General features: G+C 62.2%; 94 protein-coding genes, 1 tRNA gene and 2 pseudogenes (2 of these 97 running past the window's edge). 45 read left to right on the forward strand and 52 right to left on the reverse strand.

All coding sequences use genetic code 11. The annotated features are described in order from the left end of the window. Nucleotides 1–316, forward strand: the 3' portion of a protein-coding gene (locus KIP88_RS03340; protein ID WP_214486413.1) for an anti-sigma factor. The gene continues 455 nt to the left of window position 1, outside the view; 316 of the gene's 771 nt are visible here — the last part of the coding sequence; its start codon lies off the left edge, out of view; its stop codon occupies nt 314–316. Between the two features lie 445 nt (nt 317–761). Here KIP88_RS03340 and KIP88_RS03345 read toward each other — a convergent pair whose 3' ends face one another. Both KIP88_RS03345 and KIP88_RS03350 read right to left on the reverse strand, forming a co-directional pair. After that, a complete protein-coding gene (locus tag KIP88_RS03345; RefSeq protein ID WP_214486414.1) occupies nt 762–1,751 on the reverse strand; it encodes a DnaJ C-terminal domain-containing protein in 990 nt (329 codons plus the stop codon). Nucleotides 1,752–1,860: 109 nt separating this feature from the next. Then, nucleotides 1,861–2,268, reverse strand: a complete 408-nt coding sequence (locus KIP88_RS03350; RefSeq protein ID WP_214486415.1) for an RT0821/Lpp0805 family surface protein — start codon at nt 2,266–2,268, stop codon at nt 1,861–1,863. A 122-nt stretch (nt 2,269–2,390) separates the two neighbouring features. Between KIP88_RS03350 and pdxH the strand changes: the two genes are divergently transcribed. Beyond that, nucleotides 2,391–3,032 (forward strand): pyridoxamine 5'-phosphate oxidase, encoded by a 642-nt coding sequence (pdxH, locus tag KIP88_RS03355; RefSeq protein WP_214486416.1) that lies wholly within the window; start codon nt 2,391–2,393, stop codon nt 3,030–3,032. 40 nt (nt 3,033–3,072) lie between these two features. After that, nucleotides 3,073–3,825 (forward strand): SDR family NAD(P)-dependent oxidoreductase, encoded by a 753-nt coding sequence (locus KIP88_RS03360; RefSeq protein ID WP_214486417.1) that lies wholly within the window; start codon nt 3,073–3,075, stop codon nt 3,823–3,825. A gap of 117 nt (nt 3,826–3,942) precedes the next feature. Here KIP88_RS03360 and KIP88_RS03365 read toward each other — a convergent pair whose 3' ends face one another. Together KIP88_RS03365 and KIP88_RS03370 are read right to left on the reverse strand one after the other, a co-directional pair. After that, the gene (locus tag KIP88_RS03365; protein ID WP_214486418.1) at nt 3,943–4,161 is read right to left on the reverse strand and encodes a hypothetical protein; all 219 of its coding nucleotides are present in this window, start codon (nt 4,159–4,161) and stop codon (nt 3,943–3,945) included. 129 nt (nt 4,162–4,290) lie between these two features. Further along, nucleotides 4,291–5,268 (reverse strand): magnesium transporter CorA family protein, encoded by a 978-nt coding sequence (locus KIP88_RS03370; protein WP_214486419.1) that lies wholly within the window; start codon nt 5,266–5,268, stop codon nt 4,291–4,293. A gap of 431 nt (nt 5,269–5,699) precedes the next feature. Here KIP88_RS03370 and KIP88_RS03375 point away from each other — a divergent pair, with 431 nt between their 5' ends. Further along, nucleotides 5,700–6,389: a L,D-transpeptidase gene (locus tag KIP88_RS03375; protein WP_214486420.1), complete on the forward strand. Its 690-nt coding sequence runs from the start codon at nt 5,700–5,702 to the stop codon at nt 6,387–6,389. Nucleotides 6,390–6,417: 28 nt separating this feature from the next. Here KIP88_RS03375 and KIP88_RS03380 read toward each other — a convergent pair whose 3' ends face one another. Then, nucleotides 6,418–7,569 carry an extensin family protein gene (locus tag KIP88_RS03380; RefSeq protein WP_214486421.1) on the reverse strand — a complete coding sequence of 384 codons (1,152 nt, stop codon included), beginning with the start codon at nt 7,567–7,569 and terminating at the stop codon, nt 6,418–6,420. An 85-nt stretch (nt 7,570–7,654) separates the two neighbouring features. Between KIP88_RS03380 and KIP88_RS03385 the strand changes: the two genes are divergently transcribed. Beyond that, a complete protein-coding gene (locus KIP88_RS03385; protein WP_214486422.1) occupies nt 7,655–9,283 on the forward strand; it encodes a fatty-acid--CoA ligase in 1,629 nt (542 codons plus the stop codon). Nucleotides 9,284–9,778: 495 nt separating this feature from the next. Then, a complete protein-coding gene (locus KIP88_RS03390; protein WP_249790466.1) occupies nt 9,779–10,675 on the forward strand; it encodes a LysR family transcriptional regulator in 897 nt (298 codons plus the stop codon). A gap of 137 nt (nt 10,676–10,812) precedes the next feature. Here KIP88_RS03390 and KIP88_RS03395 read toward each other — a convergent pair whose 3' ends face one another. Then, nucleotides 10,813–12,084 carry a hypothetical protein gene (locus tag KIP88_RS03395; RefSeq protein ID WP_249790467.1) on the reverse strand — a complete coding sequence of 424 codons (1,272 nt, stop codon included), beginning with the start codon at nt 12,082–12,084 and terminating at the stop codon, nt 10,813–10,815. Nucleotides 12,085–12,598: 514 nt separating this feature from the next. Here KIP88_RS03395 and KIP88_RS03400 point away from each other — a divergent pair. Next, the gene (locus KIP88_RS03400; RefSeq protein WP_214486423.1) at nt 12,599–13,447 is read left to right on the forward strand and encodes a DUF1499 domain-containing protein; all 849 of its coding nucleotides are present in this window, start codon (nt 12,599–12,601) and stop codon (nt 13,445–13,447) included. A 54-nt stretch (nt 13,448–13,501) separates the two neighbouring features. Here the strand turns inward: KIP88_RS03400 and KIP88_RS03405 are convergent, their stop codons facing one another. The 4 genes from KIP88_RS03405 to KIP88_RS03420 all read right to left on the reverse strand — a co-directional run bounded on the left by KIP88_RS03405 (nt 13,502) and on the right by KIP88_RS03420 (nt 18,950). Further along, nucleotides 13,502–14,419: an MBL fold metallo-hydrolase gene (locus KIP88_RS03405; protein WP_214486424.1), complete on the reverse strand. Its 918-nt coding sequence runs from the start codon at nt 14,417–14,419 to the stop codon at nt 13,502–13,504. Nucleotides 14,420–14,615: 196 nt separating this feature from the next. Beyond that, entirely contained in the window at nt 14,616–15,830 is a 1,215-nt protein-coding gene (locus KIP88_RS03410) for an acyl-CoA dehydrogenase (protein WP_214486425.1), read from the reverse strand. A gap of 101 nt (nt 15,831–15,931) precedes the next feature. Beyond that, on the reverse strand, nt 15,932–17,008 hold the full coding sequence (gene ribB / locus KIP88_RS03415; RefSeq protein ID WP_214486426.1) for a 3,4-dihydroxy-2-butanone-4-phosphate synthase: 1,077 nt from the start codon (nt 17,006–17,008) through the stop codon (nt 15,932–15,934). A 214-nt stretch (nt 17,009–17,222) separates the two neighbouring features. Further along, a complete protein-coding gene (locus KIP88_RS03420) occupies nt 17,223–18,950 on the reverse strand; it encodes a cation:proton antiporter (protein WP_214486427.1) in 1,728 nt (575 codons plus the stop codon). Between the two features lie 115 nt (nt 18,951–19,065). On the opposite strand from KIP88_RS03420, the pseudogene KIP88_RS03425 reads away from it, so the two are divergent. Continuing rightward, nucleotides 19,066–19,215: pseudogene (locus KIP88_RS03425) on the forward strand (DUF3124 domain-containing protein); the annotation flags it as partial. Between the two features lie 64 nt (nt 19,216–19,279). Further along, the gene (locus KIP88_RS03430) at nt 19,280–20,524 is read left to right on the forward strand and encodes a PLP-dependent aminotransferase family protein (RefSeq protein WP_214486428.1); all 1,245 of its coding nucleotides are present in this window, start codon (nt 19,280–19,282) and stop codon (nt 20,522–20,524) included. A gap of 20 nt (nt 20,525–20,544) precedes the next feature. On the opposite strand, the gene KIP88_RS03435 is transcribed toward KIP88_RS03430, so the two are convergent. Together KIP88_RS03435 and KIP88_RS03440 are read right to left on the reverse strand one after the other, a co-directional pair. Next, complete coding sequence (locus KIP88_RS03435; RefSeq protein ID WP_374226418.1) at nt 20,545–20,742, reverse strand: helix-turn-helix domain-containing protein; 198 nt, start codon at nt 20,740–20,742, stop codon at nt 20,545–20,547. 209 nt (nt 20,743–20,951) lie between these two features. Then, a complete protein-coding gene (locus tag KIP88_RS03440) occupies nt 20,952–21,938 on the reverse strand; it encodes a tripartite tricarboxylate transporter substrate binding protein (RefSeq protein ID WP_214486430.1) in 987 nt (328 codons plus the stop codon). A gap of 65 nt (nt 21,939–22,003) precedes the next feature. On the opposite strand from KIP88_RS03440, the gene KIP88_RS03445 reads away from it, so the two are divergent. Together KIP88_RS03445 and KIP88_RS03450 are read left to right on the forward strand one after the other, a co-directional pair. Continuing rightward, nucleotides 22,004–23,650, forward strand: a complete 1,647-nt coding sequence (locus tag KIP88_RS03445; RefSeq protein ID WP_249790468.1) for an FAD-dependent oxidoreductase — start codon at nt 22,004–22,006, stop codon at nt 23,648–23,650. A gap of 7 nt (nt 23,651–23,657) precedes the next feature. Beyond that, nucleotides 23,658–24,536, forward strand: a complete 879-nt coding sequence (locus KIP88_RS03450; RefSeq protein WP_214486432.1) for a DMT family transporter — start codon at nt 23,658–23,660, stop codon at nt 24,534–24,536. Here KIP88_RS03450 and KIP88_RS03455 read toward each other — a convergent pair whose 3' ends face one another. Next, nucleotides 24,537–25,817, reverse strand: coding sequence for an amidohydrolase family protein (locus KIP88_RS03455; protein WP_214486433.1), 1,281 nt, complete (start codon nt 25,815–25,817; stop codon nt 24,537–24,539). Nucleotides 25,818–26,191: 374 nt separating this feature from the next. On the opposite strand from KIP88_RS03455, the gene KIP88_RS03460 reads away from it, so the two are divergent. Then, nucleotides 26,192–26,425: a hypothetical protein gene (locus KIP88_RS03460; RefSeq protein WP_214486434.1), complete on the forward strand. Its 234-nt coding sequence runs from the start codon at nt 26,192–26,194 to the stop codon at nt 26,423–26,425. Nucleotides 26,426–26,525: 100 nt separating this feature from the next. Here KIP88_RS03460 and KIP88_RS03465 read toward each other — a convergent pair whose 3' ends face one another. From KIP88_RS03465 to KIP88_RS03500, 8 genes are all read right to left on the reverse strand, one after another. Beyond that, a complete protein-coding gene (locus KIP88_RS03465) occupies nt 26,526–27,698 on the reverse strand; it encodes an acetyl-CoA C-acyltransferase (protein ID WP_214486435.1) in 1,173 nt (390 codons plus the stop codon). 99 nt (nt 27,699–27,797) lie between these two features. Continuing rightward, a complete protein-coding gene (locus KIP88_RS03470) occupies nt 27,798–28,619 on the reverse strand; it encodes an aldo/keto reductase (protein WP_214486436.1) in 822 nt (273 codons plus the stop codon). A 289-nt stretch (nt 28,620–28,908) separates the two neighbouring features. Then, entirely contained in the window at nt 28,909–29,892 is a 984-nt protein-coding gene (locus KIP88_RS03475; RefSeq protein WP_214486437.1) for a tripartite tricarboxylate transporter substrate-binding protein, read from the reverse strand. Nucleotides 29,893–29,924: 32 nt separating this feature from the next. After that, the gene (locus KIP88_RS48120) at nt 29,925–30,944 is read right to left on the reverse strand and encodes a Gfo/Idh/MocA family protein (protein ID WP_214486438.1); all 1,020 of its coding nucleotides are present in this window, start codon (nt 30,942–30,944) and stop codon (nt 29,925–29,927) included. A gap of 62 nt (nt 30,945–31,006) precedes the next feature. Beyond that, the gene (locus KIP88_RS03485) at nt 31,007–31,447 is read right to left on the reverse strand and encodes a heme-binding protein (protein ID WP_214486439.1); all 441 of its coding nucleotides are present in this window, start codon (nt 31,445–31,447) and stop codon (nt 31,007–31,009) included. A 180-nt stretch (nt 31,448–31,627) separates the two neighbouring features. Then, entirely contained in the window at nt 31,628–33,214 is a 1,587-nt protein-coding gene (locus tag KIP88_RS03490; protein ID WP_214486440.1) for an alkaline phosphatase, read from the reverse strand. Nucleotides 33,215–33,402: 188 nt separating this feature from the next. Next, complete coding sequence (locus KIP88_RS03495) at nt 33,403–33,801, reverse strand: hypothetical protein (protein ID WP_214486441.1); 399 nt, start codon at nt 33,799–33,801, stop codon at nt 33,403–33,405. A gap of 147 nt (nt 33,802–33,948) precedes the next feature. Further along, nucleotides 33,949–37,422 carry an indolepyruvate ferredoxin oxidoreductase family protein gene (locus KIP88_RS03500; protein WP_214486442.1) on the reverse strand — a complete coding sequence of 1,158 codons (3,474 nt, stop codon included), beginning with the start codon at nt 37,420–37,422 and terminating at the stop codon, nt 33,949–33,951. A 189-nt stretch (nt 37,423–37,611) separates the two neighbouring features. Here KIP88_RS03500 and KIP88_RS03505 point away from each other — a divergent pair, with 189 nt between their 5' ends. The 5 genes from KIP88_RS03505 (at nt 37,612) to KIP88_RS03525 (ending at nt 41,676) form a co-directional block, all read left to right on the forward strand. Beyond that, complete coding sequence (locus tag KIP88_RS03505; RefSeq protein ID WP_214486443.1) at nt 37,612–38,553, forward strand: hypothetical protein; 942 nt, start codon at nt 37,612–37,614, stop codon at nt 38,551–38,553. A gap of 40 nt (nt 38,554–38,593) precedes the next feature. Then, nucleotides 38,594–39,148 (forward strand): carboxymuconolactone decarboxylase family protein, encoded by a 555-nt coding sequence (locus tag KIP88_RS03510; RefSeq protein WP_214486444.1) that lies wholly within the window; start codon nt 38,594–38,596, stop codon nt 39,146–39,148. 1 nt (nt 39,149) lies between these two features. Continuing rightward, nucleotides 39,150–39,950, forward strand: coding sequence for an SDR family NAD(P)-dependent oxidoreductase (locus KIP88_RS03515; protein ID WP_214486445.1), 801 nt, complete (start codon nt 39,150–39,152; stop codon nt 39,948–39,950). A 394-nt stretch (nt 39,951–40,344) separates the two neighbouring features. Next, nucleotides 40,345–40,569 carry a hypothetical protein gene (locus KIP88_RS03520; protein WP_214486446.1) on the forward strand — a complete coding sequence of 75 codons (225 nt, stop codon included), beginning with the start codon at nt 40,345–40,347 and terminating at the stop codon, nt 40,567–40,569. 228 nt (nt 40,570–40,797) lie between these two features. After that, entirely contained in the window at nt 40,798–41,676 is an 879-nt protein-coding gene (locus KIP88_RS03525) for a DMT family transporter (protein ID WP_214486447.1), read from the forward strand. A gap of 166 nt (nt 41,677–41,842) precedes the next feature. On the opposite strand, the gene KIP88_RS03530 is transcribed toward KIP88_RS03525, so the two are convergent. Genes KIP88_RS03530 through KIP88_RS03540 form a run of 3 tightly spaced genes read right to left on the reverse strand, consistent with a single transcriptional unit; the run spans nt 41,843 to nt 44,770 of the window. Further along, a complete protein-coding gene (locus KIP88_RS03530) occupies nt 41,843–42,226 on the reverse strand; it encodes a cupin domain-containing protein (RefSeq protein ID WP_214486448.1) in 384 nt (127 codons plus the stop codon). Between the two features lie 18 nt (nt 42,227–42,244). Further along, the gene (locus tag KIP88_RS03535; RefSeq protein ID WP_214486449.1) at nt 42,245–42,949 is read right to left on the reverse strand and encodes an SDR family oxidoreductase; all 705 of its coding nucleotides are present in this window, start codon (nt 42,947–42,949) and stop codon (nt 42,245–42,247) included. Nucleotides 42,950–42,970: 21 nt separating this feature from the next. Further along, entirely contained in the window at nt 42,971–44,770 is a 1,800-nt protein-coding gene (locus tag KIP88_RS03540) for a thiamine pyrophosphate-binding protein (RefSeq protein ID WP_214486450.1), read from the reverse strand. A 209-nt stretch (nt 44,771–44,979) separates the two neighbouring features. Between KIP88_RS03540 and KIP88_RS03545 the strand changes: the two genes are divergently transcribed. The 7 genes from KIP88_RS03545 to KIP88_RS03575 all read left to right on the forward strand — a co-directional run bounded on the left by KIP88_RS03545 (nt 44,980) and on the right by KIP88_RS03575 (nt 52,699). Next, nucleotides 44,980–45,888, forward strand: a complete 909-nt coding sequence (locus KIP88_RS03545; protein WP_214486451.1) for an IclR family transcriptional regulator — start codon at nt 44,980–44,982, stop codon at nt 45,886–45,888. Between the two features lie 175 nt (nt 45,889–46,063). After that, on the forward strand, nt 46,064–47,308 hold the full coding sequence (locus KIP88_RS03550) for an ABC transporter substrate-binding protein (RefSeq protein ID WP_214486452.1): 1,245 nt from the start codon (nt 46,064–46,066) through the stop codon (nt 47,306–47,308). 100 nt (nt 47,309–47,408) lie between these two features. Continuing rightward, nucleotides 47,409–48,284, forward strand: a complete 876-nt coding sequence (locus KIP88_RS03555; RefSeq protein WP_214486453.1) for a branched-chain amino acid ABC transporter permease — start codon at nt 47,409–47,411, stop codon at nt 48,282–48,284. Next, nucleotides 48,281–50,818 (forward strand): branched-chain amino acid ABC transporter ATP-binding protein/permease, encoded by a 2,538-nt coding sequence (locus KIP88_RS03560; protein ID WP_214486454.1) that lies wholly within the window; start codon nt 48,281–48,283, stop codon nt 50,816–50,818. Before KIP88_RS03555 ends, KIP88_RS03560 begins: the two co-directional genes overlap by 4 nt. A 137-nt stretch (nt 50,819–50,955) precedes the next feature. Beyond that, nucleotides 50,956–51,570: a sugar ABC transporter substrate-binding protein gene (locus KIP88_RS03565; RefSeq protein WP_214486455.1), complete on the forward strand. Its 615-nt coding sequence runs from the start codon at nt 50,956–50,958 to the stop codon at nt 51,568–51,570. Continuing rightward, nucleotides 51,546–52,022, forward strand: coding sequence for a cyclic nucleotide-binding domain-containing protein (locus KIP88_RS03570; RefSeq protein ID WP_214486456.1), 477 nt, complete (start codon nt 51,546–51,548; stop codon nt 52,020–52,022). Before KIP88_RS03565 ends, KIP88_RS03570 begins: the two co-directional genes overlap by 25 nt. A gap of 413 nt (nt 52,023–52,435) precedes the next feature. Further along, the gene (locus KIP88_RS03575; RefSeq protein WP_214486457.1) at nt 52,436–52,699 is read left to right on the forward strand and encodes a PepSY domain-containing protein; all 264 of its coding nucleotides are present in this window, start codon (nt 52,436–52,438) and stop codon (nt 52,697–52,699) included. A gap of 164 nt (nt 52,700–52,863) precedes the next feature. Here the strand turns inward: KIP88_RS03575 and hemC are convergent, their stop codons facing one another. Beyond that, nucleotides 52,864–53,838: a hydroxymethylbilane synthase gene (hemC, locus tag KIP88_RS03580; RefSeq protein WP_214486638.1), complete on the reverse strand. Its 975-nt coding sequence runs from the start codon at nt 53,836–53,838 to the stop codon at nt 52,864–52,866. A gap of 234 nt (nt 53,839–54,072) precedes the next feature. On the opposite strand from hemC, the gene KIP88_RS03585 reads away from it, so the two are divergent. The 10 genes from KIP88_RS03585 to KIP88_RS03630 all read left to right on the forward strand — a co-directional run bounded on the left by KIP88_RS03585 (nt 54,073) and on the right by KIP88_RS03630 (nt 67,089). After that, on the forward strand, nt 54,073–55,320 hold the full coding sequence (locus KIP88_RS03585) for a multidrug effflux MFS transporter (protein WP_214486458.1): 1,248 nt from the start codon (nt 54,073–54,075) through the stop codon (nt 55,318–55,320). Nucleotides 55,321–55,559: 239 nt separating this feature from the next. Next, a complete protein-coding gene (locus KIP88_RS03590; RefSeq protein WP_214486459.1) occupies nt 55,560–56,978 on the forward strand; it encodes a M20 family metallopeptidase in 1,419 nt (472 codons plus the stop codon). Between the two features lie 272 nt (nt 56,979–57,250). Continuing rightward, the gene (locus KIP88_RS03595; RefSeq protein WP_214486460.1) at nt 57,251–59,047 is read left to right on the forward strand and encodes a peptide ABC transporter substrate-binding protein; all 1,797 of its coding nucleotides are present in this window, start codon (nt 57,251–57,253) and stop codon (nt 59,045–59,047) included. Between the two features lie 21 nt (nt 59,048–59,068). Further along, nucleotides 59,069–60,028, forward strand: coding sequence for an ABC transporter permease (locus KIP88_RS03600; protein ID WP_214486461.1), 960 nt, complete (start codon nt 59,069–59,071; stop codon nt 60,026–60,028). Further along, the gene (locus KIP88_RS03605) at nt 59,994–60,914 is read left to right on the forward strand and encodes an ABC transporter permease (RefSeq protein WP_214486462.1); all 921 of its coding nucleotides are present in this window, start codon (nt 59,994–59,996) and stop codon (nt 60,912–60,914) included. The genes KIP88_RS03600 and KIP88_RS03605 overlap by 35 nt, the downstream gene beginning before the upstream one ends. Continuing rightward, nucleotides 60,914–61,906 carry an ABC transporter ATP-binding protein gene (locus KIP88_RS03610; protein ID WP_214486463.1) on the forward strand — a complete coding sequence of 331 codons (993 nt, stop codon included), beginning with the start codon at nt 60,914–60,916 and terminating at the stop codon, nt 61,904–61,906. The genes KIP88_RS03605 and KIP88_RS03610 overlap by 1 nt, the downstream gene beginning before the upstream one ends. Further along, nucleotides 61,903–62,871: an ABC transporter ATP-binding protein gene (locus KIP88_RS03615; RefSeq protein ID WP_214486464.1), complete on the forward strand. Its 969-nt coding sequence runs from the start codon at nt 61,903–61,905 to the stop codon at nt 62,869–62,871. Before KIP88_RS03610 ends, KIP88_RS03615 begins: the two co-directional genes overlap by 4 nt. 180 nt (nt 62,872–63,051) lie before the next feature. Further along, nucleotides 63,052–63,540 carry an adenylate/guanylate cyclase domain-containing protein gene (locus KIP88_RS03620; protein ID WP_214486465.1) on the forward strand — a complete coding sequence of 163 codons (489 nt, stop codon included), beginning with the start codon at nt 63,052–63,054 and terminating at the stop codon, nt 63,538–63,540. Between the two features lie 147 nt (nt 63,541–63,687). Further along, nucleotides 63,688–65,010, forward strand: coding sequence for a hypothetical protein (locus KIP88_RS03625; RefSeq protein ID WP_214486466.1), 1,323 nt, complete (start codon nt 63,688–63,690; stop codon nt 65,008–65,010). 1,761 nt (nt 65,011–66,771) lie between these two features. Further along, on the forward strand, nt 66,772–67,089 hold the full coding sequence (locus KIP88_RS03630; RefSeq protein ID WP_214486467.1) for a DUF4071 domain-containing protein: 318 nt from the start codon (nt 66,772–66,774) through the stop codon (nt 67,087–67,089). A gap of 65 nt (nt 67,090–67,154) precedes the next feature. Here the strand turns inward: KIP88_RS03630 and KIP88_RS03635 are convergent, their stop codons facing one another. Together KIP88_RS03635 and KIP88_RS03640 are read right to left on the reverse strand one after the other, a co-directional pair. Continuing rightward, complete coding sequence (locus KIP88_RS03635; RefSeq protein WP_214486468.1) at nt 67,155–67,937, reverse strand: 2-keto-4-pentenoate hydratase; 783 nt, start codon at nt 67,935–67,937, stop codon at nt 67,155–67,157. Nucleotides 67,938–67,940: 3 nt separating this feature from the next. Next, a complete protein-coding gene (locus tag KIP88_RS03640) occupies nt 67,941–69,692 on the reverse strand; it encodes an acyl-CoA dehydrogenase family protein (RefSeq protein ID WP_214486469.1) in 1,752 nt (583 codons plus the stop codon). 223 nt (nt 69,693–69,915) lie between these two features. On the opposite strand from KIP88_RS03640, the gene KIP88_RS03645 reads away from it, so the two are divergent. Next, a complete protein-coding gene (locus tag KIP88_RS03645; protein ID WP_214486470.1) occupies nt 69,916–70,854 on the forward strand; it encodes a LysR substrate-binding domain-containing protein in 939 nt (312 codons plus the stop codon). Between the two features lie 51 nt (nt 70,855–70,905). On the opposite strand, the gene KIP88_RS03650 is transcribed toward KIP88_RS03645, so the two are convergent. The 12 genes from KIP88_RS03650 to KIP88_RS03705 all read right to left on the reverse strand — a co-directional run bounded on the left by KIP88_RS03650 (nt 70,906) and on the right by KIP88_RS03705 (nt 84,166). Next, nucleotides 70,906–72,216: an HlyD family type I secretion periplasmic adaptor subunit gene (locus KIP88_RS03650; RefSeq protein WP_214486471.1), complete on the reverse strand. Its 1,311-nt coding sequence runs from the start codon at nt 72,214–72,216 to the stop codon at nt 70,906–70,908. Beyond that, nucleotides 72,203–74,053 carry a type I secretion system permease/ATPase gene (locus KIP88_RS03655; RefSeq protein WP_214486472.1) on the reverse strand — a complete coding sequence of 617 codons (1,851 nt, stop codon included), beginning with the start codon at nt 74,051–74,053 and terminating at the stop codon, nt 72,203–72,205. The genes KIP88_RS03650 and KIP88_RS03655 overlap by 14 nt, the downstream gene beginning before the upstream one ends. Before the next feature lie 9 nt (nt 74,054–74,062). Then, complete coding sequence (locus KIP88_RS03660) at nt 74,063–74,818, reverse strand: hypothetical protein (protein WP_214486473.1); 756 nt, start codon at nt 74,816–74,818, stop codon at nt 74,063–74,065. Between the two features lie 106 nt (nt 74,819–74,924). Next, nucleotides 74,925–75,644 (reverse strand): hypothetical protein, encoded by a 720-nt coding sequence (locus KIP88_RS03665; RefSeq protein WP_214486474.1) that lies wholly within the window; start codon nt 75,642–75,644, stop codon nt 74,925–74,927. A 77-nt stretch (nt 75,645–75,721) separates the two neighbouring features. Further along, nucleotides 75,722–78,373 carry a TonB-dependent receptor gene (locus KIP88_RS03670; protein WP_214486475.1) on the reverse strand — a complete coding sequence of 884 codons (2,652 nt, stop codon included), beginning with the start codon at nt 78,371–78,373 and terminating at the stop codon, nt 75,722–75,724. 201 nt (nt 78,374–78,574) lie between these two features. Then, entirely contained in the window at nt 78,575–79,606 is a 1,032-nt protein-coding gene (locus tag KIP88_RS03675; RefSeq protein WP_214486476.1) for a FecR family protein, read from the reverse strand. Between the two features lie 107 nt (nt 79,607–79,713). Then, nucleotides 79,714–80,226 carry a sigma-70 family RNA polymerase sigma factor gene (locus KIP88_RS03680; RefSeq protein WP_214486477.1) on the reverse strand — a complete coding sequence of 171 codons (513 nt, stop codon included), beginning with the start codon at nt 80,224–80,226 and terminating at the stop codon, nt 79,714–79,716. 217 nt (nt 80,227–80,443) lie between these two features. After that, nucleotides 80,444–81,046, reverse strand: a complete 603-nt coding sequence (locus KIP88_RS03685; protein WP_214486478.1) for a hypothetical protein — start codon at nt 81,044–81,046, stop codon at nt 80,444–80,446. Beyond that, nucleotides 81,043–81,915, reverse strand: coding sequence for a TonB family protein (locus KIP88_RS03690; protein ID WP_214486479.1), 873 nt, complete (start codon nt 81,913–81,915; stop codon nt 81,043–81,045). The genes KIP88_RS03685 and KIP88_RS03690 overlap by 4 nt, the downstream gene beginning before the upstream one ends. Beyond that, the gene (exbD, locus tag KIP88_RS03695; protein WP_214486480.1) at nt 81,912–82,409 is read right to left on the reverse strand and encodes a TonB system transport protein ExbD; all 498 of its coding nucleotides are present in this window, start codon (nt 82,407–82,409) and stop codon (nt 81,912–81,914) included. Before exbD ends, KIP88_RS03690 begins: the two co-directional genes overlap by 4 nt. 6 nt (nt 82,410–82,415) lie before the next feature. Beyond that, a complete protein-coding gene (gene exbB, locus KIP88_RS03700) occupies nt 82,416–83,489 on the reverse strand; it encodes a tonB-system energizer ExbB (RefSeq protein WP_249790469.1) in 1,074 nt (357 codons plus the stop codon). A 371-nt stretch (nt 83,490–83,860) separates the two neighbouring features. Beyond that, on the reverse strand, nt 83,861–84,166 hold the full coding sequence (locus KIP88_RS03705) for a hypothetical protein (RefSeq protein WP_214486481.1): 306 nt from the start codon (nt 84,164–84,166) through the stop codon (nt 83,861–83,863). Between the two features lie 438 nt (nt 84,167–84,604). On the opposite strand from KIP88_RS03705, the gene KIP88_RS03710 reads away from it, so the two are divergent. After that, complete coding sequence (locus KIP88_RS03710) at nt 84,605–85,363, forward strand: DUF3750 domain-containing protein (RefSeq protein ID WP_214486482.1); 759 nt, start codon at nt 84,605–84,607, stop codon at nt 85,361–85,363. A 146-nt stretch (nt 85,364–85,509) separates the two neighbouring features. Here the strand turns inward: KIP88_RS03710 and KIP88_RS03715 are convergent, their stop codons facing one another. Then, the gene (locus KIP88_RS03715) at nt 85,510–87,216 is read right to left on the reverse strand and encodes an adenylate/guanylate cyclase domain-containing protein (protein WP_214486483.1); all 1,707 of its coding nucleotides are present in this window, start codon (nt 87,214–87,216) and stop codon (nt 85,510–85,512) included. A gap of 558 nt (nt 87,217–87,774) precedes the next feature. On the opposite strand from KIP88_RS03715, the gene KIP88_RS03720 reads away from it, so the two are divergent. From KIP88_RS03720 to KIP88_RS03730, 3 genes are all read left to right on the forward strand, one after another. Further along, entirely contained in the window at nt 87,775–88,866 is a 1,092-nt protein-coding gene (locus KIP88_RS03720) for a mandelate racemase/muconate lactonizing enzyme family protein (RefSeq protein WP_214486484.1), read from the forward strand. Nucleotides 88,867–89,166: 300 nt separating this feature from the next. Continuing rightward, nucleotides 89,167–89,334, forward strand: coding sequence for a hypothetical protein (locus KIP88_RS03725; RefSeq protein ID WP_214486485.1), 168 nt, complete (start codon nt 89,167–89,169; stop codon nt 89,332–89,334). Between the two features lie 532 nt (nt 89,335–89,866). Beyond that, nucleotides 89,867–91,807, forward strand: a complete 1,941-nt coding sequence (locus KIP88_RS03730; RefSeq protein WP_214486486.1) for a spermidine synthase — start codon at nt 89,867–89,869, stop codon at nt 91,805–91,807. An 81-nt stretch (nt 91,808–91,888) separates the two neighbouring features. On the opposite strand, the gene KIP88_RS03735 is transcribed toward KIP88_RS03730, so the two are convergent. The 3 genes from KIP88_RS03735 to KIP88_RS03745 all read right to left on the reverse strand — a co-directional run bounded on the left by KIP88_RS03735 (nt 91,889) and on the right by KIP88_RS03745 (nt 95,936). Beyond that, nucleotides 91,889–92,569: an ankyrin repeat domain-containing protein gene (locus tag KIP88_RS03735; RefSeq protein WP_214486487.1), complete on the reverse strand. Its 681-nt coding sequence runs from the start codon at nt 92,567–92,569 to the stop codon at nt 91,889–91,891. Between the two features lie 1,613 nt (nt 92,570–94,182). Beyond that, complete coding sequence (locus KIP88_RS03740; RefSeq protein ID WP_308163207.1) at nt 94,183–95,421, reverse strand: adenylate/guanylate cyclase domain-containing protein; 1,239 nt, start codon at nt 95,419–95,421, stop codon at nt 94,183–94,185. Between the two features lie 170 nt (nt 95,422–95,591). Next, nucleotides 95,592–95,936: a hypothetical protein gene (locus KIP88_RS03745; RefSeq protein ID WP_214486488.1), complete on the reverse strand. Its 345-nt coding sequence runs from the start codon at nt 95,934–95,936 to the stop codon at nt 95,592–95,594. Nucleotides 95,937–96,517: 581 nt separating this feature from the next. Between KIP88_RS03745 and KIP88_RS03750 the strand changes: the two genes are divergently transcribed. Both KIP88_RS03750 and KIP88_RS03755 read left to right on the forward strand, forming a co-directional pair. Beyond that, nucleotides 96,518–97,867 carry an NAD(P)/FAD-dependent oxidoreductase gene (locus KIP88_RS03750; protein ID WP_249790517.1) on the forward strand — a complete coding sequence of 450 codons (1,350 nt, stop codon included), beginning with the start codon at nt 96,518–96,520 and terminating at the stop codon, nt 97,865–97,867. A 497-nt stretch (nt 97,868–98,364) separates the two neighbouring features. Beyond that, complete coding sequence (locus KIP88_RS03755; RefSeq protein ID WP_214486490.1) at nt 98,365–99,894, forward strand: patatin-like phospholipase family protein; 1,530 nt, start codon at nt 98,365–98,367, stop codon at nt 99,892–99,894. A gap of 6 nt (nt 99,895–99,900) precedes the next feature. On the opposite strand, the gene KIP88_RS03760 is transcribed toward KIP88_RS03755, so the two are convergent. After that, complete coding sequence (locus KIP88_RS03760; protein WP_214486491.1) at nt 99,901–103,251, reverse strand: adenylate/guanylate cyclase domain-containing protein; 3,351 nt, start codon at nt 103,249–103,251, stop codon at nt 99,901–99,903. A gap of 406 nt (nt 103,252–103,657) precedes the next feature. Further along, nucleotides 103,658–105,145: a group II intron reverse transcriptase/maturase gene (gene ltrA / locus KIP88_RS03765; protein WP_308163209.1), complete on the reverse strand. Its 1,488-nt coding sequence runs from the start codon at nt 105,143–105,145 to the stop codon at nt 103,658–103,660. A gap of 627 nt (nt 105,146–105,772) precedes the next feature. Here ltrA and KIP88_RS03770 point away from each other — a divergent pair. Together KIP88_RS03770 and KIP88_RS03775 are read left to right on the forward strand one after the other, a co-directional pair. After that, nucleotides 105,773–106,180, forward strand: a complete 408-nt coding sequence (locus tag KIP88_RS03770; RefSeq protein WP_214486492.1) for a hypothetical protein — start codon at nt 105,773–105,775, stop codon at nt 106,178–106,180. A 112-nt stretch (nt 106,181–106,292) separates the two neighbouring features. Beyond that, complete coding sequence (locus tag KIP88_RS03775; protein ID WP_214486493.1) at nt 106,293–107,309, forward strand: methyltransferase; 1,017 nt, start codon at nt 106,293–106,295, stop codon at nt 107,307–107,309. Nucleotides 107,310–107,416: 107 nt separating this feature from the next. Here KIP88_RS03775 and KIP88_RS03780 read toward each other — a convergent pair whose 3' ends face one another. From KIP88_RS03780 to KIP88_RS03800, 7 genes and pseudogenes are all read right to left on the reverse strand, one after another. Next, the gene (locus KIP88_RS03780; protein ID WP_214486494.1) at nt 107,417–108,601 is read right to left on the reverse strand and encodes a Xaa-Pro peptidase family protein; all 1,185 of its coding nucleotides are present in this window, start codon (nt 108,599–108,601) and stop codon (nt 107,417–107,419) included. Next, complete coding sequence (locus KIP88_RS47805; protein ID WP_283848477.1) at nt 108,598–108,723, reverse strand: hypothetical protein; 126 nt, start codon at nt 108,721–108,723, stop codon at nt 108,598–108,600. Before KIP88_RS47805 ends, KIP88_RS03780 begins: the two co-directional genes overlap by 4 nt. Before the next feature lie 408 nt (nt 108,724–109,131). Next, a complete protein-coding gene (locus tag KIP88_RS03785; protein ID WP_214486495.1) occupies nt 109,132–109,992 on the reverse strand; it encodes an SDR family oxidoreductase in 861 nt (286 codons plus the stop codon). Between the two features lie 790 nt (nt 109,993–110,782). Then, nucleotides 110,783–112,300, reverse strand: coding sequence for a tetratricopeptide repeat protein (locus KIP88_RS03790; RefSeq protein WP_214486496.1), 1,518 nt, complete (start codon nt 112,298–112,300; stop codon nt 110,783–110,785). A gap of 2 nt (nt 112,301–112,302) precedes the next feature. Next, on the reverse strand, nt 112,303–112,560 hold the full coding sequence (locus KIP88_RS03795; protein ID WP_214486497.1) for a hypothetical protein: 258 nt from the start codon (nt 112,558–112,560) through the stop codon (nt 112,303–112,305). 478 nt (nt 112,561–113,038) lie between these two features. Next, nucleotides 113,039–113,300 (reverse strand): annotated as a pseudogene (locus KIP88_RS46290) (hypothetical protein); the annotation flags it as partial. Between the two features lie 456 nt (nt 113,301–113,756). Next, a tRNA-Pro gene (locus KIP88_RS03800) sits at nt 113,757–113,833 on the reverse strand. Nucleotides 113,834–113,902: 69 nt separating this feature from the next. Here KIP88_RS03800 and KIP88_RS03805 point away from each other — a divergent pair. Together KIP88_RS03805 and KIP88_RS03810 are read left to right on the forward strand one after the other, a co-directional pair. Continuing rightward, complete coding sequence (locus KIP88_RS03805; RefSeq protein ID WP_214486498.1) at nt 113,903–114,895, forward strand: L-threonylcarbamoyladenylate synthase; 993 nt, start codon at nt 113,903–113,905, stop codon at nt 114,893–114,895. Between the two features lie 34 nt (nt 114,896–114,929). Continuing rightward, a protein-coding gene (locus tag KIP88_RS03810) for an FAD-binding oxidoreductase (protein WP_214486499.1) crosses the window boundary here: on the forward strand, nt 114,930–115,343 show its 5' end (the start). The gene runs 1,014 nt beyond the window's last position; only the first 414 of its 1,428 coding nucleotides appear in the window; it begins with the start codon at nt 114,930–114,932; its stop codon lies beyond the right edge, outside the window.

Here is a 115,343-nt window from a genome sequence, read left to right on the forward strand (position 1 = left end):
CTGCGGCTGGGTCGTCCGCGCGCCCGAACTGGCGGGCGCCGGATTAAAACTGGTCGGCGGGCGGCTGTTGCCGGGTTCCGGTGGTCCGGCATCCTTCATGATGTATGAGAGCGCCTCGGGCGAACGTTTCACGATCTACACCGCAAAATCGAGCGCCGAGGCGACCCAGATGCGATTCGCAGCGGAAGGCAAGGAAAGCACGCTGTTCTGGGCCGATGACGGCGTCGTCTATGCGGTGGTGTCTACCGGCGCCGATCGGGGGCGGCTGACGCAGGTTGCCCAGGCGGTCTACGATCAGATGGAGAAGAAGAGCTAACCGTAGCCCGGGTGAAGCCAACGGGTCGCGCGAACGCGCGCCCGATGACAGGCTCCGCGAAACCCGGGATCTGTGCGACCGGGTGGAATGTTCCCGGATTGCGCTTCGCTTCATCCGGGCTACCGGCGAGAAAAAGCGGCAGATTGGCAACACCGCGCCGCTTGTCCCAATTCTGACATCGAAAATCTGGAATGAAACCACCAGCGCGTCTCATTAATGCACCGGGTGATCACGCGAAAATGAGTAGCGCTCGATCCGCCGATCGGCGCAAGCGGCCTCGATCGGGGTTTGGTACCGCGCTGGTCCCCCTTTCGAGGCCGCCCCTTTTTCCGGAAAACCCTTTGTTCTCCGGGAAATAGGCCGATTTTTTGGGAAAAATTCCTGCCAGGCCCCGTACTGCTCGACGCGTGTTTTCGTGCCGCGAATCGCGGCCGAATCGCTCGACTCAGCCGAAATCGCTGCGCGGATTATAAGGGTGGCCGTCGCGCCACTTTTCCATCAATGCCTCAAGCTCGGCATCGTTCCCGTCAGGCAGAATTATTCGGGTAGTGACGAACAGGTCTCCGGTTCCCCCCGCTTTGGGCAGACCCTTGCCCTTGAGGCGGAAAATGCGGCCGCTGGAGGTATTTTTCGGAATTGACAGTTCGACCGCGCTGCCGAGGGTCGGCACCCGGACCTTGCCGCCCAGCACCGCCTCATAGAGCGTAATCGGCAGATCCAGCCGCAAATCGCTGCCATCGACCTTGAAAAAAGGATGTGGCGCGATGCTGACCGTAATCAGGAGGTCACCCGGCGGGTGGCCCGGCGCGGTTTCGCCCTGCCCCTTCAGCCGGATCTGCTGGCCGGCGGTGACGCCCGCCGGAATCCTGACGTTGAGCTCCTTGCCGGTCGGCAGACGGACACGCTTTTCCCCGCCCTTGACCGACTCTTCCAGCGACACCGTCATCGCGACATTCAGATCGAGATCGAGGCCGATCCCGCCGGTGTCGAATTCAAAGGTCCTGCCACCGCCCGGACGTCCGCCCCGACCCGCGCCGCCGCGGGCCGCACCGCCGAACATACTGTTGAGGATATCCTCAAAGCCCGCCCCGCCAGCGCCGCCGGGACCGCCACCGGTGCGAAAGCTGTAGGACTCGAAGCCGCCGGGCCCACCGGCGCGGCCGCGCGGGTCGCCGCCGCCAAAGCCGCTACCAGAAAAACCCTGGAAGCGGGGCTTGCCCTCGGCGTCGATCTCGCCGCGATCGAACTGCTTACGCTTGTCCTCGTCGCCAATGATCTCGTTGGCGGAATTGATCTCGGAAAAGCGCGCAGCCGCCTTCGGATCATCCTTGTTGCTATCCGGGTGATGCTTCTTGGCGAGCTTGCGATAGGCGCTCTTGATCGCCGCAGCGCTGGCGCCCCGCGGCACCCCCAAGACCTCATAGGGGTCGCGCATCCGTCAGGTCTCCTTCACGGGAATTCGGTTTTTGAAGCTTAGAGCAATTCGTCCGCTTTGGCTTTATCTGGGGAGCCAGTTGCATTTTTGCAACGGCTGGAAGGCTGGTTTATCCCCTCGTCCAGGGCTTGATCGTATGGATTTCCCATCGACCTTGGCCGGCCTTGCAGGCAGCGCCCTGCAGCCAGCTTTCCGCGCGGCCGTTGACGTAGCTCGCCAGGAAATCCCGGCAGGTGCGCCCGTCGTCCGCGGAATAGGCCTGGGACAGCGGCGTCACCGAGCCGCGCGCGCCGGTTTCCGGATTTGCCCAAGGCTGGCTGGAATCCTTGTCGCCCTTGGTCAGCACGTCGGAGGCGGCGGTGCGTGCAAAGGCGAGATCGCTCTCGGTCGGCACCGGCGGGTTGCCCGGTTGCTTGGCCAGCGAACCCGTGACGTCAGTGGCGTCCATCTTGGCGTAGGCGTCCGGGCGCGACAGGCTGCAGCCGCCCGAGCTGAGACCGATCAAAATCAAGGTCATCGCGGCTCCCGTCGGCCCGATCGCCGATAGGCCAACGCGTCCCCATGCCCTATATAGGGCGAGCCCGTATCGGGGCTGCAACGCGCTCTGGGACGCGAAGGTGCGCAACTGGGACTCCTGACATGACGGACACGACCTCCATCAAACACCCGGCACCGTTAATATCGGGTGATTTTACCGCGGCCGAGGAACCGTTTGCGCTGTTCGCCGAGTGGTTTGCGGAAGCCGTGAAGTCCGAGCCGAACGATCCGAACGCGATGGCGCTGGCCACCGTTGACTCGGACGGGCTGCCGGATGTCCGGATGGTGCTGATGAAGGGCTATGATGCGGATGGTTTCGTGTTCTACAGCCACATCGCCAGCCAGAAGGGCCGCGAACTCGCCGCAAATCCTAAGGCGGCTTTACTATTTCACTGGAAGTCGCTGCGCCGTCAGGTCCGCATCCGCGGCAACGTGTCGCCCGTGACCTCGGAGGAAGCCGACGCCTATTTCGCCACGCGGCCGAAGCAGGCGCAGATCGGCGCCTGGGCCAGCAAGCAGTCGCAGCCGCTGGAAAGCCGGTTTGCCTTCGAGCAGGCGATCGCGCTAGTCGCCGCCAAATACATGATCGGCGAAGTGCCGCGCCCTCAAGGGTGGAGCGGCTGGCGCATTCACCCTTCGCGTTTCGAATTCTGGCACGACCGCCCGTTCCGCCTGCACGACCGCATCGAATTCCACCGCGATGCGCCGGCACAAGCCTGGAGCAAGGTGCGGCTCTATCCCTGATGCCACGAACCTAGACGCTGTTCAAAGCTGAAAGACCCACATGCCCCCTTCATCCAACGCGCCGCGGCGCACGCTGCTCTTGACCGGTGCCAGCCGCGGCATCGGCCACGCCACCGCGATCCGGTTCTCCTCCGCCGGCTGGCGCGTCATCACCTGCTCGCGGCACGCCTTTCCGGAAGTCTGCCCGTGGGGCGCCGGCCCGGAGGACCACATCGAGGTCGACCTCGCCGACCACGCCGATACCACGCGCGCGATCTCCGAGATCCGCAAGCGGCTGGAGAACGACGAGTTGCATGCGCTGGTCAACAACGCCGCGATCTCGCCGAAGGCGCCGGATGGCAGCCGGCTCAGCACCATGGACACCGACATCGAAACCTGGAGCCATGTTTTTCGCGTCAACTTCTTCGCCCCGATCATGATGGCGCGCGGCCTGATCGAGGAATTGAAGCACGCAAAGGGCGCGGTGGTGAACGTTACCTCGATCGCGGGCTCGCGCGTGCATCCTTTCGCGGGCGTCGCGTATGCGACCTCGAAGGCGGCGCTTGCTTCACTCACCCGGGAAATGGCCTCCGACTTTGGCCGCGTCGGCGTCCGCGTCAACTCGATCGCGCCAGGCGAGATCGACACCTCGATCCTGTCGCCGGGCACCGAGAAGATCGTCGAGCAGCAGATTCCGATGCACCGGCTCGGCACACCGGACGAGGTCGCCAAGATCATCTATGTGCTGTGCACGGAAACCAGTTCCTACGTGAACGGCGCCGAGATCCACATCAACGGCGGCCAGCACGTTTAGGAATTGACGGTCTCGTAGGGTGTGCAAAGCGAAGCGTGCCCACCGTTCTTTCAGCGGATCAAAGTGGTGGGCACGGCGCAAGCGCGCCTTTGCCTACCCTACGCGACCTCGTGCCGTTCACTCCGCGTAAAACTTACGCGTCGCGGTCCGCAACGCCGCAGCTTCGAGATTGAACGTGCTCGAACACTCGTCCTCGTTCTCGCCGTCCGCCAGCACAGCACCGCAATGCCGGCAAAGCCGCGTCGAGAACGCCTGCGCCTTGCCAACGACGCGGCCCTGCTGATAGCGCGCAAGATCGATGACGTTGCGTGGCGACATTATGAGTTTCTCAACCATGGGATCCTCGCGGCCTGAGAGACACGTTATCGCAGACAAGTTTCGACCATTCGTTCAGCGCACCGCTCAAATTTTAGCGGTGGAGTTGAGCCGATCTTCGCAGGTGTGGAGCCGCAGGGAACCGCTGCTCTACAGCCACTTCTTCCACCTGAACAGGAAGTACGGCAGCACGGCTGCCATGAGCATCAAGAACAGCGCCATCGGATAGCCGTGCGCCCATTCGAGTTCCGGCATCGCCTTGAAGTTCATGCCGTAGATCGAGGCGATCAGCGTCGGCGGCATCAGGACAACGGCCATCACCGAGAACAGCTTGATGATGTTGTTCTGCTCGAGATTGACGACGCCGAGCATGGCGTCGAGCGTGAAGGTGATCTTGTTGGAGAGATAGGACGAATGGTCGGTCAGCGAGACGACGTCGCGCTGCATGGTCTTGAGCTGCTCGCGCATGTCCTTGGACCATTTGGCACCTTCCACCACCGCCGACAGGAAGGTGACGACGCGGCCGATCGAGACCAGGCTCTCCCGGATCTTCGAGACCAAATCCCCCTTTCGCCCAATCGCGATCAGGATCTGGGAATATCGCTTGGCCTGGCCATGGCGCGCGCTTTCGGGCTCGAAGATGTCGTGGGAGACCTGATCGACCTCGGCGCCGGCGCGCTCCAGAATGTCGGCGCAGCGGTCGATCACCGCGTCCAGCAGTTCCATCAGCACCATTTCGCCCGATATCGCGGGCATGCATGAGCGCGCCAGCTTGTGCTCGACGAGGGCAAACGGCTTCGGCTCGTCGTAGCGCACCGTCACAAGGCGGTGGCCTGCGAGGATGAAGGTAACGGCCGTGGTCTTCGGCATGTCGGTGTCGGATTGGCACATCAGCGTCGCCGTCATGTAGCGGCCGCCGTTCTCGATATAGAGCCGGCTGGAAATCTCGATTTCCTGCATGTCCTCCCGGGTCGGTATCGCGATGCCGGCCAGCCGCTCGACCGCGCGGTCCTCCTCCAGCGTCGGGTTCAACAGGTCGATCCAGACCGCATTGTCCGGCAGCGCCGCCGGATCCGCGGCGGGGAGCTTCTTCAGGGTGGATTCGGAGGGAACAAACACCGAAAACATGGGCAACTCCAGAACGGGGCGGCAGTCTCTTGTCTTGCTCTTGTCTTGACGCGTTTTCTCGACGCGAATCGGTACCCATTTCGCTTGAAAACGCTATGGCTACCCAGCGGCACTAACCCGATTCTGGCAAGCGCTTCATGACGGGCGCATTAACCGCCGATCCATATTTGTGGCAGCGAGGTGGCATCTATGGCGGAGGGGTGGCGTCGACGCGGCCCGGATTTGTCCCCGGCACCACCCCTGCACAGAAACCAAGCGGAACTCACAAAATTTGCGGCACAAAAGCCACAGCCAGCCTTCCGCAGCGCCGAACGGGCACGCAAATGCTGGCATAAATGCCAGTTTTTGCGGATACTGGGATTAATGGAATCGTCGCGTTTTTGGCACAAGATTGTTGCTGCGAACGCCAGATCTTCGATTGGAAGTGTGCCATGTCGTCGCTGAAAGTAATCCTGGGGTTGTTCGCCGTCGGCCTTGCGTTGTCCGGCTGTATGCCGGCAACCACCTATCAGGCCGCCCCTGAAGCCACCCTCAAGCCGAACGACAAGGCGCAGCTCGCCAAGGCGCGCTACGCCGCGGTTAAGCCGGCAGAGCCGTTCCGCCGTGCCATCGTCGACTATCACCGCAAGGAACAGCCCGGCACCATCGTCGTCGATTCCGATAATCATTACCTCTATCTGGTCCAGGATAGCGGCAAGGCGATCCGCTATGGCGTCACCGTCGGCGAGGAAGCCCTCGCGTTCTCCGGCATCGCCAAAGTCGGCAACATGGCGGAATGGCCGAAATGGACGCCCACGGCCGACATCCACAAGCGCATCGAAGGGCTGCCTGCCTCCGTGCCCGGCGGCGTCGACAATCCGCTCGGCGCCCGCGCGCTCTACCTTTACCAGGGTAACAAGGACACCCTGTTCCGCATCCACGGCACCAACCAGCCGGAATATATCGGCGCCTCGATCTCCTCGGGCTGCATCCGCATGACCAACGAGGACGTCATCGACCTCTACAGCCGGGTGAAGCAGGGCACGGTGGTTGTCGTGCTCGAACCCAAGCAGGGCGACTCGCCGTACAATTCCAAGATGGCGCTGCAGGGCGGCGGCAGCAGCGGCCCGATGCCGCAGTAGCCGACGCCGGTTACACCGCAGTCGAAGATCAAGAGCGCCGGTTTTGCCGGCGCTTTTTCTTTGCAGGCTTCTCCTCGCGCGGCGGCGCGGCCTCATCCGATTTCTCGGCATCCGATTTTTCGGCGCCCGGCTCGGCAACAGACTTCGCATCGGACTTCGCATCGGACTTGGCTTCAGACTTGGCACCAGACTTGGCATCGTCCGGTTTGGCGGCGACCTCGCGCGGCGGCGCTTCGTCGGGCCGCTCGGCCGGCAATAGCGGCGCTTTTTGCGGCAGCGAGTCCCACACATCCCACTGGCAGATCCGGTAATTGTTTCGCCGTTCCATCAGGTCGAGATGGATATGGTCCTCGTGGTACCAGTCCGAGCCCGGGCCGAGCACGGTCGAGAACCGCGTGCAGGCGGAATGCAGCACACTTTCGCGCAATCCCCGCGGCACGGTGCGGTCGGTCAGCGAGATCGTGCTGCCGTCGGTGAACTTGAAGGCGCGAACGTCGAGCGCGTTGGCGCGGCCATGTTCGGAAAGCTGGGCGCCGACGATGCGGTTGCGGCCGCGGCACTCGAACGAGTCGAAATTGTCGAGATTGGAGACGGCGGTGCCGAGGCGCTCCGCCAGCGGCGCGATATCACTGCGGATCCAGTTGGCCAGAGCTGCCGCCATCTTACAGCGCAGGATCGCCGCCGGCTTCACCGAAACCTGCCGCTTGTCCGGCAGCACGATCGCCTCCAGCCGCACCAGATCCTCGCCCCCGCAGCCGCCGGCGCCCTTGATGTCGGGGATGCTGGGCGCAATGGCGACTTCGTCCGTCAGCGCCAGCCGGCAGGCCGATGGCTGTGGCGCGGGCTGCGGCGCGGGCGCGGCCTGTTGCTTGGCCTTGTCGTTCTCAGGCGACGCCTGCCCTTTCCGGGCGGGCTCCTCAGGCTCGGCAGATGTCGCCTCGGCGGGACGCGGCTTCGGCAGCGGCACAACCACGTGGCGCGCCTTTCCTCGCGCGCGGGGCTGCAAATGCTTGAACAGGTCGTCCCACGGGGCCGCGCGCGAGGTTTTCGCCGCCCAGGCCGGCTCGACTGGCATGCCAATCAAGAGCACCGCCATGGCAGCGGTAACCATTGCCGCTCCAATGCGGCCAAAGACGCCATTAGCCCATTTTCGGCTTGCTTTCTGCGCGGTAAAGTTCATCTCAATTCCATGAACTTAACCCCGATCCGTCAGCAATGTTCGCGGATCGTGCGGCAACGAATAAACCATCGGGAGGAAAGTGCGTATGCTCGGATTGATGCAAGACTGGCCTTTGCTGTGCCATCGGATTATCGAACACGCGGCGAAATATCACGGCACGCAAGAAGTCGTCACGCGGTCTGTCGAAGGTCCCATTCATCGCACCAATTACGCCGAAATTCATGCACGCGCGCTGAAAGTATCGCAACGGCTGGACCGCGACGGCATCAAGCTCGGTGACCGCGTCGCCACAATCGCCTGGAATACCTGGCGCCATCTCGAAGCCTGGTACGGCATCATGGGAATCGGCGCGATCTGCCACACCGTCAATCCGCGGCTGTTCCCCGACCAGATCGCCTGGATCATCAACCACGCGCAGGACCGCGTGGTGATGGTCGACATCACCTTCGTGCCGATCGTGGAAAAGATCGCCGCCAGCCTGCCCAGCGTCGAACGCTACATCGTGCTGACCGACAAGGCCCACATGCCGCAGACCACGCTGAAGAACGCGGTCGCCTATGAGGACTGGATCGCGGAAGCCGACGGCAAGTTCAAATGGAAGGACTTTGACGAAAATACCGCAGCCGCGATGTGCTACACCTCGGGCACGACGGGCGATCCGAAAGGCGTGTTGTATTCGCACCGCTCCAACGTGCTGCACGGGTTGATGGCCAACAATGTCGACGCTCTCGGCACCAGCGCCGCCGAGACAATGCTGCCGGTGGTGCCGTTGTTCCATGCCAACAGCTGGGGCATCGCATTCTCCGCGCCTTCGATGGGCACCAAGCTCGTGATGCCGGGCGCCAAGCTCGACGGTGCTTCGGTCTATGAACTCCTCGACACCGAGAAGGTCACGCACACCGCCGGCGTGCCGACCGTGTGGCTGATGCTGCTCAATCACATGGCGGCCGGCAATCTGAAGCTGCCCCACCTGAAGAGCGTGGTGTGCGGCGGCTCGGCGATGCCGCGCTCGATGATCAAGTCCTTCGTCGACATGGGCATTCGCGTGCGCCACGCCTGGGGCATGACCGAGATGAGCCCGATCGGCACCGTCGCCGCGCTGAAGCCGCCGTTCGCCGAACTCACCGGCGAGGAGCGGCTCGACATCCTGCAGACCCAGGGCTATCCGCCGTTCGGCGTCGAGATGAAGATCACCGACGATGCCGGCAAGGAGCTGCCGTGGGACGGCAAGACTTTTGGCCGGCTCAAGGTGGCCGGCCCCGCGGTCGCCAAGGCCTATTTCAAGGTCGACAACAATATCCTCGACGACGAAGGCTTCTTCGACACCGGCGACGTCGCGACCATCGACGAGCACGGCTATATGCGGATTACCGACCGCTCCAAGGACGTCATCAAGTCCGGCGGCGAATGGATTTCGTCGATCGACCTGGAGAACCTCGCGGTCGGCCATCCCGCGGTCGCGGAAGCGGCCGTGATCGGCATCTATCATCCCAAATGGGACGAACGTCCGCTGCTGATCGTCCAGCTCAAGGCCGGCCAGCAGGCGACGCGCGAGGAGATCCTGAAATTCATGGATGGCAAGATCGCGAAATGGTGGATGCCCGATGACGTCGCTTTCGTCGACGGCATTCCCCACACCGCGACCGGCAAGATCCTGAAGACCGCGCTGCGCGACCAGTTCAAGAGCTACCGCTTTCCGAACGCGGCGGCGTGATCCGGATCTGTCCCTTCCCTGCCGGGAGGGACAGCCAATCAAAAGAACCGGCGTGAATCACGCTTGAAGTGATTGCACGCCGGTGTTGGCTGGCTGAACGTTTGGTATTTTCGGCAGCTTCACCGAGAAAATCCCTCGGCGCTTTCCGTCCATCTTCTCGATATCAACCGCAGGGTTTTGCGGCAGCGGCCTGTTGGTGAGCGCGGCGGACGGTGATGGCCGCCCAGGCCCCCCGTATCAGTCGAACCGCTGACAGCATCGAAGACGTTATGGCTGCGGCCCGCTGACGGTGCGCGATCGCTGCGTAAACTCCGATATCGATGCTGCCATTGGGATGGCGCAGGACAGCATCACCGCCACCAGGCCGCCTGCGACCGCCGCTCCAGTTATTTTCCGCTGACATCGTCATGGCCTCCATGAATGGTGCAGCATCTTTATTCCTTTCTCTAAGCTTGATAATCCTCTATGGTTTCATTTCATTCGTGAAACAGGTTCATGAATAGCGCTTCCGCCGAGATGAATGCCTTTGTGCGCGTGATCGAACGCGGCAGCTTCGCCGCGGCGGCAGGCGACCTCGGGCTGACGCCGTCAGCACTCTCCAAGCTCGTGACCCGCATTGAGAACCGGCTGGGCGTCCGTCTGCGGACGCGCACCACGCGCCGCCTGGTCTTGACCGCCGAAGGGGAGCTTTTCGTCGCCCGGAGCCGGGAAATACTGGCGTCGATCGAGGCCGCGGAAGCCGAGATCACGGCGGCAAGCCGGGCTCCGCGCGGCCATTTGAGGATCAGTGTCGCAACGACCTATGCCAAACAGATACTCGGTCCCGCACTTCCGCTCTTCCTCGCCCGCTATCCTGACATCACCGTCGAGCTTCTCGTTTCGGACCGGCAGATCGATCTTGTCGCCGAGCAGGTAGATGTGGCCATCCGCTCCGGATGGCTTGGCGACTCGACCCTCGTGGCACGCAAGATCACCGACGCCAGACGCTTGATCTGCGCCAGCCCGCTCTATCTGAAAAAACACGGTTCACCGCGCGTACCCCCCGATCTGTTGCAGCACAATTGCCTGACGCCGACCGGCTTTGCGCAATTCAGTCAATGGCCGTTCCACACCGATGAAGGCATCAACCGGCTCGCCATCTCAGGCAGCTTTGCAAGCGACAATGCCGACCTGCTGCTCGACGCTGCGGTAGCGGGGCTGGGCATCGTGAGATTGGCAGACTTCGTGGTGGCGCGCGCGATACAGGAGGGTACGCTCGTTTCGCTGCTGGAGGACACCCATCTGAGCGAGCCGTTTCCGATCCATGTCGTGACGGTGCCCGGCCGTCACCGCGCGCCACGCGTCAAGGCCTTCACCGAGTTCATCATCTCGCAGTTGGACGATGCGCGGTGACAACGCGTAGCGCCGCCGTTTGCGCCAATTTTCGCGGATAGGTCCGCACACAGCGGCGGAGGCTGGCCTCCGCCTGGCTCACATGATCGGGAAGCTCCGGTGCAATTGACGGGCGCGTGCGACGCGCCGCGTCGAAATCAGCGCGATAGCGCCAGCGCTTCCAGCTTTCGCTGCGCGTCGGGTTCGCCCCATTCCTTTGCCCGCTGATACCACGTGCGGGCCTGCGCGATATCCGCCAGCCCGTCAGCGCCGATCTGCCTGAGCAGCGCCGGATCATAGGTCGTGCCGACGAGCAACGCTGACCGCGCATCGCGCGCTTCGGCGCCGCGCATCAGCAACAGCCGCGCCGACTGGACGTCGCCGCCGGCGAGCAGATCCTGTCCGCGCTTGATCAGGGCAGCGACTTCCCTCGGATCGAGGCTGCGCACGACCTCCGCCTGCGGCGGGGTCGGGATTGCCGACGGCACGGCCGTGGCCACGGCGACCGGCGGTGCGACGGCGACCGGCGGCGGCACGACGACTGGCGGCGGCACCACGGCCACCGGCGGCGCCACGGACATTGGCGGCGGCGCTACGGCGATCCTTGGCGGCTGCGCCACCGTGGCAAGGCTTGGCGCTGCTGCCTGCCAGGTCAGCCGCGTGGAGCTACCGGTGAGAGCCACGCCGCCACCGTCACGCAATTCCGCCGTGACCAGCATCTGGCCGGTGAATCCTTCCGGCGGAATGACCGAAACGCCGGAAATCTCCGTTGCCGGCACGCGCCACTCGCTGGAACCGCTGCGCTTGCCGGACGTCAGCCGCGCGCCGGCAGCCAGTCCGTTGATGGATACGAACGCGCCGGGCGGCGGAGCGCCGACGTGAATTCCGAGCGGCAGAGGATCGTTGGCGAAGCCGCTGCCGTCCTGCACAGCCAGGGTCGCCGTACGCTTCGTTGGCGGCGCCGGCTGTGGCGCCGGGGTAACCGACGATTTTACCGACTGCCAGGCGGCCGCAAGGGACGCACTGTCCTGGCCGGCGGGGCGTTGCGAAGACGGAATGGCCATGACGAGAAGCGTCGCGATGCTCGCCGCAATCGCCACCGCGATCGAGAAGCGGATGACCTGCTGGAGCAGCGCACGCCGACCCGACAGGTCACGGAGCACGGAGGGCGCTTCGACGGGCGCCACGTCTCTCGCCTCCTGCATCGCCTGCGCAACGGCTTTGGTGAACATTTCGGAATCCTGGCGGCGTGGAGGCTTGCCAAATGGCTGCACGGACGGTCCTTCCGTCGGCGTTCGCGGACGCCATCCATCGTTCGGCATGAGCGTCGGGCTCGGCTGCTCGCTGGCCGGCCGCTCCCTCATCTCGCGAGGCGCATAGTATTCCGGATCGTTCGGACCGACATTTCGTTCGTGCTTTGCATCACTCATACTGAACACTCGCCCTGATGGGGCTTTCCGCCACCCCGCGGACGTATGCCGTTGCGCCTATGATCTCTGAAACTCCGGAAGGGCGCAACCGCAAGCTTACGGCTTCGCCCAGTAACATGAACCGGAAGTTGAGATCATCCTGCAGCGCTTACGGCTGACGCCCGCCGTTCCCCCTTGGGTTGGCGTCCGCCGTGTCCCGTGCAGGACAGTCCCGTCTTGCGGCAAATACGACAACCCAGCGGCGAGAGGTAGACGAAAGTTGGACCAACTTCAATATACAACTAATAATCAATTTACAGGGATAGTTAACCGGCAGGGTTGCTGGCATCAGCCCACTGCCCGATTAGTAGCGTTTTCGAGCGAAGTGGACACCCGGTTCGCGTCAAGAAAACGCGTCAAACAAGAAGTATGCCGCACAAACCTTGAAATTCGCGCTCCGCCGTGGTCTCAAGCTGCGAGTTTGCAGCCCGGCCCGCCCGCCGGTCAGACAGACTCCAACCCGGCAGATTTACCGATGGCCCGAAGGTTTTCCGCTCCCTACCAGTCGGAGCCCGTGTCCAGCCTCGCCACCTGGTCGCGCAACCTCGCCATCTTTGCCGTGATCGCGGTGGTGGTCTCGATCCTCATCGTCCGCTTCGGCTTCCTGGAGATGAAGCCGGCGCTGGCGACCTTTTTCGGCGCGCTGGCGCTTGCGGTTCTTTCCATCCTGGTCGGCCTCGCCGCCTTTGCCGCGATCTGGCAGAACGGGTCGCGCGGCATGGGCCGGATCCTGCTGGCGTTCCTGATCAACACCATCCTGCTTGCCTACCCGGCCTACCTCGCTTTGCAATACCGCAAGCTGCCGCCGATCCATGACATCACCACCGATCCGATCGATCCGCCGCGCTTCGAGGCGCTGGCGCGGCTGCGCAGCGGCGAAGGCGCCAACTCCGCGGTTTATGCCGGGCTCTATTCGGCCGAACAGCAGCGGATCGCTTATCCCGATATCGAGACGGTGGAGCTCGAAGTCCCCCCGCAGCGCGCCTATGAGGTGACGCTGGCGCTGATCACCAAGCGCAAATGGCTCGTGATCGACGAACGGCCGCCGCAGCCGCCGCGCCGCATCGGCCGCATCGAGGCGGTGGCGCGGACGCCGATCATGGGATTCCGCGAAGACATCTCGATCCGCATCACGCCCGACGGCGAGGATTCGCGCGTCGATATCCGTTCCTCCTCACGCTATTTCGAAAGCGACCTCGGCAGCAATGCCGCACGCGTCTCCAAGCTGATCGAGGAGATCAATTCGGCCGTTGACAACGCCAAACCGGCGCAGAAGAAGCCGCAAGCGCCGGCGAAGGCGCCGGCGAAGACAGTGAAGAAGTGAGAGGGCGAATAGCGAGTGGTATCCAAGCCGCCCTTCCCTATTCGCCATTCGCGCCTACGCCATCCGGTACGTACCCCCGATCACCGGATCGCCGTCGGTCGCCACGATCCCGCGTGTGACCAGGTCTTCAAGATGGGCCAGCACGGAGTAGCCGGCGGCGTTGGTCAGCCGCGGGTCTATGCCGATATAGATCGCGCGCACCATGGTCGGGATGTCGGCCTCGCCCTTGGCGAGGCGATGCAGGATCGAGGCCTCGCGGGCCTGGCGGTGCCGGGTCAGGAAGCGGACGTAACGCGGCCCTTCCGGAATTTCCGGCCCGTGCCCTGAGAAATACAGATCCTCCTCGCGGGCTTCCAGCCGCGCCAGCGAGGCCATGTAGTCGATCATCGATCCGTCCGGGGGCGCTACGATCGAGGTCGACCAGCCCATCACGTGATCGCCGACGAAATTGATCTTTCGCTCCGGCCACGCGAACGCCAGATGATTGGCGGTGTGGCCCGGCGTTGCCACCGCCTCCAGCGCCCAGCCCTGCCCTTCGATGATGTCGCCGTTCTTGACCTCGATGTCGGGCCTGAAATCGCGGTCGGCGCCGGATTCCGGATTGTGCTTCTCGCTCTCGAAGCGCGGCCGCGAGGCACGATGCGGCCCCTCGGCATAGACGGGCGCGCCGGTGGCGGCCTTGATCCGCGCGGTATTCGGCGAGTGGTCGCGATGGGTATGGGTGACGAGAATATGCGTCACCGTCTCGCCGCGCACGGCCTCGAGCAGCGCCTTGGCATGCGCCTCGTTATCAGGGCCGGGATCGATGATCGCGACGTTGCCCTTGCCCACGATGTAGCTGACCGTGCCGGTGAAGGTGAACGGGCTCGGATTGTTGCAGAGAACCCGCCGCACGCCGGGGCGGGCTTCATCGACCACACCCGGCTTGAGCGGGAAGTCGCGGTTGAACGGGATGTCGTCGTTTTCGGCCATGGGGCAGTTCCTAAGTGGCGTCGCGACACATGCTCAGTCGTCATACCCCGCGAAGGCGGGGTATCCAGTAAACACCGACGTTCGAGATGAAACGAGAGGCCGCGGCGTACTGGATCGCCCGCCCCAGTGCGCAATCGCGCACAAGGCGGGCGATGACAGCGGAAAATGAGGCCACAGCCGTGCTTTCTAACAACCTTTACGAAAACGCCTGAATACCCGTGATCGCCCGGCCCAGGATCAGGGCGTGGACGTCGTGGGTGCCTTCATAGGTGTTCACGGTTTCCAAATTCGCGGTGTGGCGCATCACGTGATACTCGATCTGGATGCCGTTGCCGCCGTGCATGTCGCGGGACACGCGGGCGATGTCGAGCGCCTTGCCGCAATTGTTGCGCTTGACGATCGAGATCATTTCCGGGGCCATCTTGCCCTCGTCCATCAGGCGGCCGACGCGCAATGAGGCCTGCAGGCCGAGCGCGATCTCGGTCTCCATGTCGGCGAGCTTTTTCTGCACCAGTTGGGTTGCCGCCAGCGGCCGGTTGAACTGCTTGCGGTCGAGCGTGTATTGGCGAGCGCGGTGCATGCAGTCTTCGGCGGCGCCCATGGCGCCCCAGGAAATGCCATAGCGGGCGCGGTTGAGGCAGCCGAACGGGCCCTTCAGGCCGGATACGTTGGGAAGCAGCGCGTCCTCCGGCACCACAACGCCGTCCATCACGATCTCGCCGGTAATGGAGGCGCGCAAGGAAAGCTTGCCGCCGATCTTCGGCGCTGACAGGCCTTTCATGCCCTTTTCAAGAATGAAACCGCGGATCTGGTTGTCATGCGCGGCGGATTTCGCCCAGACGACGAAGACGTCGGCGATCGGCGCGTTGGAAATCCACATCTTGCTGCCGGTCAGCCGGTATCCGTCCGACACTTTCTCGGCGCGGGTCTTCATGCCGTTGGGATCGGAGCCGGCATCCGGCTCGGTCAGGCCGAAGCAGCCGACCCACTCGCCGGTGGCAAGCTTCGGCAGGTATTTCTTGCGCTGGTTCTCGTCGCCATAGGCGTAGATCGGATACATCACCAGCGACGACTGCACCGAATTCATCGAGCGGTAGCCGGAATCGACGCGCTCGATCTCGCGCGCCACCAGGCCATAGGCGACGTAGCTCGCGTTGGCGCAGCCATATTCCTCCGGCAGCGTGATACCGATCAGGCCGAGTTCTCCCATCTCATTGAAGATCTCGCGGTCGGTCTTCTCTTCAAGATAGGCCTTGACGATGCGCGGCAACAGCTTGTCCTGCGCATAGGCGCGCGCAGTGTCGCGGATCATGCGCTCGTCTTCGGTGAGCTGGTCGTCGAGCAGGAACGGATCGTCCCACTGGAAAGAAGCCGCCGCCGGCTTGTCCTTGGCTTGAGGGCGCACGCTCATGAAAATCCCTTTCGCATCACTGTCCTCATGGAAATTGTTGACAAATTAATGCGCTATCGGCCGAAGCGCAAATGGATTGGTGCTTGACGAGATGACGAAGGCTAATCTTCAAGCCGCTCGCTGGAAACGATCTCGATGCCGAAACCGGATAGTCCCTTGTAGTCGTGCACGGACGACGTGAGATTGACGATCGAGGTAATGCCGAGATCGCGCAGGATCTGGGCCCCGACGCCGACTTCACGCCATTGCCGGTTGCGATCGGCCTCCGCCGATTTCTGTTCGCCGACCGGCTCGACGGGAACTCCGGCCGCGCCGTCGCGCAAGTACACCAGCACGCCGCGACCAGCTTTCTCGAAATGGTTCAGCACGATCTGCATGCGCGCCTGGCCGGTGAAGAGATCCTTGACGATGTTCGGCTTGTGCAGCCGCGTCAGCACGTTCTTGCCGTCGCCGATGCCGTTATAGACGAAGGCGGCATGCGCAATCTCGTCGAACGGCGAGCGATAGGCATAGCCCTGCAGCGGTCCGATCGGGCTGTCGGTGGTGAAGGTCGCGACCCGCTCGATCAGCTTCTCGCGCGCCTGGCGGTAGGCGATCATGTCAGCGATCGTGACGTGCTTGAGCTTGTGGGTGGCGGCGAAGCGCGCGACCTGCTCGCCCTTCATCACGGTGCCGTCGTCGTTCATCAACTCAGAGATGACACCGACCGGCGGCAGACCGGAGAGCTTGCAGAGATCGACGGCCGCCTCGGTATGGCCGGAGCGCAGGAGCACGCCGCCGTCGCGGGCGATCAGCGGGAAGATGTGGCCGGGCCGGGCAAAATCATTGGCGCCGGCATTGGGATTGGCGAGCGCGCGGCAGCAGGAGGCCCGTTCGTCCGCCGAAATGCCGGTGCCGCCATCGGGCTTGTAGTCGATCGAGACGGTGAAGGCGGTGGTGTGGTTGGACTCGTTATGCGCCACCATCGGATCGAGCCGCAGCCGGCGGGCGTCGTCGGTGGTAATCGGCGCGCAGACGATGCCGGAAGTGTGGCGGATGATGAACGCCATCTTCTCCGCGGTGCAGAGCGAGGCGGCGACGATCAGGTCGCCCTCGCCCTCCCGATCATCATCGTCGGTGACGACGACGAGTTCGCCCTTGGCAAAGGCTTGCAGAACTTCCTGGATGGTATCGGCCATTTTCTCAAAATCTCGCTATCTTCAGCCAGTGCATTAGCCGGACTCAATGTCCCGCGCCAGCGTCAATACGCAGGGCAACGTCGCCCACAGGCATACCAGGATGCCAGCCCGTAGCCCGGATGGAGCGAAGCGCAATCCGGGGAAGTCCCCGCTCGCGAGAGTCCCGGATTGCGCTTCGCTTCATCCGGGCTACGCACGCTACGCAGGCCCATTTTTACGGCAGCACCTCGCGGCGCTCGCTGAGCAGCGTGTCGGTCTCGGTGCGCTTGTCTTCCAGGAGCCCGGCCTGGGCGGCCTCGATCACCTTGTAGAGCTCATGGGCGTCGCTGAGCCTGGTCACCGTCACGTAGTCGGCCCCCGCCTCGTAGAGATCGTTGACGTTGGCGAGGATCTCCGCGGTCGCGACGATCTTGGCGGTCGGGTTGAGCGAGCGGACATGCCGGACCAGCTTTTCGTTATCGGCGCCCTTCAACAGCGAATCCGGGATGCTGAGGATGATCAGTTCGGCCTTGCCGACGCCTGCATGCACCAGCGTATCGACGCTGCTGATGTCGCCATAGACCACGTGCATGCCGCGGTCGGTCAAGGTCCGAAACACCAGCGGATTGAAATCGATCACGGTGATCTGTTCGAGAACGGCCGGACTGCGCCGCTCGATCTCGCTCAACAAGGCGCTGGCGGCGCGGAAGAAGCCGAGAATGACGATCCGGCGCGCCTCCCCATGCCCGCCCCCGTGCTCCGAATCGGCGTCATGCTTGTGATCGAGATCGCGGAGGCCGATCCGTTTCAAGGGACCGATCAGCGCCCGCGTGACCTGGTCGCTCCTCGCCATAATGAACGTGCTCACGACCGCCAGCACCACGAAGGCGAATGACGCGGCGCTCGACGTCTCGGTGCTGATATGGTGTGCCGTAATGCCGGTCTGGATCACGACCAACGAGAATTCGGAGATCTGCGCCAGGTTGATCGCCGGCAGCAGGCTCGCGCGCAGGCCCTGCTTCATCAGATAGAGCGGCACGAACGTCGTTACCATGCGACTGACGACCGTGAAGCCGGCAATCATCAGCGCCAGCCCGATCACCGACGTTCCGGGGATCGGGATCGTCATGCCGAGCGAAACGAAGAACAGTGTGATGAAGAAGTCGCGCAGCGTGGTCACCTTGGCGGTGACGTCGAGCGCATAGGGGAATGTCGACAGCGACACGCCGGCCACCAGCGAGCCCATCTCGCGCGACAGATGCAGTTGCTCCGCGATCTCCCCGATCAGGAAGCACCAGGCCAGCGCGCCGAGCAGGACCAGTTCCGGACGACGCGCGATGTGGTGAAACAGCCAAGGCAGCACGTAGCGGCTGAGCACCAGCGCGGTCGCCACCAGCACGCCGACCCGGCCGATCGAGATCAGGATCACGCTGATTTGCAGGTTATCGAGGCTCGGCTGCACCGCCAGGAACAGGATCGCGAAGATGTCCTGCAGCACCAGCACGCCGAGCGTGATCCGCCCCGGCAGCGTGTCGAGTTCACGCTTCTCGTACAGCACCTTGACGATGATGACCGTGCTCGACAGCGCGCAGGCGATGCAGAGATACAGCGCGTCGAAATGGCCGTTGCCCATCGACAGCCCGATCCCGACAAAGAACAATATCCCGAGCAGGACGCCGCCGATCAGTTGCCCACCCGCCGCAAACAGGATGACCTTGCCGGCGCGCACGATCTTCTTCAGGTCGATTTCCAGCCCGATCATGAACAGCATGAAGATCAGGCCGAGTTCGGAGATGACATTGATCGAGTCCTGAGACTTGACCCAGCCCATGCCGAATGGACCAATGACGAACCCGGCGATAAGGTAGGCCAGGATCAGCGGCTGCCGCGTAAAGTGGGCCAGCAGGCCGAGCCCCCAGGCGAACAGGATGCATAAGGTGATATCGCGAATAAGTTCGTGCATAGGTCCGATCTTGCCCCTACCCCAACCTAGAGATACCGGCGCGGGGGTCAAACAAGCAATGTGTCACAGCCATGGAATGGGTGCTTTTCTCGCGATTCTGGCCACGCTGTCGAGCGGCGGAACGGGAGCCAATTTCGTGGTCGACTGGGCGGCCATCGGCGAAATCGCCGAGCCTGCGGTCGAGGCGCTGATGGTCGGCGGCGTCGGCGCCGGGCATTATGCCTTCATCAGCCAGGGGCGGCCGATCAGGGTTATCAAGAACTAGCCTGCAAGAACTATCCAGAAGGCCACCGCCTTCTCAACGAAAAACAAAACGGGAGTGAATATCCATGTCCACCGCAACCCCCTTCGACTTTGCGCCATTGCTGCCCGCCGGATTGCCGGCGCCGGCAGCGCGGTGGACGGGTCTCGCCAAATACAGTTTCGTCGGCGGCAACAACGATCCCGACCAGGTGCCGGTCGACGGCCTGATCGACGCGGTCAGCGCCGTGCTCAGGCGCGAGGGCAAGACGCTGGCGACCTACGGGCTCGCCAGCGGTCCGCAGGGCTATCGTCGCTTGCGCGAATTCCTCACCGCAAAACTCAAGCGCGACGCCGGCATCGCCTGCGGCGCCGACGACATCATGATCGTTTCGGGCTCGCTGCAGGCGCTCGATCTCGTCAACAACACGCTGCTGGCGCGCGGCGACACCGTGCTGGTCGAACAGGAGACCTATCAGGGCGCGCTGACCCGGTTGACGCGGCTCGGCGTCAAGGCGGTCGGCATTCCCCTTGACGATCAGGGCATGCGGATGGACGCGCTGGCGACAGCCCTCGCCGACCATAAGAGCCGCGGCATCACGCCGAAATACATCTACACCATCCCGACCGTGCAGAACCCGACCGGGTCAATCATGCCGGAGACGCGGCGCGCGGAGATGCTGAGACTGTCGCAGCAATATGGCGTGCCGATCTTCGAGGACGATTGCTACGCCGATCTGATCTGGAACGGCGAGCGCCCGCCCGCGATCTACGCCATGAGCAAACATGGCGGCGTCATTCACATCGGCTCGTTCTCGAAATCGATCGCCCCTGCATTGCGCGTCGGCTTCATCGTCGCGCCCTGGGAAATGATGTCGCGGATGCTTGCGCTGAAGACCGACGCCGGAAGTGGCGCGCTGGAGCAGATGGTGCTGGCGGAATATTGCGCGCCGCATTTTTCCACCCATGTGCCGAAGCTGACGCGCGGCCTGCGCGCCAAGCTCGATACGCTGATGGAGGCGCTCAACGAGCAGTTCGGCACCGCAGCCGAATTCGAAGCCCCGAAGGGCGGCATCTTCCTGTGGGTGAAGCTGCCCGACAATGTCGACACGCTAAAGCTCTATCAGACCGCGCTCGCCGCGGGCGTGGCGATCAATCCCGGACCGGAATGGTCGACCGACAAGGCCTATTCCGGCAGCCGCCTGCGGCTGTGCTTTGCCAGCCCCTCGCACGAGCAGATCCGCGAGGGCGTCGCCGTGCTCGCCGAAGTCTGCCGCAAGGAGTTCGGCGTGCCCGAGCGGATTGCGAATGTGGAGAAGCGCGCGCGGAGCTGAGCGCGCGGGCTCAACCAACTTTATTCGCAGCGAAACACCAGCGCGATCCGCAACAGCCGCACGATCGAGACGTTGCCCTTGCCCGCCTCGATCTGGGCCACGAAGTGCTCGGAAAGACCAGACAGGCGGGCGAGTTCCCGGCGCGACATGCCGCGGAGCGCGCGCATCTCGCGCACGCGGTTCCCGAGCTGCTTGAGAAACTCGCTTTCGTGAGGCAAACGCCCATCCTCATCGCGCAGGACCGGCCGGGCGGGACGGTTCAAACGCGTTTCGGTATGGGACATGCTTTCGCTACGTGCCACGCTCAATCCCTTTCGCCCGCCATCATCGCGAAGCAAAAGGGCCGCCGCATTGATCGGGATCAAATGGCGTTGCCCGACGCCCTCTGATTTGAGCACGCGATGCCGAGCTGTGGGGTTGTGGTGTCTTATTCGCTTTTGATCCCGGCCTCGGAGATCAGCTTTCCCCATTTCGCGCTTTCGCTCTGGATGAATTTTGCAAAAGCCTCGGGCGAGGTAGGTGCGGGTTCGGCGCCGAGAACGCGGATTTTCTCGATGGCCGCAGGATCGCTCAATGCCTTCACGAAAGCCGCGTTCAACTTGTCGATGATGTCGGGCGGCGTGCCGGCAGGCACGACGATCCCAAACCAGCCGACGGATTCGAATCCGCTCAGGCCCTGCTCCGCCAGCGTGGGAACGTCGGGCAGGAAGACGACGCGCTTGGCGGCGGAGACCCCGAGCGCTTTCAGCTTGCCGTCGCCGATCAATTGCCTGGATGCGGGAATATCCAGCACCGCCAGCGGGACATGGCCGGCAAGAACGTCCGTCGTCGCCGGCGCGGTGCCGCGATAGGCGATCAATTGAATTCCGACACCGGCCTTCTGGTTGAACAAGGCCGAGGTCAGGTGCATCGCGGTGCCGTTGCCGCCATGACCGATCGACAAGCCTGCCGTTTGAGCCTTGGCCTTCGCAATCAGGTCAGCGACCGAAGCGATTCCCGACTGTTGCGAGGACACCAGCACGAACGGGATTTCCGCCAGCATCGTCACCGGCGCCAGATCCTTGACCGGATCGAACGTCATCGCCGCGCGATTGAGGTGAGGATTGACGGTGAGCACGCCGGCCGCCGCCACACCTAGCGTGTATCCGTCCGGCGCGGCCTGCGCCACGGCGCCGATCCCGATATTGCCGCCCGCGCCTGCCCGGTTCTCGACGACGATCGGCTGGTTCAGAGATTCCGCGAGCGCCGGCTGCAGGGCGCGGATCACGATATCGGCACTGCCGCCGGGCGGAAACGTCACGATGATCTTGATCGGTTGATCAGGATATGCGTTTGCTGTTTCAATCGCTGACAACGACAGCGACAAAACAACAATAAGGGCATGGATGATGCCTTGCCGGATCGACGGAAACATTCAGGGTCCCCCGATGATCTCTGTGGCGCTTAGTTATGCATGATCATTCAGGGGCAGCAAGCGACATGGTGAATACTCGCGTTCTGGTGGTCGGAGGCGGTCCGGTCGGACTCACTCTGGCAATGGACCTCGCCACGCGGGGAATATCGGTTGCCGTCGTGGAAACACGCGCCGCCGGTGAGCCGCCGAGCGTGAAATGCAACCACGTCTCTTCCCGTTCGATGGAAATCTTCCGCAGGCTCGGGCTGGCGCAGAAGCTGCGCGACACCGGATTGCCGGCGGACTACCCCAACGATTGCTCCTACCGCACCACGGCAACGGGAATCGAGCTCTCGCGCATCCTCATTCCCTGCCGGCGCGATCGCTATACCGCCACCGGCGGACCGGATACCGATTGGCCGACGGCCGAGCCGCCGCACCGCATCAATCAGATCTACATGGAACCCGTGCTGTTCGCGCACGCGGCTTCCATCGACGGGCTTCGGATTCTGAACCGCACCGCGTTCGAGGATTTCAGCGAAGGCGATGACGGCATCGTTGCGACCGTGCGGAATCTCGATACCGGAACCACCTTGCAGATCCACGCCGATTTCATCGTGGGCTGCGACGGCGCGCGTTCGCTCGTTCGCAAGGCGATCGACGCCAATCTGCAGGGAACGCCGATCATCCAGCGCGTGCAATCGACCTACATACACGCGCCCGGACTGCTCGCCCTGATGGACGCGCCCGCCTGGATGACGCTGTCGCTCAATCCGCGGCGCTGCGGCACGGTGGTCGCAATCGACGGCCGGGAGAAATGGCTGATCCACAACCACCTCAACCGCGAAGACGAGACCTTTGAGTCGGTCGATCGCGACGCCTCGATCCGCGCCATCCTCGGCGTTGGTGCCGATTTCGAATACGAAATCCTCAGCAAGGAGGACTGGGTCGGCCGCCGTCTGGTCGCCGACCGCTTTCGCAAGGGGCGCGCGTTCATCTGCGGAGACGCCGCGCATTTGTGGATGCCCTATGCCGGCTATGGCATGAATGCCGGGATCGCGGATGCGACCAACCTCGCATGGCTGCTGGCGGCCTATCTGCAAGGATGGGCCGGCATCGGCATCCTCGACGCCTATGAGGCCGAGCGCCTTCCCATCACCGAACAGGTGTCCCGCTTTGCCATGGAAATGGCGGGCAAGGTGTTGAGCCAGCGTCGCACCGTTCCCGATGAAATCGAGCAGCCGGGGCCTGAAGGCGATGCCGTCCGCAAGCAGGTGGGGCAAGCCGCCTATGATCTGAACGTGCAGCAATATTGCTGCGCCGGCCTCAACTTCGGTTATTTCTACGATCGCTCCCCGATCATCGCCTATGACGGCGCCGAACAGCCGGGTTTTACGATGGCGGATTTCACGCCGTCCTCGACGCCGGGCTGCCGGCTTCCGTTCGCGAAGCTGGCCGACGGCCGGCCGGTCTATGATGCGCTCGGGCCGGGTTACACGCTGGTGCGTTACGACTCCGATGTTGCGGTTGCGCCATTGACCGACGCGATGCGCAGCAACGGCGTCCCCTTCAACATCGTCGATATTCCCCCAGCCCAGCCACCCAGCGACCACAAACTGATTCTGACGCGCACCGATCAGCACGTCGCCTGGCGGGGCGACGCCATCCCTGACGATCCCGCGCACCTCGTCGGCAAGCTGCTCGGTCGAAGCCTCACCCTCAGTCCGGATTGATCCCCTTATGGCGGAAATGCGCTCCCAGCAACGCTTGGGCATTGCCCTCGTCGTGGCCGCCGCCGTCGCCTGGAGCACGGCGCCGTTCTTCACGCGGCTGCTACCCTACGACTCCTGGACCATCCTGTTCTGGCGCGGATTGTTCGCCGGCGGCATGATCGTGGCAATCATGCTGATGCTGCAAGGCCGTGCCGGCCTGCGCGATCTGACCAGGATGAGCAAAAGCGGCTGGCTGGTCGCGTCGTTGTCGGCATCGGCCATGATCGCCTTCATCCCGTCCCTGCAACTGACCAGCGTATCCAATGTGGCGATCATCATCGCGACCGGCCCGTTCGTCACCGCCGCGCTCGCCTGGGTCTGGTTGCGCGAAGTCCCGCACTTGCGAACCATGATCGCGAGCGTCGTGGCGCTTTGCGGTGTCGCGGTCATCGTCGGCAGCGCACGCCTCGGTTCCGACATCCTCGGCGTCGCGCTCGCCTGTTTCATGACGTTGGCGATTGCCGCGATGACGGTCCTGCTCCGGCAGCACAAGAACACGTCGATGGTGGCCGCCGCCGCGCTGTCGAACATCCTGGGCAGCATCGTCAGCATTCCCTTCGCCCGCGACATAGCCGGCGTCACCGGGGCTGACATCCTGATTCTCGCGATGTTCGGATGCTTTCAGGTTTCGCTGGGCCTCACGCTGTTCTTCCTCGGCTCTCGCCTGCTGCCGTCAGGCCAGGCCGCCCTGATCTCGACGCTGGAGACGCCGCTGATGCCGTTCTGGATATGGGTGGGATTTGGCGAGGTCCCCACGCTGCGGGTCCTCCTCGGCGGCGCCCTGGTGATGGGCGCCGTCCTTGCCGACATCATCGGCGATATCCGCACGCAGCGGAAGTCAAACTAACTACCGCACCGCGAACGGCGCCTGATACGGCCGGCCGAATGGCACGCCGTTGATCACGGTCTGCACCGGTTTAAGCAGCAGCTTGCCGTCGCGCCTGTTGTTGCGGGTGTCGACGAACGAGGTCTGCGCCTCCACCAGCTCCATGATCGCGACGTCGCCGGGCGCGCCGATCTGCAGCGTGCCGATCTTCGGCGCACGGTTGATGATTTTCGCAGGCGTCACGGTCGCTGCCGCCACCACCTGCTCCAATGAAAGGCCGAGCGGGATGAATTTGCTCATGACGTTCGGCAGATACGGCATGCCCGGCGAATTGCCGGAGAAGACGTGGATGTCGGAAGAGATCGTATCCGGCGTACAGCCGCCGGGGATCGCCACCTCCGCCACGGTAAAGTCAAAGCTGCCGCCGCCATGGCCGACATCGAACATCACGCCGCGCTGCTTGGCGGACAGTGCGGCCGGCAACAATTTTCCATCCTGCACGATGTTGGTGAAGACGCCGGCAATGTTCGGCGCGCCGGAATAGCAATGGGTCAGCACGTCGCCCGGCCGCAGCAGGTCGAGAATCTCCGACATCAGCTCCCTGGTCTCGACGCCGCCGATATGCACCATCATCTTGGCCGGCCAGCCGCACATCTCGCAAGCCTTGATGGCGCGCTTCAGCGGCTCGAGGCCATGCCTGGCGATGACGTTCTCCGACATCCGCACCTTCACACCGAGCAGGAAATCCGGATTTTCGGCGAGCGCCATCGCGCAGGCTTCTACTTGCGCGTAATCGATGTTGTAGAGTTCGGCGACCGGGAAGCCGGACAAGCCGTTATTGGCGATGTGGACGAAGGCGTAAATCCGCGCCCGCGATTGCGCCACGATGTAACGGCGCAGCGCGGCGAGATTGTTGACGCCGGCATCGCCCGCCGACACCACCGTGGTGGTAGCCTGCGCCTGCACCAGTTCGTCGGCGGGAATGCCGATCGCCGAGCCGTAGGGGTAGACGTGGGAATGCAGATCGATCAGGCCCGGTGTCACCAGTTTGCCGGAGGCGTCGATGGTCTTGGCGGCTCGGGCGGCCGGAATCTCGTTCTCGACGGCCTCGATCACGCCCCAGCGAATGCCGATGTCGCGTTTTCCGCGCAGCGACTGGCTCGGATCGAGCACGTCGCCGCCCCTGATCACGAGGTCGAACTTGTCGTTCGGCCCCATCGCGGCATGGGCGCGGCCGGACGCGGTAACGATAGCAGCCGATCCCGTCGCCTTAAGAAAATCACGGCGTGAAAATCCGGTCATCGCAGCGCTCCCCCTGTTGTTTTTATGGTGCGATGATGCGCTGCAGATCGCCGTTCCGCAAGCAGGGCGTGCATCGTCCCACGCAAAGCCCACGGTAGCGCCGATGATCCCTGAGTGGGCAGACCAGCGCGTTGCGCGCCAGAGATCGGTCCACCGGCATTCTCCGTAGGATGGGTGGAGCGAAGCGATACCCATCACGCCTCCGCGGAGGGATTTGATGGGTATCGCTTCGCTCCACCCATCCTACGAGACTAGCCAAAAGTCGAACGGCCGACGCACGCATCTGAACAAGCGTTCAGAATTCTCTTGAGATTTCGCGGGAACGTTCCCTTGGGTGTGATGTTCTATCCTCGCTCAATTGGAGGAGTTTTGGAATGAAGAGGCTTGGATACGTTATCGCCGCACTTGGCGCGCTCATCATCGCGGCGCCGTCGATTGCGGACGCCCAGACCGTCGTGATCAAACGTGGCGGTCACCATGCGGGTCAACACCACCACCATCATGGCGCGCGTGCTCACTACAGGTCGCATCGCGACCGCGGCTGGCATCGTGGACATCGTCACGGTCATCGCGACAGGGTCGTGGTCATCAAGAGGCATCGCTACTGAGGCCGACACCTCAAATGCAAAATGGCCCCTCGCGGGGGCCATTTTCTTTTCCGGGCAGCACGGCGATTGCTCGTCGCGCTGCCCGCATGTGGAATTAAAATCAGCTATAGATCTCGAACAGGCCTGCGCCGCCCTGGCCGCCGCCGATGCACATCGTGACGACGCCCCACTTGGCCTTGCGCCGGCGGCCTTCCTGCAGGATGTGGCCGGTGAGACGCGCACCGGTCATGCCGAAGGGATGGCCGATCGCAATCGAGCCGCCGTTGACATTGTACTTCTCGGGATCGATGCCGAGCTTGTCGCGCGAATACAGGCACTGGCTGGCGAAGGCTTCATTGAGCTCCCAGAGATCGATGTCGTCGATCTTCAGGCCGTGGCGCTTCAACAGTTTTGGCACGGCGTAGATCGGGCCGATGCCCATCTCGTCCGGCTCGCAGCCCGCCGCCGCCCAGGCGACGAAACGGCCCAGCGGATTGAGGCCGCGCTTCTCGGCGTCCTTGGCTTCCATCAGAACGACCGCCGCTGCACCGTCCGAGAGCTGGCTGGCGTTGCCGGCGGTGACGAACTTGCCGGGGCCCTTGACGGGCTCGAGCTTGGTGAGGCCTTCCATGGTGGTCTCGGGGCGGTTGCACTCGTCGCGGTCGACGGTGTAGTCGACGATGCTCTCCGCTTTCGTCGCCTTGTCGACCACCTTCATCTTGGTCTTCATCGGGACGATTTCGTCCTTGAACTTGTTGGCCTGCTGGGCGGCCGCCATGCGGCGCTGCGATTCCAGCGAGTATTCGTCCTGGTATTCGCGGCTGAGCTTGTAACGCTCGGCGACGATATCGGCGGTGTCGATCATCGCCATGAAGATGTCGGGCGCAGCCTTGAGCAAATCAGGATCGATCGATTCCTTGGGCGAGCCGCCGCCGGGGATCGAGATGCTTTCGACGCCGCCGGCCACGATGCAGTCGGCTCCGTCAGAACGGATCGAGTTGGCGGCCATTGCAATGGTCTGCAGTCCCGACGAGCAGAAGCGGTTGACGGAAACGCCCGCGGTCGACTTCGGCATGCCGGCGAGCAACGCGGCCTGACGGCCGATATTCGGAGCGCCATGCGCGCAATTGCCGAGATAGCAGTCCTCGACATATTCCTTCTCGACGCCGGCGCGCTCGACGGCGTGCTTGATGGCGTGGGCCGCCATCGACATCGGCGGGGTGATGTTGAACCCGCCGCGGCCGGACTTTGCCAGCCCGGTACGTGCATAGGAAACGATAACAGCTTCACGCATTTTGAAGACCTCCCTTGATGCGATCCAGTATGGACTGGAGCACAGTCCGTGTGTAGCGAAAACCCGAATTCCGGCGGACGGAAAAGGCAACAATCGGCGTCAATCCCAAGCCGGCGCATAGCCGGAGGGATTTACACACCGTTTGTCCTTCGGCAAGGCCGCGATCGCTCTCCGGTCCGCGTCGTCGAGTCTCAGTTTCAGCGCGTCGAGATTGGCTTGCTGGCTTTCCGCGCGCGACGCCTTCGGGATCGCGGCAACGCCATCCTGATCGAGCAGCCATTTCAGCGCCACCTGGGCTGCGCTGGCATCATGCTTGCGCCCGATCGCGGCGAGCGCTGCGTCGGAAGCCGCAAGGCCCTTGGCCAGCGGCGAATAGGCGATCAGCGGTATCGATTTCGCAGTGAGAAATTGGCGAAGCTGCGTCTGATCCAGCATCACATGGTATTCGACCTGGTTGCAGGCGATCGGCGCCCTGATCTCCTCGACCACCGTCTTCACGAGCGCAATGTTGAAATTGGCGACGCCGATGGCGCGGGTGCGGCCTTCCTCCTTCAGCCGCATCAGCGTTTCGAATATCTCGGGCAGGTTCATATTCGGTGCCGGCCAGTGCACCAGATAGAGGTCGACATGGTCGAGCCGGAGTTTTTTCAAGGAAGTATCGAACGCCCGGCGGAGCGCATCCCGTGCCAGATTTTCGTTCCAGACTTTTGTGGTGACATGCAGGTCTTTGCGGGGAACGCGCGAGGCTGCAATCGCGGCCCCCACGGCCTCCTCATTGTCATACATCTCGGCGGTGTCGAGATGCCGGTAGCCCAACGCCAGCCCGCCCTCCACGGCCGCGCGGCAGGCATCGCCCTGCATGCGAAAGGTGCCGAGACCCAGCTTCGGCAGGCTGATACCCTGGGTTTGCAGATGTTCCATGATGGCTCTCCCGGAAAGGAAAAAGCGCCGCGTGCGTAGCGAAAGCCGCCTCAACGGTATTTCATTGAGGAGAATAGGCCGCTATTGAATAGCTTGCGCGCAGGGCGCGGGACAAATCAAGATCAGGGGTGTGATGGTACGGGCGTTGCGACATTGGCTGGAAACCCATGAACTGCCTGCGATCATCGTCGCCGTGCTCGGCGTGGTCGTGGCGCTCTCGGTACTGATGGTCGTGGGCGGCTATTTCGCCGTGACGCCCTGACTTAGCCCTCATTCACCCGCGTCGACCTCATTTCCCGGTTCCGGCCGCAGCAAGAATGGGTGACCAGCGTGCGATCTCGGATCGGACAAAGCGATCGAAGGCAGCAGGGTTGCGTTCGTCCTTTGCCGGTATCGAGCCGCCAAGTTGGGCAATCCGCTCGCGCACAACAGCCTCATCGAGAGCCCGGTCGAGCGCATCGGAAAGCCTGGCGATGATTTCGGGCGAAACGCCCTTCGGCGCAAACAGTCCTGCCCAGACGCTCATCTCGTAATTGATGCCGGCCTCCTTCGCGGTCGGAACATTCGGCAGCGTTTCGAGACGTTTCGCAGCAGAGGCCGCGAAGGCCTTGACCGAGCCGGCCAAAACCGACTCCGCCACGCTGACCGACTGCTCGCACATGAAATCGACGTGCCCTCCGACCAGATCATTCAAGGCCGGGGCTGAACCACGATAGGCAACGAGCGCCGGCTTCACGCCGATTTCCGCGGTGAACAAGAGACACGCCATATGCGAGGACGCGCCGATGCCGCCATGGGCCTGCTTCACCGCATCACCCCGTTGCCGGAGGCTTGCGACGAATTCCTTCAGGTCGTTTGCCGGGAAATCCTTCCGCGCGATAATGATGGCCGGAGAGTGGGCGGTGAAGCCGATCGGCACGAAGTCGGCGACGGGATCGTATTTGAGGTTCGGCGTGAGCACGGGAGCTGCAACATGCGAGCCCATCGCGGCGGCAAGCAGCGTATAGCCGTCGGGTGCGGCAGCCGCGACGCGGGCGCTGCCGACGGTGCCGCCGGCGCCGCTGACATTCTCGATGACGATGGATTGCCCGAGGATCTTCGACATCTGGTTGGTGACGATGCGCGCAACGACGTCGCTGGCGCCTCCGGGAGGGAACGGCACAACCACCGTGATCGCTCTGGAGGGATAATCCTGCGCGCGGACCGACCCGACGAAGCCAACGAGTAGCATCGCAACCGCGAAAGCTTTCCAGATACACGTGCCAGGTTTCATAACGCGCGCTCCCATCCTTAGCTGCTGCGCCGTCACATTTTTCCGTCACCGTTCAATATTTCCGCCACCTCGACCCCACGTCCTTCAATCGCCGAGAGAATGCCGGCGCGTACCACCGCGAGCGATCTCGTCGCCTCCTCGCCCCCGACTTCGTGTTGGTGCTGCCCGCGCGCTGCCGCCGCAAATTCCTCAAGCTCCTCGACCAGGGTATCGTTGACTGCACAGGGCACCGCCACTGGCTGGCTCTCACCGCGCTTGAGCAGCCGGAGCCCATTGTGCAAATCGTAGAACGCCGTCATGTCCTTGCCGTAGACATTCATCAGGTAGTACTCGGAGGCCGAGGCGTAGCTTGCATTCAGCGTCGACAGCGCGCCGTTCTCATGCTGCAGGATCAGGCTCGCGACATCGGGATTGTCGCCGGGCAGCACCAGTTGCGCCGACTGTGCGCGCACCGCATGGACCGGCCCTATCAAATATGTGAGCACGTCGATGTAGTGGATTCCGATCTGCAGCATCACGCCGCCCGGCATGCCCGCGGCCTGGTAGCGCCAGGAGGTGAGATCGACCTTGCCGAGGCGATCGCGGCTGATATTCGCCTCGGCATTAACGAGCTTGCCGAACCGGCCGGCTTCGATCTGCTGCTTGACGTAGCGGAAATGGCTCTCGCGCCGCCGCTGATAGCCGAGCGCCAGCACCACGCCGGCCTTGCGACAGGCCTCGGTGATGGCGCGGCCGTCGGAGATGCTGTTGGCGATCGGCTTGTCCAGAAAGACGTGCTTGCCGGCGGCCGCGGCCGCGCAGGTCGTCGCCAGATGCACATCGTTCGGCGTCGTGTTGATGATCGCCTCGATCTCGCCATCGGCCAGCATCGCCTCGTAGCTCGCGGCCGGACGGCAGCGGTATTTTGCCGCGAAATTGTTGCGCTTTTCATCGGAGCGGGTGTAGCAGCTGCGGATCTCGAGCTTCCCCGAGCGCTGGATGGCATCCGCCAGGACGTCGGACCACCAACCCATCCCGATACAGGCCACGCGGAGCGGATTGGCACTCGTCACTTCGCCCTCCCCAAGATTTTTCACTTCCCAAAGCCGAGTTCGTCGGCTGGCGTCGGCCTATGTCATTCCCAATTCGCGCCAATCGACTCGACGGCCATCTTGGCGATCCGCAAATCGGTCTCCCAATCACCACCGCTCACGCCGACACCGCCGATACATTCGCGGTCAACCAGCACCGGCACGCCGCCTTCCATGGCCGTCCACCGTTCCGGTCCGGCGGCGAGCGCCAGTCCGATCGCATGGCTCACGTCGAGGTCCTGACCGGCCGCGCCTTTGGCCGTGGTCGGGCGCCGGTTTGACGCGGCGCAAACCGCCTTGGTGGTGCAGGAGTGCACGGTGTGGAAGCGGCCGCCGTCCATTCGTTCGACCAGGATCACATGCCCGCCGGCATCCACGATCGCACAGGAGATCGCAATTTTGGCCTGGCCGGCCAATTCCAGCGCCGTCGCCATGATCCTTTTCGCGCCCTGATGCGTCAGGCGCTTGCTCTCGGCGACAAACATGGCAGCGCTCCGGTCGGGAGGGACAGGCGAATTGTGCGCCACCGCAACGCCTCCTTCAAGAAATAATACGCAACTTCCGGATGCGATCTTTCACCCCGCTCGTCGCAGGGCGGCGAAACTATCCAAACTATGCGGCGCGAACATGGAGGGATTCCGTGCCGACGGTCTCCCGATCGAACGTCAGATATGCTGCGCCATGATCTGGCCCGGCCGCGCATCCGGGCGAGGCTCGATATCCACCGACCAGAGGTCGCGGTTGTCGACGTCCTTTAGCGTCACGGTCATCACTTCGGTCTTGCCGTCGATATCGACGCGGCCGAAAAACTGCAGGCCGAAACAGGGTGCGAGGTTCTCGCCCTGCTCCGCGCTGCAGCCCTTCTGGAACATCGCTTTCGGCCCGAAGGTATTGTCGAGCGGGGCCGGCGCCCAGGTGCCCGCATGCAGCGGACCGGAGACGAACTCCCAGAACGGTTCGAAATCCTGATAGGCCGCGCGGTTCGGATCGTAATGATGCGCGGCCGTATAATGCATGTCGGCGGTCAGCCACACCGTGTTGCGGATGCCGGCGCGCTTCATAAACGACAGCAGATCGGCAATCTCATGCTCGCGCCGCTCCGGCGGGCCATCGCCGAGCGCAATGCCATCCTCGCTGAAGAGGCCGATCGGCATGTCGGCGGCGATCACTTTCCAGGTCGCATCGGAAGCCACCAGTTCGCGCTTCAGCCACGCCAGTTGCGCCGCACCAAGAATGCAGGTCTCGCTGTGGTCATCGCGCTTGTTAAAGGTGGAATCGCGGTAGCTGCGCATGTCGATCATGAAGACATCGAGCAGCGGACCATGGGCGATCTTGCGATAGATGCGGCCGTCGTGGGCTGGCGTCGCGCGCATCGGCATGAATTCATGGAAGGCGCGGCGCGCCCGCGCCACCAGAAGCGAGGAACCGTCCTCGGCATAGCCGGTCTCGTCGGCCGTGCCGATCGGCGCCCAGTCGTTGGTGACCTCGTGATCGTCCCATTGCGCGAACATCGGCACCTCGGCGTTGAAGGCGCGCAGATTGTCGTCGAGCAGATTATATTTGTAGTTGGCGCGGTACTGTTCGAGGCTGTGCGCCACCACGGATTTCTGTTCGGTGACGATGTTTCGCCAGACCTCACCGTTGGGCAGCTTCAACTCCCGCTCCACCGGGCAATCCGCATAGATGTGATCGCCGGAATGGATGAAGAAGTCCGGACGGTTGCCGAGCATGGTCCGGTAGGTGCGCATCCCGCCGCGCGAAGAATCGATGCCCCAGCCTTGGCCAGCGGTATCGCCAGACCACACGAACGAAATATTGCTTCGCGCGGTGGGCGCGGTGCGGAAATGCCCGACCTGCGTCTCGCCTTCGATGCCGCTCTCGCTGATATCGTCGAAGCGCACGCGATAGAAAATGTCCTGCCCCGCCGGCAGGGCATCGAGCAGAACTTTTGAGACGAAGTCGCTGTCCGGCAACGCGTTGGCGGTAACGGAGCGAAGGATCGTCTTGAAGCTCTCGACAACAGAACATTCCACCTGCATCCGCGCCGGCCGGTCGGCCCGCGCCCAGATCACGGCAGAGTTGGCCGAGACGTCGCCCGATTGAATGCCGCTCGTGATGAGAGGCCGATCCGCGGCGCGGCTGAGATTGGGTCTGGCGAGGCTGCCGAGACCGGCAACGGCGCATGTTGCGGCCGAGCGGACCAGCAATTGACGCCGGCTCAAGCCTTGCCCGACACGAATCGCAATCGGCATCGAAGCCCCCTCGTCGAATCACGACGAAGGTGTGCCCGTTGTATTTGACTCGCGGCTGAAGCTTTTACGACAGGTGGATGACGTGATGGAGGAATCGTAGGGTGGGTTAGCGAAGCGTAACCCACCAAAGTGTTTCCGTGCGGAGATCAAAGCGGTGGGTTACGCCTTCGGCTAACCCACCCTACGAACTACCGCTGCCAGCCGCAGATGGCGCCGGACTGGCACGGCCAGGTCTGGATGCGCGTATCGCGCGCCTGCGCGTCGAGCGGATTGCTGTGACGCCGCGCCAGTTTTGCGCGGGCCGCACCGCGCGGCTTCTCCACACGCTCCTGCACAACGCGCGCCTTGGGCGCGGCTGCCTTCTGCACAACCACGCGCTCCGTCTTCACCGGCTTGCGATCGGTTCTGGCTTCGATCCGGACCGGGGCGAACTCGGTCTCCGGGCCGAGCCGCTTCGGCGAAAGCAGGGCCTTCGAAAGATCGAGGCCGATGAGCTCGCCCGCGCGATACTCGTCCGCCATCGCGGTGTTCCCCGACATCAGGAACCCCGTGCAAAGTGCTGCCGCAATAGCGTTTTTGAGGACCATCGCAGGCCTCCTGAACAATAACCAGAAATTGAGGGACAGACATCATATGTAGTGAGTCGGCCGGACAATTCCAGCCGTTCCCGCCCTCAAGATTACGGTTGAGTGATCCCGGCCGTGGAAAAGTTCACGTGCCGGATTAACGGCCCCCTACTCGGCTGCCTGCGCCACCGGCTGGCCAATCGCAGCCTCCAGTCGCGCGCACTCCCCGCGGAATTTTGCGACATTGGCTTCCTTGATGTGGCCGTAGCCGCGAACGAGTTCCGCGGATTTTGCAAGCGCCACCAGACGCGGCCAGTCATGCGGCTTCGCCTTGTCGATATGCCGGAAGATCATCGCGGAATATTCGCCGGGCAAGGCCCGCTCCATCCGGCGCTCAGCCGTGTAGCCGAACGGATCGAACGCCGTGCCGCGCAGGAACTTCAACCGCGTCAGGAGTTCGAAGGCGCGGAAGATCCAGGAGCCGAACTCGCGCTTGCGCAGTTGCCCGGTCGCCTTGTCGCGCGAAGCAAGTAACGGTGGCGCGAGGCTGACCTTGACGCTCGCGTCGCCGTCGAACTGCTCCTTCAGCGCCTTCCCAAACTCGCCGTCCGAGTAAAGCCGGGCGACTTCGTACTCGTCCTTGTAGGCCATCAGCTTGAACAGGCCCTTTGCAAAGGCTTCCGTCAGCTCGTGTGACCCCGGCGCGGCCTTGGCTTCCGCGACACGGACGCGCTCGACCTCGGCGAAGTAGCGCTTCGAATAGGCCTCGTTCTGATACTCGGTCAGGAATTTGGCGCGGAAAGCGATGCTCTCGTCGAGCGTCCGCTTGGCCGGCGCCGCGCCAGAACTCTTGAAGCGCGCTGCGCTGACGACGCGTTGCAGATCATGCGCCGCAAGCCGGCCCCAGGAGAACGCCAGCTTGTTCATGTCGATCGCCGCACCGTTGAGGTCGATCGCCTTCATGATCGCCTCCAGCGACAGCGGGATAGCCGCGCGCTGGAACGCAAAGCCGAGCATGAAGGCGTTGGTGGCGATGCTGTCGCCCATCAGCGCGGTGGCAAGGCCGGTCGCGTCCAGAATGTCGAGATCGGAGGCGCTGACGGCCTCGTTGAGCGACTCCCGCATCGTCCCCGCCTCGAAATCGATGTCGGGATTGATGACGAAGCTCGCGGTCGGCAGCAAGTCGGCATTGACGATCGCCCGCGTGACACCGCGCTCGGCACGGCTCAGCGAGGGGACGCTGGTGGCGACGACGATGTCGCAGCCGAGGATGAGGTTGGCCCCGCCCGGCGCGATACGGACGGTTGAGAGATCGTCCGCCTCCGGCGCGATGCGGACGTGGCTCATGACCGCGCCGTTCTTCTGCGACAGCCCTGTGAAATCCAGTGTCGAGCACGCCAGGCCCTCGACATGGGCGGCCATGCCGAGCAGCGCGCCGATGGTGATGACGCCGGTGCCGCCGATGCCCGTGACAAGGATGTTATAGGCGCCATCGAGTGCGGGCGTGGCCGGCACAGGCAGATCGGCAAACAGCGCGGACGAATCGGCCGCGGTACGATCGGCCTTCCTCAGTTTGCCGCCATGCACGGTCACAAAACTCGGGCAAAAGCCCTCGATGCAGGAAAAGTCCTTGTTACAGTTCGACTGGTCGATCCGCCGCTTGCGGCCGAACTCGGTTTCCAGCGGCTGCACCGAGACGCAGTTCGAAACAGCCGAGCAATCGCCGCAACCTTCGCAGACGCGCTCATTGATAAAGACGCGTTTCGCCGGATCGGGATACGTCCCGCGTTTGCGGCGGCGGCGCTTCTCCGCCGCACAGGTCTGGTCGTAGATCAGGACCGTGAGGCCCTTGACCTCGCGCAGCTCCTTCTGCACCGCATCGAGTTCGCGGCGGTGATGAACAGTCGCGCCTGATGGAAAGTAATTGCTGGGGTATTTCTCCGGATCGTCGGAGACGATGACGAGGCGTTTTGCCCCCTCCGCCGACACCTGGTGCGCGATCTGCGACACCGTCAGCCCGCCCTCGGCCGGCTGGCCGCCGGTCATCGCCACCGCGTCATTATAGAGGATCTTGTAGGTGATGTTGACGCCGGAAGCCGCCGCCGCGCGGACGGCGAGCAAACCGGAATGGGTGTAGGTGCCATCGCCCAAATTCTGGAACACGTGTTGTTCGCTGGTGAACGGCGCCTGCCCGATCCAGGTGACGCCTTCCGCGCCCATATGCGAGATCGTCTGCGTACGGCGGTTCGGCACCGACAGCGCCATGCCGTGACAGCCGATGCCGGCCATCGCGCGGCTACCCTCGGGGATCTTGGTCGAGGTGTTGTGGGGGCAGCCCGAGCAGAAATACGGCGTCCGCTGCAGTTTTGCGGCACCAATGCCTTCCGCCGGCCGGTCGAACGCTTCGAGCTTTGCCAGACGCTGCTCCAGCGCCGGGCTGCGATGCCCCAGTTTTCGCAAGCGCGCCACGACGGCCGCCGCCACCATGGTCGGCGTCAATTCGCCCTCGCTCGGCAGCAGTGGCGCGCCGCTCTCGTCGCGCTTGCCGACCACTGAGGGCCGCTTCGAGGCATCGACGTTGTAGAGAATGCGAAGAAGCTGGTCCTCAATAAAACCGCGCTTCTCCTCGACAACGAGAACATCCTGCAGACCTTCGGCGAACGCCTTTGCGCCGGATTCCTCCAGCGGCCAGGTCAGCGCCACCTTGTAGATGCGAAGCCCCAGCGCCTGCGCCTCTTGATCGGTAATGCCGAGGTCGGCCAGCGCCTGCCGGAGATCGAGATAGGCCTTGCCGGTCGCCATGATGCCGAGCCGCGCCGGCTTCGAATCCAGCACGATGCGGTCGAAGCGGTTGACGCGCGTGAACGCCGCCACCGCCTGCATCTTGGGACCATGCAGCCGCCGCTCCTGCTCCATCGGCGCGTCCGGCCAGCGGATGGAAAGCCCGCCCGGCGGCATCTCGAAATCAGTGGGAAGAACGATCTTGATGCGATCGGGATCGCTGACGATCGAGGCCGAGCTTTCAACCGTCTCCGAAATCGCCTTGAAGCCGACCCAGCAACTTGAGTAGCGCGACAGCGCAAAGCCCAAAATGCCGAGATCGAGATAATCCTGCAGCGTCGCCGGATTGACCACCGGCATCAATGCTGCGGCGAACACCTGCTCGCTCTGATGGGCCAGCGTCGAGGACTGGCAGCCATGGTCGTCGCCGGCCAGCGCAATCACGCCGCCGTTCGGCGAAGTGCCGGCCGAGTTGGCATGCTTGAGCGCATCGACGGAGCGGTCGACGCCTGGGCCCTTGCCATACCAGATACCGAATACGCCATCGACCTTGGCGCCGGGGAACATGCCGACCTGCTGGCTGCCCCACACGGCGGTGGCCGCCAGGTCCTCGTTGAGACCGGGTGCGAACTCGATGTCATGCTGCTTGAGGAAGGATTTCGCGCGCCACAGCGCGTGGTCGTACATGCCGAGTGGCGAGCCGCGGTATCCGGAGATGAAACCTGCGGTGTTGAGCCCCGCTGCGCGGTCGCGTTCGCGCTGCAACATGGGAAGTCGAACCAGCGCCTGCGTACCGGAGAGGAATATGCGCTTCGCATCCAGACGATATTTGTCGTCCAGCCCAACTTCCATCAACGCCATTCGTCCGCTCCCCGTCGCGCGTTCCGCCGGTTATTTGAACCGGTCTAATTGCGACCAGAATGCACCGGTTTTGCTATGCGTGCCCAGCGTGAATTCATGGCCAGAGGACATAACTCGGCCGTCTTGTGGATCGCTCTTGCCGAAATCCGCCTTCTTTGAAACGCTTGGGAGTAAAGGGAGACACCAGGGATGACAGAAGCGGCGTTCACGACCGAGCTATTGGAAAGCGGCAATCTGCTGGTGGGGCCATGGCGCAGTCCGAAGCAGATGCTTCACGCGCAGGTCTATGATTCCCACGCCTCGATCCACGACGATGCGACCGCACAAAAGCTCGGGTTTCAGGGCGGCACCATCGAGGGCCCGACCCATTTCAGCCAGTTCGCACCGCTGTGCGAGCGGATCTGGGGCCAGGCCTGGTTCGAGACCGGATGCCTGTCGGCCCATTACCGTAACCCCGCCTTCGAGGGTGAGGAAGTGCAGGCCAATATCGAAAAGCCGAAGCCGGGCGAGACGATCTGCGCCATCGGCATGACCAAGCGCGACGGCACCGAGATTTTGCGCGGCACCGCTTCCGTCGGTGACGTGACGGAAACGGCGTTAAGCCGGCGGCTTGGCGAACTGAAACCGCTTGCCGATCCCGTCATTCTGGCCGACCTCAAGGTCGGCATGAAGACATCCCGCCAGACGGTCAGAATGGATTTCGACCAGCACATGGGCGACCTCTATCCGTTTTCGCTTGAGCAGAAGCTGAAGGTCATCACCGAACCCTCGGCGTACTATTCGCAGGAGCTCAACCCCTGGGGACGGGCGATCATTCCCATGGAGATGCTGAGCGTGCTGTTTCAGTACCGCGCCCGCGAAGACCGGCTGCCGATCCGCGGGCCCGCGGTCGGGCTGTTCGCCGACCAGGAAATCCGCCTGCTGCGCGGGCCGTTGTTTGTCGGCGACAGCTACACCACCGAGCGCGAGGTCGTCGCGCTGAGCGGCAGCCGCCGGACCGAGAGCGTATGGATGCGCACGACGGTATTCGGCACCGACGACAAACCCGTCGCAACCATGCTGTTGAACATGGCCAGCATCAAGGACTCCTACGCCAATTACGAGCAGGAGCACAAAGCGCTCTATGGCTAGGTGAGCCTGATCCGCTATCGCCAACAAGGACAACAATAAAATGGCCCGCCTGCCCTATCTGGAAGCCGATCAGGTCGCCCCCGAATACCGCGACATGCTCAAGCGCAACACCAATTTGCACAAGCTGTTGGTGAACTCGCCCGAGATGGCCCGCGCCTTCAACGGCGTCGGCGGCTTCATCCGCTTCAAGAGCAAGCTCGATCCGCGTCTGCGTGAACTCGCGATCCTCCAGGTCGGCTGGATGGAGAAATCCGAATACGAGTTCACCCATCACGTGAAGATCGGCAGGGAGTTCGGCGTCACCGACGAGGATATCGAAGGACTGATGGCCGAGACCGAGGGCAAGCCCTCAAAGCTCGAACCGCTGGCGAAGGCGATCCTCCGTGGCGCCCGTGAGATGGTGCGAGAACTTGCGATGTCGGAGGCAACCTTCGCTGAGATCAAGCAAAAACTCTCCGACGAGGAGATGGTCGACCTCGTGCTCACCATCGCCTTCTATTGCGCCGTGGTCCGCGTGCTGGCGACGATGAAGATCGACAACGAACCTTACTACAAAGAGGTACTGCAACAGTACCCGATCCCGGGAGTGGAATGAGATGCGCCTGAAAGATCGTGTCGCCATCGTCGTCGGCGCCGGCCAGAGCCCCGGCGAAGGCATCGGCAACGGCCGCGCCACCGCTCTCACTTTTGCGCGCGAGGGCGCCAAGGTGTTGTGCGTCGATCACAATCTGGCCTCCGCCCAGGAGACGGTCGACATGATCGCCGCCAAGGATGGCACCGCGGCGGCGTTCAAGGCCGACGTCACCAAGAATGCCGACCTCAAGGCGATGGTGGCGGACGCGCAAGAACGCTGGGGCCGCATCGACGTGCTGCACAACAATGTCGGCGTCAGCCTGTCGGGCGGCGACGCCGAGCTGCTCGACATCTCGGAGGAAGCGTTCGACCGCTGCGTCGCGATCAACCTGAAGAGCTGCGTGCTCGCCGCCAAGCACGTCATCCCGATCATGCGCGCGCAAAAGAGCGGCGCGATCATCAACATCTCGTCGATGGCCGCGATCACGACCTACCCCTATGTGGCCTACAAGGCGACCAAGTCGGCGATGATCGCGTTCACCGAACAGCTCGCCTACCAGAACGCGCAGTACGGCATCCGCGCCAATGTCATCCTGCCCGGCCTGATGAACACGCCGATGGCAGTCGACACCCGCGCGCGCGAATGGGGGAAGAGCCGCGCCGAGGTCGAGGCCGAGCGCGACGCCAAAGTTCCGCTGCGCCACAAGATGGGCACCGGCTGGGACGTCGCCAACGCCGCGCTGTTCCTCGCGTCCGACGAAGCGAGCTTTATTACCGGCGTGACGCTGCCGGTCGACGGCGGCGCGAGCGTGCGGCGGGGATGAATTGTAGGGTGGGCAAAGCGCAGCGTGCCCACCATCTTTTTATGCTGCGAGAATGGTGGGCACGCTTCGCTTTGCCCACCCTACGGCAGCTCGCAGCACAAAGCGCTTCCCAACGATCCGCACGTTTACCTTTGGTTAGTAACTTTCTCTTAAGGGTTGCGGCGATTGGGCGGTCTTTTTGACGCGCCCCGTACTCACGCAATTTTGCGCCGGCGTTTTTATTCGGCCATCTGTGTGATTCGACACATTCAATCGATTCCAGTGACACGATGATGTGACAGCGACATCGTCGCTTGTCGAAATACCGACTCGTTGCGGTCGCACGAATTTCACGTGCGCTCGCTATCACGCGCCACAAGAACTGTGGCAAGCGCTGCAAGAATGCCGAGGTACCATGAACGAAGAATTCGACTACGAGCTGACGCCGTCCCAGTGGGAAGCATTGAAAGCGTTGCGGACGCCGGCATCAAGGCTGCCGCGCATGAGCCGCTACATAATTGACGGCCTGATCGCGCTCGAACTCGCCGTAATGAACGGCGACATGCCCGCCATCACGGCGAAGGGGCGCAAGGTGCTGATTCGCGGCTCATCGCTCTTGTTGCAGGATCTGGCGGCCTGATTCGCGGCATTGCGCACTTGCAGCATAAATTCCGGATTGACCGCACCTGATTCCCTGACATATCGGAGTTCCATCGACTGAGTGGCAACTAGGGTTCCGGATGGCGAGACCGCCATCGCCGGTCCGAGCGTTGCGGAAACCGCGCTAGCACGCGGCTGCACCCGAGGGACAAAAGCCCAGAGGAGGAGATGTCGAGATCTTTTTCGCGCCTGACGGCACGGAGGTCTCATGTCGCTGCTCTCGCTCTCCCTCGTTGTCCTCGCCGCCTTTATTCACGCCACATGGAATTTGCTTTCGAAGCGTGCGGCTGACGCCGGCCCCACCTTCGTGTTCGCGTCCAACGTCATAGCCCTTGTCCTCTATCTGCCGTGGGTTGGCTGGGTACTGGCGTACAACGCGCACAACTGGAGTCTGCCGGTCGCGGGCTGTCTCGTCTTGAGTGCCATCCTTCACCTCGCCTACAACCTGTGTCTTCAGCGCGGCTATCAGGTCGCCGATCTCTCGGTGGTCTATCCGATCGCGCGGGGCACGGGCCCGCTGCTGTCCTCCGTCGGCGCATTCATCCTGCTTCGTGAAACGCCTTCGGCCCAGGGCATCCTCGGACTACTCGCGGTCGTCGCCGGGATCGGCTTCATCACCACCCAGGGCGATCTCTCCGCGTTCCGCCGGCCTCGCGGCCTCGACGGCCTGCGCTGGGGCACCGCCACGGGGTCGCTGATCGCGGGCTACACCGTCGTGGACGGATATTGCGTCAAGATGCTCGGCATTCACCCCGTCGTGCTCGACTGGCTTTCCAACCTGCTGCGCTTTTTCATGCTCGCACCCATCGTTCTATCGAACTGGTCGCGCGCCAAAGAGAAGATGAAGGGCCATTGGTGGCTGGCGTTCTGGGTCGGCTTGCTCTCGCCGCTGTCCTACATCCTTGTGCTGTCAGCCATCGAGATGGGCGCGCCGCTCAGCCTGGTCGCACCTGCGCGCGAAATGTCGATGATGGTGGGGGCAATGTTCGGCATGCTGATCCTCGGCGAGCGGGTGACGGCATGGCGGGTGGTAGGGTGCGCGATACTGATTGGAGGTGTGGTGCTGCTGGGGTCGGCAAAGGCGTAGAATGTGAAACGAAGCGACAGGCGCCGGACTGCGTTCCCCGGATGCTGCGCAGCGCGCCGCTTGCGGCGTGGTGCGCTGCTAAGCCGGGGTCCATTCGCTGCAGCGATGGATCCCGGCTCGGCGGAGCAGCGTTGCACGCTGCACCGCGTCCGGGGCACGGAAATACTCACATCGGCTTCTCGTCGTCCGTCACCGGCGAGGTAATCACCAGAAACACCAGATCGACCAGCCCTGAATTCGAGATCGCGTGTTCGACGCCCGGCGGCAAAAAGATGAAGTCGTGCTTGCGCACCACGTGATTCTTGCCCGCGATCTCCATCAGCCCCTCGCCTTCGAGCACGTGATAGATCTGCTCCTGCACGCGATGCTTGTGGCGCGCGACATGCGCCATCGGCTGGTACATCGAGATCCGGTAGTCGATGTGGCGGGAGCCCGCGGTCTCCGGCATCACCAGCGGCTTTGGCAGCGCGCCGCCGAAATGATTGGGGAATTCGCGCCACGGCACTTCGGCGATGTTGCGGATGAAGGCGCCGTTGTTTTCTGAAGCCATGATGGCCTCCTCTGCCGATCAGATGACGAGCGCCCCGCCGTCGATATAGACGATCGAACCCGTCGCAAAGCCGTTCGCCATGAAACCGAGGATCTGCCGCCCGATATCCTCAGCCGCGCCGACGCGGCCGACCGGCAGCGAAGCCGCAGCTTTCGCCAGCATATCGCGGCGCGCCTCTTCCGGCATCGCGGCGCGGATCGGGGTATCGATGATACCGGGCGAGACGGCATTGACGCGCACCGGCGCCAGTTCGAGCGCCAGCGCCCGGGCCAGCGATTCCAGCGCACCATTGGCGGCGCTGACGATCGCCGAATTCGGCCGCGGGCGGACGCTGAGGAAACCAGAGACCAGCGTCAGCGATCCGCCGACGCGGATTTGCGCCTGCTGCGCGACACGCCACGCGCCCCAGAACTTGCCTTCCACGGTGGCGCGGACATCTTCCATCGCCACCGTCTTGAACGGGCCGGTGCGAAGCTGCGCCGCCGTCACCACGACATGATCGACCGGACCGCAACGGCTGAACAGGTTTGCCACGCTCTCATCGCTGGTGACGTCTGTGGGAATCGCGATCGCATTCAGCTTCTCGGCCACCTTGTCGAGCCGCTCGACGTTTCGCGACGCAATGATGATTTCGGCGCCTTCGCGCTTCGCCATCTCGGCGGTCGCCAGACCGATGCCGGAGGAACCACCGACGACGACGACTTTCTTGCCTGCAAGCAACATGAAATTCCCTCGCGAAATAAATCAGGCCGGCTGATAACGCGTGCCGATGCCGGCTTTGCTCTGGCCCAGCCCGGGCAATTCCCACACCCCCGCGCCGACCGGATTGATGTCGGCGGCGATATCGACATCGATCAGATAGGGCTTGTTCGCCGCGATGCCCTTGCGGATCGCCTCGCCGAGATCACCCGCGCGATCAACCCGCACGCCCTCGACGCCGCAGGAGCGCGCCATGGCGGCAAAATCCGGATTGTAGCGCTCGCCGGTATTGGGATCGTGGAAATCGGTCGCAAGCTCACGCCCGCCGAGATAGCCGCGCTGCAGGCCGCGGATCGAGGCATAGGCGTAATTGTTCCAGACCACCCAGACCACGGGCAGATTGTATTCGACCGCCGTGCCCAGCACGTTGGCGTGCATGAAGAACGCGCCGTCGCCGCACACCGACACGCAGGGACGATCGGGCGCCGCGAATTTCGCGCCCATCACGCCGGCGACCCCAAAACCCATCGGGCCGAACCCCATCGAGCCGATCAGCGAATCCGGCCGCCTTGGCTTGCAGAAGCCGAGCAGCCAGTTGTGGTGCACGCCGATGTCGCTGACGAGGATCGCATCTTCCGGCAACGCCTTGTCGATTTCGAGCGCCGCGCGCTGCGGATTGATCGGCGTGGTGTCGTCGGAAAATCCGGGGGCGACGAACTTGTCCCATTCCTTGCGATAGGTGTCGATCTGCGCCAGCCATTTCTTGCGCGCATCGGCCTTCTTGGTGAGGTCGGCGCGCCGATCGAGCTCGGCATGCACCTGCCGCAGAAAAGTGCGCACGTCGGCCATCAGGCCGAGCGCCACCGGATAATTACGTCCGATCTCCTCGGGATCGATATCAACATGGATCAGCCGCGTCGGCGGAATGGTGAAGGAATAGCCGGGGATCCACGAGCTCGACGTGCGATCGTCGAACCGCATCCCCATCGCCAGCAAGACATCCGCCTGACGCGTCGCGTGATTGGCCTGATAGTGCCCGGCGCGCGCGACGAGGCCCAGCGCCAGCGGATGGTTGCAATCGATCGCGCCCAAGCCGCTGGCCGAAGCCGCGACCGGGATCTGCAGCCGCTCGGCGAGCCTCAAAAGTTCTTCGGCCGCGCCGCCGTAGCGCACGCCCTGGCCTACGATGATTGTCGGCCGCTCGGCGCCGAGCAGCATGTCGACGGCTTTCACCACGCCTTCGGGATCGGCGCCGCATCGGCTCGATATGTTGGCGTTCCACGATTGCGCGTTCGGCGCCTCTTCGGCCGCCGATTCCATGAACACGTCGAAGGGCACGTCGAGCACGACAGGTCCGGGCCGGCCGGTCGTCATCGTCTTCCAGGCCTGCCGCACCGCCAGCGGCACCATCTCGCCGCGCGTCGGCTGGAACACCTTCTTGCACATCGTGCGCACGGTGGAGGGAAAATCAGCCTGATAATGCCGGTACATTTCCTGGAAGGCGCCGCGGTTGAACTGGCTGGTCGGCACATTGCCGGTCACCGCCATGAACGGCACGGAATCGAGGAAGGCATTGGCAAGCGAGATCGGCAGGTTCGCCGAGCCGGGCCCGCAGGAGGTGAAGGTCGCCGTCGGCCGCCCCGACACGCGGTAGTAAACGTCGGCCATGAAGCCGGCGACGCTCTCGTGGTGCACCGAGATGGTCTTGATGTCGGATGAGCGCTCGTACAGCGCGTCGATGAACTGGATGTTGCCGTGGCCGCACAGGCCGAACACCTGCGGCACCTTCTCCTGGATCAGATAATCGACGATGACCTGGGCGCCGTTGAGCATGTTACGCGACATCGATTTAACTCTCTCCCTGAGCTCAACGAATTCGCCTCCGCGTCTTGCTTGCGCGGCCGGCGACGGGTTCGAACCTATTTCTCATAATACTATACGTCAATTGCTATTGTGGTATGGTGCGTATTGCCGCCTCGCACGATGCGCGGCGCTGTTGCCGGGCGAGGACGGCCTGATAGAGTTCGCCTCGCCCATCCTGGAGAGCTGATTCCGTGAACCCGCGCACCAAGCCGAAGACGAGCGACAAGCAGGCAACATCGCGCAAGGTTTCGATCGGCAAAGCCTCGATCCCAAAACTGGTGCAGTCGACCGAGCCCAACATCGACGACGAGGCCGAGGAGCGCGCGCGCGGCGGCGTGCAGTCGCTGGGCCGCGCCTTTTCGATCATCGAGGAAGTCGCGCGTCACCGCGAAGGCATTGGCTTGGCGGACCTCAGCAAGCTGGTGGCCTTACATAATTCCACCACCTTCCACCTCGCCAAGACGCTGGTCTCGCTCGGCTATCTCAGGCAGGAGCGAGATTCAAAACGTTATCGTGTTGGCCGGCCGCTGTTTGCGCTGGCGGCCAGCGCGCTCGACGAAATCGAGATGGTGAATCTGGCGACGCCGATCCTGGAAGACCTGTCGCGCGAAAGCGGCGAAAGCGGCCATTTTGCCGTGCGCATGGGGGATGCCGTGGTCGTGATTGCCCGCACCAGCGGGCTCGGCGCGTTCCAGTTGACCGACCGCGTCGGCGTGGTGCGCCCGGCGCACTGCACCGCGCTCGGCAAGATCATGCTGGCCTCGCTGCGCCCCGATCAGTTGAAGCGCTTTCTCGAACGGGTCGAACTGAAACCGTCGACGAAAAAATCGATCACGGACCCCGCCGTGCTGCTGCGCGATATCGCCGAAATCCGCCGCAGCGCGATCGCTTTCGACGACGGCGAATTCAATGCGGAAGTGCGCTGCGTCGCGGTGCCGGTCTATAACTTCACCGGCGAAGTGATCGGCGCGCTCGGCATCTCCGGCCCGATCTGGCGCATGACGGACCAGGTGCTGCAGAGCCGCGCCAAGCTGGTGCAGACGGCCGCGAGCCGGCTGTCGGCCGAATTCGGTGCGCGGGATCTCGCGAAATCCTCCTGATCCGATCCACCTGAAATCCTCTGCCAACGAGTTGAACGCGGCTGCGACGCATTTGGCGTTGACAGGAGCCATCGCGTCCGGAAATATCCTACAACAATAAAAGAACGTCTCTCACATTGTCGCATAAGCGGGAACGGAAGGGAGAACGTCGCGTACTCTCGGGAGGAGATCAGCAATGACCCGCTACAGCCGACGTACTCTGTTGAAAGCCGGCGCCGCCTTCACCAGCGCCTCCGCACTCGGATTCCCTTCGATCGTCAGCGCACAGGCCGCGCGCATCAAGATCGGCCATCTGGTGCCGCTGACCGGCTTTCTCGGCGCGATCGGCAGCTACGCCCAGCTCGGCGTGAAGATGGCCGCCGAAGAGATCAACGCGTCCGGCGGCATCATGGGCAAGCAGATCGACCTGATGTCGGAAGACTCGGTCAATCCCGCCACCGCATCGACCAAGGCGCAGCGCATGATCGAGCAGGACGGCGCGGTGCTGCTGTTCGGCGAAATCTCTTCCGCTTCGTCGCTGACCATCATGCAGGTCGCCGAGCGCAACAAGAAAGTGTTCTTCTCGACCGGCGCTCGCTCGGACGCGCTGCGCGGCAAGGATTGCAACCGCTACTCCTTCCACTGCGACATCCCGAACACCGTAATGGTCAACGCCGTCGGTACCGCGCTCAACCAAAAAGGCATGGTGAAGGGCAAGAAGTTCGTCACGCTGACCGCGGACTACATTTTCGGCCACGACCTGCTGAAGGCCGCGAAAGCCTTCTTCAGCGCCAACGACGCCACGCTGATCGGCGACGAGCTGATTGCCACTGACGTCACCGACTTCAGCCCGTATCTGCTGAAGGTCAGGCAGGCCAAGCCCGACGTCGTATGCTGCAACCTCGCCGGCAACCAGGTCACCAACCTCGTCAAGCAATATGCCGAGTTCGGCTTCCCCTACCCGCTCGTCGGTTTCAACCTCAACACCGGCGACGCCTGGGCGATGGGCGAAGGCAATCTGAGCGGCACCTGGCCGACGGTCTGGTATCATACGCTCGACAATCCGGCCTCGAAAACCTTCGTCGAAGCCTTCACCAAAAAATACGGCAAGCCGCCGGAGAACCACGCCTGGATCGAATACATCACGCTGAAGATGATCGCGCAGGCGATCACCGAGACCAAGTCGACCGAAAGCGACGCGCTGATCGCCTATTTCGAGAAGCAGACGCAGTTCGACATCATGAAGGCGCGCAAGGCCTATTTCCGCTCCTGGGACCATCAGCTCGTGCAGGAGGCCTATCCGTTCACGGTGAAGCCGAAGAACGAGATGAAGGACAAATGGGACATGCTCGTGCTCGGCGAGGCCGTGCCGGCCGCGGGCGCCGAGCTTGAATCGATCTACCCGACGAAGACGCAAAATCCCTGCAACATCAAGGCATAAAAGCCCGATACGGGCGTCGGGCCACTGGCGTTGCGGCGCCGGCACACAACAGCCGGCGCCGTCTCTTTTTCAAGGCGCGTTTCAAGGTCGCGGATCGCACATGCAGTTCGGATTTCTGCTGGAGCAGGTGGTGAATGGCCTGGTGCTCGGGGGCTATTACCTCCTGATTGCGCTTGGCCTGTCGCTGATCTTCAGCGTCGGCGGCATCGTCAATCTCGCGCACGGTGCGTTCTATGCGCTCGGCGCCTACACCTCCGTCGAGATCACCAAATATCTCGGCTTCGGTTCGGCGGTGGTGCTGTCGCCGATTGCGGTCGCGCTGCTCGGTATTCTCTTCGAGCGCTTCATCCTGCGCCGCTTCTACGACGCCGATCCGATCCTCAGCCTCTTGGTCACGTTCGGGCTCGCCATGGTCACCGAACAGGCAATCCGGATCATCTGGGGCGCGCCGCCGATATCCGCCGCAATCCCGCAGGGCCTTCGCGGCTCGGTCTTCCTCGGCGACTTCCTGTTCTCGCGCTATCGCCTCCTGATCCTCGCCGTCGTCGCCGCGGTCCTCGTCGGCGTCTGGCTGCTGCTGCACAAGACGTCGTTCGGCCGCGTCGTGCGCGCCGGCATCCAGCGGCCGGATATGGTGGCTGCGCTTGGCATCCGCCTGCAACCCTACATGACCGCGATCGTCATGCTCGGCGTCGGCATGGCAGCCCTCGGCGGCGCTTTCTTTGCGCCGATCACGATCGTGCATCCCGCGATGGGGGCCGAGATCATCACCGTCGCCTTTGTCGTGGTCGTCATCGGCGGCCTCGGCAGTTTCTGGGGTGTGGTGATCGCAGCGCTGCTGGTCGGCGTGGTCAGGGGCATCACCATTCACTTCGCGCCGGCGGCCGGTGAAGCATCGATCTACGTGCTGATGTTCCTGGTGCTGCTGGTGCGACCGCGCGGGCTCCTGGGCGAACGTATCGAGAAGTTCGAATGACGATTACCTTCGCCGCCAAATACCGTCCGCTGCTATCAGCCACGCTCGCCGTCATCGTACTGCCGTTCGGCCTCTATCTGCTCGGCCTGTCGCTCAACACCGGCACCATGGTGGTAGCTCTCGCCATTGCCGCGATGGGCCTCAATCTCTGCATCGGCTATACTGGCCTCGTCTCGTTCGGCCACGGCGCGTGGTTCGGCATCGGCGCCTATGCGGCCGGGCTGATCCAGCGCAACTGGTTTGGCGGCGACATCTTCCTGCCGCTGCTGCTGGCGGCCGTCGTCGTCGCAATCATCGCGACCTTCGTCGGCTTCGTCATCCTGCGCCGGCGCGGCGTCTATTTCTCGCTGCTGACGCTGGCGCTGTCGGCGCTGGCCTACACCATCGCCTTCCGCTGGACTGCGGTCACCGGCGGTGAGGACGGCCTCGGCGGGCTGAAGCGGGGCAGCATCGGCCCGTTCAGCCTCGACAATGCGCTGAACTATTACATCGTGGTCTCCGTACTCTGCCTCGGCGTGCTCTATCTCCTGCTGCGGCTGGTGCGCTCGCCGTTCGGCCATGTCCTGATGGCGATCCGCGAGAACCAATTGCGCGCCACGTTCCAGGGCTATCCGGTCGAGCGCTACAAGCTCGGCGTCTTCGTGATCTCCGCCGTGGTGACCGGCTTCGCCGGCGGGCTGATCGGCTTCCAGAATTATCTCGTCTCCGCCGAGGCGGTGTCGGTGCCGTTCTCCGGCGAGTTGCTCGCGATCGTCGTGATCGGCGGCATGCGCAGCATGCTGGGGCCGGCGATCGGCGCGCTGTTCTTCATCCTGTTTCGCGAGTTGTTTTCGATCTGGACGCCGAACTGGCTGTTGTGGTTCGGCCTCGTCTTCGTCGCCTTCGTGCTGTACTCGCCGGGCGGCCTCGTCGGCATCTGGGCGACGCTTTCAAAACGCTGGTGGCCGCCGCCGGAAGAATCCGCCGCGATGAGCCGCCGGAAAATTTACGAAGGCCTGCCGCTGCCGGCCTTCCTGCTGCCGAAAGGGCTCGACGGCATTGTGCTCGACGTGCGCAGCGTCTCGAAGAGCTTCGGCGGCATTCGTGCGGTTACCGATGCAAACCTGCAGGTCGGCGCCGGCGAAATCCACGCCCTGATCGGGCCGAACGGCGCGGGAAAGACCACGCTGTTCAATCTGGTCTCCGGCCTCTATCCGACCGACAGCGGCACCATCAAGCTGAATGGCCGCGAGATCCAGGGCGTGCCGTCGGAGGCGATCTGCCATCAGGGGCTGGCGCGCTCGTTCCAGATCACCAACCTGTTCAAGGGACTGACGATCTACGAAAACCTGCGCCTGTCGCTGCAGGCGCAGAACGCCGGACGCTTCAACCTCTGGCGCGATATCGACCACTACAGGGATATTCACGCCGAGACCGCGGAGCTGATAAAATTCCTCGGCCTCGAAGGCATCGAGACCATCGAGGGCGGTGAACTGTCCTATGGCGGGCAGCGGCTGGTCGATCTCGGCATCGCGCTCGGCTCCAAGCCACAGGTGCTGCTGCTGGACGAGCCGCTGGCGGGCCTTGCCGCCGCCGAGCGCGAACGCGTCTCGAACCTCGTCAAGAACATCGCCGCCAACATTCCGGTCCTGATCGTCGAGCATGACATCGACCGCGTGCTCGGCTTCTCCCGCACCGTCACCGTGATGAACCAGGGTGAGGTGCTGATGACCGGCACACCCGAAGCCGTGCGCGCCGACCGCAGGGTGCAGGAGATCTATACCGGCACCGGCGTGCCCGAGGTCGAGCACGCCAGCAGCGAACGCATCGATGCGAGCACCGCGCCGGTCCTGCGCTTCGAGCGCGTCAACACTTTTTACGGCAAGAGCCACATCCTGCACGACGCCACGCTCGACGTGCGCGAGGGCGAGATCGTCGCTCTCCTCGGCCGCAACGGCGCCGGCAAGTCGACCCTGTTGAAGACGCTCGCGGGCCTCGTGCCGCTGTCCTCGGGCAGCATCGAATATGCCGGCGCCGATATCTCCCGCCTGCCCGCGCCCGATATCGCGCGTGCCGGCATCGGCTATGTGCCGCAGGGCCGCGGCCTGTTCGCCGGCATGACGGTGCGGGAAAACCTCTCGCTCGGCCGTCTCGCGCGCAAGACCGACGGCAGCAACGGCGTGGTGTGGAACGAGGAGAAGATCCTCGAATACTTCCCGCGCCTGCGCGAACGCATGGACGTCGCGGCCGATTATCTCTCCGGTGGCGAGCAGCAGATGGTGGCGGTCGCGCGCGCGATGTCGGGCAATGTCAAGCTGCTGCTGCTCGACGAGCCCTTCGAGGGGCTGGCGCCGGCGGTGATCCTCGACCTGTTCAAGGTATTCGACAAACTCCGGCAGCATATCTCCATCGTGATCGTCGAGCACAATCTCGATCTGGTGTTAGCGCTCGCCGACCGCGTCTTCGCGCTGGAGCGCGGCGCGGTGTTTCATGAGGGACCAGCGCAGCCGCTGCTCACCGATCTCGACTACCGGAAGAAGATTTTGTGGCTATGAGGGCTGCGACACTCACCGCCGTCATTGCGAGCGAAGCGAAGCAATCCATCTCGCTACTTCTTGAGCTATGGATTGCTTCGTCGCTTCGCTCCCTTGCGCAAACGCTTCGCGTTTGTCGCAGGCAATGACGGCACACCTTGGGAGGCTACGATGCGACATCTGATGACGGCGATGCTTGCGGGATCGATGATGGTGTTCGGCGGTTACGCCCTGGCGGCCGACAACCCCATGACCGCGCCGTATTCACCAAGAACCGCACCAACCCCGCCTATGAGGCCTTTCGTATCGCCTCCGACCAGATCGCACGCACCACGGGTGTGAAGGTAATCCACCTGGTGCCGAACCAGCCTGATAACGTCGACGAACAGAAAGCGATGGTCGATCAGGTGCTGAAAGACAGGCCGGACGCCGTCATCTTCATCCCCGTCGACGACGTCGCCATGATCGATTCCGTGAAGAAGCTCAACGAGGCCAACATCCCCATCGTGCTGGTTTCCAATCCGCTGCCCGGCAGGTTTGTGACCTATGTCGGCGCCGACGATTTCGAGATCGGTTACCGCGAGGCGCGCTATCTCTTCGAAAAACTCGGCGGCAAGGGGAAAATCGTCGTGATCGAGGGAACGCCGGCCGCGCCCACCAATCGCGAGCGCGTGCGCGGATATCAGCGCGCATTCGGCGAATTTCCCGGCATACTTGCCGCTGCCGGGAGCGAGAGTATATTGGATCGATGGCTGTCAGCTCACCCGATCTGAAAGCATTCCTGCTCGCCACGCCTTTCTTTGGTGGCCTCTCCGACGCAAGCCTCGATCTCCTGGTCTCAATGCTGGTCGAGCGCCGCTTCGACGCCGGCGCCACGATCGTCGCGGAAGGAGAACCGGGGCGCTCGATGTTCATTGTTCACTCGGGCGATCTCGTGGTGAGCAAGCTCGGTGATTCCGGGCGCTCCATTCGGATGTCGAATCTCGAGCCCGGCGATTTCTTCGGCGAAATGACGCTCATCGAGATGCAGAACCGGTCAGCCACCGTCGTCGCGGAGAACGCAACCGTACTGTACGAGCTCACGGCCCGAAACCTCTACACGTACTACAAGGCCGACATCCACGCCTACGTGATCGTGATGCAGAATATCAACCGCGAACTTTGCCGGCGGCTCCGCCGCGCCGACCGCCGCATTGCCGAGCTGAGCTTTCATGCGAGTGAATGATGCAGATACGCCCCGCAACGGCCCGTAGCGTGACCGCCAACGTGCTGACTTCCGATTTCGGCGTCACGGCGGACAAGGCTGGACTTGCCGCTGGATCGCCCCCGGTAGCGAATGGCCCATAAGAGACGTAGCAGCCGAGATGGCAATATCGGTATTTTTGGCCTGCCCGAACGTGAAGACCGCATGCTATCGGCGTGGTATCGTCCCGTCAGAATGCGGCTGGAAAGTAAGGGTCATGCCAGCTAGCCGTTCTGCAATCCAGGAGGAACCAATGCGGTACCTGCTTAGCACCACCAGCATTTTCCTTGTCATGCTGTCGTTAGGCGCCTCGCTCGATCCGGCTTTCGCCAAAAGTGGTTAGCAACCTTTACATTGCGGCCGAGTTGATCGTTACGCGCAAAGGAGGCAAAGCAATGAACAAATTGGCGACAGTTGTTTTCACTGCAGCCCTTTCAGCAAGTTCGCTGAACCTCGCCAAGGCCGATCAGCCGGGACCGGACTGGATGCCTGCCGAACAGGTAAAGCAAAAGGTTCTTCAGTCAGGTTATACGGAGGTCACCAAACTAGAAGCCGACGACGGTCAATGGGAAGGCGAAGGCATCAAGGCCGGCCAGAAGATGGACTTTCACGCCGATCCGAAGACCGGCGTAATCACGTCCGAAAAGGTCGACGACTAAGAGCGTCGGGTGCCAGCTTCGGTTGACGGACATTTCAAGCCAAACATAGGCGCAACGTCGGCTCTTGGCTCTTGGCCTCGTTCCGCTGCGATACGGAATGGGTCCGCTATCGCGCGCATATCGGACATCGAGCAGCAATCAAGCTCGATTTGTGGGTACGCGCCCTAATGTTCGTCCGGCCGTGTGCGCGCGATAATCTCGGCGGCGCCCTTGTCCAACAACTCCAACCCGACGGCGCGGCCGAGTTCGCGCGGCCGGTCCGCCGCGCCATGCCGCGACACCTCAATGAAGCGGTCACCGGTTTCATCCAGCACCGCAGCCGTCAGAATCATCTCGCCGCCCGCCAGCGTGGCGTGGCCGGCGATCGGCGAATTGCAGTGGCCGTTCAGCACCCACAGCACCTCGCGCTCGGCCTCGGCGCAAAGCCGTGACTGCGCGTCCTCGATCTTCGCCAACCGCCCGCGCGTCAGCCAATCGTTCTCGACGCATTCGACCGCGACGATGCCCTGCCCCACCGCCGGCAGCATTTCGCGAACCGAAAAGTCATGGACGATACGTGAAGCCATTCCGATGCGCTCGAGCCCCGACCGCGCCATGACAAGCGCGTCCGCAGGCCCCACCTCGCCGCCGTCGGGCAGCCGCTGCTTGTCGCCGCGATCGAGTTTTGCCACGCGAGTGTCAGCCGCGCCGCGGAAATGGATCACCGTCACTTCCGGAAACAGCCGGCGCAGATAGGCCGCGCGGCGCACCGCATTGGTGCCGATCTTGAAGCCTTTGCCCTTCGAAGCGCGAAACGCGTCGAGCGAAAGCCCGGGACGCAGCACCAGCGCGTCGTTGGCGGCGTCGCGCGGCAGGGTCGCGGCAATGATCAGGCCAGGCGTCTCCTCATTGCCGGGAACGTCCTTCAGCGAATGCATCGCCGCCTGCAAATGCCCTGCGCGCATCGCTTCGCGGATTTCGGCGACGAAGGCGCCGCCTTTGCCGCCATGGCGCAGCAGTTTGCTGGTCTGGTCCTGGTCGCCGCGGGTTTCGAACTTGACGATCTCGACATCGAGCGCGGGATCGGCCGCACGCAACAGCCGCGCGATCCCTTCCGTCTGCGCCAGAGCCATCGCGCTCTTGCGCGTGCCGATCTTCAAGGTCTGTCCCGACACAAGATCTCCGTTCGAAGGCTATCAAGCTGTTGTTTCGTGCGTAGGGGATAGAGCAAGCCGCCCGTCAGAACAACGTCTTTGGCCTGCGCCGAAGGTACCTTCCGGCCTGACCGGCGTGGCCCGCTTCAAGCCCCGCTGGCCGATGGTCTGCCATGCCGAAAACGTTATTTGTGCAGCGCAACAAAATCCATAAGGTGCCACCCGCAAAAGGATTTTTCGTTGACCGATACCAGTGCCAATGCCTTGGCCGCTTCAGGCCACCGCCCGATGGGCTTCCCCGAATTCGTGATCGTGATCGCCTCGATCATGGCGCTCAATCCGCTTGCGATGGACATGATGCTGCCGGCGCTGCCGAACATCGCGTCCGCCTTCCACATCACGTCACCCAACCGGCCGCAGATGGTGCTGTCGATCTTCCTGGTCGGCTTCGGCGTCGGGCAATTCGTGATGGGCCCGCTGTCGGACCGCTTCGGGCGGCGGCCGGTCCTGCTCGGCGGCATGGCCGTCTATTGTATCGCCAGCCTGCTTGCGATCGCGGCACCTTCCTTTGAAACCTTGCTGCTGGCCCGCGCGCTGCAGGGCCTCTGCACCTCGGCTACGCGCGTGATCGCGACCTCGATCGTTCGCGACTGCTACGCCGGCCGGCGCATGGCGAGCGTGATGTCGCTGGCGATGATGGTGTTCATTGCCGTGCCCGTCATCGCCCCGGCATTCGGCCAGGCCGTGCTGCTGCTGACGCAATGGCGCGGCATCTTCATCGTGCTGATGCTGTATGGCGTAGTGGCGCTGATCTGGAGCGCGCTGCGCATGCCGGAGACGCTGCCTGTCGAAAGGCGCAGGTCGCTCGCCGTCGGCGCGGTTTTCGATGCGTTCCGCCAGACCGTGACCAATCGCCAGACGCTGGGTTATGCGCTGGCGGCCGGCGGCGTATTGGGTTCGCTGTTCGCCTTCGTATTCATCTCGCAGCAGGTGTTCACCGGCATCTATCAGCTCGGGCATTATTTTCCGCTTGCGTTTGCCGGTGTCGCCGTCGGAACCGCGATCGCCGGCTTCGTCAATTCGCGCCTCGTCGGCCGCCTCGGCATGCGCGTGCTCTCCCACGGCGCGCTGATCGGCTTCGTGGTCATCTCCGCAACCATGCTTGTGGCGGCGAAAATGCAGATGCTGCCGCTGCCGCTGTTCATGGTGCTCTCGGTATCGATGATGTTTGCGTTCGGGCTGATGATCGCCAATTTCACCGCGCTCGCCATGGAGCCGCAAGGCCATATCGCCGGCACCGCGGCGTCGCTGTACGGCTCGATCACCACGCTCCTTGCCATCGGCATCGGCGCCACCATCGGCCAGGATTACGACGGCACGCTGGTGCCGTTCGCGACCGGCTTCTTCCTCTGCACGCTGGCCGCGCTCGCCGTGGTGCTGGTGGTGGAGAAAGGCCGGCTGTTCAGGCCGCATGGCATGAAGCTGTGACCGGCCCATCTGCGCTCGGGCCGGCGTAGCGACGCAATGTGCGCCCCGAACCAACGACATGGCTGAAATTCGTAGCCCGGATGGAGCGAAGCGCAATCCGGGGTTCTATGTTTGCGGGCGAGCATTCCGGGTTACGCTTCGCTCCACCCGGGCTACAGTCCGCCCGGCGCTGGGCATCGTTTGGCGAAGCTGATAACAATTCCTCCGCTCACATCGGCTTCAGAATTGGAAATCGGACGATGGATAACCGCAGCAACATCTGGCGTGGCGTCGACACCATCAAGCCGCGCTTCGTCGACTTGGCCGACCGGGTCTGGGCGATGCCCGAGGTCTGCTACACCGAAGCACGTTCTTCCGCCGAACATCTGGCCGAGCTGCGCCATCAGGGTTTCCGCATCACCGAGCAAGTCGCTGGCATTCCCACCGCCGTGATGGGTGAATGGGGCGACGGCGGGCCGGTGATCGCCTTCCTTGGTGAATATGACGCGCTGCCCGGTCTCAGCCAGGAAGCGGGCGTGGCCGAACCTCGCCCGCTGGAAGCCGGCGGCCATGGCCATGGCTGCGGTCACAATCTGCTCGGCTCCGCCGCCCTGCTCGCCGCCACCGCGGTGAAGGATTGGCTCGCCGAACACAGGGTGCCGGGGCGCGTGCGCTATTACGGCTGTCCTGCGGAAGAAGGCGGCGCCGCGAAGACCTTCATGGTGCGATCAGGCGCCTTCGACGATGCCGACATCGCCATCACCTGGCACCCGTCGAGCTTCTGGGAAGTCGTGGTGACGCCCTCGCTCGCCAACACACGCGCCGATTTCATCTTCACCGGGCGTACCTCGCATGCCGCCGCTTCGCCGCATCTCGGCCGCAGCGCGCTCGATGCGGTCGAGCTGATGAATGTCGGCGTCAACTACATGCGCGAGCACATGCCGAGCGACGCCCGCGTCCATTATGCCCTGCTCGACACCGGCGGCATCGCCCCCAATGTGGTGCAGGCCCATGCCCGCGTGCGCTATTCGATCCGCGCCCGCGACCTCCCCGGCATGAACGAACTGGTCGAGCGCGTCCACAAGATCGCGCAGGGCGCGGCATTGATGACCGAAACCAAAGTGGAGATGAAGATCATTTCCGCCGTCTCCAATCTGCTGCCGAACACCCCGCTCGAGGCAGCGCTCCATGGCATCATGGAAGAACTCGGCCCGCCGCATTTCGACGAGGCCGACACGGATTTCGCGGCCAGGATCCGCTCCACGCTGACGGAGAAGGATATCGAGACCGTCTACCACTCGATCGGCATGGATCCGACCGACCGGCCGCTGGCCGATTTCATCGTCCCGCTGGACGCCAAACGTAATCCGCAGATCGGCTCGACCGATGTGGGCGATGTGAGCTGGGTCGTGCCTACCGTTCAGGTCCACGCCCCGACGGTCGCGATCGGCACCCCGTTCCACACCTGGCAGGTGGTGGCGCAGGGCAAGAGCCCGCACGCCCACAAGGCCATGGTGCAGGCGGCCAAGGCCATGGCCGGGCTCGGCGTCAGGGCGCTGACGGAACCGGACCTGATTGCATCAGCCAAGGCCGACCTGAACAAGCGCACCACCCGCACACCTTATGTCAGTCCGCTGCCGGACAGCGTTGCGCCACCGCTGGACATGTCGCGGATCTAACCTGATCCGGCCTGACCAACTTGGCGAAATTTTTTGCAGTGCAGAGCGCGATTCCGCGCGCTTTTGACGCGTCTGTGCCGCCGGATTGCCAAAGCAATGTGCGCCGCAGCGTGTTTCTGCCCAAGCAAAAATCATCGCCCCCGTCGATGCTGCCAATTGTTGACAGCCAGCCGTTGACCTCCGGGGCATTTGGTGTGCCATCTTACCGGCGAACACCTACGCTGCCGCCCGGCGGCGCGCCACAACCACCAGAACCAGACACGGGGACAACGATGCTGGACAACGAACTGCGAACCATGATCGACGAAGTAAAGGACGGGCGCATGGATCGCCGCGGCTTCGTTCAGCGGATGCTTGCTTTCGGTCTCACCGCACCCATGGCCACGCAGATTCTAGCCATCGGCGGCGTGGCCATGGCCGAGGGCCCATCCGTCTACAAGCCAACCAAGCGCGGCGGCGGCGGCGCACTGAAACTGCTGTGGTGGCAGGGACCGACCCTGCTCAATCCGCATTTCGCCACCGGCACCAAGGACCAGGACGGTTCGCGCCTGTTCTACGAACCGCTCGCCTGCTGGGACCCGGACGGCAACATGAAGCTGGTTCTGGCCGCCGAAATTCCCTCGATCCAGAATGGCGGGCTGGCCGCCGACGGCACATCAGTGACCTGGAAGCTGAAGCCCGGCGTCAAATGGCACGACGGCAAGCCCTTCACCGCCGACGACGTCGTGTTCAACTGGGAATACGCCCGCGATCCCGCCACCGCCACCGTGACCATCGGCGTTCACCGCGACATCACCGTCGAGAAGGTCGACGACCTCACGGTCCGCATCCTCTTCAAGAAGCCGACGCCGTTCTGGGCCGACGCCTTTGTCGGTGCCCCCCAAAGCATCATCCCAAAACACCTGTTCGCGGAATATAAAGGCGCCAAGTCCCGCGAGGCCCCGAACAACCTCTCCCCCGTCGGCACCGGTCCCTACAAATTCGTCGAGTTCAAGCCGGGCGATGTCATCCGCGGCGAGATCAATCCCGACTACCATATGCCGAACCGTCCCCACTTCGACACCATCGAAATGAAGGGCGGCGGCGATGCCGTCTCGGCCGCGCGCGCCGTCATTCAGACCGGCGAATATGATTTCGGCTGGAACATCCAGGTCGAAGACGACGTCCTGCTGCGGCTGGAAAAGGGCGGCAAGGGCAAGACCGTCTATGCGGTCGGCGGCGACACCGAATTCATCGCGCTCAACTTCACCGATCCCAATACCGAGGTCGACGGCGAGCGCTCCTCGATCAAGACCAAGCATCCGCTGTTCTCCGATCCCGCCGTGCGCAAGGCGCTCTCCATGCTGGTCGACCGCGAGGCGGTCAAGAAAGTCATCTACGGCCGCGCCGGACGCGTCACGCCCAATTTCCTCAACGGCCCCGAGCAGTTCGTCTCGAAGAACACGACCTGGGAATTCAGCATCGAAAAGGCTTCCAAGCTGCTGGAGGACGCAGGCTGGAAGGTCGGCGCTGACGGCATCCGCGAGAAGGACGGCAAGAAGCTGAAGCTCTTGTACCAGACCGCGATCAACGGCCCGCGCCAGAAGACCCAGGCCATCGTCAAGCAGGCCTGCCAGAAGGCCGGCATCGACGTCGAGCTGAAATCGGTGGTCGCCTCGGTGTTCTTCTCCTCCGACGTCGCCAACCCCGACACCTACGCTAAGTTCTACGCCGACCTCGAGATGTTCCAGATCCCGATGAGTCAGCCGGATCCGGCCCAGCACATGCGCCGCTATCATTCGCGCAACGTCGCCACCAAGGAGAACAAGTGGCAGGGCGTGAACTTCCCGCGCTGGGTCAACAAAGACTATGACGCGACGGTCGATGCGGCCGAGGCCGAAACCGACCTCGTCAAGCGCGCCGCCCTCTATATCAAGGCCAACGATATCATGATGCAGGACATCGTTTTCATCCCGGTGATGCACCGCCTGAAGGTCGAAGCCTGCTCCAACACGCTGCGCCCGGTGGTCAGCGGATGGGCCAACGAAACCGACAATCTGTTCGACTGGTACCGGGAGGCGACGGGATAATCGCGACGGGATTTTTCCCTCATGAGTCAGTATGTCCTGCGTCGCCTCCTGATCGCGATTCCGAGCCTGCTCGGCATTTCGCTCGTGCTGTTCATCGTGCTGGCGCTGGCGCCTGGCGATCCCTTCAGTGAACTCGCGACCAATCCGAACGTGCCGCCCGAAGTAGCGGCGGCACTTCGAACCAAGTTCGGCCTCGACGATCCGATCTACCTCCGCTACCTGCACTGGATCACCGCCATGCTGCAGGGCGACTGGGGCTTTTCCTTCGTCAGCCGGATGAACGTCGACACGCTGATCCTGCAGCGCCTGCCGACGACGCTCTATGTGATCGGCTCGGCGCAGCTGCTGGCGCTCATGATCGCGATACCGGTCGGCGTCTATGCCGCGACGAAGCCCTACTCGATCTTCGACCAGATCGCGAACACGCTCGCCTTTATCGGCTTTTCGTTGCCGACCTTCTTCACCGGCCTGTTATTCATCCTGCTGTTTTCGATCACGCTGGACTGGCTGCCTTTCGTCTACACCACCGACATCAAGGCGACCGGCTTCCGCTGGGTGATCGAACAGGTTCGGCAGGCCATCATGCCGGTGATGGTGCTCGGGCTGTTTCAGGCGGCCTCCATGACGCGCTTCGTGCGTTCGGCCATGCTGGACGTGATCCGCCTCGACTACGTCACCACCGCCCGCGCCAAGGGCCTCGGGCAAGCGAGAGTGATCGTCAAGCACGCGATGCGCAACGCCCTGATCCCGGTCGTCACGCTGGTCGCGCTGCAGATGCCCGCCGTGTTCGGCGGCGCCATCGTCACCGAGCAGATTTTTCGCATTCCGGGCATCGGCTCGCTCCTGATCTCCTCCATCCTCTCCAACGACACGCCGGTCGTGATGGCCGTGACTTTCGTCTTCGCCTGTCTTGTCGTGCTCTTCAATCTCATCGCGGATGTGCTTTATGGCTGGCTTGACCCTCGCATCTCCCTCCGCTGAGCGGCGGCCGGCCTGGTCGCCCTGGCGCGAGACCTGGCGGCGCTATCGCCGCCACAAGCTCGCCGTGGTGAGCGCGGTGCTGCTGATCGTCCTGATCGTGGCTGTCGTGTTCGGCCCCTTCGTCTGGCGCGTCAGCATCAACGAGATCGATTTCAACGCGCGCCTCGAAGGCCCTTCGCTCGCCCATCCCTTCGGCACCGACGATCTCGGACAGGATATCCTCGCCCGCATGATCTACGGCGGACGCATCTCGCTCGCGGTCGGCCTCGCCGCGATGGCGGTCGCCGTCATCGTCGGCACGCTGATCGGCGCGCTCGCCGGCATGTCGCGCGGCGCGCTCGGGCATGCGCTGATGTGGCTGACCGACCTCTTCCTCTCGCTGCCGCAACTGCCGCTGTTGCTGTTGCTCATCTATCTTTTCCGCGACGGGCTCAAGGCGGCGTTCGGCCCGGAGGGCGGCATCTTCATCCTCATCGTACTCGTCATCGGCGGCCTGCGCTGGATGCCGGTCGCCCGCCTCGTGCGCGCCCAATTCCTTTCCTTGCGCGAGAAAGAGTTCGTCGAGGCCGCCCGCGCGCTCGGCGCCAGCCCGCTGCGGCAGGTGGTGCGTCACATCCTGCCCAACGCGCTGGGACCGGTGATCATCGCAGGCACCATCGACGTCGCCGCCGCCATCATCGCTGAATCGACTCTGTCGTTTCTCGGCCTGGGCTTCCCGCCTGACACCCCGACCTGGGGCCGGCTGCTGTTCGACGCCAAGGACTTTCTCGACATCGCCGCCCACTGGGCGCTGTTTCCGGGCGGGGCAATCTTCGTCGCGGTCGTCGCGATCAACTTCATCGGCGACGGCATGCGCGACGCGCTCGATGCAAGGCGGGTGATCTGATGGCGCCGCTGCTCGAGATCAAGGGCCTGAAGACTCACTTTGCCACCGACGACGGCATTCTGCAGGCGGTCGACGGCGTCGACATCGCGCTCAACAAGGGCGAGACGCTCTGCGTGGTCGGAGAGTCCGGCTGCGGCAAGACCGTTACGGCAATGTCGATCCTGAAGCTGATCGCGATGCCGCCGGGCCGCATCGTCGAAGGCCAGATCCTGTTCGAGGGCCGTGATCTCGTGCCGCTCACGAGCAGCGAGCTGGACGACATCCGGGCCAAGGAGATCGGCTTCATCTTCCAGGAGCCGATGACCTCGCTCAACCCGGTTCTGTCGGTCGGCGAGCAGGTCGCCGAGAGCCTTCGCCGCCACGAGGGCCTCTCGAACAAGGACGCGTTCGCCCGCACGGTGGAGATGTTCAAGCTGGTGCAGATCCCCAATGCCGAGGGCCGTGTGCATGATTACCCGCACCAGTTCTCGGGCGGCATGCGCCAGCGCGTCATGATCGCGATGGCGCTGGCCTGCAAGCCGAAGCTCGTCATCGCCGACGAGCCGACCACCGCGCTCGACGTCACCATCCAGGCGCAAATCCTCGATCTCTTGCAGGACATGAAGGAACGCTTCGGCATGGCGGTCATGCTGATCACCCATGCGATGGGCGTCGTGGCCGAGACAGCGCAGCGCGTCGTCGTCATGTATGCCGGCAAGGTGGTGGAAGAGGCCGATGTCGACAGCCTGTTCGAAAGCCCACGCCATCCCTATACGCAGGGCCTGATCCGCTCGATCCCGCGCATCGATCTCGCCAGCGCGCACAAGACCCGGCTGGAAGCGATCGGCGGCACCGTGCCGATCCTGATCAACCCTGCCCCCGGCTGCCGCTTCGCGCCGCGCTGCCGCTTCGCCTTCGGTCCCTGCTCCGAAAAGGAACCGGTTCTGCGCGAGGTAGCACCTGGCCATCGCATGGCCTGCCACCTCGGAGACACGCAGGGAGCAAGCGCATGAGCGAGCCCCTGCTGCGTGTCACCGGCCTGAAGAAGTATTTTTCCGTCAAGGGCGGAATCCTTTCGCGCGAGGTCGGGCGCGTTCATGCGGTGGACGGCGTGTCGTTTGCGGTCAACCGCGGCGAAACGCTCGGGCTGGTCGGCGAGTCCGGTTGCGGCAAGTCCACCACGGCGCGCTGCGTGCTGCGCCTCCTCGAACCCAGCGAAGGCGAGATCCTCTTTGACGGACAAGACATGCTTGGCCTTTCCGGCGGCGACCTGCGCGCGATGCGGCGCAACATGCAGATCGTGTTCCAGGACCCGTTCGCCTCGCTCAATCCGCGCATGACCGTCGGCGCGATCCTTGGCGAAGCCTTCACCATCCACGAGCTTGCGTCCTCGGCAAGCGAGCGGGACGACCGCGTGGCGAGCCTGCTCGTCAAGGTCGGGCTGAAGGCCGAGCACATGCGCCGTTACCCGCACGAATTTTCCGGCGGCCAGCGCCAGCGCATCGTGATCGCGCGGGCGCTCGCGGTGGAGCCGAAGTTCATCGTGTGCGACGAGCCGGTTTCCGCGCTCGACGTTTCAATTCAAGCGCAGGTGATCAATCTATTGGAGGACCTGCAGGCCGAACTCAACCTGACCTATTTGTTCGTCGCCCACGATCTCTCCGTGGTGGAGCATATTTCCGACCGCGTCGCGGTGATGTATCTCGGCCGCATCGTCGAACTGGCTGACGCGAACGACCTCTACCGCAACCCCCGGCATCCCTATACCCAGGCGCTGCTCTCCGCCGTGCCGGTGCCGGACCCGAAGGTGAAGCGCAAGCGGATCCGCCTGCAGGGCGATGTGCCGAGCCCGATGAACCCGCCGCGGGGCTGTCATTTTCACACCCGCTGCCCGATCGCCGAGCCGCGCTGCCGGGAAAGCGCGCCCGAACTGAAGCAGGGTAGCGACGGGCATTTCGTGGCTTGTCATCTGGCCTGACAGCGGCGCCGTATTCCGCCAGGCTATCCGCCGCGTCCCACTGAAGTCGGAAATAGGCTGGCACAACCCGACATCCCCGCGATCAGACCTCTGGCAGTGCGACCTCATCGGGGAGACTTTCCGGCCGGCCGTCAATCCAAGCCCCGCAATTAGGTGTATAAGGAGGCTGGAGGTCGCGCCATGGTTGCGTCGGGGCAGGACCGCATCGAACGCCGGCTTGCTGCCATACTGGCCGCCGATGTGGCTGGCTACAGCCGGCTGACCGGTGCGGACGAAGAAGGCACGCATGTCCAGCTTCAGGCCCATCTGCGCGCTCTTGTCGATCCCAAGGTTGCCGAACACCGTGGTCGGGTCGTCAAGAACACCGGAGACGGGATGTTGGCCGAGTTTGGCAGCGTAGTGGACGCAATGCGCTGCGCACTTGATATCCAGCGCGGGATGGCCGAGCGCAATGCCGGGAGGCCAGATGAGAAGCGCATCGAGTTCCGCATGGGCATCAATGTCGGCGACATCATCATCGATCGAGGTGACATTTTCGGCGATGGCGTGAATGTGGCAGCGCGTCTGGAGGGATTGGCGAAGCCCGGCGGCATTTGCATCTCTGATGACGCGCACCGGCAGGTTCGGGGCAAATTCGATGTCACCTTCGAGGATGCAGGCGAACGGTAACTGAAGAACATCGCACGGCCAGTGCGGGTTTTCCAAGTCGCTCTTGATGATGCGCGACCCGCCAAGCCAATCTCGCAGCCGCACAATGCGGCGTCGGCTAAGCGTCGTCGGTGGAGCACGCGCGCCACGGCGATCGGAGCTGCAGTCGTGCTGATCGCCGGCGCTGTCGGTGCAGCATTGTACTTCCACCTCGGCCGCGTGCCGGTGCAGCTGCCGGACCAGCTGGCAAAGCCCCCTGATGGCCTCTCCATCGTCGTGCTGCCGTTCGCCAACCTATCTGGCGATGCGAGCCAGGATTATCTGGCAGACGTCATCAGCGACGAACTGACCACCGGGTTCTCGCGTTTTCGGAACAGTTTTGTCATCTCCCGGTCAACCGCTTTCACTTACAAGGGCAAGCCAATCAATGTGCGGCAGATCGGCAAGGATCTCGGTGTGCGCTATGCGCTGGAAGGCAGCGTGCAGCCGAGCGGCGACCGGCTGCGTGTGAATGCCCAGCTCATCGATACCGAGAGCAATGCGCATCTCTGGGCTGACCGGTTTGACGAAAACCGCTCCGACCTCTTGCAGATGCAAGATGCCATTGTTCACCGCATCGCGTTTGCGATCGGTATCAAACTAACTGACGTAAGGGCGCGAGAGGCACAAACTCGCGCTGCCAATCCCAATGCCGAAGACCTTGCTTTCCGCTGCTCCGCGGCGATTATGCGAACGGTTTGGGCATCGGAACGTGACTCCGCCTTCCGCCTCTGCGAGCAAGCGTTGGAGATCGACCCTGAGAATGTTCGCGCGCTCTCCCACCTGACATTCAAGTTCACCCAACGCTTTTCCCTTCTTGCGGCTCCCGATCGTCAAGCTGATCTTCGCCGCGCGGACGAACTTGCCTCCTTAGCCGTAAAAATCGATCCGGGTTACCACATGGCTCACGTGGCCAAAGGCGATGCTCTCCAGATAGCGGGGCGCTATCGGGAGGCGATTGATTCTTATGGGCGCGCCCTGATGTTAGTCCCAAGCAGCATTCTGCTCGCATTGCCCATGGCCTACAATCTTATCGGCGAGCCGGAACAGGCCATCGCATATGCCGACAAGGCGATGCGCCTCAATCCGCACGCCCCCGCCGCCATGTGGCCAACTTTGTATCTCGCCAAGGCCATCGCCTTCAGCATGTTGCACGACCTTGAGGAGGCGCTTGAATGGATTGAGCGGGCTGAAGCTGCTGCTCCAGATATTCTGCTCATGGGATTTGTGCGGTCTGCACTGCTTGCCCTGGCGGGCAAAGAGGACGAGGCGCGCGCAGCAATGCAGCGCTATCTGGCGAACAACAATGCCCCTATCCGGACCATGTCTCAATGGGATGCTCGGCAGTCAGAAAAACCGTTGCCGTCCTATAATCCGCTTGTTCTTGCGCGTCTTCATATGTTCAAGAAGAAATTCGACGACGGCCTCCGAACAGCCGGACTGCCGGAGTGAGCAACCGCGGTTGCCCACGCCGACGAGGTGATCGAAAGAGCGGCTCGCTGCTTGTCTCTTGTTGGGTCGCCAGTGCCGAAAATACGGCGGCCCCGCCCCGGCAGCGGTTAATACCACTCTTGCCGGGGCGGGGCCGAGGTCGGATCGTCGCGTTATCTCGGGTGAACGCCGTTTTTGCGAATGATGTCAGATAGCTGGGATAAAAGCTCCCGGAGTCGGGCATTCTCCTCGATCAGCGAATGAGCTTCGTCGGCGCGTTCGTTGCGACGAAGGGCGGGCTCGTCCCCACGCAGGGCATTCTCAAGCAGTGAAAGAGCGTCGTCGGTCGGTTCCTCAACCCAAAATGAGGGTTCTGCGCGTCGGTCTCGCTTATTAAGCTGCGGATGGTCTACTCGCATGATTGATACTCCAATTTTAAAATGCGTAACGAGCCCCCAGTCGCGTTGTCGCGCGCGGAGAATGAGGTGAGTCGAGAGGCAAATTTGCGACAAAAATTGGAATCGCGCGGGGGCGACCCCGGCGCTAAAGCGGCGTGATTGCGGCGAATCTCGCAGCCCGCGCGGGCCGGAACTGCAGCCTGCGCGTGCGATTTATGGCGCTTTCGAGCACAGCATGCTCCCGGACATGGGTCCGCTCGCGTCAGGAAAACGCGTCAAAACAACCATCTAGCGCGGGTTCTGATTCAATCAGAACCGAAAAGTTCTCTCAAAGAAACGTGGCCAATTGATAGAGCGCGTAAAGAACTTCCAGCCCCATGAGAACGAGCGCTGCGATCATCAGATAATAATTAAAATGCATGCGAGATTTAAAACCAATGCCTTTCGCGGCCTGTGCGGATTTCGCGCCAGGCCGTAAACCAAACTCAATACGCGTCGGAAGGGACAAGTCCCCGGCGAAAGATTCGTCGGCAACTAAAAAGAAAGGCCTCCGCCGCCGCGGAAGTGACGCCTTTGACGCCTTTGTCGCGAACCTCTTCTTGACCGGAGGTCTCTAGTTCGACGCCAGCTCGCCTGCTCATACACCGTGGAAAATCTTGATTCCCCACAGCACGATGACGATGGCCAGTACCAGCGTAGCCGCCGTCAGTACACTTTCTAAGGAAGCGACTCTCATACTCACTCTCCGCTTCCCAGCCCCGCTAACGGTCTAGGTGATTCGTTGATTCCCCTGCAATCGCATGATCACAATGCTTTGAACGTTGCTCCGCGGTTGTGTTTTACAGGTCACACATCTGGGTATAGCGGCGCATTTCTGCGCCGCTGCAGCATCGCCATGCGTCAACTGAAGCGGAAATGCCCGCCTCTTCCGACGTTTTTTCGATGGAAGACGATTTACTCGGGCTGACCAGCCGGCGCGTAGGAACCGGCCGGGACTGGAGCACTTCGCCGCCGTTCGGCGAGAGCTGCCAGGCGATCGTATTCCTCCGCCACCTTTAGCAGGCGGCCCTGGTCCTTGACTGCATTCGCGGCTAACGCCCGAGTCAGTTCTGCGCGCCTGCGCCAGTGATCCGCATTGGTCAGGAAATCCGTCATCGATACGCCTCAAAATAAGATGGTTTGCTCCCCAGCCGCGCAGACGTCAGAATGGCTCGCGATACGTCAAAAATTTGGCCTAATCCGATCTGCCGTGTGACGCCAGGGACGTGTGACTTTTTCGGCGAGCCTCATCGTCGTTCCCTTTCGGACGCAAATTTGCCCTCGACTCAATGAATAGCTCATCGTGGAACCGACGACTGGGCCACCTTGTGATCAGGAATGTGTCATGAGTATCGAACATCCGCCGCACGACAAGCAGGCCGCCCGCCGCGATACGTTTCGGAATGCCGAACATGCCGGCAACGTCGTACCACTGCGTGAAGGCAATGACGTGCGCCAGGCAAGTGAAGCGCCGCATCAGGGCGATGAACTTCTCACCGCCTTGTCGCCCCTGCTCGACGAAGTCGACGGACTTCGGGGAAATGAGACGCTACATCAGGATACCAATAACGTCGTGCTGCTGCTCGAAGAGAATGCCCGGCTTCGCAAGCTTGCGGTCAAGCTGTCAAATCTGCTTGGCGATCTTCCCGCGCAGGGCACGTGAGATCGAGGCTGCCGCGATAGAGTGGCGCTGCCAAAGCAACGGCAAGCGCGCCTCGTCTCAGTGGATCACGCGTAGGTCGCGGTAACGCTCCCGAACGGACCGAAATCCGCGACATAGGTTTCGCCGGGCTTCGGCCGCAACATGCCCGTCAGCGTCCCCGTGCTGACCATCTGTCCCGCCTTCATTCCGATACCGGTGCGCGAGAGTTCGTTGGCGAGCCAGGTGAGCGGCACCATGGGGTGATCGAGCGCTTCCCCGGCCGTGCCCTTCCGGCGCAGCGTGCCGTTGCAGGTCAACAAGACTTCCTGTCCGGCGATATCGCGCGTCTTCCAATCGGGGATATCAGCGCCGCAGACGATGGTGCCGGAGCCCGCGCCGTCAGCGAGGATCGCAGGCAACGGCGGAAACGCCGCGTCGTGGACAAAGCGGCATTCGGCAAGCTCGATTCCGGTATGCAGCGAGGCCACCGCCTCGGTGACTTCCGCCAGCGTATAGGGTTTTTCGCGCGGCGGCAGATCGGCGCCGAGCCGCGCCTGGTACTCGACTTCGGGAATCGGGCTGCAGAGCCTGGCGTGCTCGACGCTGGCCGGCGATTCCACGATCGGCGCGAACACCCGGCCATAGATCGGCGCATCGGTGCGAAGCTGGCGCTGCAGCCCCTCCTTCATGGCGGCGATCTTCCAGCCGACGACTTCCCAGCCCAGTTCTTCCTCGACGAGCCCAGCGACGCGATAGGCTGTCGCGTTGTCTGACGGCACGAGCCGCCGGTCGAGGCCGCTCTGCTGGCGTCCTTCACGGCGCAGCGTCGCGAGCAGGCGGGCGAGTTCGCTTTGAAGCGCGATGTCCATGAGTTACCCCTGCACCAGCGAAGCAGCCTGCTGCATCGAGACCGGCGCATCGCCGAGCAAGAGATCGATCGCTTCGTTCTCCCAACGCTGCGCCTGCAGATTGGTAGACGCATGTTCGGCAAGGCGATGCTCGAGCAGGAAACGCGAGAGCAGCAGGCGGCGCGCATCGCCCCCTTCATTGCCAAGACGCGTGCCCTCTGACGCCAGCAGCGCGGCCGTCGTCGCATGGTAGAGTTTTCCGGCGGCGATCCTGCAAAACCGCTCGTTCGCCGGATCGGCCGCAACCTCTTCCGCGAACCGGATGGCGTCCGTCAGCGCCCCGGAAAGCCGCGTTCGAAACTGACCCGGCATCCCGCCTGTGTCCTCCAGCCGGCGGCCGAGATCATCGCGCAACGCTTCGTGGCCGCGCGCCTTTCCGACCGCGCGCTGCACCGCGTCCAGCGCATTGATGTTGCTGGTGCCTTCCCACAGCAGGCCGAGATGGGCATCGCGGACGAGCCGCGCGTTGGGCCAGTCTTCGATGTAGCCGTTGCCGCCGCGGGCCTCCATTGCCCCCGTGGCGACCGAGACGTTGTCCCGGCACGCGCGGTACTTTGCGATCGGCGTCAACAGCCGCAGCACCTTGTCGGATGCCGTCGCCGCGTATAGCAGCGCCGACAGCGCCTGCTCGGTCGGAACCATCAGCTTGAGCAGTTGCCGCCGCATCAGCGGATGGTCGATCACGGCGCGACCGAACGCATTCCGATGCCGGGCGGCGAGCATGGCTTCGTTCAGGCATCGCCGCATCATGCCGGCGGCGCGGGCGAGATGTGACACGCGGCTCGAATTCACCATCACCAGCATCTGCTTGAGGCCCTGATCCAGTTCGCCAAGCTGATAGGCGACGGCGCCTTCGAAAACGATCTCTCCGCTTGCCATGGTGCGGCTGCCGAGCTTGTCCTTCAGGCGCAGGATCTTGTAGGAATTCCGCCGCCCATCGGGCAGCACCTTCGGCATCAGAAACAGGCCGAGGCCGCCCCCGCCGGCCGCAGCGCCTTCGGGCCTGGCGAGCAACACGGCGAGTTCGGCGTCGACGTTGGAGCAGAACCACTTTTCGCCCCACAGCTTCCAGTCCTGGCCGTCGCGAACGGCAACGAGTTCGGCGGCTCCCACATCGGAACCGCCGGCCTTCTCCGTCATGAATTGCGCGCACTTGAACAGCGTGGCGGGATCCTGGCTCCACACGCGCTCGAGATATCGCCCGTGCAATTCATCCGTTCCGAAGCGGCGCACCAGCTCGGAAGAACTGTCGGTGAGGTTGACGGGGCAAAGCAGGCCAAACTCCGCTTGCGCAAATAAATAGTGAAACACGTATTTTGCGATCGGCGGCATCGGTGTAGGCCAGCCGAGGACGCCGCCGCGGTTGCACATCGCGTGCATTCCGAATTTACCGAATGCGATGCTTTCCATCTCGCGATAGGCGGGGTGATATTCGATCCACTCCTCGTCGCGGCCATACCCGTCGCGCGGATGCAGCATCGGCTGATGCCGCTCGGCCTGGTCCGACAGGTCATGCAACCGGCCGCCCGCGAGTTCACCGAGCTCCGCAAGGTGCGGCTCGAGATGCGCGAGCAGCGGCGTCTCCATGTAATGGGGCAGCAGGTCTCGAAGGCTCCGGTCGAGCGAATAATAGTTCAGCCCACGGCAGGTGGGGGCCAACGCTGCGGCGCGCCGGGCCGACGCGTCGCGGCCGGTCAGATCGATGTGAATGGTCATGGACATCTCCCTCGGCTTCCGCTTGTTCGGGCCGTACCGAGCCCAAGACAAGTATTGGCGGCGAATACCGGCGTATGACCCGCCACCCATCAGTGCAAACGACTTCTTGGGTTGGCGGGTTGAGCCAGAGTCAACGCTTCGCAACCGTTGGCGACAGAATACCTACCCCTCTCCCTGTGGCCCTCCCGTTTGCCGGGCAGTCCTTTTGGACTAAGCTCGCCCGATGGCATCACGACGACTTCCTCCATTGCATGCGGTGCGGGCGTTCGAGGCCGCCGCACGGCATTTGTCGATCACCCGGGCAGCCGACGAGCTGAACGTGACGGTTGGCGCCGTGAGCCGGCACGTGCGCGCCCTCGAAGCGCGAATGGGGACCGCCCTCTTCCTGCGCGGCTCGCGCGGCCTGGTTCTCACCTCCGCAGGCAAAGCGTTCGCCGATTCCGCGCGCGAGGCACTGGACCGGATCGCAGATGCTGCCGACGGGCTGCGGTTACGGCGCTTCAGGCGGCTTTCGGTCGGGGTCTATGGCTTCTTCGTCTCGCGTTTCCTGCTGCCGATCTGGCCCACGCTCAAGGCGGCACATCCCGAGCTGGAAATCGACCTGCATACGAGTTCCGATCCACTCGACCTGCTCGCCAGCCGTTTCGATGCGGTTATCGCCGTCTCGGACGGACAACCGCGCGCCGGGCTTGTCACCCATCCGTTGATGCCGATATCAACCGTGCCGGTCTGTTCGCCGGAACTCTTGAAGAACGGCCCTCTGGATTTTGCGACCGTTCCTCTCTTGCATGCGCGGCCTCGTCCGGATGATTGGCGACGCTGGCTGGATTGCGCTGATTTCACCGACATACCCGTGCAGGGCGGGAGCAGTTTCGAAAGCCTCAGCCTGACCATTGAAGCCGCCGCCACCGGCATGGGTGTCGCCATCGCGATCGAAGGCCTTCTCGCGCCCGACCTCGCACGCGGCAACCTCGTGCGCGCCCACCCAACCGTCCGCCCGACGCGGCGGCAATTCGTGCTCGAATACGAGCAGCGCATGGCGGAGGATCCCGCGCTGACCGCTTTCGTCGGCTGGCTAACCAACGCACGCGATCAGCAAGCGCCGAAGAAGCCGGCCGCAAGGAAGACGGCGGCGAAGGCGCGTCCCGCATATGCGCGTTGAGTTTCAGGCGCACTCAAAAAAGCTCGCGCCGCAAAATGCAGTACTCCGGCGCTATTCTTCGCGAAACGTGCGGTTGATCTGATCTCGCAGCGGCTTGACCAGATAGGAGATGACCGTTCGCTCTCCGGTCTGAATAAATGCCTCGGCCGGCATCCCCGGCACCAGCGCGAGCTTGCCGAGACGCGCGAGCTCCTGCGGCGGCACGGCAATGCGAACGACATAGTAGGATAGTCCACTCTTTTGATCGTGCGTCAGATCGGCGGCGATGCGGCTGACCTCGCCGTTCAGCTCCGGTGTGGTCCGCTGATTGAAGGCCGACATGCGCAACACCGTTCGCTGGCCCAGCCGGATCTGGTCGATATCCTGCGGCTGTATCTGCGCTTCCAACGCCAGCCTGTCACTATCAGGCACGATCAACATGATCGCATCGGCCGGAGAAATAACCCCGCCCACCGTATGAACCGCAAGCTCGTGCACCAGGCCGCTTTGCGGCGCGACGAGATCGATGCGCTTCAATTGATCCTCAGCCGAAACCTTGCGTTCGACGTACTCGGCCGTTTGCGCTTCGATCTCACGCAGGCTGTTGGCCACCTCGCTTCGGAGGTCCTGATCGATCTGGATGATCTGCAGCTGCGTCTCCGAGATCTTGCCGCCGGACTGGGCCTGCGCCGCCGCGAGCCGGCCGCGCTCACCGTCCAGATTGGTGCCTTCGCGCTCCAGCGCCATCATGCGCTGGATCGGCACGAGGCCCTGCTCCCAGAGTTCACGCACACCCCTAAGCTCGCGTTCGATCAGCGCGATGCCCCGCACCTTTGCGTCCTCCTGGGCGACAAGGCCACGTATTTCCTTCTCGTATTGAAGGATGCGCTCGCGCAACTGCGCCTTCTGGCCGAGCCGTGCTTCGCGGCGAAGCTCGAACAGTTTGCGTTCCCCCGCCAGCAGCTGCGCGACGTCGCTGTCGCCTGCGCGCCTCATCAGCATCTCGGGGAATGAGATCGCTGGCGCTTCATCGCGCTCCGCTTCCAGCCGCGCGCGCCGTACGGCGAATTCGTCCAGCCGTTTGGTGACGATGGCGAGGTTGGAACGCGTTTGCGTTGCATCCAGCCGCATCACGACGTCACCCGCCGTCACGCGCTGTCCCTCGCGCACCAGGATTTCACCAACCACGCCGCCGGTCGGATGCTGCACCTTCTTCACATAGGAATCGACGACGAAGTGCCCGGTCGCGACCACGGCGCCAGCCAGATTGGTCGCCACCGCCCATCCACCGATGCCCGTCACGAGAAACAGGCTGGCGAGACCGCCGACAAGGAGATGGCGCCGGATCGAGCGCGCCAGGCCGATGTGATCAACATTCGACATCGACTTCATCCGTATGCTGGTCGGGTGATCTGCCTGTACCCGGTTCGGCGCCAGCCGTCGCCACAACGCGGAACGGAGCGGTAGCGCGGAACCCGGCCGAGTAGCCTGCGGCCGTCGTCATGGTGGCCGGGGGAGGATTTGCGCCTTTCAGGGTGCGCGACAACACCTCGTCGCGCGGTCCGAAGGCCTTCATTCGCCCGGACTCGATGACGGCTACGAGGTCCACCACACCGAGCGCGCTGGGGCGATGCGCAACGACGACGACGATACCCTTGCGTTCACGCACGGACGCCATTGCCTTCACAACGGCCTTCTCGCCTTCCGCATCGAGGTTCGCGTTGGGCTCGTCGAGCACCACGATGAACGGATCACCGTAAAGCGCGCGCGCGAGACCGATGCGCTGGCGTTGTCCTGCCGACAAAGCCGAGCCTGCCTCGCCGATCCGGGTCTCGTAGCCGCTGTCAAAGCGAAGAATGAGATCGTGCGCGCCCGCCGCGCGGGCCGCGGCGACGATGGCGCCGGCATCCGCATCCGTTTCAAAACGGCAGATGTTTTCGGCGATGGTACCGTCGAACAGTTCGACACCCTGCGGCAGATAGCCGACGTGGCGACCCAGCTCTTCGCGGTCCCACTGATCGAAGCCCGCGCCATCGATGCGCACCTTGCCGCTTGCCGGCGCCCAGACGCCGACCAGCGCGCGCGCGAGTGTGGATTTTCCACTGCCGCTCGGGCCGATGATGCCAAGCGCACTTCCCGCCGGCAGAACAAAATTGACGCCGGCAAGGGTGGGCTTCTTCTCGCCGGGAGGCGTGATGCTCATCGCTTCCGCCCGCAACTCGCGCTCCGGTTTCGGCAGCGCCATGAGCGCGCGCGTCTCGGGTATCAGCGCGAACAACTCCTTAAGCCGGCCCCAGCTCTGCCGCGCCATCAGGAACGGCTTCCAGCTGGCAATCGCGAGGTCGACCGGCGCCAGCGCCCGGCCCATCATGATCGAGCTCGCGATCATGACGCCGGCGCTCGTCTCCTGCCTGATGACCAGATAGGCGCCGACCGCCAGCATGCCAGACTGCAGAATCATGCGCAGCGATCTGGACACGCCGCCGAGGCCGCCGGCGATATCGCCGGTGCGCCGGTTTGCGGCGAGATAATCCGTATTCGCTTGTTGCCAGCGTTCCGCCACGCGACCGCCAAGTCCCATGGCGTGGACCACCTCGGCATTGCGCCGGCCGGCCTCCATCAGCGCATTGCGCGCCATGCCGTGCTGTATCGCCGCGCGCGTCGGCCCGCGCGACAGGGCATCCGTGATGACCGTGAGTGACACCAGCACGATCGCGCCGAGAAGCGCGGTTACTCCGATCCAGAAATGAAACAGGAAGCATATGCCGAGATAGAGCGGCATCCATGGCAGATCGAACAGTGCGGTGGGCCCCTGCCCGGACAGGAAGCCGCGAACGTTGTCGAGATCGCGCAGCGGCTGCAGGCCGTCGCCCGGCATCCGGGCCTCGAGCGGCAACCGGACGATCGCCTCATGCACGCGACCGGACAGTCTGCGATCGAGGGTCTCTCCGATCCGCAGCAATACGCGACCGCGGATCACGTCCAGCATCGATTGAAATGCGAACAGAACCGCGGCCAGCACCGCAAGCCCGACCAGCGTGGACACGCTGCGGCTCGCCAACACGCGGTCGTAGACCTGCAGCATGAACAGCGGCGACGTCAGCGCCAGGAGATTGACCACGCCGCTGACCACCGCGATTCCGGCAAGCGCCGGCGCCAGCGGAGACACCACCGCCGCAGCCAAAGGCTGCGACGGCTTGCGATGCGGGATTTTGAGCACGGACCGCGCTCAGACCAGGATATTGCCGCAGAGAATCAGGCTGGCAATGTCGGTCCCGACATAGCCCTCCAGCTGGAGCGTATTCTCGCCATCAGTGATGGTGAGAACACCGGAATCGTCCCACCAGTTGCTGTGGTTGAAGAGCAAATCGACATAGTTCGAAATGCCCGTCACCGCCTGCAGATCGATGACATCGTTATTTCCGGTATCGGTACCGAAATCCGCGATGACGTCGTCAGCCCAACCGTCGGCAAAGGTGAACGTATCATCTCCGAGATTGCCGGTGAGCGTGTCATCGCCGGCAAAACTCAACATGACATCGTTGCCCACGGTGCCGTTCTGGACGGTCCCCTGCTCGGCGAAGTAGCCGTAGAGGCCATCCAGGCTGCCGTTCTGCGACAGATCGGCAATCGCTGCATCGAAAGCCGGCGTCAGCGTCGCGCCGCCGAAATTGACCGACAGGCCTTCATCCTGCACCCACTGATCGGTGGACGACACGTAGGCGAGATTGCTACCGAGCGTGAGCGTGGAGACCGTGCCATCGACAACACCGGGCGTATAGCTGAAGTCATTTCCGTTCACGATCACGGACGACTTGCCATTGTCGACGCCACCGACGATACGCGTTCCAGCATACCATTGGTCCGACACGTTCCTGACGGCGTTGAAGCCGCCAGTGCCGCGATACTCAAAATTGTCGATCCAGTTGTCCAGGAAGACCGGAAGGTTGCTGCTCGCGCTTGAGTAGTTAAGTACCAAAGCCATTCTCTAACTCCTCGGATTTTCTTGATGACGATAATCGGAATTGTTGCAGGCTTCCGCCGCGTTCAGAGACGAACGCGGCGAGCCTTTGCAAAAGTCGGGATGTCTCTCACGCAAACTCAAAGTTCGCGGCCGTCAGCCCCGTTACGCCGGTAATCGTAATGCCGTCGGTGAAATCGGCGCTGCTGATGACGGTGTCGGCTCCGATGGTGGAAATGAACAGGTCGCCCAATCCCGTTGCACCCCACGCCGAGACGTCGAGGATATCGACAGCAAGATTGAAGCTGTTGACGGTGTCGAACGCGGAGCCGTCCTGGAACACGAAAGTATCCTGACCGCCGAAACCGAGCAGCGTATCGTCGAGACCCAGATTCCCGACCTGCTTTGTGCCCTGCTCGGCAAAGTAGTCCGTCAGACCCGGGAAGGTCCCCAGACCGTCAACGGCTCCACCGTGCGACAGGCTGTAGATCGCATAGGCGAACGTGGTCGTATCCGGCATGTAGCCGCTCACGTTGGTGATGATGAGTTCTTCATCCTGCACCCACTTATCCTGGCCTGCGTCATATTCGAGGTTGCGGCCGAGCGTGAGCGACGTGACATCGCCGTTGAACAGGCCCGGCGAATAACTGTAGTCGTCGATCTCCATGATGACCGAGGGAACGTTATTGTCGACGCCTTCGGTATCGAAGCCGGCGGACCACTGATCCTGGCCGGTAGAGAATGACCGGGAGAACCAGCCGTTGCCGTTGTAGGAGAAGTTCGTGTCATAGGTCGCCAGGTAGGATGAGAGGTTGCTGCTCGCTGCGGTCAGCTCAATCAACAGTGTCATTTCTTGTTCCCTTTTGCCTGTTTCATCTGTTCGCCCCACGGCGAACCTCGCATCCACAGCCTGTGACCGTGGAATTCCTAGAATTTGTAGTTGAGCGATACCGTTGCCGTTCGTCCGGGCGCGGCGAAGAAATTGGCGCCAAGGGCCGGCGCGTAAGCAACGTCCGTGAGATTGGTGACCGAAAAGCGCAGCTTCGTCATCGGATCGAAGGCATAGGAGCCGTAGATGTCGTATATTCTGTAGCCAGCCATCTCGTAGCCGCTCCGAAGCGAGCCCAGCGCCGGCTCCGTCTTCGAGACGTCGGTGATGCGGCCGCCCAACGTTAGCTTTTCTTCGAACAGGCGCACACCCGCATCAAGTGTGACCCGCAACTTCGGTTGCTCGAAGATCACGGCGGCGCCCCTGCCGCGGTTGATCGGGATGCTGTTTCCTGACGGTGAGGTAAAGCTGTCGGAAAATTCGGTATCGATGCGCGTCAGCGTGCCCCCGATATAGATCACCCGTGCATCGTAGTTGGCCTCGATCTCGAGACCCTTCATGCGAGTCACGCCGTCGAGATTCACGTATGAACCATACTGGCGCTGGGCCTCCGAATTGTAGATGTAGCCGAAACTGATATAGTCCGTGATCTCGCGATAGAAGCCGACCGCCTTGAAGCGGAAGGTGTCGCGCTCCGAAAATATTCCATTGCGAAAAATGTTCGTGCCGAGCTCATAGGTGTCGCCACGCTCCGGCCTGAGATACGGATTCGGCGCATAGCCATTGACGCTGGGCCCGTCGTGCCCGCCGTTGAGAAACGACTCCATGATGGTCGGCGGCCGGTAGCTCTTCGAGTATTTGACGAACGGCTGAAGCCAGTCGACGGGCTTCACCGCGATGGTCATTGTCGGCAGCAACGCTCCGCCGGAGTTATCGACCTTGACGTCATGTCTCTTGAAGTATTTCGGCCCGAGTATCGGCACGAATTGAGCGGGAATGCCAGGAGTGCCTCCAGTGCATCGAAAATTGGGAGGGAACGGCGGTGAAGGCCAGCAGACCCGCGGCGTAGGAGGTACAGCGGGAATAACGGTGTAACCGATGATGTCCTGCGTCTCGTTCCCGTAGATCGTCGTTGTACCCTCCGCATGGTACCAGTCGTAACGCAAGCCACCTGAAACGGTCAGCCAGTCTGTGGGAGTTATTTTTGCGTTGCCGAAACCACTGACGACGTCGCGCTTGCCACTCGGCGTGCCGCCCGAAAGCGTGCTCGAGTAGTCAGTGCCGTTGGCTACATAGCCGCGCGTGAGAGCGGTCTTGCCGTCGTCGCTGAAGGCTTCCATGCCGTAGTTGAGAGCCAGAGCTCCCAGAAGCGTGTCGAAACGACTGGTGTTCTCGACGCTACCGCCGAGTGTCCCCATGACGTAGTTCGACGGCCCCGTCGACAGGACCGAGCCTTGCTCGACCTTGTTGTTCCTGATGTTGTTGTAGTAGAGGCGGGCCTTCAGATCGATCAGCTCGCTGTCGGGCTTCCAGTCGAGCGCAGAGGTAAAGGTGTTGTTGACGACACCTTCCGTCGCCTTAACCAGGTTGCCATTGCTCAGCACGAAGTCGTAGTTTCCGGTGTTGAACTTGGAATCATTCCGCAACCAGCCAAGCGTAACCTTGACGTCCTCCGTGACCTGCCCTTCGGCTTTCAGAATGCTGGAGCGGACCTCCTGGCCGGAGAACAGCAACACGTCCCCGGCATAGGTCGCCGCACTGTTGATGGTGCCGTTCTTGCCGATGTCATAGGCACCGATGTTCTTGTAGCTGATGCCGCCGAGAACGGAAAAGCGATCGGACAGACGCACCGCAGCCGCCGTCGAACCGTCGAAATTGAACTGGTTGGTCCCGGTGGTGAGGTTGACCTGGCCGCCGTATTGTTTGCCCGGCGCGATCAGGTCCTCAGCCAGAAGGGTTCGGTAATTGACAGAACCGCCGAGCGCACCGGCGCTGCCGACGCCGGACGTCGTACTTTTCTCGACGTCGATGGCACGAATAAAGGCCGTATCGATATAGGTACGCTGCGTAGAGCCGTGCGCACTGCGCTGAAAACTTTGCCGCGCGCCATCGATCATGTTGGCGATGCGATCCTGATCCTGAAGGCCGCGGATATTGACGCTGATGCCCGGGTTCTGCGCTTCCGAGCGGTTGGCATAGACGCCGGCGACGTTGTCGAGCAGATCGCGGGCGTTGCGGGTTGGACTGTTCTCGATCGCCTCGCGCGAGATCACGCTGACGGCCGCGGGCGCCTGATACACCCAGTCCGGCGTCCCCTGATAGCCGGAGCCCGAAATGGCATTTCGTCCGCCCGATACTTCCAATGTATCGAGCTGGATTGCACCAGGGACGGACGACTCCGCCGCCGGCGAGGTCGTCGCCCCGATAACCGCTGTGCGATCGGCCGTGACGAGAAACGTGATACCCGTGTTTCGCAACATAAGCGACAGCGCCTGCTCCGGGGTGAAGCTGCCGTTGACGGCATTGGATGTCAGCCCGCGCGACGTTGCCGCTGATAACGTCACCTGCAGGCCGGACTGGCGACCGAAGGCATTCAACGCAGGACCGAGTGGCTGCGCGGGAATGTTGAAGTTTCGCGGCGCGGCTGCGTCACCACCCTGAACTTGAACTATTCCAGAACCGGGCGAGCCTTGCGCGAATGCACGCGAGGCGCTGTCCGCCGCGACCAGCGCCGCAACAAGGCACGCCATCTGTGCAACGTTCGCTGCTCTTTCGCTGATTTGATTAAATATTGTCGTCTTCGAAACGCACATCAAAGCCCCGTACTCTAGTCTGCCGCCGCGCATTTTCTTTTCGAATGCGCTTCCCGACTAAAGACGATCGGCTCGATATTTTTTTTCAGGATTATCGCGCATTGGGCGCGAGAAACGGCTTCGCAGTTTAGATTCGACTTAAAGTCGCGAAACGATGCGAGCGAAGCGGGAGACCTCGTGAACCTTGCCGCCGTACGGTTGCACCAGCGCACGCAGCGCACGGTCGGGATCGCGCAGGTCATACAGGCCGGTGACCGTCTGCTGCGCCAGCGTGACGTCAGGGACGGCGATCCATGCCGCGTGATAGCGCTGTATCTGTTCGACGACGGCGCCGATCGTTGCGTCGTTGACGAACAGCCTGCCCTCGCGCCATGCGCCAATGTCCTCTGGCGCGATATCGCTTTTTGTCATCGCACCCGACTTGCGGTCGACGACCAGCATCTGGCCCGGAGCCAGCACGGCGGGAGATGTGCGCGGGGCCGCATTGGAGGAGACGCCGACTGCGCCCCGCGCCAGCTCCACCTGCGTCACCGACGATGCGAGACGGACATCGAAGGCCGTTCCCGTCACTTCGACCTTCACCCCGCTGGCATCGACGATGAACGGCCGCGCCGGATTGCGGGTCACATCAAAGAACGCCTCCCCCGCCAGCAACTGGACCTGACGCCGGCTTGCCGAAAAGTCCGTCTTGATGGCGCTGTCAGCGGCGAGATAGACGGTCGTACCATCTTCGAGCGTCACCAGCCGGCTTTGTGCAGTCGTGGTGAGATAGTCTGCCTCCAGCCGCAACAGAAGCGAAGGGACGGCAACGACGAGCAGGCAGGCAGCGAGACCAGCGGCTGAAATGGTCGCCACCCACTGCCACCGCCGCCGCGTCGCGCGCGATTGATTTCCAGGCTGGACGCGGGATCCCTTGCCAGCGCCAGTTGACGTTGTCTGCAACGACCGTGGCCGCCAGACATGCTCGTACACGGGCTTGCTTTCGCCCAGCAGATGCCAGCTTTCCCGGACCCGGTGCCACGCAGCGCGGTGCTCGCTGGAGCGTGAAAGCCAGGCGCTGAAGTCGTCCTGTACGCGCGCGTCGCCCGCCGCTTCCCGAAGACGCAGCAGCCAGCTGGCCGCCTCGTCAAGCAGGGCTTCGGGCTTACCTCCATTCTCATTCAGCGACATCCAGCGATCCTCGTCCCGAGCCCCATCCCCAGAGCACGCGATCCATGTCTCGCCTGCCTTGAATAGACGAACAAGTCGGGATTCTTTTTCACACCGGGAGAATTATGTCACGTCTGCTCGCGACCGGTTCGCTTGGCGATATCCACCAGCGCCGTGTGGATCATCCGGTGCACCGTTGCGACCGAGAGACCGAGATGCGCCGCAATGTCCTGGAGCTTGTGCCCTCCAAAACGGTGCATTTCGACGGCGATCCTGGTTTCTGTCGGCATTTCAGCCAGCATCGCCGCGATCTGCCGGATGTCGTCGCGCAACAGCGCGTTCTGTTCCGGCGAGGCCTCGGGCCGCGGCACCGCCCAATAGGACGTTTCGTCGAGTGGATCCCGGCTTTCGAGCTTCTTGCGCCGCAAGAGATCGAGGGAGAGATTGCGGACGATGCGGTAGAGATAGGCCGCGGGCTGCTCGGGCACGTCGGCTGCCGGCCGGGGCGGCACGAATTTGAGGAATGCTTCCTGCACGATATCCTCGGCCGTCTCGCGGGAGCCGAGAATGGGTGTCGCATATTCGATCAGAGCTGCACGATGTGCGAGAAAAATCACGCTGCGGGTATCGCTCCCCTTCACGTCAAGCGCTCCACCGGACGACTGGCGCGGACCGATTGCCGGATTGCGAAACGGTCGCGCAAATCAAATCCCCCACCTGCGATTTTCATCGCACGCACGGCCGTCACAAATAAATGCTGGTCCCTCTCATCCCTGCCCGGACTCAAAACCTGGACTGTTCGACAGCCAGCTATCGCGAGGCCCCAACCTGCTTCTCTCTAATAGTGCCTCAGGCGTTTCACAACTGCGGATGTTTAGATAGGCTCCAAGCCGCAGACCCGCTCGCCGGATTGGGTGCCTCAGAGGCCCGGCGTCCGGCGCTCCGTGCCGGACGGGGGCGAAATCGGCAGATCACCTCGGCAACGCTTTCATCAGGCGAACGAAAGCGCCGATCCTGCGCCGCCAGCCACTGCTCGATGCGGCCAACGGTGATGCGCCCGACACTCTGCTCGCACAACAAGTTGCTCTTCGAATACAATGACGCAATATCTGCCAGATACCTGGCGCGGATGGAAACTGTCTGGCCGATGAACTCTGCATAGCGCCCGTTCAGAAATAGCTGAATTACCCTGTGCGGCAACCTCCGCACATCAGACAATCCCGACTGCCGTTTGGCGAACCGCTGATGCCGCATACACAGGTCGCGCGCAGCGATGGTCGTCACATCGAGTTTGCGGCCGATCTGGATGTAGTCAAACCCGGCGTCTTTCAGTCGAACGGCTTCATTGCGCAGCCGGGCTTGCTGGGCACGACTGAGATTGCGAGTAGTGCGTGTCATGCGTTGCCTCCCGAAAATCCTGAGATCGATCTGTTGATTTTCAACGGCATCGTCCTGCTTCACTGGCTGCCGTACCGGATGGGAAGGGCGAGCTCGATCGTGCTGCCTGCCACGTCCGGCGGGGGTGCCGGTACCGGACTGGCGCTGCGGGGCGTCGAAACAGCCTTCGCGTCCAGCACCGGATCTCCGGAGCTTCGGACGAGACGCGAACTCACCACACCGCCCGAGCGATTGATGGTGAAAGCCACCACGACCGTCCCCATTGCTCCATTCGGGTTTCCACCTTTATGCCGATTGAGGTGAGCGTTGACGCTGCTCTTCCATGTGGCGGGCGATGTCGAGGGATTGAACGCCGAACTCGACGACGGCGCGGCCGCCCGATCCGCGCGCGGATTTGACGTCGCCAGCGGCGCCGTGGTGCGATCTATCTTGCGGTCGTCCGGCTTCTTGCGCTCCGCCTTCTTTTTTGGCGGTGGCTTCGGGGCAGGCTTGGGCGGCGACGGCGTCAAGGTGGCTTCCGCGTTCGTCATCTCCGGCAGCTTCGGCGTCTCGATTTCCAGCGGCACCGGCGGCAACAGAACGTCCTCAACGGGCTTCTTCGCCTCCACGACATCCGGCTCGGGCTTCTCCTCCGGCAATTCAACAGGCTTGTCGTTCTCTTCTTGCATGGGAGAAGGCTGCGCCTCGGTCATCCGTTCATCGGGTGGCAGTTGATCCGGCGGCGCTTCGGGCGCAACAGCCAACGGCGCCAACTCCATCATTACGGCGGCCGGCGGTTCACCCGCCGCCGAGGCTTCCTCGCGGTTGAGCGCCAGCCAAATCCCGCCCGCATGCAGCCCTGCGACCGCGGCGCCCGCCAGCGTCCATCGCAGCACGGAGCGCAGCGCGACGCCATCCGGCCGCGCGTCGGGATCACGCCAGCCGAATCTCATGGCCGCGTCGCCGGCGCGGCCTGTTGCGCCGCGGGTGATACGCCCGGCAACTGTCCGCCGATTGCGCCGCCCTGCCCGGTATCTTCCAGCCCGACCAGCGCGACCTTGAGATACCCCGCACCGCGCAGCAGATTCATCACGCCCATCAGATCGCGATAGGCGACCACGCCGTCAGCGCGCAGGAATATCCGCTGCTGGCGATCGCTGTTGGTCTGCCGGTCGAGCGTCGCCTGCAACGCGCCACGCGGCACATCATCGTTGCCAAGCGCCAGCGTGAGGTCCGGTTTGACGCTGAGAAAGATCGGCTTGTCCGGTCGCGCCTGCGGCGGCGCGCTGGAGACCGGCAAATCCACCGCGACATCGACGGTCGACAAGGGAGCCGCCACCATGAAGATGATGAGCAGGACTAGCATGACGTCGATAAAGGGCGTGACGTTGATCTCGGAGTGTTCGGCGAGGTCGCCGTCCTGCGGGTCCCTGAGCGAGACTGCCATGATCGCTCACTCCGCCGCTGATGCAATGGTGCCCATATTCGGAACGGCACGGATGGTTCTTGCGGGCGCAATGCCTTTCTCCTGACGCTCCAGATCGCGCGACATGTGCTGCAGGACTTCGCCCGAAGCGTCCGACAGCAATGCGCGGTAGCCGGCTATGGCGCGGGCAAATACGTTGTAGATGATGACAGCCGGAATAGCCGCGACAAGGCCGATCGCGGTGGCGAGCAATGCTTCGGCGATGCCGGGCGCGACGACGGCGAGGTTCGTCGTCTTCGATTGCGAGATGCCGATGAACGAATTCATGATGCCCCACACCGTGCCGAACAGGCCGACGAACGGCGCCGTCGCGCCGATCGTTGCGAGAAGCCCGGTGCCCCGCGCCATGTCACGGCTCGCTTTCGCTTCGACGCGGGACAGCGCGATCGCGAGACGCTCCTTGATCCCCTCGGCGGACAGGTCAGCCGAGCGCTGCAACTCCCGAAGCGCTGCGTTGACAAGATCGGCGACGCGGCCATTCTTCGTCCATCCGGCATTGATCTGCCGTGATGCGTCCGCAAGGCTGTCGGCGTCACTCAGCTTGCGCGTGGCGCTGCGTGCGTTGCGTTTGGCGCCGGTGAGTTCGACGCCCTTGGCCAGCCATACCGTCCAGGTCAAGAGCGACGCGAAGGCAAGGCCGATCATCACCGCCTTCACGACCATGTCCGCCTGCATGAACATGCTCCACGGCGACAGATCGTGCGGAAGCGTCGCGGGGCCGGCCGCCTGGGCGGCAGCTGGCGCATTCGAAGATACCGGCGCAGCGGCCGAGGGTTCGGCCACCACCGGCGACGCCTGCGGCATCGGCGCCGCGGATACCGGAGCATCCGCGCCTGCAGATGTCGCTGATGCCGGCCGCTCCGCGTCGGGCGCGGAAGATGCAGGAGACGACGGCAGCGGTGACGCCGGTTGCGCCTGAACCGATGGCTCCACCTGCTGGGCCGCCACCGGGCCGGAGATACCAGCCGACACGACAAGCGCCGTCAACGTCATCCACGCAACCCGGCGGCCTGTCACGAGGGCTCCGGCCAGCTTCGTCATCACACAAATCATCGTTTCAATCTTTCATCGTCGTTCGCCAGCGCACGTCATGAGGCAGGAAACTTCCCGCGCCATGCATGGCGTGCTGTCGTATGAGCGTTCCCGTCAAAACCGGCCGCGGCACTGCGGCACCTCCGAGTTAAGACGTTTGACGACGATGTTTTTCCCACCGTGAGCCGCACTATTTTTGCGCGGCTGCCATATGATCGCGGAGCACTTGCGCCTGTTCTACGCGAGGTGGCTGCACTTATGCTGCTGCATCAGGCGAAATTAGAAATACTCAAAATCGGCAGCGCGAATGATCGCATGAGAATTGCGATCTTGCTTCAGAAATGCGCTTATTGTCGAAGCTAGCGAACGCCGATCATGGCTCAAGCACGTCCAACAGCCTGCATGGCGCGCAAGTCCGCAGGCGGGATAGCTCGTATTGTCGCTGCCAGCGCGGCCTGCAGAGCCTCGACATCCGCGTGCAGATCAGGCTTCCAGCCGCAGGGACAACCGCCATCGGAGCGATGCTGATCGGCGACTTCCTTGTAGATAGCTCCGAGCGCGGACGCGGCGAGACTCATCACCTCCATGGGCGGAAGCTTGGTGGCACGGAGGACATCGCAGAAGGCTATCATGATGGACCGATGCATCTCTGCGCCGGCAGATTCGCTGTCAGAAACTGGCTGCATGATTACTCGGCGTCCTCTTCTTTGTTCGCGCCACGGCGAGCGGCCGCAGAGGCCACAATGCCCAGAAATGCGAACTCTGCGCTCAACGCCGAGGACCGATACGCCCTGATGTAGCCGCCATCAAGCTATCGCCTGCGTTTAGTAATTTGAATGTCTCGAAACTGGGAAGGACGCGCGTCGCCGTTGGAGGACTAGCGAGCGATCGACGCTCGCGAGCAGTGCTGTAACAATCAGCCCCGCAACAAATCCTTGCCGGAGTGCTCGCATACTTTCGTCGCCCCGATCCGCTTTCCTGCGACCCTGCTATCGCCACCCTATAGGGCGGCAGCAGGGCGATCCGGTAACACGACCGCTTTCGTCCGGCGTTTCGGTGGTCCGGCGGCTCTGGCGCCAGCGACGACGCGAACTATATCAGGATTGTCATCTTCACTTTCACTCATGCCCTCGCGTTTTCCGTTGCTCAAATCAGCTGCAATCCTTTTGGTGTTGGTCTTTTTCCCGGTCGGCGTGTCGGCCGGGCGCTACTGGTTTGGCGAATCCCGGGGAAATTGGCAGACGGCAGACCGCTCCAGCGCTGGCCTGTTGCCGCTGCCATCCCAGCATTCCGAAGCAGTAATCCGGGTTTACGGTGCGCGCACGGTTCGATGGAAGGCGATATTCGCCATCCACACCTGGATCGTCGTCAAAGAGCAGAATGCTTCTACGTACACGCGTTATGACTATACCGCCTGGGGCGAGCCTATTCGCACCAACGGATTCGCGGCCGATGCACGGTGGTTTGGCGCCGCCCCCGAAACCATTGCCGCTGTCGACGGCCCTGAAGCCAGCCGACTAATTCCCAAGATCCGTCACGTCATCGAGAACTATAAGTTTCGTGCCTATGGCGACTACAACGCATGGCCGGGACCGAACTCCAATACCTTTGTCCAGGCTGTGCTGGATGCGGTTCCCGAACTCAAGACGGTCTTGCCGCCGACCGCCATTGGAAAGGACTACCCCTATCGAGGTGAATGGTTCGGGCTGACCCCGTCCGGTACCGGGGCATACGCTTCCCTCGGAGGTTATTTTGGTCTCACCATCGCATGGGTCGAAGGCCTGGAAGTCAATTTGCTGGGCGTGGTGTTGGGACTCGACATTCGCCGGCCCGCGCTGAAGCTTCCGGGCATCGGCCGATTGGGAATGACGGCCGGGATATAGAAACTCTCCTCCGAAGGCTATGGCCTTCTTGAAGCTGATCGGCAGCTTTAGGTACTCATAGATCCGGAATGCCCGCGGACTTGTCCCCACCCCTCGGAAGTGGACATCCAGAGTGCCGCCGTTCGATCACCTCAAGGGATGGAGAGCTACTCGGGCAACCCCGCTTTCCGAAGACCCTCAATCAACAGCTTCGAGTTTGATTGCCCGCCCCGAGCGACATACCCAGATATTGTAAAAGCGGGATCGGTCTCAAGCAGGTGCGCCGCCGCCTCACGCGCCTCGGCGTCGCGTCCGAGATGGGTGAAGGCGGACGCGAGACAGCGGTAAGCTGTCGAAAAGGAGGGGTTCTGACGTAGGGCTTTCTTCCCTGCGGCGATGGCCTCGTCAAACCGACCAAGCTCGATGAGGGCATACCCCATCCCAGTAAACGACCGGTGGAGCAGCGGGTCAACCGGGCTCATGCGAATGGCGCGTTCGAAGCTCCGGATCGCCTCCTCCGGTAGCCCCGCAACTTTATAGACCCAACCTCTACAGAACCATGCGTCAAATAAGTTTGGGTTTAGCGCGACCGCCCGGTCCGCCATTTCGGTCTCACTTTCATAATCGCCAATCATATGCGCCGAAGTTATGGAAACCCATGCCAACGTTTGTGCATCCCCCTCATCGACGCTCAATGCCAGGTGAAGAAGCCGAACCGCTTCCTTGCGGTCGAATTGAGAATCGACAGCATGGCCCCAAACGACGTTGCGCATGCGACAGAGGCCTGCCAGAGCAGCGACGGCGCCGAACCGCGGGTCCAGCTCCAACGCGCGATGCGCCAGCCTTAGCGCCTCGGCCACCCCTTCGCGGGTCGTTAGGTAAGACTGTTGCATGGCTCGGAGATGAAAATCATAGGCGGTGAGGCTCTCCGGTCGCCGCCGCGTTGCCATTGCAATTTCTGTTTGAAGCAATTTTGGCTGAATGGCTGAGACAACGGCGACAGTGACTTCGTCCTGGAGAGCAAAAACGTCTGTCAAGTCACGCTCGAACCTGTCCGCCCAAATGTGTGCCCCCGTAATCGCATCAATCAATTGCCCCGTGATGCGAACTTTCCCCGCCGCCTTGCGCACGGACCCCTCAAGGACATAGCGGACGCCAAGCCTGCGTCCGACCTCCTTGATATCAACGGCTTTGCCTTTGAACGTAAAGCTCGAATTGCGAGCGATGACGAACAACCATTTGAACCGCGAAAGCGCGGTGATGATCTCCTCAACCATTCCGTCCGAGAAGTATTCCTGCTCGGGATCGCCGCTCATGTTCTCGAACGGCAGCACGGCGATGGAGGGCTTGTCGGGAAGTGGCGGGGCCGCACTCAGCCTATCGCTCAGTGCGCTAAACGCTCCTGCGCGTACGGCAAAAGCGCGGACCGGTTTGGCGATGTTCTTGAGCTGCTGTTCGCCCCGGTCCTCGAAGCCAGCGTCCAGCTTGCCTTCGACTTCGCTGTACACCTTCTCGGAAATCAGGATGCCGCCCGGATCGGCGACCCCCTCCAGCCGGACCGCAATGTTGATCCCGTCGCCAAAAAGATCGCCGTCAGCCCCGACGATAACCTCCCCGAGATTGACTCCAATGCGTAGCTTAAGGGAGCTTCGGCCTGACGCGATGCTTTCCTGTATCTCCACCGCGCATCGCACCGCAGCCGACGGACTTGCGAACTCGGCCAATGCACCGTCACCCGTGGTCTTGATCAGTCGCCCGTCGTAGCGGGAGAGGCCAGGCTCGATTACTTCGCGCTTCAGCCGCTCGAACTCAGCGTAGGTGGCCTCCTCAGCGCGTTGCATCAACGCAGAGTAACCGACCACGTCGGCAGCCAAGATCGCCGCTAATCGCCTTTGAAGCCGGTGCTCCCTCACAGCGCCCTCCGAACGGCCAGGCAAAATTCGTAGCTGGGGCAAGGAGGAGCCTAGCACTTTGTTGCGGACCTGTGAGCGGTAATCGCGGGAGTTAGCGGGCTTTAGCTCTCTGCCAGTCCCACGCGAGATCGGTTCTCGGCTCTCCCGCGCCCGGGCGTTGACCACCACGACCAGCGGGCAGTTCGAAATTGGGGGATAGACATCATCGTCGCCCTGAGGCCAGTGAGGCAGGACCTGATTTCAAAAGGACCCAGCTCGCCTTTCTGAGCACGGCTGCTGGGTGTCAGTTGAAGGGCAGGTTTAAACGCTCCCGCCTGTCACCTAGATGGTTCAGACGCGCTCGGCTGCAATGAGGTTACGCAAACTTAAGGTCCTGCGAACAGCCGCAACGCATGCGCGCGGTGCCGACGTGGTGCGTTAGACGGGACCACGGTAAAGTGAACGGAAGTGGAAGGCAGCCAAACCGAGTTATTGGCGTTCCCAACTGAACATGCACGAAGAAAACCCGGGTGGAAATCAATGGCACTCATCAAAACGGTCGAGACTGGCCTCTATCGAATTCCGTTGACGGTTACCCTCTCCGACAGCACGCATGGCGAAATCGCAGCCTTCGAATTGGTGACATGCCGCGTTCGCGATTCAGACGGGGCTGAAGGCACGGGCTATACCTACACCGTCGGCCGCAATGGCGGCGCGATTGCAGACATCCTCAGGCGGGAGATCCCTGAACTGATCGAGGGCCGGCAAGCCGACGACACCGAGGCCATCTGGCATCACGTTTGGTGGGGCCTGCATTATGGCGGGCGCGGCGGACCGCCCGTGCTGGCGCTCTCGGCGCTCGATATCGCGCTGTGGGACCTGAAGGCGCGCCGCGCCAATCTGCCGCTGTTTCGCCTGCTCGGTGGCTTCGACGCCCGCGTGCCCTGTTACGCCGGCGGCATCGACCTCGATCTTTCCGTCGAAGCGCTTCTCAAACAGACCGACGATAATCTTGCCAAGGGCTTTCGCGCCATCAAGATGAAGGTCGGCCGCCCGGATCTCGCATCCGACGTCGCGCGCGTGCAGGCGATGCGCGAACATCTCGGCAGCGGCTTTCCTCTGATGGCGGATGCCAACATGAAATGGACGGTCGAGGAAGCCATCCGCGCCGCGCGTGCCCTGCAGCCCTACGATCTCACCTGGCTCGAGGAGCCGATCATTCCCGATGACATTGCCGGTCATGCCCGCATCATGGCTGCCGGCGGCGTGCCGATCGCGGCCGGCGAGAACCTGCGCTCGCTCTGGGAGTTCAAGAACTATATCGCGGCCGGCGCGGTGTCTTATCCCGAGCCCGACGTCACCAATTGCGGCGGCGTCACGGCCTTTGTGAAGATCGCGCGGCTCGCAGAAGCGTTCAATCTTCCGGTCACCAGCCACGGCGCACACGACATCACAGTCCACCTTCTCGCAGCCTGCCCAAATCGTTCCTATCTCGAAGCGCACGGATTTGGGCTCGATCGCTATATCGAACACCCGCTCGTCCTCGACCAGGGCATGGCACTGGCTCCGACGCGGCCCGGCCACGGCATCAGCTTCGACTGGAAAGGATTGGCGCAGCTCGCACGACAATAGGAAAGGCTGCGCCACTGCAGATCATCCCCTCCGCGGGATTACCACCAATGGATTACAAAAGCCCGATACTCCAAGACGTCGCTTCCACCATATTCATGTCGCACGGCCGCAACAGCGGCACTGTTCCTTGATCTGGAACAGCAATTAGGACTCCACGGTCCTCGCTGCTTGAGTCAGTATCGAAAGCATCGGGCTGGCGGATCGAGCTTTTTTATTACTGAGTTATTTTGCCCGCAGGTCGCAGTGCGAAAATGCCTGCGACCTTTTTCCCTCGCTTTCAGAGGAAGAATAGGAATTCAAATGACCTATTCCATTTTTGCCCGCGACGGCACGAGCTGCATCGTTTTGAAGCGGGAAAGTCGCGAGGCGGCCGAAAGGAAAGCACGCGAGCTGACCGATCTGGGCTGGTTCGACGTGCAGATTGAAGAAGAAGTGCAGATTGAAGAAGCGGAGTGCTCAGGGAAGTAGCTTCGCGAACCGGATGAAAGTCGCAGAGCTGCACGTTCTCAATCCTTGCCGAGACGCGTAAACTCCTGCAGGGCGCCGCCATGCGCGCGGGCTCTGAATGAATTGCGATGGACGATACCTTCAATTCGATACGGCCGGCTAAGCGATCCTTAACCTCACTCCGCAGCAAGCCGTAACGATCCCCCACATTAACATTGCGCTGGGAATCGCCATGCAATCTCCCCGGGGGACCGCATGCGACGAACCGCAACTCGAACTTGCGTTAATCCTCCCTTGACCGCCATCCGGTACATTGGCCCGCTGCCTGAGAAACGGTGCCATGACTGATCTTTCCGTTTGCGTTTCGCGCGCGAGAGGGTCGTTGCCCTACCGCAGCGAACAGAGGGGGTGAACTTTGCTTCGAGTTGAACCGGGTCTAGCATACTCCATTTCGCCGGCTGACAGCGCCCCGCCACACGTCACGGTCGATGCCGAGGCAAGCAGCAGCACGCCGGGGCGCACGGTCGTTCGACTGGTGCTGGCAAGCTGCCTTATGCTCTTCCTCGAACTGGCGTTGATCCGATGGCTCGGCGCGAACGTCATACACCTGTCGTATTTTTCGAATTTCGTCCTCCTGGGTTCGTTCCTCGGTATCGGCGCGGGCTTCCTCATCAGCAGGAAAAGCTGGTCCATATGGCCGGCATCGATGCCGCTGCTGAGCATTCTCGTCGTGGGCGTGCTATGGTTCCCCGTCACGATCGAACGGACCGGCTCCGACGTAATCTATTTCACCTCGCTCGAAGCCAGCGGCCCGCCCGCCTGGCTCGCACTGCCGATCATTTTCGCGATGGTCGCAGTCGTCTTGGCCGGGCCGGCCGAAGTCGTGGGTCGCTGTTTCGGCAAACTGCCTCCCCTGACGGCCTACCGCTACGATCTGATCGGATCGCTTCTCGGCATATCCGCGTTCACGGCGCTGAGCTTTCTGCATGCGCCGTCGGTGGCTTGGGGTTTCGTCGCGTTCATACTCTATCTGATCTTGGCCAGCCCGTCCCGCCGGCTTGTGACTTGCGCATGGGCGCTGATGCTGGTCGGCAAGCTGCTGCAAGAGACGCTGGCTCCCGGCGTAAGCTGGTCTCCCTACTACAAGGTCGCTACCAAGGAAGTCGACGTGGCGGGCTCGAACCTGCTTCTCATCGGCGTCAACGGAGTGCCCCACCAGTTGATGGCCCCCGCGAAGTGGAAGCTGGAGCAGGGCGAAGGAATTTACAGGACGCCCTATCTTCGGCTGCCCGGTAATCCCCTCGATGACGTTCTGATCATCGGAGCAGGGTCCGGGTCCGACGTGGCGATCGCCCTGAGCAAGCAGGCCCGCCATGTCGATGCAGTCGATATCGATCCGCAAATTCTCAGGATCGGCATGGAGCAGAACCCCGACCGGCCATACGCCGACAAGCGGGTGAAGATGCACACGAATGATGGGCGGGCATTCCTCGAAAGCACGGACCGCAAGTACGACCTCATTCTTTTCGCGCTGCCCGACTCGCTGACGCTGGTCAGCGGGGCCTCGCAGATCCGGCTCGAGTCATTCCTGTTCACGCAGGAAGCGCTGGCTTCCGTGCGCGAGCACCTGAAACCCCACGGCGCCTTCGCCATGTACAATTACTACCGCGAGCGCTGGCTCATCGACAGGCTGGCCGGAACCGCCGCTACGGCATTCGGGCACACGCCATGCGTCGACACATTCGACGATGCACAGGCGGTCATCACAATCGGGATGACAGCCGCGGACCAGCGCTGCGAAACAACCTGGACCCCGGATTCACGCCATAGCGCGATTGCTCCGGCAACCGACAATTCGCCCTTTCTCTACTTCAAGGGCGGCTCGTTCCCTGCGCTCTATACGATTACGCTTCTCGCTGTTCTCCTGACGTCCCTGGTCGCCGTACGCACGCTGGGCGGGCCGCTGCGGGACATGCGCCCCTATGCCGACCTGTTCTTCATTGGGGCGGCGTTCCTGCTGCTGTCGACCAAGAACGTGGCGACCTTTGCGCTCCTTTTCGGCACCACGTGGTTCGTCAACGCGCTGGTCTTCGCCGGCGTACTGGTCATCGTGCTCGCTGCGGTGGAGACGACGCGGAAGTTCCGGACGCCATCGCTGCCGGTAGTCTACGCCGGTATCGCCGCATCTCTGGCCCTGGCCTGGGTCATCCGTCCCGAGTGGCTGCTGCCTCTCCCCTTCGCGCCCAGGCTGCTGGCTGCGTCCCTGCTGGCGTTCCTGCCGATCTACCTCGCAAACGTGGCCTTCTCGAAGCGCTTCCAGAGCTCGTCGGACTCGCAGTCGGCATTTGCGGTCAACCTGCTGGGTGCGATCGTCGGCGGTTGTCTGGAATATGCAGCGCTGGTTACCGGCTACAACAATCTGCTGATCGTGACGGGCCTGCTCTACCTCGCGGCTTTCCTCCTGATGCCCAAGACCGCCGCTCGTTCCGGATGACGGGACATGGCGGCCGCGCACATTTCTTAACCCGATCCGGGCGACTGGACGTCGGAGGCGGCAGGCTTTCGCGGCTACGCGTCACTTCGCCCCGGCCCTCTCCAGAATCGCAACCATGTCGCGATAGCCGCGGCTTCGCGCGAGCTTGAGCGGCGTCGATCCGCTGCCATCGGCAATGTTGACGTCGGCGCCGGCCTCGACCAATGCGCGCAAGGTCTCGGTGTGGTTCTTGCCGCCATCGCCGAGTACGATCGATTCGATCAGCGCGGTCCATTGCAGATTGTTGACGTGATCGAGTGGCGCCTTGGCGGCAATCAGTGTCCGCACGACTTCGGCGTGACCGAGATGAGCGGCCGCAATCAGGGCCGTGCCATCATAACGGCTGGTAACAGCCTTCGGGTTGCCGCCGCCTTCAAGCGCGATCCTGAGCATCGGCACGTCGTTGGCGACGGCTGCAATGGTGATGATGTCATAGCGATCGACGTCCAGCTTGTTCGGATCGGCGCCGAGCCGGATCAGGGCGCGCGCGGCATCGTGCTGCTTCTGGTAGACCGCGACGTGCAGCGGCGTGCGATGACGCGCGTCGAGCGCTTCCTTGTTTTCGGCAGCAGCTATGCGCGCTTCGATATCGGCGATATCACCACGGGCAGCGGCGGCATGCAGGCCGCCATAGGCGCGCAGCTCGGCCTCGGTCGGGGCGACCTGCGCCGACGCCGGCAGCACGGCCAGGAGCGCGAAGAAAAAGGCGGCGAGGAAATGCATCGAGAAAGCTCCGGCCGTTGGCCATCGGAAAAACATAGCAGCGGCGGCACGGCACATAAATCGAGTTTGCAGTCGGTCATCGGCCCGCTCCATCGCACCGTAAAAGCAGCGCGCCAAAAATCTAATTTCTTGAGCAATTTCAACCTGATTTGGGTCGTCCAGTTTTCCCGGAAAAAATAAACCGCTTCCCCCTCACCCCAAATCAGTGGCTATTTCCGCGCGTCCCGTCTCGACAAGAGGGGCGTATCGCGATCGTCACGAACGCGAGGCGGGATGTGGTGGACGCAGCAGCGTCAGGCGCGAAAAGTTGTTTGCAGGGCGGTTATCCGTGAGCGAGCACATCGCGCAAGACGTACGGCGCTGAAGCGTACGGCAAAACCGTGTGGTTCTGGCACCCGTTGCTGGTGTCAAGCTGTCGGTGGCGAATTTGATCCAACCGGATCGATCCGCCATCAAGCCGGCAGCGATGGAGGCAAGACGAATTCGTCTCCAGGGAGAGCTCGGCATAAGCCGTCAAACCATTGCGCAGGGAATGCCGGAGTGCTCCGGCTGTACCTGTATGCTCGTGTGCGCTCTCTCTGCAATATTTGCACACGAGACCGCGGGTGCAGCAAGCACCCGGCATTCCCTGCACCCTCCTCTGATCGAGGGTGACGCAAGCAAGCCTCGGACGCCGATTGCGCCGCGAGAACGCATGTTTATGTTTCGTTTCCGGCAGGGAATCCGCGGTTGACTCGGGAACCGCCAGCAATCAGAAAAAGCCGTGAAAAATGAATGGCAAGATTAAGTGGTCGGAGTGGCAGGATTCGAACCTGCGACCCCTGCGTCCCGAACCCGGTTATCGCGCCGCATAGTGCTGAAAAATCGAGAGTTTTGGCTTCATTCGACCCCGGTTATGCGCGTTCGTTCCTGATGAAATCGGGGTTATTCCGGGGTTGGCACTTCATGCAGAAATAGGTTTTCGAGCGAAGCTTGTCGGTTGGTTGCGGGGACATGCAACCATCTCAAATTGCTATTTCAGGCGGTCGTTTAGCGTTGCCCTCCGAAGACAAAGGTCACACCTTCCGAATCGTGTCGGCTGCGCCATAAATCAATTACTTAGTCCAACGCCCCTGTAGTCGGCTAAAGCAAAACCCACCACAAGCTCACCAAAACTGATCCAGCCATGATGCAGAATCTGCGGCAGTGGGCCGACGCTACGGCGGCGTTTGGCTCGGAGGGGATGAAAGCGGGCGACGCACGCCCCAATGCTCGCACACGCCACCGAAGCATTGATGTCGCGGCTTCCCATTGTGAGCGGCTAGGCGCCCTTCCCCGAGCCTGATATCAAACTGATAGATTTTCTATTCCTTAGTCACGGGATGCTGTTTGCGGACGAACGGCAGCTTGGCGCCAGAAGCTGCCCTTGGCGGGCTCGAAATCCAACTTCCGCTTTATCCCCGAATCCGGACTCAACTCGGCAATCGCGGCATGTCCGAAATGTGCCAAAAGGAGACTTCGAGGGTAGATCGGTCGCTACTGGTGCGACGTCTATACTTTTCGCAACCGCTCTATTGACTTTGTACGTTTCCGGCTGTGCATCCCATCTCCTTGCACAGATTGTTCTCGACTAGTTATTCGCCCTTGCGACCGATCAAGAACCAAGTAGAAATGACTCCCTTTCCCTTCACCTCTCCTGCGCCTCGGGCTTCAAAAACGAAATCTTCCTTCAGGAGGTCAAAAACTTCCTTCGATATCTGGATGCGTCCAGGCACCCCAGTGGACTCCATTCGCGAGGCGACATTTACCGCATCGCCCCAAACGTCATAAAAGAACTTTCGCTTACCTACCACGCCGGCGACCAGCGGGCCGCTCGCGATTCCAATTCGGATGGGCACAGCATCTCCATGCTGGTCGCGAAGGCTTGCTGCGACCGCGAGCATATCGAGTGCGAAGACCGCCAACGCCTGCGCGTGATCTTCGCGCTCGACAGGAACTCCGCTGACCACCATGTAACCATCGCCGGTCGTCTTGATTTTCTCCAGCCGGTGTTTGTCTACGAGCTCGTCGAATGCTGTGAATACGCTATTGAGCAGCTGGACCACCTGCGTGGGGGACGTTTGACCCGCCCTGGCCGTGAAACCAGCCATATCCGCGAACAGAATTGACGCGTCATCGTACCTGTCTGCTACGATTTGAGTCGAAGATTTGAGGCGACGAGCTATCGCTTCAGGCAAGATGTTGACTAATAGCCTTTCTGACCTCTGATACTCGCGTTCGGCGACCGCTTCTGCGCGAGCGGCTTCGCGGACCGCATAGAACACGATAGCGAAGAGGATGAGAGAAGTTCCGACGGTGCAGCCGACAAAGTTTTCAAGCATCTGCCGCTCAGTCAGCAGCCCGGTGTCGGCGGGAATCATGATCTCTAGAGCAATGACAAGCAAAACTGCAAAACAGCCGATAACAGCTAGAAGGAAAAGACGCTCCGTGCCGAGGACTAGTACGGCGCCGGCCGCAATCGCTAGGTATTGCACCTGCATGCCGCTGTCAGTACCGAGCAAGGAGCAAATGGCGAAAATCGCAGTGTACGATCCGGCGATGTAGACCAGTGGTGCAGCCAGAGAACCGGCCCGATGCCACAGCGGGATCGTAGCCAGAAAAAGAGCAGTGAGCACATTGATTATGACGAGTGTCCATAAATTCGCAATCGCATCATAAAGAGCGAATCCGAGGACAAAGACAGATCCGCCAAAAGTTGTTGCGTTGAGGACCCGAAGTCCCCGCGCGATTTTCTCGGGGTAGCGCTCGGTACCGTAGCCAATAATCTTCGAAAGCCGGCGCATGTCCACATTATTCACATCGCGCTGCCTCACGCGAGGGGCTTGACCGCTGTTTGCGGGCCGTAGCGGCTCTTTAGTCCGCCATGGGTCAATCGCGTCGGTTTGGCGATGTCTGAGCCACTTCCGCTTTACCCCTCATAACCGACGTTCGCTGTGGGGGATCAGCAGGTCCGAAAGGTGCCACACGGGCAGACATTGTTGCTCTATGCGATGCGCGTCTCTAAAAAGAAGTCCGCGTCGGGTTTGACCAATAAGTTCATAGCTACATGCAGCGAGTTTACTTGCTCGCCATGCTGTTTGACATATTCGTACGCGGCATGCTCCCGCTCCAGGTCGGTGTGGACGAGTTCACCTCGATACGTGAAGGCCGGTAGCGTTTTTCCAAAGCCGTCCAGCGCCTCGCGGCGCATAACGCGATAGCCCGTGGCAAACCCCATATCTATGAAATGCTGGAAGACGGCGTGCAATCTCGGCAAAAACTCTTTTTCACTCACGCCGTCCCGCAAAGCAAATACGCCACTGAAACTAACTGGCGAAATTTCCTGCACCTGGTGTCCCTCGTGTTTTCCTTGCCAACGGAAATTTTACAAAAGAATGCAATTATGTCGATCTGGGAGTTATCGGCGATGTCCGAGTAGAGTCATTTGCGGAAGCCGAAGAATACCCCGCCCTCGGTCCACTATTCCCTCAACAGCGCAATCGCGTGTTATTCGACCCGACCCTCCATGAGCAAAACTCTTTGGGAGTGGTGTGCCGCTTCGGGGGCAAACTCTCGCACGTCTCAGTCAAGAAGAAGCCTGACTTATATCCAGATCGGCCCACATGAGAGCAGACCGTGCAGAAGGTCAGGGAGCGAACCACCTGTAAGCATGAGTATAGCTGATCAGTGCTAAAGCATGAAGACTGTTATCCAGCTCACAACCTCTGTCGAGCCGATCGGGTTATCTTGCTTTGAGAATAGCCGCTCCGTAGGCAAAAGGATGAATACGCCCGAATGGTATGTCGTCCCCGGCGAGCATTGCCTACGTCGCGACCCTAGTCCTTATCGCTTTGACTGTGCTTGGAGCTTGATAAGGTGTGAGGCCATGAGCCTGTACATGGCGGCGGAGCGCGCAGTTGGGAGGTGGCGATGGCGTCGACTGTGATTGGCAAGCAGGCGGTCGTGATCGGCGCCGGTATGGCCGGGCTCACGGCCGCGGGGGCACTCTCCGACCGCTTCGATCAGGTAGTTGTGCTAGAGCGCGACGCTCTGCCCTCGGAGCCTGCGCACCGCGCGGGAACGCCGCAGGCGCGGCACGTGCATGCGCTGCTGCTCAGCGGCCAGCGCGCGCTCAGCGAGCTGTTCCCGGGGTTCGAACAGGATCTCGCGCGGGCGGGAGCCGTGCCGCTCAGGGCCGGTCTCGATGTTCGCGTTGAGCGCCCGGGCTATGATCCCTTCCCTCAACGCGATCTCGGCTGGTTCGGTTACGCGGCGTCACGGCCGACAATCGAGCGCGCCGTGCGACGGCGGGTGGAAAGCCGCGGAAATACCACGCTGTACCAGCGCTGCCGGGTGCAGGAAGTGTTGGCGACGCCAAATGGAGATGAGGTCACCGGCGTGCGCTACGAGAACGGCGACGGCGCGAGCGAAACGATTGCAGCGGATCTCGTTGTCGACGCCTCCGGCCGCGGCGCCCTCACTCTCGCTCTGCTGCAATCGATCGGCCGACCACTACCAGAGGAGACCACAATTGGCATCGATCTCGGCTATGCCACATGCGTCTTTGTCATCCCGGACGACGCCTCGACTGACTGGAAAGGCGTCATGACCTTCGGCCAAGCGCCCCAGAACAGCCGTGGCGGCCTGATGTTGCCGCTCGAGGGCAACCGCTGGATGGCGACCATTGGTGGGCGCCATGGTGACGGCCCGCCTGGCGATGCGGAGGGATTCCTGACTTACGCCAAGGCGCTGCGGACGCCGACGATCTACAACGCGATCAGCCGCGCCAAGAGTCTGGATGGCGTCGCACGCTACGGCTTCCCCGAGAGCGTGCGGCGTCATTTCGAGCGGCTCGACGTCTTCCCCCGCGGGCTTCTTCCCATCGGCGACGCAATTTGCCGCTTTAATCCCGTCTATGGCCAGGGCATGAGCGTGGCCGCGCTGGAGGCGTGCCTGCTCAAGAGGCTGCTCGAGAGACCGGGGGAAGACGGCGATCCCATCGCAGGGTTGGCGCCGACTTTCTTCGCCGAGATGCAGGCGTTGATTGAGACGCCGTGGTCGGTGGCAATGCTCGATTTCGTGTTTCCCGATACCCGGGGGCAACGTCCGGCGGATTTTGAGACCACGCTCAAATTCGGTATCGCCCTGACTCGGCTCGCCGCCGAAGATTCGGCCGTCCACAAGCTGACCGTTGAGGTCCAACATCTATTGAAGCCACGCAGCGTCTATCGTGATCCCACGCTCATGGAGCGGGTGCTCGCGAAGATGGCCGAGACGTGACCGATGCCGGGAGGGACTGGCGTCGGTACCCGTTTCTGCCGCCTCCGCGCAGATGGCAGTGGAACCTCCTGAACCGGAAAACCGGACTACTGGCCAACTTCCGCTGTGGGGTCATTCGCGTCGGTTTAGCCGCGTACCGACAACTTCCGCTCTACTGCAATAAGCAGACATTGTTACCGTGCGTCGGGATGTCTCAGAGGTGCCAATAACGGAAGTCACGAATGGACTACAGCTACTCCATACTACCGTCAGCGATTAATATCTAGCGCGAACTGGTTCACAAATGGACGAGAGGGTCAAACGTAACCGCGCACGATACGCAAGCCCGGGCTCTTAGCGGATGTCCGCTAGTGCGATCAGCAGGTCCGAGAAAGCGTCGAATATCGACGTCAACCGCGCTTTCCAATGATCCCAAAAACGATTAATCTCTTCCTCTTCACGCAATTCAGAAACTTGATCGGAGAATAAGCCACACGATAAATTAGATGGAGGAACCAATGGTGAAGAGAGCCATTACGCTCGGCGGTGGTGGTCCGGCGGCCGGGCTGCACATCGGGGTTCTGGAAGCTTTTGAGTCACATCCCGATATTAAGTTTGATGTATGGGCATTGTCCTGCATCGGCGCCTGGGTTGGAATCGTCTACAACCAATTCGATGACGACGAAGACAGGGCCAAACAAACCTATCAATTCTTCAAGAACGGCGTATTTCGAGACGACGAAAGCTATGAGCGCTTTCCGATCAATACCGTATTCGGGCCCGATTGGCGCGCCAACATGAAAGCTTTGAGCAAGTTCGTAACTGATTCCGACAATTACAAAGATTTTGTATGGGACCCGTACAGAATGGTGGATTCGTTTCAAGAATCCATGTCGCTGCTGTTCAATCGCATGAGGGACAGCGATGGGAAGAAGAAATATGACAAATTGGACGAGGGAGACATCAATGGATGGATTCTCAATCACGGGATGGCGCCGAATCCCTTGATTCGTTATCTAACGTCCATGATGTACTTGTCCAATGTTACCGGCCTTTCAAGGATCAACTATCCGAACAGCGAATTTATGAAACGCATCAAATTCGAAAACCTGTTCGACAAAAAGAAGGAAGAGAAGGACGAGCAGAAAAAGAAAGAAGCGAAGGAAGAAAAGGAAAAGAAGGAAGAGAAAGAAAAGAAGCCATTCATTTTTCACAATGCGTGGAATCTTGATAAGCAGGAGCTCGCGCTGTTTTCAAATCGCCCTATGAACGATGAATTTTATCAGGGCCCTATCACTGCATCAACTTTATGCGCATGTTCGGCGCTTCCCTTCATCGAGGAAACTGTAAAGATCGATGGAGATACGTACTGCGAAGGGGCTTTGGTCGACACGGTCAACTTCTGGAGCTTACTCGAGGAGCACCATAAGCCGCCACATGATAAATTAGACGAAATATGGGTGGTCCGGATTGTCGATTCGACGCAAGTTCGCAAACCGGACAACCTTCATGATGCCCTGGCAAATCTCTGCCAGCTGTTTGCAGCAACGGTCGGCGAGGATGACGTCAAGTTGTTCAAATATCACGTCCAGTATGACCCTGAACCTGAGAAGGAGCCATGGGGAGGCACGGTCGTCGAGGTTCACGTACCGTCGGGCATTAATTTCAAATGGAACCACAGCAATCTGGATAAGGGGCGGAAGCTGGGAAGAGAGGCGGCGGTGAAAGCAATCGCCGCGTATGAAGCCAGGGATGAAAAGCCTTTCGCCAAAGACGAAAGAGTTCGGTTCATCAACGAGAGGAAAGACGAGAAAAAGGGGCGGCATATCGAGGAGGCTCGGCTGGCACAAGCGATTGCCCTGGCGACGGGCACACGCGATCCGGAGCCTTGGTCGAAAAAGATGGAATCGCGGGTTGATGCCAAGTCTGGAAAAAAAGTCGAGCAGGACGAGAATGGCAAATATCCGAAAGGCTCCATTCCTTATCCCGAATTCGCAATGCGGAACCCCGAGGTGAAGGCGATCTACGACCGACTTGAGCTGCTGTAGTCCAGGTCACCTCAACCGGTCGAGCAAAGCCTTTGCCTGCTTTAGATCTTGCGTGTCAAAACCCTCGGTGAACGAGGCGTAGATCGGCGCGAGGAAATTGAGCGCTTCCTCGCGTCTGCCCTGATCGATCCACAACGCGGCACGATCCATTGCAGATCGAAGCTCAAGCGTCTTGGCGTGTTGGCTTCTTGCCGTGTTTAATGCCTGGTCGAGCAGTGCCTGCGCCTCGGCTTCGACGCCTGGTCTGCCGCGGCCGACCAGTACCCGTGCCTTCAGCCGATACAGTTCGGACTCCAAGATCCGTTCGCTGTTGCGGCCGGTTGTAGCGAGGCCGTGCTCGATCAATTCCAGCGCGGCCTCGTAGTCGTGACCAATCAACAATGGTGGACATAAAAGCACGTCGAGCGCGGTGATGGCGAGCTGATAACCTGCGCTACGATATTCGTCCAGCGCGGCACGGATCTCCCCGAGTGCGCTGGGTGAAGGATCGAGCGACGCCACGCATATGCCCCGAATAGCGCGCGCCAAGCGCCATTGCCGGAATCCATGCTCCTCCGACAGGGCGATACAGCGTTCGGCATGACCTTGCGCAGTCAGGAACTCGCCGCGAAGGGCGTGAAGAATGCATGCATAGTAACAAGCATACGCCTGCGAATGCGGATGAGCGATGGCGTTCGCGCGACGGATGGCGGCGTCCATTCGCATAATTGCCGTATCGGCGTGGCCGAGCAGCCAGAGCGCCCACGACATCAGCGCCAGGTCGGCCACGCCGGCATCCTGGCCGGCCGCACGCGCCGCCAGCCTGTCCTCCTCGCTGCTCGCCTCGAACGCTTTGTAGGCGCGTTCGATCACTTCATGGGCACCGGTGAGGTGTCCCATGAAAAGGCGGATCATCCCCTGGCCGCGCATCGCGTTGAGCAAGGCCGGTCGATCGTCGCGCGCTTCGGCGAGTTGGATCAGGACCGCGATCGTTTCCTCGGCTTGCGGCAACTCACCACGCATTACGCTCGCGGTGGTCAACCAGAACATCACCTGGTGTTGCTCAGGAGGGTCTTCAAGGCGCTCGCACAGCTCACGCGCGCGGGCAAAGGTTGCCATCGCCTTGTTCGAGGCTGGCCCTTGGGTCGCGATCAGGCAGGGTCCGAGAGCGAATTGGAAGTCAAGCTCCAGCCGATCCTTTCGCGCGCTGTCGGCTAGATGGCCCGAGGCCTCGATACCTCGTTGCAAGTGCGCGATGGCCTCAAGGTTGGCCGAGCGCTGGGCGGCCTTCTTACCTGCCTGCAGCCAATATGCCTCCGCCTTTTGGAACAGCCCGGCCTCCGTCAGATGGTGTGCGAGGGTTTCAGGTTGAGTCTCCACAATTTCCGGGAACCGTTGCTCGAAGGCGTCCGCGATCGTGGCATGCAGCGCCGCGCGTCGGCTCTTCAGGAGTCCCGAGTAGGCAGCATCCCGCACAAGCACGTGCTTGAAGGTATAGACCGCCTGGGGTATCTCGCCCCGGCAGAATATCAACTCCGACCGAACCAACTGGGCAAGCGCCTCCTCAAGTCTCTCTTTTGGCAACCCGGCTACGGTGCTCAGCAGTTCGTAGGAGAACTCGCGACCCACCACAGCGCCGATCTGAGCCACCTCCCTCACCGGAGCCAATCGATCGAGCCTCGCCATCAGCGATGCGTGCAAACTCGTCGGAATCGCCATCGGGGGCAGAGGACGGTTGAGGACGTAGTGATCGCCCTGCTCATGCAATAGCCCGGTTTCGAGCACAGTCTTGGTCAGTTCCTCCACGAATAAGGGCACGCCATCGGTGCGGGCGAGGATCTGGTCCATTACCTCTTCCGGGAGCGTCTTGCCGGCGGTGACGCGCTCGATTAACGCCGCCCCGTTGCGTCGGTTCAGCCGCGTGAGCGAGATCGTCGTCACATGCGCATGACCTGGCCAGGGCGGCGTGAACTCTGGCCTCGCGGTGATGAGCAGCAGCACCCGAAGCCGCGGTAGCTGTTCCAAGGTCATCGTGAGCAGCTCCAGCGACGTCGGATCTGCCCAATGGACATCCTCCACAATGACGAACACGGGCTGTCGCGCCGCCAAGCGATTGAGCTGAGTCAAAAACGCCGCCAATGTCATCTCCTTGCGCTTCTGCGGGCTCAGCTCTGGAATGCGGTAGCGCTCACTGGGTGGTAGCGACAGAAGGTTGGCCAGAGGTAGCAACACGCGGTCGGCATCAGCCCGCACGAGCAGAGCCTCGAGCTTAGCGAACTTCTCTGCGGGCGGGTCGCCCCGCTCGAACCGGGCAGCGCGTTCGAGCTGGCGGGTGAAAGGATACAGCGCACTGTTGGTGTGGTGCGCCGAGCAGAACTGGCGCACCGTGATATGCGGTTCGGCCTGGAGCCGCTCGTCAAGCGCCAGCGCAATGTGCGACTTGCCGATACCGGGCTCTCCGATGAGCATCACCGCGCAACCTTCGCCACGCCTGGCCTGCTGCCAGCGACGCAACAGCATCTCGATTTCCTCGTCACGCCCAATTGGCGGCGCCAATCGGGTTTTGTGCTGTGCATCGAAGCGGCTTTCCACTTCGGTTGTTCCCAGGACCTGCCAGGCTGGTATTGGCTCCGCCCATCCTTTAAGCGCGACAGGGCCGAGATTGCGGAATTCGAAATGCCCATCAGTGAGCCGATGCGTACTTTCGGAAATCAGCACGGTACCGGGATTGGCGAAGGTCTGCAGGCGCGCAGCCAAGTTCGGCGTCTCGCCAATGACCGTCTGCTCTTGAGCTGAACCTTCGCCGGTCAAATCGCCCACGACCACCATACCGGTAGCGATACCAACGCGAACCTGGAGCTCGGTGGCGGGGTCTGTCCGGAGGCTAGCCACGGCATCGACCAGCGCCAGCCCGGCGCGTGTCGCCTGTTCGGCATCATCCTCGTGCGCCTGGGGATAGCCGAAATAGGCGAGCACGCCATCTCCCATGTACCGCGCGATAACGCCCTCATTCCGGGCAACAACCTCTGCGATGCAGCGGTGATAGGTGCCCATTACGGCCCGCAGGTCCTCCAGATCAAGGCGGGCCGAAAGTGCCGACGAGCCGACCAAATCGCAAAACATGACTGTAAGCTGACGCCGCCCGGCGTGGTCCGCCGACGCCGGCTTGGCGCCCACTTGAGGCGTTCGCGGGACCTCTCCCTGAAGTTCTACGATCGCGCGCAGCATCTTGCGGCGATGCCCAAGCAGGACGCCCAAGTCCTTTAGATCCTGCTCCGTGAGATCTCGAACGACCGAGAGGTCGATGGCGTTTTCGCGGAATCGCTCGGCGTACTCGCCCAAACCGATCGATGCTAGCCACTCTGCAATACCGGTCATGGTATACCTATGGCTTATACGATGAGAATAGCACATTAGAGAGGCTTGCGAAGGCACATCTGTAGACCGAAGCGCCGATCGCCGGACTTCTTGCCCAATGTAACACAGTGGCCCAGGCGAAAAGTGAACGCCGCCAAGCGCGATGTCTGTTCGGGGTCAAAAGCGCCGTTCTGACATTCGGCCGATTACTTCCGTTCTTCCCCGATAAGCAGACATTTTCAAAGTCCATCGGCATCTCGCAAAGGTGTAGAGTCGAGGTGTGACGCGGTAGCTTTAGGTTCGAACATATCTGTTTCCGCCCCTTTCGTTTGGCGGTGCCTCACTGGTTCGCCCATGGCCCCGTTTTCACACCCCGCTCATCGAACCGGACGTGCCCGACTAAGGCATCCGGCTCTCGGACAAAACTTCACGCCTTCACCCACGGCACGTCGTGCCCAAGCCTGCTCAAGCGTACGAGCCCAAAGTGCCCGTAAAGATGCGAGAGTGGATAGGTCCCGCCCTTGCGACGCCTGGTTTTGTGCTTGAACTGCAACCACCGGCGCAACCGCATCGCTGTGTAGCTGTCGAGTGCCCGATACGCCTTGCTGACGGTGCCTACTTGGAAGTAGTTCGCCCATCCGCGCAGCGTGCGGTTCACCTTGCCCACCAGCTTTGTGGTTTCTTGCCATGTCCCCGTTCGGTCTGTCAGTGCATGGATTTGCTCGACCATGCGCTTGATGCTTTTCTTCGATGGCCGGTATCCCAGGCGCGCCTGACCGGTTCTCGCTGAGTACATCCGTCCGAACGTGTAGCCCAGAAAGTCGAACTCTCCTTCCGGGACCCTGCAGATTCGTGTCTTCTCCTCGTTGACCGTGAGCTTCAGCTTGCCCATGATCTTGCGCAGTTGTTGCAACGCCTCGTCGGCATTGCCTTTCTTGCACAGGATCACAAGATCGTCGGCATAGGTCACGATACGACTGCCGAGGCGCTGCTCCAGCCTGAGCTTCTTCCATCCCAGAACGAACCGGCGCATGTAGATATTCGCCAGCAGCGGTGAGATGGGTGAGCCCTGCGGAATGCCGCGCCGGTTGTCCCGGGCTTCGGTCGTGCGTGTCTTCCTTCCTCGATCATCGGTTTCTTCCACGGGGCATTCCAGCCACATCTTGATCAGATGCAGCACGCGCCGATCAACGATACGGCGCGCTACCGACTGTAATAGCTCGGCATGGGGGATGCTTCCGAAGTAGTCCGCGAGGTCGGCGTCAACGACTTCCGGGTGGCCACGGAACAGCAACTCTTCCACCTCGACCACCGCCTGTTGGGCATTGCGCCCGGGACGGTACGCGTACTGTTCGGGTGGAAGGTCGGCTTCGAAGATCGGTTCCAGCACCAGCATCGCTGCTGTCATGCAGACCCGATCCCGCACGGTCGAGATGCCCAACGGCCTGAGCTTGCCGTTGGCCTTCGGGATGAACACTCTTCTGATAGGATCCGGTTGGTAGCTCTCCTCCCGGAGCGCAAGCGCCAGTTCGCCAAGCCACCGCTCGACGCCATACGTCTCAATGTCCGCGAAGTCCTGACCGTCTACCCCCGGTGCGCCCTTGTTCGAGCGACACTGCGCGTAGGCGTGTGCCAGGATGTCATCACGGCTGATCTTGTCGTACAGCGCGTAGAAGCGATAGCCGGCTTCTGCCCTTCGCTTTCGCGTGCAACGCCTTCTGCAGTTTCTGAACAGTTTTCGGAGTTGATAGGTTGCCCAATCTCCAAATCCCTCACTACTTGCTGCGTCTGTCTTGAACTGAGGTCCCTTCCCTCCACCGGAGTTACCCGGCTTCCGCGGTACTGCGAGCCTCTCCGCCACCCCAAGGCGCCCGACCTGTCCCTCGCGGGCGTCCGGTTGGTCATCGCTGACCACGCCATGGGGCTTCCCGTGTTGCGTGCGCTTTCCTTGTGTACATGCCGTCGCCAATACCCCGGTGTAGCAGCGAGGCGTAATCTTCGCTCAACTCGCCCAGCCATTTCAGCCTTCCCCGATATGGCAGTCGGGTCGGCCTACACATCGTCCTTTTCGAGGCTTGCTCAGCGTTCACTCGCGTTGCGGCCTGCACACTCGCGCTGTCACCAATTCGTGACACGCTAATCGAAGGCTTCAGCCACTTCGTTACCTCCATGACTGCTCCGATTGCTTCCGGCTGGAGCGGTTGCCGGGTGGGGCTTGCACCCACTGGAAAGCGCCGCCTTTGCACGGCGCACGCCAACTCCGGACATTCCCGGAAGCTGCGGTGGCCGCCTCCGGACAGCAGGCCAATCGGGTCTTCGGGTGGACCAGCTGTTTCTCTGGCGCGTCCGGTGGCGTAGAATGTAGTTGCCGTCGAAGCGGGACGTGCCGAAATCGCCGTTCGGGGCGAACGAGCAGCAGTGGTGCCATCGGCAGGCACACTCTCCTAAGAGACCGACCCATTTTTCGGTTTCGCAGCACCATTCACCACGAAGTGCGCGCCGCTTCTGCGGCGGCTCGTTGCGTAACCTCGGGAGAAAAACGATGAACAAGATCGATCGAAGGTCAGCACTGGGAATCGGGTTGGCAGCGGCTTCGGCGGCCATGATGAAGCCCGCCGCCGCTCAAGCCACGGGCTATAAGGATACGACGCCGTGGCCCGGTGTCGTGGTGCGTGCTTACGACGGCGATACACCATCCCTCATCCCCGGTTTCAAGACTGTCTCTATGCTTGACGTCATCATGCAGCCGGGATCGAAGACTGCCGGTCCTCCAATGATGAACGCCATGGTCTGCCATATCACCGAAGGGGAGCTTCGGATCGAGCAGGAAGGAAAGACCTTTACGGCCAAGAAGAATTTCGTTTGGACCTGCGACAAAGGTACGGATGAGCAAGCGTTCAATGACGGGAACGTGGTTGGAATTATGCGGATCACGAACCTGAATGCTTAAGGGTTGTTTTTTCGTAAGAGACCAATTGCTGGTGCGGATGGCGTACTCAACGAGGCGCCATCCGCGGTATGTAGAACGCTAGCGAGCTAATTGCTTTCAAGGAGAAAATGCTATGGCGTCACAGCCGGAACAGGGGAAGATCGAACCGAAGACAATCTTTCGGCATGTCTACGGCGTCTATCCCTCGATGGCGATGCTGGCTGGGATGCAGCTCGACGTCTTTACCCCGCTCAAGGACGGGCCGATGAGCGGCGCAAGGCTGGCGGAAGCAATAGATGTTGCTCAGGAGAAGCTTCGACCGCTGCTATACGCGTTGGTCAATGCCGAGTTGCTGAGGATTGAAGACGATCAGTTCGCCAACACGCCCGAGGGCGATCTCTATCTCGTGCGCGGCCGGTCGACTTATCTCGGCGGCGCGCATGAGCTGTACTCCGATCTTTGGAGTGCGGCTCTCACGGCAGGCCAGTCGATCCGCGACGGCGCACCCCACAAAAAGCATGACTTGGCAGCAATGTCGGATGCCGAGCTTGCCGCCTTCTTTCGCGGCCTCCATCCGGCGGCGCTGGCGACCGGCCGCCAGTTGGCTGCAAGCTGCGGCTTCACGGGTCTCCGACATCTTATGGACGTCGGCGGCGGCTCAGGGGGGCTGGCTATTGCTGCTTGCCAGAATTGCCCCGATCTCCGCGCGACAGTGTTTGAGCTGCCGCGGGTCGCCGAAATTGCGCGATGCGTCGTTGAGGAGGCGGGCATGACAGACCGCGTACAGGTGCGCGCGGCCGACGTGCTGGCATGCGCGCCCGAAGGGCGCTTCGATGTCGCAGTGCTGCGCAATCTGATCCAGGTGCTGGGGCCTGATGAGGCGCGCCGCGTGCTGCACAATGTTGGCGAGGCAATCGAGCCGGGCGGTCTGCTCATCATCGTTGGCCACATCCTGCAGGACAGCCGGCTCGAACCTGTCGCGGCTGTCGGAATGAACCTCATCTTCCTCAGCATTTATGACGCCGGCCAGGCCTATACCGAGCGCGAGCACCGCGGCTGGCTCGACGACGCCGGTTTCGCAGACATCGAAGTTCAATACGGCGCCGCGCCGGCTGGAATGAGCATCGTGCTGGCGCAAAAAACTAGATGATGCGCCCCTCCCTAGAAGCCCAAACCCACGGAACCGCATCGGGTCAAGGCCATTGATGTCCGTTCCGGGTCATTGTTCACTCTCCGCGAGGCATTAGTCTCAATCTGTCAGACCTGGGCCACGTTCCAGCTACGGCAATTGTCGCCGAACCCTTCCCATCCGCTCTCCGTGACCGCGACGGTGTCCTCGAGTTTGATGAACCCGCGCTTCGGATGCAGGATCGCGGTTTCGATCGAGATCACCATGCCGCCCTCGAGCGGCAGGTCCTCGTCGGTGGCCGGATAGGGCACCACGCCCTTGCCGGTCAGATGCGGAGCCTCATGACTGACGAGCCCCATGCCGTGGGCGAGAAAGTCGAAATGCGGCAGTTGCGTCGAGCCTCGCATGGCCTGTTCCGCCGCCGCATAGATGTCGCCGCCGCGCGCCCCCGCGCGAATCGGCTTGCGCGCCGCCTGCTGAATGGCCTCGACCTCGCTGAGCAAGTCCTCAAGCTCGGAGTCCGGCTTGCCGACACTGCCCATGCGGCAGAGATCGCCGATATAGCCGTGATAATTGGCGCCGGAGTCCAGCGAAATGATGTCGCCGGCACCGAGCAGCTGTTCCGATGGCGCACGATTGAGACTCGCGCCCGCGGAAATCAGGCAATATTCGAAGCTGAGGCCGCGGTTGGTTTCTTCCCTGCGCAGATGCGCGACGACGTCGTGCTTGGTCATGCCAGGCCGGCACGCCGAGAATGCTGCCTGCATCGCGGCGACGACGCGTTCGGACACCTCCTTAAGCAGTGAAAGCTCTGAGGTCGATTTGCGCGCGCGTAGCCGTTCCAGCGCCATCGTGGCATCGACCAGTCTGCTGTCCGGAAAGGCGGAATGCAGCACATCGGCCGCGTCGAGCGGAAGGAACGGCATTTCCACGCCGATACGGGCGCTGGCGACGCCCATTTTCCTGACATGCAAGACGGCTGAGTGCATCGCCTCGGGACCGGTCATCCACGACGTCTCGGCAACACCGGTCCAGAATCGGTTGAGCTGTTTCTCAAAGCCCTCGAGCTTGTTGCCAATGAACACCGATCGATCGGCGCGGCCCTTGGCATAGATAAAGACCGGCAAATAGCGATTGATGCCGATGGCATCCATCGTCTCGAAGAAGAAGAACCGGTATCCGCCAAGCAGATACCCGACATTGTGCTTCGACGTCGCGATCAGGACATCGATGCCGGCCTGTTCCAGCAGGTCGTCCAGCTTCTTTGTGTCGAAGGGAACTGTCGAAGCAACGTTAACGGAGCGGTTATTCATTGCAGCACCCTTTTCTTTGATAACCCGGTGCGATGGGACGGCCTGACGCGCGGCAGCCGCGCGCTCTCGCGGATGATGAATTCATAGGAGAGATCGATCGGGATCGCTGGTCGGGCCGGCAAGACCGAGCTCGAACTAAAAGCCTAGCACTTTGCGCCGGCCCGCGGGAGGGAAATGGCACCCAACCCGACTCAGACGCGATCAGGTTCGATGTCTCAGATGGGTCAAAAGCTGCCTTGAAACCAGCAGACAGAGGACATTGTTGAATTTCGTTCGTCCCGCCAAACGAAGCGGAGCGGAGCGGTCGACCACAAGCCTATGAATTACCGATATGCCCTTTTTCGCCGGGCCAAATCCCGCCGCAGCATCGCGAGCGAATCCTGCACTCGCAAGAAAATCAACGCCAGATCAACGACACGCCTTGCAAATCCGTGACCGCACGAACACGCCACGACACTAGCAAGTCCGTCACCAACCGACCCAACGTTGCAAAACCCCTGCCCTAGCCTTAGCGAAATGTCAGACGGTACTCAAAGGTTTACGTCGAGGCCGAACTCTTGCTTGGCTAGGAGTTTGAATTCCTCGTCGCTCGCTCCGCCAAGGTCGACCACTTCTTCGTCGGTCTTGCTCGCCCGCCATTTGAGAAAAGGTACCGCGTCCGGACCGACGGGATAACGGAGCTGCCAGCTGTCGCCGTCGACAATCTCGCGGATTTTTTCTCCGACAATGTAGGGCGATGTTGGGTTGGTCAGCGACTGGGCAAACAAAGCCCTTTGGCGCCGGGCATGTGGGTAAGGAGTATTGTCGGGTGTCGGCTTTGCCTTGGAGAATATCGGCGTGGCGATGACGCCGGGTTCAATGATGGCAACCCGCACGTTGAAAGCCTTCATTTCCTGCGCGAGGCATTCGCTCAGTGCCTCCAGGGCAAACTTGGACGCGCAGTAAGCTGCTGCCGGCGCCATGGCCAGTCGTCCGGAGATCGACGTGACGTTGACGATGCAACCATGCCGCCGTTCACGCATCCCGGGGACGACGGCCTTGATGCAGCGTAGCGCGCCGAAAAAATTGGTCTCCATGACTTCACGAAACCGTGCCGTGGAGCTCTCCTCCACCGATCCGCCGCCACCAATCCCTGCGTTGTTCACCAGGACGTCGAGGCGACCGTGCTCCGCGAGGACCTTGCCCAACGCACTTTCGACCGAAGCGTCATCATCCACGTTGAGCGCCGCCAGGCTAACCGGAAGTTTCTCGGCCGCGACGATCTTCTGAAGCTCTCCTGCACTCTCCAGGTTTCGCATCGTCGCAATGACAGTATGGCCGCCCCGCGCGAGTGTCACCGCGGTCGCCAATCCAATTCCACTGCTCGTTCCGGTAACCAATGCAATGGTCATCAGGATCTCCCAAACTGTCGAAGCGTATGCGTTTCACAATACAACCCGATTATTTAGTCATGCGCCGGGAACCGCCGCAACACCCATTAACGGCGTCGCCGCCTCAAATGACGTTCGAAGCGACGAATAGAAAGCTAAGAATTGCGTTCGTGCATTGATCGACGTTAGGATGCGTGAGGGATCGTCATGGCAGTGGCCCAAAAGCAATTGCTTGACCATTATCAAGCGGCGGCAGGAACTCACATCCCGATCCAGTTACTTGGACGTGCCGCACCGCTCGACAAGCCCGTCAGTGAGAGGAATCCTGAAGTCTCGGCCTGCGGGACGCATAGCGCGTTGCACCATCACCGATCATGGTTTGGGACCCATTCCTCCGCGGTTGAGTCCCAATGATGGGTGTCGTCGAAGTGTTTCCAGAGTGGCCGGCTTGGTTTGCTTTCACCCTTCTGTCGTTTTGCATTCAGTGCGCTGAGTTGGACGACGAGCGCCCCAGCCATCATCACCCATTCGCGAGCGTTATATCGGGACTTCCATTTGATTGTCGCGAGCATCGGATGCCTCCTTCAAAGTAAGAAAGGCTTCGCCATCTTAGCCCGGGCCAAGAACACAGGGATGTAAAGTACTTCACAGTCAGCCAACATCTTCGACATAGCCGCGCGCGATCCTATTAGGGGATGCGTCTGCAGCTGGAGGGCTAAGTGTCCCAGATCATGTCCTCTCTAGCACAACGACCAGACATCATCGGCGAGGTCGGGCAGGTCCGAAAAGTGCCATCAACAGACATATCCCTTTATTCGATCACGTCGTCGGCGGCGTGATTTCGGGAGCCCAGATAGCGGATGGCCTTTTGCGGATCGCGGCTTCCGGTAACGCCGCGGGATAACCGCGCCGTTCCGCTCTCCCGCTCGCCGATCGCGTGCAGCGCCCGGCCGAGAAGCATCTGGGTATTGGCCCACAGGCGCGGGGCGCGGACGCAGGCGGGGTCCTGCAAGGCTTCCTGATAGGCTGCGACGGCTTGTTCTAACCGCGCCGTCCCGGTCTCCCGCTCGCCGATCGCTTGCAGCGCCTGGCCGAGACCCACCTTGGTCATGGCCAACAGGAGGGGCCGCGCGCGGGCGCGGGTCGCTTCCTGCAAGGCTTCTTGATGCACGACGACGGCTTCCTCCAGCCGCGCAGTCCCATTCTCTAACTGGCCGAGCGTGACGAGCGCACCGCCAAGATTATTCAGGATGAAGGCCCGCTCGAGCGGCGCGCGCGCGCGGGTGCCTTCCTGCAAGGCTTCCTGAAGGACGGCGACGGCTTCTTTCAGCCGCGCTGTTCCGCCTTCCCGCCCGCCCAGTGCTATAAACGCAAGGCCTAGATTCTTTTGGGTCATGGCCCATAGGAGCGGCGCGCGCTCGCGGGTGGCTTCCTGCAAGGCTTCCCGAAGGACGACGACGGCTTCCTCCAGCCGCGCCGTCCCACTCTCTCGCTCGCCGAGCCTGAGAAGCGCAAAGCCGAGACCGTTCTGAGCTCTGGCCCAGTCGAGCGGGGAGGCATTCCGGGGCAGAAGCTCGACGAGCGCGCGGTAACGGGCGATCGCCGAGAGCGCCGCGGCATCGGCCCCAAATTCAAAGCCCTGCTTTAAGAGAGCGCTCGCCTCTGCGCTGAGGTATTTCACGCGCTCATCTTTATTCCGCGGCACCTTCGCCGCCGCCTTAGCAAAGTGCTGCGCCGCGTCGACATAGCGGAAACTGGCCAAAGCGACATTGCCGCGCTGGGCAGCGGTTTGCGCCGCATTGAGTGCGAGACGATCAATTGCCTCGGTTTGAGCCTTTTCGATAGCGGCCAAAATTTCGTCGGCCTTACCGAGTTGGCCGTCCTGGATCGCCTGTTGCGCCTCCGCCTTCAAAGCGGTGATCTTCGCGTCATCGCCGGGCTGTGCTGTCGCCGCCTGTTGGAGATCCTTGAATTTCTCGGCGATCTCTCCGAGCTTCGTTGCGAGCTGCTCGGGCCGTATGTTTGTTTCGCCCAAAATTTTGAGCGCGTGGCTGACCTGGCCCTGGGTAAGACTGAGCGTCTCCTTTAGCTGCGTGATCGTTTCCCGTTGCGACTCGGCGAGGTCGGCGAGATCCTTCGTCCTTGATCGGATAAGTTCTTCGATCTTCTCCGCAGGTATACCAATTGTGATCGTGCTGTCCGTCACATTGCCGCCGATCCCGACACTGCCTTCCTTCGCGTCAATCATCAGGCGCTGTTCCGCGCGCGCATGAGGCCCTGCGAAAGTTAAAGCGAGGACGATACCAAGGGCCGGAATGTTCCCGCGCATGGCTACGGTCTCGATTCCGGGCAGCCGGCGCTCGTACCGGCGGTGATCGTCGCGCCCGAGACATCTCCGCCAATGGCGACGCTGCCGCAATCGGCTTCAATCTGTTTTTGAGGCGGACCAGGCTTCGTTTCGGGGGCGGGATAAAAATGCACGAAGGCAGCCCAAAGCCCCCCGGCTGCCATCGCAAAGCCGCTGCCGATGAAGGTCAGCATCCTTTGGTTCTTCTCGTCTTGCAAAAAGTGCCAAGTCTGCTTCGACATGAGGCTACCCCTCCTGCGAGGGCGGTACTGTGCGGATTTATGCGGGGCCCAATTTGTTTCTGCAAATCAAAGGCGATGACTCAGCTTTTTGAATTGCTCGTACGATTGCAAGATGGTCAGTAAGCGCGAAAGCTGGCGGTCCAGTGGGATGCCCAAGTTTGATCGCAGCGGAATTGTATCACCTACGCGCGCAATTAGTGTGAGGCGGCTCACATTACCACCTAATGCTGGCGTCACTTGCCGTACCCATGTCCGAGTTGGGTCTTGGCCGTGTATCACACAGCCAGGGTCATTTTCGGAAGTCGACCGACCAAGTTGGGAGGTCCGCTCTGCCACCGTGAACGGCCATATCGCTCTCACTGCGCTCGTCCGAAAAGTGCCACGAGCGGCCGTTCCATAGGCGCGCATTGCGGCTCAGGATTATGCAGCTAACGGCGCTCCTCCTCGGCCGTCTCTTGATCACTACCTGAAGCCCTATTCAGAAAGCGCGCAGGGCGGCTTTCCGTGAATCGCGATCCAACGCGTAGGCGGTTTGCTTGAACTCAATGTCGTCGAGGAGACCTTGAATATACCCCGAGATCGTGTCCGCAGCCATAATGAGCGCGGCGTCAAGCGTATGGATGTAGGAAGACTAACGTTCCCACATTTAGGGTGCTCGGTCGCTCGAGATATTCGACAATAGGCAGCCCAATGGGACGAATGGATTCACCCTCCTTGCTGTCCTCCGGCCGCCTTACACTGCCAAAACACAGGGAAAGGCCGAACGCTTCATTGGACGGCGCTTCGGGAATGGGCTTATGCCCAAGCCTACCAACATCAGATCGGCGAGCTTAAGAGCTGGCGATCTGGCTGTCCCAATATAACTGGCACCCACGGTGATATTAAATCTCAACGCCGATCAGCGGGCTCGGTTTGACCAGGGACAACCTCTTGCGACTCCACACTTGGCGCGCATCCATTCTCGGCTAATCCTCTGCGGTTGACACGCAGGGGTCGCGGGTTCGCGTTTTCGGCATTCAGGCGGAGTTGCTTCTCTCGCTCATTTCGGCGCTGATATCGCCGGCTTCGGCGCGGGAAAAAGATGGCTACCCTTCGAAACGGGCTCCTTGACGACCTGCTACGTGTTCAGGTCAATCAATATCTTGGATTAATCTGGGGTTGGAGAAATCGGCGGTGGGCTTAAGTGATTGATCTAATGGTCGGAGTGGCAGGATTCGAACCTGCGACCCCTGCGTCCCGAACGCAGTGCTCTACCGGGCTGAGCCACACTCCGACTTGGAACGCGGCTTATAGCCTTGGGTTTCGGTCACCGCAAGCAGCCGATTTAAGGAAATTAATCACAGTGGATGTTCGCCTGAAAACCCAGATTTTGCCCGCCGGCGAGGCCGCCGTGGCGGCTGCGGCGCGTATCCTGGCCGAGGGCGGCCTGGTCGCGTTTCCGACCGAGACCGTCTATGGCCTCGGCGCCGACGCCACCAATCCGGCCGCGATCGCCCACCTCTACCAGGCCAAGGGCCGGCCGGCTTTCAATCCGCTGATCGCCCATGTCGGCGATATCGACGCCGCGCGGCAGATCGCGCGCTTTGATGCGCCGGCGACGGCGCTTGCCGAGGCATTCTGGCCAGGCCCGCTGACGCTGGTGCTGCCCAAGACGCCGAATTGCGCGGTGGCCGACCTCGCCACCGCCGGCCTCGACACGGTCGCGATCCGGATACCGGCCCACCCTGTGGCGCGCGACATCCTGCGGGCTTTCGGCGGCCCCGTGGTGGCGCCATCGGCGAATCTCTCCGGCCACGTCTCGCCGACCACCGCAGCCCATGTGCAGAGCGACCTTGCGGGCCGGATCGACCTGATCGTCGACGGCGGACCGGTCGCCGTCGGCGTCGAATCCACGATCGTCGGCTGCTTCGATGAGCCGATGCTGTTGCGCCCCGGCGGCGTGCCACGCGCGGAGATCGAGCGCGTGCTGGGCCGCGCGTTGGTGCAGCCGCCGGCGGATACTGAGAGCGACAGCGGGCAACCGCTGGCGCCAGGCATGCTGGCGTCCCATTACGCGCCGCGCGCGCGCGTGCGCCTCAACGCGCAACGGCTGGAGCCCGGCGAGGCATTGCTCGCGTTTGGGCTCGGAGCAATTTCGGGAATTGACGCCGCCTCCGTGGTGATGAATCTGTCGGAGCGTGGCGATCTCGACGAGGCTGCCGCCAACCTGTTCGGCCATCTTCGCGCGCTCGACGGCAAAGGCCTGCACACCATCGCGGTGATGTCGATTCCGAACGAGGGATTGGGCGAAGCCATCAACGACCGGCTGCGCCGCGCAGCAGTCGGGCGAGAATGAACGGGCGGGAATGAAAGAAAAAGAGAAGACGACAATGAATATCGTTCAGGGCGCCGTGCCGCCTCTCCCTCCCGAGTTGATCGCGAAATTTCGTGCTGTTGTCGGCGACAAATATGCCGTGACCGATGCCGCCGATATCGCGCCCTACGTCACCGAGGAACGCGACCTGTTTCATGGCCGCTCGCCCTTGGTGTTGCGGCCCGGCTCGACGGCGGAAGTGTCCGCGATCTGCAAACTCGCCAGCGAGCACAAAATCGCGCTGGTGCCGCAGGGCGGCAACACCGGCCTCGTCGGCGGCCAGACCCCGCATCATGGCGAGGTCGTCGTCTCGCTGCGGCGGCTGGACAAGATCCGCGAGATCGATCCCGCTTCCAACACCATGACGTGCGAGGCCGGCGTAGTGCTGCAGATCGCGCAGCAGCGCGCGGCTGAAGTCGACCGCCTGTTC

Source organism: Bradyrhizobium sp. SRL28 (assembly GCF_018596315.1).
Lineage (GTDB): Bacteria > Pseudomonadota > Alphaproteobacteria > Rhizobiales > Xanthobacteraceae > Bradyrhizobium.

What these genes read in the sequence shown, in the direction of transcription:
- KIP88_RS03770 (WP_214486492.1), top strand. Translation starts at nt 105,773, where the DNA reads ATGAACAAGATCGATCGAAGGTCAGCACTGGGAATCGGGTTGGCAGCG.
- pdxH (WP_214486416.1), top strand. Translation starts at nt 2,391, where the DNA reads ATGACGGACACGACCTCCATCAAACACCCGGCACCGTTAATATCGGGT.
- KIP88_RS03485 (WP_214486439.1), bottom strand. Translation starts at nt 31,447, where the DNA reads ATGTTTGTCGCCGAGAGCAAGCGCCTGACGCATCAGGGCGCGAAAAGG.
- KIP88_RS03775 (WP_214486493.1), top strand. Translation starts at nt 106,293, where the DNA reads ATGGCGTCACAGCCGGAACAGGGGAAGATCGAACCGAAGACAATCTTT.
- KIP88_RS03455 (WP_214486433.1), bottom strand. Translation starts at nt 25,817, where the DNA reads ATGACCGGATTTTCACGCCGTGATTTTCTTAAGGCGACGGGATCGGCT.
- KIP88_RS03730 (WP_214486486.1), top strand. Translation starts at nt 89,867, where the DNA reads ATGCTCTTCCTCGAACTGGCGTTGATCCGATGGCTCGGCGCGAACGTC.
- KIP88_RS03720 (WP_214486484.1), top strand. Translation starts at nt 87,775, where the DNA reads ATGGCACTCATCAAAACGGTCGAGACTGGCCTCTATCGAATTCCGTTG.
- KIP88_RS03750 (WP_249790517.1), top strand. Translation starts at nt 96,518, where the DNA reads ATGGCGTCGACTGTGATTGGCAAGCAGGCGGTCGTGATCGGCGCCGGT.
- ribB (WP_214486426.1), bottom strand. Translation starts at nt 17,008, where the DNA reads ATGGCCGATACCATCCAGGAAGTTCTGCAAGCCTTTGCCAAGGGCGAA.
- KIP88_RS03620 (WP_214486465.1), top strand. Translation starts at nt 63,052, where the DNA reads ATGGTTGCGTCGGGGCAGGACCGCATCGAACGCCGGCTTGCTGCCATA.
- KIP88_RS03390 (WP_249790466.1), top strand. Translation starts at nt 9,779, where the DNA reads ATGAATAGCGCTTCCGCCGAGATGAATGCCTTTGTGCGCGTGATCGAA.
- KIP88_RS03595 (WP_214486460.1), top strand. Translation starts at nt 57,251, where the DNA reads ATGCTGGACAACGAACTGCGAACCATGATCGACGAAGTAAAGGACGGG.
- KIP88_RS03780 (WP_214486494.1), bottom strand. Translation starts at nt 108,601, where the DNA reads ATGAATAACCGCTCCGTTAACGTTGCTTCGACAGTTCCCTTCGACACA.
- KIP88_RS03610 (WP_214486463.1), top strand. Translation starts at nt 60,914, where the DNA reads ATGGCGCCGCTGCTCGAGATCAAGGGCCTGAAGACTCACTTTGCCACC.
- KIP88_RS03670 (WP_214486475.1), bottom strand. Translation starts at nt 78,373, where the DNA reads ATGGCGTGCCTTGTTGCGGCGCTGGTCGCGGCGGACAGCGCCTCGCGT.
- KIP88_RS03600 (WP_214486461.1), top strand. Translation starts at nt 59,069, where the DNA reads ATGAGTCAGTATGTCCTGCGTCGCCTCCTGATCGCGATTCCGAGCCTG.
- KIP88_RS03375 (WP_214486420.1), top strand. Translation starts at nt 5,700, where the DNA reads ATGTCGTCGCTGAAAGTAATCCTGGGGTTGTTCGCCGTCGGCCTTGCG.
- KIP88_RS03515 (WP_214486445.1), top strand. Translation starts at nt 39,150, where the DNA reads ATGCGCCTGAAAGATCGTGTCGCCATCGTCGTCGGCGCCGGCCAGAGC.
- KIP88_RS03755 (WP_214486490.1), top strand. Translation starts at nt 98,365, where the DNA reads ATGGTGAAGAGAGCCATTACGCTCGGCGGTGGTGGTCCGGCGGCCGGG.
- KIP88_RS03370 (WP_214486419.1), bottom strand. Translation starts at nt 5,268, where the DNA reads ATGTTTTCGGTGTTTGTTCCCTCCGAATCCACCCTGAAGAAGCTCCCC.
- KIP88_RS03660 (WP_214486473.1), bottom strand. Translation starts at nt 74,818, where the DNA reads ATGGCTTTGGTACTTAACTACTCAAGCGCGAGCAGCAACCTTCCGGTC.
- exbD (WP_214486480.1), bottom strand. Translation starts at nt 82,409, where the DNA reads ATGGCAGTCTCGCTCAGGGACCCGCAGGACGGCGACCTCGCCGAACAC.
- KIP88_RS03550 (WP_214486452.1), top strand. Translation starts at nt 46,064, where the DNA reads ATGACCCGCTACAGCCGACGTACTCTGTTGAAAGCCGGCGCCGCCTTC.
- KIP88_RS03555 (WP_214486453.1), top strand. Translation starts at nt 47,409, where the DNA reads ATGCAGTTCGGATTTCTGCTGGAGCAGGTGGTGAATGGCCTGGTGCTC.
- KIP88_RS03675 (WP_214486476.1), bottom strand. Translation starts at nt 79,606, where the DNA reads ATGTCGCTGAATGAGAATGGAGGTAAGCCCGAAGCCCTGCTTGACGAG.
- KIP88_RS03790 (WP_214486496.1), bottom strand. Translation starts at nt 112,300, where the DNA reads ATGCGCGGGAACATTCCGGCCCTTGGTATCGTCCTCGCTTTAACTTTC.
- KIP88_RS03615 (WP_214486464.1), top strand. Translation starts at nt 61,903, where the DNA reads ATGAGCGAGCCCCTGCTGCGTGTCACCGGCCTGAAGAAGTATTTTTCC.
- KIP88_RS03705 (WP_214486481.1), bottom strand. Translation starts at nt 84,166, where the DNA reads ATGCAGCCAGTTTCTGACAGCGAATCTGCCGGCGCAGAGATGCATCGG.
- KIP88_RS03470 (WP_214486436.1), bottom strand. Translation starts at nt 28,619, where the DNA reads ATGGAACATCTGCAAACCCAGGGTATCAGCCTGCCGAAGCTGGGTCTC.
- KIP88_RS03430 (WP_214486428.1), top strand. Translation starts at nt 19,280, where the DNA reads ATGTCCACCGCAACCCCCTTCGACTTTGCGCCATTGCTGCCCGCCGGA.
- KIP88_RS03710 (WP_214486482.1), top strand. Translation starts at nt 84,605, where the DNA reads ATGCCCTCGCGTTTTCCGTTGCTCAAATCAGCTGCAATCCTTTTGGTG.
- KIP88_RS03645 (WP_214486470.1), top strand. Translation starts at nt 69,916, where the DNA reads ATGGCATCACGACGACTTCCTCCATTGCATGCGGTGCGGGCGTTCGAG.
- KIP88_RS03460 (WP_214486434.1), top strand. Translation starts at nt 26,192, where the DNA reads ATGAAGAGGCTTGGATACGTTATCGCCGCACTTGGCGCGCTCATCATC.
- KIP88_RS03605 (WP_214486462.1), top strand. Translation starts at nt 59,994, where the DNA reads ATGGCTGGCTTGACCCTCGCATCTCCCTCCGCTGAGCGGCGGCCGGCC.
- KIP88_RS03530 (WP_214486448.1), bottom strand. Translation starts at nt 42,226, where the DNA reads ATGGCTTCAGAAAACAACGGCGCCTTCATCCGCAACATCGCCGAAGTG.
- KIP88_RS03365 (WP_214486418.1), bottom strand. Translation starts at nt 4,161, where the DNA reads ATGGTTGAGAAACTCATAATGTCGCCACGCAACGTCATCGATCTTGCG.
- KIP88_RS03405 (WP_214486424.1), bottom strand. Translation starts at nt 14,419, where the DNA reads ATGGCCGAAAACGACGACATCCCGTTCAACCGCGACTTCCCGCTCAAG.
- KIP88_RS03795 (WP_214486497.1), bottom strand. Translation starts at nt 112,560, where the DNA reads ATGTCGAAGCAGACTTGGCACTTTTTGCAAGACGAGAAGAACCAAAGG.
- KIP88_RS03450 (WP_214486432.1), top strand. Translation starts at nt 23,658, where the DNA reads ATGGCGGAAATGCGCTCCCAGCAACGCTTGGGCATTGCCCTCGTCGTG.
- KIP88_RS03475 (WP_214486437.1), bottom strand. Translation starts at nt 29,892, where the DNA reads ATGAAACCTGGCACGTGTATCTGGAAAGCTTTCGCGGTTGCGATGCTA.
- KIP88_RS03520 (WP_214486446.1), top strand. Translation starts at nt 40,345, where the DNA reads ATGAACGAAGAATTCGACTACGAGCTGACGCCGTCCCAGTGGGAAGCA.
- KIP88_RS03400 (WP_214486423.1), top strand. Translation starts at nt 12,599, where the DNA reads ATGGCCCGAAGGTTTTCCGCTCCCTACCAGTCGGAGCCCGTGTCCAGC.
- KIP88_RS03785 (WP_214486495.1), bottom strand. Translation starts at nt 109,992, where the DNA reads ATGACCATTGCATTGGTTACCGGAACGAGCAGTGGAATTGGATTGGCG.
- KIP88_RS03635 (WP_214486468.1), bottom strand. Translation starts at nt 67,937, where the DNA reads ATGGACATCGCGCTTCAAAGCGAACTCGCCCGCCTGCTCGCGACGCTG.
- KIP88_RS03500 (WP_214486442.1), bottom strand. Translation starts at nt 37,422, where the DNA reads ATGGCGTTGATGGAAGTTGGGCTGGACGACAAATATCGTCTGGATGCG.
- KIP88_RS03560 (WP_214486454.1), top strand. Translation starts at nt 48,281, where the DNA reads ATGACGATTACCTTCGCCGCCAAATACCGTCCGCTGCTATCAGCCACG.
- KIP88_RS03395 (WP_249790467.1), bottom strand. Translation starts at nt 12,084, where the DNA reads ATGAGTGATGCAAAGCACGAACGAAATGTCGGTCCGAACGATCCGGAA.
- KIP88_RS03665 (WP_214486474.1), bottom strand. Translation starts at nt 75,644, where the DNA reads ATGACACTGTTGATTGAGCTGACCGCAGCGAGCAGCAACCTCTCATCC.
- KIP88_RS03735 (WP_214486487.1), bottom strand. Translation starts at nt 92,569, where the DNA reads ATGCATTTCCTCGCCGCCTTTTTCTTCGCGCTCCTGGCCGTGCTGCCG.
- KIP88_RS03535 (WP_214486449.1), bottom strand. Translation starts at nt 42,949, where the DNA reads ATGTTGCTTGCAGGCAAGAAAGTCGTCGTCGTCGGTGGTTCCTCCGGC.
- KIP88_RS03465 (WP_214486435.1), bottom strand. Translation starts at nt 27,698, where the DNA reads ATGCGTGAAGCTGTTATCGTTTCCTATGCACGTACCGGGCTGGCAAAG.
- KIP88_RS03505 (WP_214486443.1), top strand. Translation starts at nt 37,612, where the DNA reads ATGACAGAAGCGGCGTTCACGACCGAGCTATTGGAAAGCGGCAATCTG.
- KIP88_RS03510 (WP_214486444.1), top strand. Translation starts at nt 38,594, where the DNA reads ATGGCCCGCCTGCCCTATCTGGAAGCCGATCAGGTCGCCCCCGAATAC.
- KIP88_RS03360 (WP_214486417.1), top strand. Translation starts at nt 3,073, where the DNA reads ATGCCCCCTTCATCCAACGCGCCGCGGCGCACGCTGCTCTTGACCGGT.
- KIP88_RS03490 (WP_214486440.1), bottom strand. Translation starts at nt 33,214, where the DNA reads ATGCCGATTGCGATTCGTGTCGGGCAAGGCTTGAGCCGGCGTCAATTG.
- KIP88_RS03760 (WP_214486491.1), bottom strand. Translation starts at nt 103,251, where the DNA reads ATGACCGGTATTGCAGAGTGGCTAGCATCGATCGGTTTGGGCGAGTAC.
- KIP88_RS03420 (WP_214486427.1), bottom strand. Translation starts at nt 18,950, where the DNA reads ATGCACGAACTTATTCGCGATATCACCTTATGCATCCTGTTCGCCTGG.
- KIP88_RS03630 (WP_214486467.1), top strand. Translation starts at nt 66,772, where the DNA reads ATGAGTATCGAACATCCGCCGCACGACAAGCAGGCCGCCCGCCGCGAT.
- KIP88_RS03650 (WP_214486471.1), bottom strand. Translation starts at nt 72,216, where the DNA reads ATGTCGAATGTTGATCACATCGGCCTGGCGCGCTCGATCCGGCGCCAT.
- KIP88_RS03380 (WP_214486421.1), bottom strand. Translation starts at nt 7,569, where the DNA reads ATGAACTTTACCGCGCAGAAAGCAAGCCGAAAATGGGCTAATGGCGTC.
- KIP88_RS03350 (WP_214486415.1), bottom strand. Translation starts at nt 2,268, where the DNA reads ATGACCTTGATTTTGATCGGTCTCAGCTCGGGCGGCTGCAGCCTGTCG.
- exbB (WP_249790469.1), bottom strand. Translation starts at nt 83,489, where the DNA reads ATGACGAAGCTGGCCGGAGCCCTCGTGACAGGCCGCCGGGTTGCGTGG.
- KIP88_RS03640 (WP_214486469.1), bottom strand. Translation starts at nt 69,692, where the DNA reads ATGACCATTCACATCGATCTGACCGGCCGCGACGCGTCGGCCCGGCGC.
- KIP88_RS03570 (WP_214486456.1), top strand. Translation starts at nt 51,546, where the DNA reads ATGGCTGTCAGCTCACCCGATCTGAAAGCATTCCTGCTCGCCACGCCT.
- KIP88_RS03725 (WP_214486485.1), top strand. Translation starts at nt 89,167, where the DNA reads ATGACCTATTCCATTTTTGCCCGCGACGGCACGAGCTGCATCGTTTTG.
- KIP88_RS03385 (WP_214486422.1), top strand. Translation starts at nt 7,655, where the DNA reads ATGCTCGGATTGATGCAAGACTGGCCTTTGCTGTGCCATCGGATTATC.
- KIP88_RS03690 (WP_214486479.1), bottom strand. Translation starts at nt 81,915, where the DNA reads ATGAGATTCGGCTGGCGTGATCCCGACGCGCGGCCGGATGGCGTCGCG.
- KIP88_RS03440 (WP_214486430.1), bottom strand. Translation starts at nt 21,938, where the DNA reads ATGTTTCCGTCGATCCGGCAAGGCATCATCCATGCCCTTATTGTTGTT.
- KIP88_RS03525 (WP_214486447.1), top strand. Translation starts at nt 40,798, where the DNA reads ATGTCGCTGCTCTCGCTCTCCCTCGTTGTCCTCGCCGCCTTTATTCAC.
- KIP88_RS03575 (WP_214486457.1), top strand. Translation starts at nt 52,436, where the DNA reads ATGAACAAATTGGCGACAGTTGTTTTCACTGCAGCCCTTTCAGCAAGT.
- KIP88_RS03410 (WP_214486425.1), bottom strand. Translation starts at nt 15,830, where the DNA reads ATGAGCGTGCGCCCTCAAGCCAAGGACAAGCCGGCGGCGGCTTCTTTC.
- KIP88_RS03345 (WP_214486414.1), bottom strand. Translation starts at nt 1,751, where the DNA reads ATGCGCGACCCCTATGAGGTCTTGGGGGTGCCGCGGGGCGCCAGCGCT.
- KIP88_RS03495 (WP_214486441.1), bottom strand. Translation starts at nt 33,801, where the DNA reads ATGGTCCTCAAAAACGCTATTGCGGCAGCACTTTGCACGGGGTTCCTG.
- KIP88_RS03540 (WP_214486450.1), bottom strand. Translation starts at nt 44,770, where the DNA reads ATGTCGCGTAACATGCTCAACGGCGCCCAGGTCATCGTCGATTATCTG.
- KIP88_RS03590 (WP_214486459.1), top strand. Translation starts at nt 55,560, where the DNA reads ATGGATAACCGCAGCAACATCTGGCGTGGCGTCGACACCATCAAGCCG.
- KIP88_RS03445 (WP_249790468.1), top strand. Translation starts at nt 22,004, where the DNA reads ATGGTGAATACTCGCGTTCTGGTGGTCGGAGGCGGTCCGGTCGGACTC.